The 113,824-nt window shown below is 69.5% G+C and carries 95 protein-coding genes (1 of these 95 cut by a window edge); 57 read left to right on the top strand and 38 right to left on the bottom strand.

The genetic code is table 11. The annotated features are described in order from the left end of the window. From ACH65_RS04390 to hemC, 7 genes are all read left to right on the top strand, one after another. Nucleotides 1-870: the 3' portion of a glutathionylspermidine synthase family protein gene (locus tag ACH65_RS04390; RefSeq protein ID WP_049621364.1), read on the top strand. 237 nt of this gene lie to the left of the window's left edge; the window shows 870 of its 1,107 coding nt (coding positions 238-1,107); its start codon lies beyond the left edge, outside the window; the stop codon is at nt 868-870. A 37-nt stretch (nt 871-907) separates the two neighbouring features. Continuing rightward, nucleotides 908-1,225: a mechanosensitive ion channel domain-containing protein gene (locus ACH65_RS04385; protein WP_049621363.1), complete on the top strand. Its 318-nt coding sequence runs from the start codon at nt 908-910 to the stop codon at nt 1,223-1,225. Further along, entirely contained in the window at nt 1,219-1,578 is a 360-nt protein-coding gene (locus ACH65_RS04380) for a hypothetical protein (protein WP_049621362.1), read from the top strand. Before ACH65_RS04385 ends, ACH65_RS04380 begins: the two co-directional genes overlap by 7 nt. A gap of 157 nt (nt 1,579-1,735) precedes the next feature. Next, nucleotides 1,736-2,401 carry an alpha/beta hydrolase gene (locus ACH65_RS04375; protein ID WP_049621385.1) on the top strand — a complete coding sequence of 222 codons (666 nt, stop codon included), beginning with the start codon at nt 1,736-1,738 and terminating at the stop codon, nt 2,399-2,401. Between the two features lie 31 nt (nt 2,402-2,432). Beyond that, on the top strand, nt 2,433-3,491 hold the full coding sequence (locus ACH65_RS04370) for a sensor histidine kinase (protein ID WP_049621361.1): 1,059 nt from the start codon (nt 2,433-2,435) through the stop codon (nt 3,489-3,491). Next, on the top strand, nt 3,469-4,173 hold the full coding sequence (locus tag ACH65_RS04365; RefSeq protein ID WP_049621360.1) for a LytR/AlgR family response regulator transcription factor: 705 nt from the start codon (nt 3,469-3,471) through the stop codon (nt 4,171-4,173). Before ACH65_RS04370 ends, ACH65_RS04365 begins: the two co-directional genes overlap by 23 nt. Before the next feature lie 278 nt (nt 4,174-4,451). Then, nucleotides 4,452-5,369 (top strand): hydroxymethylbilane synthase, encoded by a 918-nt coding sequence (hemC, locus tag ACH65_RS04360; protein ID WP_049621359.1) that lies wholly within the window; start codon nt 4,452-4,454, stop codon nt 5,367-5,369. 82 nt (nt 5,370-5,451) lie between these two features. On the opposite strand, the gene ACH65_RS04355 is transcribed toward hemC, so the two are convergent. Both ACH65_RS04355 and ACH65_RS04350 read right to left on the bottom strand, forming a co-directional pair. Continuing rightward, a complete protein-coding gene (locus ACH65_RS04355) occupies nt 5,452-6,264 on the bottom strand; it encodes a DUF481 domain-containing protein (RefSeq protein WP_049621358.1) in 813 nt (270 codons plus the stop codon). A gap of 89 nt (nt 6,265-6,353) precedes the next feature. Next, entirely contained in the window at nt 6,354-7,238 is an 885-nt protein-coding gene (locus ACH65_RS04350; protein ID WP_049621357.1) for a hypothetical protein, read from the bottom strand. A 119-nt stretch (nt 7,239-7,357) separates the two neighbouring features. On the opposite strand from ACH65_RS04350, the gene ACH65_RS04345 reads away from it, so the two are divergent. The 10 genes from ACH65_RS04345 to ACH65_RS04300 all read left to right on the top strand — a co-directional run bounded on the left by ACH65_RS04345 (nt 7,358) and on the right by ACH65_RS04300 (nt 20,166). Next, nucleotides 7,358-8,344, top strand: a complete 987-nt coding sequence (locus ACH65_RS04345; RefSeq protein ID WP_049621356.1) for a helix-turn-helix transcriptional regulator — start codon at nt 7,358-7,360, stop codon at nt 8,342-8,344. 96 nt (nt 8,345-8,440) lie between these two features. Next, nucleotides 8,441-9,415 carry a patatin-like phospholipase family protein gene (locus ACH65_RS04340; RefSeq protein WP_049621355.1) on the top strand — a complete coding sequence of 325 codons (975 nt, stop codon included), beginning with the start codon at nt 8,441-8,443 and terminating at the stop codon, nt 9,413-9,415. Between the two features lie 240 nt (nt 9,416-9,655). Continuing rightward, complete coding sequence (locus ACH65_RS04335; protein ID WP_049621354.1) at nt 9,656-11,716, top strand: M3 family metallopeptidase; 2,061 nt, start codon at nt 9,656-9,658, stop codon at nt 11,714-11,716. 463 nt (nt 11,717-12,179) lie between these two features. Further along, nucleotides 12,180-13,397, top strand: coding sequence for an acyltransferase family protein (locus tag ACH65_RS04330; protein WP_049621353.1), 1,218 nt, complete (start codon nt 12,180-12,182; stop codon nt 13,395-13,397). Nucleotides 13,398-13,428: 31 nt separating this feature from the next. Further along, nucleotides 13,429-14,205, top strand: a complete 777-nt coding sequence (gene xth, locus ACH65_RS04325; RefSeq protein WP_049621352.1) for an exodeoxyribonuclease III — start codon at nt 13,429-13,431, stop codon at nt 14,203-14,205. Nucleotides 14,206-14,211: 6 nt separating this feature from the next. Beyond that, entirely contained in the window at nt 14,212-14,895 is a 684-nt protein-coding gene (locus ACH65_RS04320) for a YecA/YgfB family protein (RefSeq protein ID WP_049621351.1), read from the top strand. Between the two features lie 220 nt (nt 14,896-15,115). Then, nucleotides 15,116-16,660: an OmpA family protein gene (locus ACH65_RS20980; RefSeq protein WP_049621350.1), complete on the top strand. Its 1,545-nt coding sequence runs from the start codon at nt 15,116-15,118 to the stop codon at nt 16,658-16,660. Between the two features lie 21 nt (nt 16,661-16,681). After that, entirely contained in the window at nt 16,682-18,316 is a 1,635-nt protein-coding gene (locus ACH65_RS04310) for a hypothetical protein (RefSeq protein ID WP_049621349.1), read from the top strand. A 3-nt stretch (nt 18,317-18,319) separates the two neighbouring features. Beyond that, nucleotides 18,320-19,159, top strand: a complete 840-nt coding sequence (locus ACH65_RS04305) for a hypothetical protein (protein ID WP_153242471.1) — start codon at nt 18,320-18,322, stop codon at nt 19,157-19,159. 173 nt (nt 19,160-19,332) lie between these two features. After that, nucleotides 19,333-20,166 carry a pirin family protein gene (locus ACH65_RS04300; protein ID WP_049621347.1) on the top strand — a complete coding sequence of 278 codons (834 nt, stop codon included), beginning with the start codon at nt 19,333-19,335 and terminating at the stop codon, nt 20,164-20,166. A 345-nt stretch (nt 20,167-20,511) separates the two neighbouring features. Here ACH65_RS04300 and ACH65_RS04295 read toward each other — a convergent pair whose 3' ends face one another. Further along, a complete protein-coding gene (locus ACH65_RS04295) occupies nt 20,512-21,165 on the bottom strand; it encodes a hydrolase (protein WP_049621346.1) in 654 nt (217 codons plus the stop codon). 167 nt (nt 21,166-21,332) lie between these two features. Here ACH65_RS04295 and ACH65_RS04290 point away from each other — a divergent pair, with 167 nt between their 5' ends. Then, complete coding sequence (locus ACH65_RS04290; protein ID WP_049621345.1) at nt 21,333-22,226, top strand: LysR family transcriptional regulator; 894 nt, start codon at nt 21,333-21,335, stop codon at nt 22,224-22,226. 372 nt (nt 22,227-22,598) lie between these two features. On the opposite strand, the gene ACH65_RS04285 is transcribed toward ACH65_RS04290, so the two are convergent. The 8 genes from ACH65_RS04285 to ACH65_RS04250 all read right to left on the bottom strand — a co-directional run bounded on the left by ACH65_RS04285 (nt 22,599) and on the right by ACH65_RS04250 (nt 34,425). Further along, the gene (locus ACH65_RS04285; protein WP_049621344.1) at nt 22,599-23,114 is read right to left on the bottom strand and encodes a gluconokinase; all 516 of its coding nucleotides are present in this window, start codon (nt 23,112-23,114) and stop codon (nt 22,599-22,601) included. Nucleotides 23,115-23,123: 9 nt separating this feature from the next. Continuing rightward, a complete protein-coding gene (locus ACH65_RS04280) occupies nt 23,124-25,880 on the bottom strand; it encodes a discoidin domain-containing protein (RefSeq protein ID WP_237561436.1) in 2,757 nt (918 codons plus the stop codon). 29 nt (nt 25,881-25,909) lie between these two features. Beyond that, nucleotides 25,910-26,731 (bottom strand): carbohydrate ABC transporter permease, encoded by an 822-nt coding sequence (locus ACH65_RS04275; protein WP_049621343.1) that lies wholly within the window; start codon nt 26,729-26,731, stop codon nt 25,910-25,912. Then, the gene (locus ACH65_RS04270; protein ID WP_049621342.1) at nt 26,728-27,606 is read right to left on the bottom strand and encodes a carbohydrate ABC transporter permease; all 879 of its coding nucleotides are present in this window, start codon (nt 27,604-27,606) and stop codon (nt 26,728-26,730) included. The genes ACH65_RS04275 and ACH65_RS04270 overlap by 4 nt, the downstream gene beginning before the upstream one ends. Then, complete coding sequence (locus ACH65_RS04265; RefSeq protein ID WP_049621341.1) at nt 27,603-28,895, bottom strand: sugar ABC transporter substrate-binding protein; 1,293 nt, start codon at nt 28,893-28,895, stop codon at nt 27,603-27,605. The genes ACH65_RS04270 and ACH65_RS04265 overlap by 4 nt, the downstream gene beginning before the upstream one ends. Further along, entirely contained in the window at nt 28,892-30,331 is a 1,440-nt protein-coding gene (locus ACH65_RS04260; RefSeq protein ID WP_049621383.1) for a glucoamylase family protein, read from the bottom strand. The genes ACH65_RS04265 and ACH65_RS04260 overlap by 4 nt, the downstream gene beginning before the upstream one ends. Nucleotides 30,332-30,452: 121 nt before the next feature. After that, complete coding sequence (locus ACH65_RS04255) at nt 30,453-33,281, bottom strand: TonB-dependent receptor (protein WP_049621340.1); 2,829 nt, start codon at nt 33,279-33,281, stop codon at nt 30,453-30,455. Nucleotides 33,282-33,405: 124 nt separating this feature from the next. Further along, on the bottom strand, nt 33,406-34,425 hold the full coding sequence (locus tag ACH65_RS04250) for a LacI family DNA-binding transcriptional regulator (RefSeq protein WP_049621339.1): 1,020 nt from the start codon (nt 34,423-34,425) through the stop codon (nt 33,406-33,408). A gap of 273 nt (nt 34,426-34,698) precedes the next feature. On the opposite strand from ACH65_RS04250, the gene ACH65_RS04245 reads away from it, so the two are divergent. From ACH65_RS04245 to ACH65_RS04215, 7 genes are all read left to right on the top strand, one after another. Next, nucleotides 34,699-35,157 (top strand): SPFH domain-containing protein, encoded by a 459-nt coding sequence (locus ACH65_RS04245; RefSeq protein ID WP_049621338.1) that lies wholly within the window; start codon nt 34,699-34,701, stop codon nt 35,155-35,157. Between the two features lie 149 nt (nt 35,158-35,306). Further along, nucleotides 35,307-35,954 (top strand): 16S rRNA (guanine(527)-N(7))-methyltransferase RsmG, encoded by a 648-nt coding sequence (rsmG, locus tag ACH65_RS04240; RefSeq protein WP_049621337.1) that lies wholly within the window; start codon nt 35,307-35,309, stop codon nt 35,952-35,954. A gap of 35 nt (nt 35,955-35,989) precedes the next feature. Further along, on the top strand, nt 35,990-36,853 hold the full coding sequence (locus ACH65_RS04235; RefSeq protein ID WP_049621336.1) for a ParA family protein: 864 nt from the start codon (nt 35,990-35,992) through the stop codon (nt 36,851-36,853). Between the two features lie 2 nt (nt 36,854-36,855). Next, the gene (locus tag ACH65_RS04230) at nt 36,856-37,725 is read left to right on the top strand and encodes a ParB/RepB/Spo0J family partition protein (protein WP_202594141.1); all 870 of its coding nucleotides are present in this window, start codon (nt 36,856-36,858) and stop codon (nt 37,723-37,725) included. 175 nt (nt 37,726-37,900) lie between these two features. Continuing rightward, the gene (locus tag ACH65_RS04225) at nt 37,901-38,617 is read left to right on the top strand and encodes a glycosyltransferase family 2 protein (RefSeq protein ID WP_049621335.1); all 717 of its coding nucleotides are present in this window, start codon (nt 37,901-37,903) and stop codon (nt 38,615-38,617) included. 69 nt (nt 38,618-38,686) lie between these two features. Further along, the gene (locus tag ACH65_RS04220) at nt 38,687-39,055 is read left to right on the top strand and encodes a DUF488 domain-containing protein (protein WP_049621334.1); all 369 of its coding nucleotides are present in this window, start codon (nt 38,687-38,689) and stop codon (nt 39,053-39,055) included. A 32-nt stretch (nt 39,056-39,087) separates the two neighbouring features. After that, complete coding sequence (locus ACH65_RS04215; protein ID WP_049621333.1) at nt 39,088-39,621, top strand: gamma carbonic anhydrase family protein; 534 nt, start codon at nt 39,088-39,090, stop codon at nt 39,619-39,621. Nucleotides 39,622-39,647: 26 nt separating this feature from the next. Here the strand turns inward: ACH65_RS04215 and ACH65_RS04210 are convergent, their stop codons facing one another. From ACH65_RS04210 to ACH65_RS04195, 4 genes are all read right to left on the bottom strand, one after another. Then, entirely contained in the window at nt 39,648-40,178 is a 531-nt protein-coding gene (locus tag ACH65_RS04210) for a hypothetical protein (RefSeq protein ID WP_049621332.1), read from the bottom strand. Between the two features lie 173 nt (nt 40,179-40,351). Further along, the gene (locus tag ACH65_RS04205; protein WP_049621331.1) at nt 40,352-41,833 is read right to left on the bottom strand and encodes an efflux transporter outer membrane subunit; all 1,482 of its coding nucleotides are present in this window, start codon (nt 41,831-41,833) and stop codon (nt 40,352-40,354) included. Then, a complete protein-coding gene (locus ACH65_RS04200; protein WP_049621330.1) occupies nt 41,830-45,018 on the bottom strand; it encodes an efflux RND transporter permease subunit in 3,189 nt (1,062 codons plus the stop codon). The genes ACH65_RS04205 and ACH65_RS04200 overlap by 4 nt, the downstream gene beginning before the upstream one ends. Continuing rightward, nucleotides 45,015-46,142: an efflux RND transporter periplasmic adaptor subunit gene (locus ACH65_RS04195; protein ID WP_049621329.1), complete on the bottom strand. Its 1,128-nt coding sequence runs from the start codon at nt 46,140-46,142 to the stop codon at nt 45,015-45,017. The genes ACH65_RS04200 and ACH65_RS04195 overlap by 4 nt, the downstream gene beginning before the upstream one ends. 152 nt (nt 46,143-46,294) lie before the next feature. Here ACH65_RS04195 and ACH65_RS04190 point away from each other — a divergent pair, with 152 nt between their 5' ends. After that, a complete protein-coding gene (locus ACH65_RS04190; protein ID WP_049621328.1) occupies nt 46,295-46,912 on the top strand; it encodes a TetR/AcrR family transcriptional regulator in 618 nt (205 codons plus the stop codon). A 12-nt stretch (nt 46,913-46,924) separates the two neighbouring features. Here the strand turns inward: ACH65_RS04190 and aroE are convergent, their stop codons facing one another. Further along, nucleotides 46,925-47,755 carry a shikimate dehydrogenase gene (gene aroE / locus ACH65_RS04185; protein ID WP_049621327.1) on the bottom strand — a complete coding sequence of 277 codons (831 nt, stop codon included), beginning with the start codon at nt 47,753-47,755 and terminating at the stop codon, nt 46,925-46,927. Nucleotides 47,756-47,851: 96 nt separating this feature from the next. Here aroE and ACH65_RS04180 point away from each other — a divergent pair, with 96 nt between their 5' ends. Next, nucleotides 47,852-48,070 carry a hypothetical protein gene (locus ACH65_RS04180; protein WP_049621326.1) on the top strand — a complete coding sequence of 73 codons (219 nt, stop codon included), beginning with the start codon at nt 47,852-47,854 and terminating at the stop codon, nt 48,068-48,070. Between the two features lie 24 nt (nt 48,071-48,094). Here the strand turns inward: ACH65_RS04180 and ACH65_RS04175 are convergent, their stop codons facing one another. Further along, the gene (locus ACH65_RS04175; RefSeq protein ID WP_049621325.1) at nt 48,095-49,579 is read right to left on the bottom strand and encodes a RimK family protein; all 1,485 of its coding nucleotides are present in this window, start codon (nt 49,577-49,579) and stop codon (nt 48,095-48,097) included. A gap of 235 nt (nt 49,580-49,814) precedes the next feature. On the opposite strand from ACH65_RS04175, the gene ACH65_RS04170 reads away from it, so the two are divergent. Continuing rightward, complete coding sequence (locus ACH65_RS04170) at nt 49,815-50,288, top strand: GNAT family N-acetyltransferase (protein WP_049621324.1); 474 nt, start codon at nt 49,815-49,817, stop codon at nt 50,286-50,288. 7 nt (nt 50,289-50,295) lie between these two features. Here ACH65_RS04170 and ACH65_RS04165 read toward each other — a convergent pair whose 3' ends face one another. Together ACH65_RS04165 and ACH65_RS04160 are read right to left on the bottom strand one after the other, a co-directional pair. After that, nucleotides 50,296-51,414 (bottom strand): mechanosensitive ion channel family protein, encoded by a 1,119-nt coding sequence (locus tag ACH65_RS04165; protein ID WP_049621323.1) that lies wholly within the window; start codon nt 51,412-51,414, stop codon nt 50,296-50,298. Nucleotides 51,415-51,690: 276 nt separating this feature from the next. Continuing rightward, nucleotides 51,691-52,380, bottom strand: coding sequence for a hypothetical protein (locus ACH65_RS04160; RefSeq protein WP_049621322.1), 690 nt, complete (start codon nt 52,378-52,380; stop codon nt 51,691-51,693). 91 nt (nt 52,381-52,471) lie between these two features. Between ACH65_RS04160 and lptM the strand changes: the two genes are divergently transcribed. The 8 genes from lptM (at nt 52,472) to ACH65_RS04120 (ending at nt 59,101) form a co-directional block, all read left to right on the top strand. Further along, nucleotides 52,472-52,651: an LPS translocon maturation chaperone LptM gene (gene lptM, locus ACH65_RS04155; protein WP_049621321.1), complete on the top strand. Its 180-nt coding sequence runs from the start codon at nt 52,472-52,474 to the stop codon at nt 52,649-52,651. 7 nt (nt 52,652-52,658) lie between these two features. After that, on the top strand, nt 52,659-53,507 hold the full coding sequence (gene dapF, locus ACH65_RS04150; RefSeq protein ID WP_049621320.1) for a diaminopimelate epimerase: 849 nt from the start codon (nt 52,659-52,661) through the stop codon (nt 53,505-53,507). Between the two features lie 66 nt (nt 53,508-53,573). Further along, nucleotides 53,574-54,260, top strand: coding sequence for a DUF484 family protein (locus ACH65_RS04145; RefSeq protein WP_049621319.1), 687 nt, complete (start codon nt 53,574-53,576; stop codon nt 54,258-54,260). Between the two features lie 9 nt (nt 54,261-54,269). Then, a complete protein-coding gene (xerC, locus tag ACH65_RS04140; RefSeq protein ID WP_049621318.1) occupies nt 54,270-55,154 on the top strand; it encodes a tyrosine recombinase XerC in 885 nt (294 codons plus the stop codon). Between the two features lie 145 nt (nt 55,155-55,299). Further along, nucleotides 55,300-56,337 (top strand): glycosyltransferase family 9 protein, encoded by a 1,038-nt coding sequence (locus ACH65_RS04135; protein WP_049621317.1) that lies wholly within the window; start codon nt 55,300-55,302, stop codon nt 56,335-56,337. A gap of 78 nt (nt 56,338-56,415) precedes the next feature. Further along, nucleotides 56,416-56,967, top strand: a complete 552-nt coding sequence (gene hslV / locus ACH65_RS04130; RefSeq protein WP_049621316.1) for an ATP-dependent protease subunit HslV — start codon at nt 56,416-56,418, stop codon at nt 56,965-56,967. Between the two features lie 73 nt (nt 56,968-57,040). Then, a complete protein-coding gene (gene hslU / locus ACH65_RS04125; protein ID WP_049621315.1) occupies nt 57,041-58,375 on the top strand; it encodes an ATP-dependent protease ATPase subunit HslU in 1,335 nt (444 codons plus the stop codon). A 111-nt stretch (nt 58,376-58,486) separates the two neighbouring features. After that, a complete protein-coding gene (locus ACH65_RS04120) occupies nt 58,487-59,101 on the top strand; it encodes a hypothetical protein (protein ID WP_049621314.1) in 615 nt (204 codons plus the stop codon). Between the two features lie 54 nt (nt 59,102-59,155). Here the strand turns inward: ACH65_RS04120 and ACH65_RS04115 are convergent, their stop codons facing one another. Continuing rightward, the gene (locus ACH65_RS04115; protein WP_049621313.1) at nt 59,156-59,854 is read right to left on the bottom strand and encodes a glutathione binding-like protein; all 699 of its coding nucleotides are present in this window, start codon (nt 59,852-59,854) and stop codon (nt 59,156-59,158) included. A gap of 187 nt (nt 59,855-60,041) precedes the next feature. Between ACH65_RS04115 and rbsK the strand changes: the two genes are divergently transcribed. The 5 genes from rbsK (at nt 60,042) to rbsB (ending at nt 64,804) form a co-directional block, all read left to right on the top strand. Further along, the gene (gene rbsK / locus ACH65_RS04110) at nt 60,042-60,935 is read left to right on the top strand and encodes a ribokinase (RefSeq protein WP_049621312.1); all 894 of its coding nucleotides are present in this window, start codon (nt 60,042-60,044) and stop codon (nt 60,933-60,935) included. Next, nucleotides 60,932-61,330, top strand: coding sequence for a D-ribose pyranase (rbsD, locus tag ACH65_RS04105; RefSeq protein WP_049621311.1), 399 nt, complete (start codon nt 60,932-60,934; stop codon nt 61,328-61,330). The genes rbsK and rbsD overlap by 4 nt, the downstream gene beginning before the upstream one ends. A gap of 10 nt (nt 61,331-61,340) precedes the next feature. Then, nucleotides 61,341-62,822 (top strand): sugar ABC transporter ATP-binding protein, encoded by a 1,482-nt coding sequence (locus ACH65_RS04100; protein ID WP_049621310.1) that lies wholly within the window; start codon nt 61,341-61,343, stop codon nt 62,820-62,822. Nucleotide 62,823: 1 nt separating this feature from the next. Continuing rightward, nucleotides 62,824-63,768: an ABC transporter permease subunit gene (locus ACH65_RS04095; protein WP_049621309.1), complete on the top strand. Its 945-nt coding sequence runs from the start codon at nt 62,824-62,826 to the stop codon at nt 63,766-63,768. A gap of 85 nt (nt 63,769-63,853) precedes the next feature. Next, a complete protein-coding gene (gene rbsB, locus ACH65_RS04090) occupies nt 63,854-64,804 on the top strand; it encodes a ribose ABC transporter substrate-binding protein RbsB (protein WP_049621308.1) in 951 nt (316 codons plus the stop codon). A gap of 82 nt (nt 64,805-64,886) precedes the next feature. Here the strand turns inward: rbsB and ACH65_RS20975 are convergent, their stop codons facing one another. After that, complete coding sequence (locus ACH65_RS20975) at nt 64,887-67,511, bottom strand: DNA translocase FtsK (protein WP_053096146.1); 2,625 nt, start codon at nt 67,509-67,511, stop codon at nt 64,887-64,889. Nucleotides 67,512-67,680: 169 nt separating this feature from the next. Further along, a complete protein-coding gene (locus ACH65_RS04080; RefSeq protein ID WP_202594140.1) occupies nt 67,681-70,020 on the bottom strand; it encodes a 2OG-Fe(II) oxygenase in 2,340 nt (779 codons plus the stop codon). Between the two features lie 489 nt (nt 70,021-70,509). Here ACH65_RS04080 and ACH65_RS04075 point away from each other — a divergent pair, with 489 nt between their 5' ends. After that, on the top strand, nt 70,510-71,661 hold the full coding sequence (locus ACH65_RS04075; RefSeq protein WP_049621307.1) for a hypothetical protein: 1,152 nt from the start codon (nt 70,510-70,512) through the stop codon (nt 71,659-71,661). A gap of 9 nt (nt 71,662-71,670) precedes the next feature. Next, a complete protein-coding gene (locus ACH65_RS04070; RefSeq protein ID WP_049621306.1) occupies nt 71,671-74,031 on the top strand; it encodes a TOTE conflict system archaeo-eukaryotic primase domain-containing protein in 2,361 nt (786 codons plus the stop codon). Nucleotides 74,032-74,129: 98 nt separating this feature from the next. Here ACH65_RS04070 and mnmE read toward each other — a convergent pair whose 3' ends face one another. The 4 genes from mnmE to rpmH all read right to left on the bottom strand — a co-directional run bounded on the left by mnmE (nt 74,130) and on the right by rpmH (nt 77,839). Continuing rightward, entirely contained in the window at nt 74,130-75,473 is a 1,344-nt protein-coding gene (mnmE, locus tag ACH65_RS04065) for a tRNA uridine-5-carboxymethylaminomethyl(34) synthesis GTPase MnmE (protein ID WP_049621305.1), read from the bottom strand. A 78-nt stretch (nt 75,474-75,551) separates the two neighbouring features. Continuing rightward, complete coding sequence (yidC, locus tag ACH65_RS04060) at nt 75,552-77,252, bottom strand: membrane protein insertase YidC (RefSeq protein ID WP_049621304.1); 1,701 nt, start codon at nt 77,250-77,252, stop codon at nt 75,552-75,554. A gap of 58 nt (nt 77,253-77,310) precedes the next feature. Beyond that, nucleotides 77,311-77,691: a ribonuclease P protein component gene (gene rnpA, locus ACH65_RS04055; protein WP_053096144.1), complete on the bottom strand. Its 381-nt coding sequence runs from the start codon at nt 77,689-77,691 to the stop codon at nt 77,311-77,313. A gap of 13 nt (nt 77,692-77,704) precedes the next feature. Then, on the bottom strand, nt 77,705-77,839 hold the full coding sequence (rpmH, locus tag ACH65_RS04050) for a 50S ribosomal protein L34 (protein WP_049621303.1): 135 nt from the start codon (nt 77,837-77,839) through the stop codon (nt 77,705-77,707). A gap of 194 nt (nt 77,840-78,033) precedes the next feature. On the opposite strand from rpmH, the gene dnaA reads away from it, so the two are divergent. The 9 genes from dnaA to ACH65_RS04005 all read left to right on the top strand — a co-directional run bounded on the left by dnaA (nt 78,034) and on the right by ACH65_RS04005 (nt 88,461). Beyond that, nucleotides 78,034-79,383 (top strand): chromosomal replication initiator protein DnaA, encoded by a 1,350-nt coding sequence (gene dnaA, locus ACH65_RS04045; protein ID WP_049621302.1) that lies wholly within the window; start codon nt 78,034-78,036, stop codon nt 79,381-79,383. A 240-nt stretch (nt 79,384-79,623) separates the two neighbouring features. Beyond that, on the top strand, nt 79,624-80,724 hold the full coding sequence (dnaN, locus tag ACH65_RS04040; RefSeq protein WP_049621301.1) for a DNA polymerase III subunit beta: 1,101 nt from the start codon (nt 79,624-79,626) through the stop codon (nt 80,722-80,724). 95 nt (nt 80,725-80,819) lie between these two features. Continuing rightward, the gene (gene recF / locus ACH65_RS04035) at nt 80,820-81,896 is read left to right on the top strand and encodes a DNA replication/repair protein RecF (protein WP_049621300.1); all 1,077 of its coding nucleotides are present in this window, start codon (nt 80,820-80,822) and stop codon (nt 81,894-81,896) included. Between the two features lie 76 nt (nt 81,897-81,972). Then, a complete protein-coding gene (gyrB, locus tag ACH65_RS04030; RefSeq protein WP_049621299.1) occupies nt 81,973-84,387 on the top strand; it encodes a DNA topoisomerase (ATP-hydrolyzing) subunit B in 2,415 nt (804 codons plus the stop codon). Nucleotides 84,388-84,692: 305 nt separating this feature from the next. Further along, on the top strand, nt 84,693-85,982 hold the full coding sequence (locus ACH65_RS04025; protein ID WP_202594139.1) for a tetratricopeptide repeat protein: 1,290 nt from the start codon (nt 84,693-84,695) through the stop codon (nt 85,980-85,982). A 203-nt stretch (nt 85,983-86,185) separates the two neighbouring features. Then, the gene (locus tag ACH65_RS04020) at nt 86,186-86,845 is read left to right on the top strand and encodes an energy transducer TonB (protein WP_049621298.1); all 660 of its coding nucleotides are present in this window, start codon (nt 86,186-86,188) and stop codon (nt 86,843-86,845) included. 34 nt (nt 86,846-86,879) lie between these two features. Further along, entirely contained in the window at nt 86,880-87,626 is a 747-nt protein-coding gene (locus tag ACH65_RS04015; RefSeq protein ID WP_049621297.1) for a MotA/TolQ/ExbB proton channel family protein, read from the top strand. 10 nt (nt 87,627-87,636) lie between these two features. Continuing rightward, nucleotides 87,637-88,047, top strand: coding sequence for an ExbD/TolR family protein (locus ACH65_RS04010; protein WP_049621296.1), 411 nt, complete (start codon nt 87,637-87,639; stop codon nt 88,045-88,047). Nucleotides 88,048-88,053: 6 nt separating this feature from the next. Continuing rightward, a complete protein-coding gene (locus ACH65_RS04005) occupies nt 88,054-88,461 on the top strand; it encodes an ExbD/TolR family protein (RefSeq protein ID WP_049621295.1) in 408 nt (135 codons plus the stop codon). Between the two features lie 295 nt (nt 88,462-88,756). Here ACH65_RS04005 and ACH65_RS04000 read toward each other — a convergent pair whose 3' ends face one another. Continuing rightward, nucleotides 88,757-89,500 (bottom strand): pyridoxine 5'-phosphate synthase, encoded by a 744-nt coding sequence (locus tag ACH65_RS04000; protein ID WP_049621294.1) that lies wholly within the window; start codon nt 89,498-89,500, stop codon nt 88,757-88,759. A 64-nt stretch (nt 89,501-89,564) separates the two neighbouring features. Beyond that, nucleotides 89,565-90,227, bottom strand: a complete 663-nt coding sequence (locus ACH65_RS03995; RefSeq protein ID WP_336884797.1) for a 4'-phosphopantetheinyl transferase family protein — start codon at nt 90,225-90,227, stop codon at nt 89,565-89,567. 101 nt (nt 90,228-90,328) lie between these two features. Between ACH65_RS03995 and ACH65_RS03990 the strand changes: the two genes are divergently transcribed. Further along, nucleotides 90,329-93,817: a hybrid sensor histidine kinase/response regulator gene (locus ACH65_RS03990; RefSeq protein WP_049621292.1), complete on the top strand. Its 3,489-nt coding sequence runs from the start codon at nt 90,329-90,331 to the stop codon at nt 93,815-93,817. Between the two features lie 147 nt (nt 93,818-93,964). Here ACH65_RS03990 and ACH65_RS03985 read toward each other — a convergent pair whose 3' ends face one another. Together ACH65_RS03985 and acs are read right to left on the bottom strand one after the other, a co-directional pair. Continuing rightward, complete coding sequence (locus ACH65_RS03985; protein ID WP_049621291.1) at nt 93,965-94,633, bottom strand: response regulator transcription factor; 669 nt, start codon at nt 94,631-94,633, stop codon at nt 93,965-93,967. Nucleotides 94,634-94,711: 78 nt separating this feature from the next. Further along, nucleotides 94,712-96,652, bottom strand: coding sequence for an acetate--CoA ligase (gene acs, locus ACH65_RS03980; protein ID WP_049621290.1), 1,941 nt, complete (start codon nt 96,650-96,652; stop codon nt 94,712-94,714). 223 nt (nt 96,653-96,875) lie between these two features. Between acs and ACH65_RS03975 the strand changes: the two genes are divergently transcribed. Together ACH65_RS03975 and ACH65_RS03970 are read left to right on the top strand one after the other, a co-directional pair. Continuing rightward, nucleotides 96,876-98,279 (top strand): carbohydrate porin, encoded by a 1,404-nt coding sequence (locus ACH65_RS03975; protein WP_049621289.1) that lies wholly within the window; start codon nt 96,876-96,878, stop codon nt 98,277-98,279. 175 nt (nt 98,280-98,454) lie between these two features. Further along, nucleotides 98,455-100,116, top strand: a complete 1,662-nt coding sequence (locus tag ACH65_RS03970; RefSeq protein WP_049621288.1) for an MFS transporter — start codon at nt 98,455-98,457, stop codon at nt 100,114-100,116. Between the two features lie 64 nt (nt 100,117-100,180). On the opposite strand, the gene ACH65_RS03965 is transcribed toward ACH65_RS03970, so the two are convergent. Both ACH65_RS03965 and ACH65_RS03960 read right to left on the bottom strand, forming a co-directional pair. Further along, entirely contained in the window at nt 100,181-100,441 is a 261-nt protein-coding gene (locus ACH65_RS03965) for a GlsB/YeaQ/YmgE family stress response membrane protein (RefSeq protein WP_049621287.1), read from the bottom strand. An 81-nt stretch (nt 100,442-100,522) separates the two neighbouring features. Next, nucleotides 100,523-100,750, bottom strand: a complete 228-nt coding sequence (locus ACH65_RS03960; RefSeq protein WP_049621286.1) for a hypothetical protein — start codon at nt 100,748-100,750, stop codon at nt 100,523-100,525. 144 nt (nt 100,751-100,894) lie between these two features. Here ACH65_RS03960 and ACH65_RS03955 point away from each other — a divergent pair, with 144 nt between their 5' ends. Continuing rightward, on the top strand, nt 100,895-103,147 hold the full coding sequence (locus ACH65_RS03955) for a hypothetical protein (protein WP_049621285.1): 2,253 nt from the start codon (nt 100,895-100,897) through the stop codon (nt 103,145-103,147). 10 nt (nt 103,148-103,157) lie between these two features. Next, complete coding sequence (locus ACH65_RS03950) at nt 103,158-104,258, top strand: PA0069 family radical SAM protein (protein ID WP_049621284.1); 1,101 nt, start codon at nt 103,158-103,160, stop codon at nt 104,256-104,258. 193 nt (nt 104,259-104,451) lie between these two features. Here the strand turns inward: ACH65_RS03950 and ACH65_RS03945 are convergent, their stop codons facing one another. From ACH65_RS03945 to ACH65_RS03920, 6 genes are read right to left on the bottom strand one after another with little or no spacing between them, the layout of a single operon-like run. Continuing rightward, nucleotides 104,452-105,168: a peptidylprolyl isomerase gene (locus tag ACH65_RS03945; RefSeq protein ID WP_049621283.1), complete on the bottom strand. Its 717-nt coding sequence runs from the start codon at nt 105,166-105,168 to the stop codon at nt 104,452-104,454. Further along, a complete protein-coding gene (gene narI, locus ACH65_RS03940) occupies nt 105,165-105,872 on the bottom strand; it encodes a respiratory nitrate reductase subunit gamma (RefSeq protein WP_049621282.1) in 708 nt (235 codons plus the stop codon). Before narI ends, ACH65_RS03945 begins: the two co-directional genes overlap by 4 nt. Before the next feature lie 27 nt (nt 105,873-105,899). Beyond that, on the bottom strand, nt 105,900-106,538 hold the full coding sequence (gene narJ / locus ACH65_RS03935) for a nitrate reductase molybdenum cofactor assembly chaperone (RefSeq protein WP_049621281.1): 639 nt from the start codon (nt 106,536-106,538) through the stop codon (nt 105,900-105,902). Between the two features lies 1 nt (nt 106,539). Beyond that, complete coding sequence (gene narH, locus ACH65_RS03930) at nt 106,540-108,075, bottom strand: nitrate reductase subunit beta (protein WP_049621280.1); 1,536 nt, start codon at nt 108,073-108,075, stop codon at nt 106,540-106,542. Further along, nucleotides 108,072-111,833, bottom strand: a complete 3,762-nt coding sequence (locus tag ACH65_RS03925) for a nitrate reductase subunit alpha (RefSeq protein ID WP_049621279.1) — start codon at nt 111,831-111,833, stop codon at nt 108,072-108,074. The genes narH and ACH65_RS03925 overlap by 4 nt, the downstream gene beginning before the upstream one ends. Nucleotides 111,834-111,857: 24 nt before the next feature. Beyond that, a complete protein-coding gene (locus ACH65_RS03920; RefSeq protein WP_049621278.1) occupies nt 111,858-113,099 on the bottom strand; it encodes an MFS transporter in 1,242 nt (413 codons plus the stop codon). Between the last annotated feature and the right edge of the window lie 725 nt (nt 113,100-113,824).

Below are 113,824 nucleotides of genomic sequence, written 5' to 3'. Positions count from 1 at the left end.
GCCGCGGCCACGCTGGTCGAACGCAGCTGGCAGGCACGCGAGCCCGCGCTCTATGGCCGCATGGACCTGAGCTACGACGGCCGCAACGCGCCCAGGCTGCTCGAATACAACGCCGACACCCCCACCGCGCTGCTCGAAGCCAGCGTGGTGCAGTGGTACTGGCTCACCGACGCGCGGCCCGGCGCCGACCAGTTCAACGCCATCCACGAGCACCTGGTGGAACGCTGGCGCGCCGTGCTGCCGCCGGCCGCGCGCGTGCACTTCGCCGCCTGCTACCAGCACCCCGAGGACGCCGCCACCTGCGACTACCTGCTCGACACCTGCCTGCAGGCCGGCCACGCCGCCGAGGCGCTGGACGTGGAGGAGATCGGCTGGAACGGGCGCGACTTCGTCGACCTCGATGACCAGCCGATCGGCCGCCTGTTCAAGCTCTATCCGTGGGAGTGGATGCTGGCCGAGCCCTACGCCGCGCACCTGCCGGACGCGCGGGTGCAGTGGATCGAGCCGGCGTGGAAGATGCTGCTGTCGAACAAGGCGATCCTGCCGCTCTTGTGGGAGTTCTTCCCCGGCCACCCCAACCTGCTGCCGGCCAGCCGCCGCCGCGAGGACCTCGCCGGCGCCGTGGTGCAGAAGCCGTACTGGGGCCGCGAGGGGCAGGGCGTGCAGGTGCTCGGGCCCGGCGAGGCCGCGCGGCCGGCCGACGCCCCATGCGTCTTCCAGGCCTGCGCGCCGCTGCCGCGCTTCGACGGCCAGCATGCGCTCGTCGGCAGCTGGGTGATCGGCGATGCCGCCGCCGGCCTCGGCCTGCGCGAGGACGAGGGCGCCGTCACCCGCAACACCAGCCGCTTCGTGCCGCACTACTTCCGCTGAGCCGCGCGCAGCGCGTTGCCGCGTTGCCGCCTCCGCCATGCCCGGACACCGCGCCGGAAGCCACCGGCGCACTGTCTCCCCCTACCTGCCGGCGGCCAGCTCGGATGCGTTCAAGGGCATCTCGGTGTTCCGCGGCGTACTGGTGTCGCTGGGCCCCTCCCCGGCGGTGGGCAACATCGTCTCGGGGGTGATGCTGACCTACATGCGCCCCTACCAGATCGGCGACTACCTGCGCATCGCCCAGACCGAGGGCGCGGTGGTGGAGCGCAGCCTGCTGCTGACGCGCCTGCGCACGCCGCAGAACGAGATCGTCACCATTCCCAACGCGCAGGTCCTCTCGCCGGGTAGATGGTGAGCTACAGCGGGCTGGCGGCGCGCGAGGGCGTGATCCTGCACATGCCGCTGTCGCTGGGCTACGAGCTGGCCTGGGAGACGCTCGAGCCGCTGCTGCTCGAGGCCGCGCGGCGCACGCCGGGCATCGAGGCCTCGCCCGCGCCCTACGTGCTGCATGCGGGGCTGGAGAACACCGTCGCCCGCTACCAGCCCAACGCCGACACCCGCCAGCCCACGCGCCGGCCCTTCATCTACTCGTACTCGGACCTGCGCCGCCACGTGCAGCGCGTGTTCGCCGAGGCCGGCGTGGACATCTACACGCCGGTGTACTTCCCCCGGCCGGCCGCGGCGCCGCGACACGAGGCGGCCGGCTGACCCGATGGCGTCGCGCAGGCGTCCCCGCGCCTGACCGGCCGGCGGCGCGAAGGCCGGCGCGAAGGCCGGCGCGAAGGCCGGCGCGACGCCCTGCGCGAGCGCGGGCATGCCGCGGCGCGGCTGCTACGATGCGGCCTTTGCCCTCGCCGCCATCGCCATGAGCCTACTCCCCACCGTCGAACACGAAACCGCCCCCCACCCCACCCACAGCGTGATCTGGCTGCATGGCCTGGGCGCCGACGGCCACGACTTCGCGCCGATCGTGCCGGAGCTGGTCGACCCGGCATGGCCGGCGCTGCGCTTCGTGTTCCCGCACGCGCCGGTGCGGCCGGTGACCATCAACGGCGGCATGCCGATGCGCGCCTGGTTCGACATCCTCGGCTTCGGCCCGGGCGTCCCGCAGGACGAGGCCGGCATCCGCGCCGCCATCGCCGCCACCGAAGCCCTGATCGCGCGCGAACGCGAACGCGGCGTGCCGGCCGGGCGCATCCTGCTGGCCGGCTTCTCGCAGGGTGGCGCGATCGCGCTGGCCACGGCGCTGCGCCATGCCGAACCGCTCGCCGGCGCAGTCGGCCTCTCCACCTTCCTGCCGCTGGCCGGCTCGCTGTCGGCCGAGCGCAGCGCGGCCAACGCGGCGATCCCGGTCTTCTTCGCCCACGGCACGCAGGACCCGGTGATCGCGCTCGCCCGCGCCGAAGACTCGCGCGCCGCGCTGGCCGCGCTCGGCTACGCGGTGGACTGGCACACCTACCCGATGCCGCATTCGGTCAGCGCCGAGGAAATCGCCGACCTCAAGCGCTGGATGGGCGAACGCCTGCGCTGAATCCCCCGTGCGGCGACGGCATACTGCGCCGATGCGCGCCCACGCCCCCCGCACCCGCGAACCGAGCCCGCTGCCGGACTTCTGCAGCCTGCCGGTGCTGTTCGCGCTGTTCGTGGTCGGCGCGCTGTGCGTGTGCCTGATGTGGCTGGCGCCCGGCGGCAGCCGCGGCGGGTCCGGCTTCGCCGTGGGCATGGCCTTCATCGCCTGGCTGGCGCTGCTGCTCACGGTGGCGCTGTGCAAGCTCTCGCCATGGCTGCGCCGGCTGCCGGGCCGGCTGCCATATGCGGGCGTGTGGGGGCTGATGGTGGCGATGGTGGCGCTGGCCAGCGCGGTGGCGCGCTGGCTGGATGCCTCGCTGCAACTGGGCCTGCTGGACGTGCGCGCGCCGTTCGTGCGCGACAGCACGCTCGCCGCCGCGCTGCTCGGCGCCGCCATGCTGCGCTACTTCTACGTGCTGGCGCAGTGGCAGGCGCGCCTGGCCGCGGTGAGCCGCGCGCAGGTGGAGGCATTGCAGGCGCGCATCCGGCCGCACTTCCTGTTCAACAGCATGAACACGGTGGCGGCGCTGGTGCGGGTCGACCCGGCCGCGGCCGAGCGCACCATCGAGGACTTGTCCGAACTGTTCCGCGCCGCGCTGGGGCAGGACGGCATCCACGACGGCACTCTCGGCGAGGAACTCGCGCTGGTCGAGCGCTATCTCGCCATCGAACAGTTGCGCCTGGGCGGACGGCTGCGCATCCGCCGCGAACTGGATGCGCTGCCCGGCGACTACCCGCTGCCACGCCTGCTGCTGCAGCCGCTGGTGGAGAACGCGGTGCGCCACGGCATCCAGCCGCTGCGCGAGGGCGGCGAGGTGATCCTGCGCGGCACGCGGGACGCGGCGGGGCTCCACATCGAGATCGACAACCCGCTGCCGCCCGCCCCGGCCATCGGCGGCAACGGCCACGGCCTGGACAACGTGCGTCGGCGCGTGGCCTACCGTTACGGCGCGCGCGCGCGGGTGCAGGCCGGCCCGGCCGGCGAACGCTACGTGGTGCGCCTGGAACTGCCGGCGAAGGAGGAACGCGATGCGCGTGCTGATCGTCGATGACGAGCCGCTGGCGCGCCTGCGCCTGGCCGCGCTGCTCGAGGAGTGCGAGGACGCCCAGGTCGTCGACAGCGTCGGCGACGGCGAGGCCGCGCTGGAGGCGATCGGCCGCCTGCATCCGGACCTGCTGCTGCTCGACATCAACATGCCCGGCCAGGACGGCACCGTGCTGGCCGCGCAACTGGCCGGCCGCGGCGGGCCACAGGTGGTGTTCTGCACCGCCTACGAGAACCACGCGCTGCACGCCTTCGAGCTGGGCGCGGTGGACTACCTGCTCAAACCGGTGCGTCTCGAACGCCTGCGCGAGGCGCTGCAGCGCGCACGGCAGCGCCTGGCCGCCGCGCCGCACGAGGCCGGCGGCCACCTGCACGCGCGCGTGCGCGGCGAGCAGCTCAAGGTGGCGCTGGCCGAGGTGGTCTGCCTGCTGGCGGAGGAAAAATACGTGGTGGCGCGCCGCGCCCGCGACGCGCTGCTGCTGGAGACCTCGCTGCGCCAGCTGGAGGAGGCCTACCCGGAGCAGCTGGTGCGCCTGCACCGCAACTGCCTGGTGCCGGCGCAGCGCCTGATCGGCCTGAAGACCTTCGCCGACGGCCGCGTGCTGGCCCGCCTCGCCGGCACCGACTTCAGCCCCGAGGTGAGCCGGCGCAACCTGGCCGCGGTGCGCCGGCGGCTGAGGATGGGCTGAGAGCCTGTTTACGCTCTTGCCGCCGCTGGCGTGCCGGGCCGTGCAGCAGCGCGCTCGCGCACGACCGGGGCGTGACGGCGTCGCCGTGGCGCAGGCCTTATCGCGCGCAAGGCGCGCTTCTACACGTTTTAAGGCGGCGCTGCGCGAGAAGATCATGACGATCGCCGTCGCCGCGCCCGCCGCCCTGGGTCGTCGCGTCGCACGCCGGGCCCCGCGCCAGCACGCGCACGGCAGGTGCGCGACAATAGGGGGCCACCATCGTCGTAGAGCCGAGTTCCATGTCCCCCAGCATCCTCCGTATCGCCACCCGCAAGAGCGCGCTCGCGCTGTGGCAGGCCGAGCACGTGGCGGCGCAGCTGCGCGCCGCGCACCCGGGCCTGGCGGTGGAGCTGGTGCCGCTGTCCACCCGCGGCGACGAGATCGTCGACCGGCCGCTCGCCGCCGTCGGCGGCAAGGGGCTGTTCCTCAAGGAACTGGAGGTGGCGATGCTGGAAGACCACGCCGACCTCGCCGTGCACTCGCTGAAGGACGTGCCGGCGGAACTGGAGCCCGGCTTCACGCTGGCGGCGATCCTGCCGCGCGCGGACGCCGCCGACGCCTTCGTCAGCAACGCCTGGGCGGACCTCGCCGCGCTGCCGCCGGGTGCCCGCGTGGGCACCTCCTCGCTGCGGCGGCAGGCGCAGCTGCGCGCGCTGCGGCCGGACCTCGAACTCCTCGACCTGCGCGGCAACGTGGGCACGCGGCTGGCCAAGCTCGACGCCGGGCAGTACGACGCGATCGTGCTCGCCTGCGCCGGGCTGGAACGCCTGGGCCTGCACGCGCGCATCCGCGGCCGCCTCGGCGCGCCGGACTGGCTGCCGGCGCCGGGGCAGGCGGCGATCGCCGTCGAGGCCCGCGCCGACCGTCCGGCGGTGCTCGAACTGCTGGCCGCCCTGGACGATGCCGACACCCGCACCACGGTGGCCGCCGAGCGCGCCATGAACCAGGCACTGGGCGGCAGCTGCTCGGTGCCGGTGGGCGCGTGGTGCGTGCTCACCGAGCACGGCCTCTACCTGCGCGGCCTGGTCGGCGACGCCGCCGGCGGCCGCCTGCTCCAGGCCGAGGCCGAGGCCGGCGCGGACGACCCGGAAGGCCTCGGCCGGCGCGTGGCCGAGGCGCTGCTCGCGCAGGGCGCCGGCGAGTTCCTCCCCCGCTGAAGGGACGTCTGGACGTCCAAAAAAAGAACGGCCCCGGCGCGCATGCCGGGGCCGTGGACAACACGGGCGCCGCGTCGGCGCCTCAGAAGTTGTAGACGAGGTTGGTGGTGGCCAGGGTGTCGGTGTTCTTGGTACCCGGCTGCACGTCGCTGTTGTAGCGCACCTGGAAGCCGAGCTTGAGCGCCATCTTCTTGGTCATGCTGACCGACAGGCCGGCGTCGTTCTGGTAGTAGGTGTTCTTGGTGCCCGCCTCGGTGAGGAAGGTGTCCTCGAAGGCGGTGTTGCTGTTGAGGCGGTACTTGTAGTTGACCAGTCCGCGCGCCACCGGCTCGCTCTCGGTGGGCTGGCGCTGCACGACGGTGCTGCCGTCCGCCGCCGTCACAGTGGTGTCGGCCGGGCGGTACTTCTTGTAGCCGGGGCCGATTTCGAACGACAGCTCGGTGCGCTCGTTCTTCAGCGCGATGTAGCCGTAGCCCAGCGACACCGTGCCCTGCCAGAGGTTGGCGCCGAAGTCGTCGTGCTCGTAGCGGGCCGCGCCCACCAGGTAGCTGCGCGGGTCGAACTTGTAGCCCACCGAGGCGCCGGCGGCGTAGCGGTTGGCGGTGGTGGTCATGCGGTCGACGGTGTTGCCGTTGGCGTCCTCCACCGTGGTCTCGCCCTTGGAGCGCAGGCCGGTGAGGAAGAAGTTGTTCTTCCAGTACTCGTTTTCCTGGCTGAGGCCGAGCTTGGCATTGGCGTTCTCGGTGCGCGAGTTGCCGTGCGAGGAGGCGAAGCCGAATTCGCCCGAGCCCGTCCAGCCACCGTTGTTCGCCGCCGTGCCGGTGCCCGCGTCCTGCGCGTGGAGGGCCGTGCCGGCGAGGGCGAGCAGCATGCCGATGATCAGAGGCCTTTTCATGAGGGACCCATTCCGTACGTTAAACAAAGGTGAAACGCTACGATAACGTAGCGCTTTGAACTTGCTGTGAACCATCGCCCCCGGCGGGCTCAGGCGGCCGCATCGAGCCGGTTCGACTCCGTCTCGTACAGGCGCTGCTCGATGGTCTTGCCGGCCAGGCAGCTCAACGCCGCCACGCCCACCACCAGCGGCCCCGCATCCAGCTGGTCGTCCAGCAACAGGGCCACGCAGGGCAAGGCATAGGTGAAGGCCGCGGCGACGAAGCGGACCGGCCGCAACGGCCGCGGCGCGGCCGCCTCCGGCTGCAGGGCCTGCCAGCGCACGCCCTCGATCAGGCCGAGCAGCAGGGCCAGCGCGACCAGCACCATGATCCACGAATGGGTGCCGGCCGGATGCACCGACTCGTCCTGCGCGGCCAGGCACAGCCACAGCCACAGGCCGCCGCTGTAGCAGGCCGAAACGCCGCGCCCCACAGCCGACAGCATGCCGCCCTCGCGCGGGCCCGCCGCCGCGGCCTGCCCGCAGCAGGGGTTGCAGGCCAGGCAGGCCGCGCTGCACAGCGCCAGCACCGCGCCGGCCAGGCGGGTCGCCCAGAAATCGTTGTCGCCGCGCACCAGCCCGGCCGCCGCCAGCATCGGCAGGTAGGCGAACAGCGCCAGCAGCGCCTCGCGGGTGGGCCAGCTGCCGCGCCCCGGGCGCCAGCCGTACCAGGTCGGCGCGCGCGGCAGCGGCAGGCAGGCGGCGAGCAGGCCCAGGCTGACGAAGCCCGCGCCCAAGGTCAGCGGCACCAGCGCTTCGCCGCGGCCGTCGCGGTAGATGCCGAGCGTGAGCGCGATGCCGAGCAGGAGCCAGATGCCGTAGCCGCTCACCGCCAGCACCTGCAGCAGCACCGATGGCCAGGACGGTGTCACGCGCGACACCGGCATGCCCGTGTCGGCGGTGTCGGCGGCGTGCGTGTCACTGGTCGTCAGCATCGTGGGGAGAAACCTGCGCGAATGCGGGGGGGGGCGGCGGCCGCGGCCGCCCGGTCGGCGCGCTTGCGGCCGCGCCGGCCCGCACCCATGCTACACAAGGCTTCCCGCGACGACACCCCATGGACCGTTACGAGCGCATCCTCACCCTGCACCGGCTGCTGAAATCCGCGCACTACCCGGTGGCGCTGCCGCGGCTGATGGACGAGTTACAGTGCTCGCGCGCCACGCTCTACCGCGACATCGCCTTCCTGCGCGACGCGCTGGGCGCGCCGGTGGAGAGTGCCGGCGGCGAGCAGGCCGCGTTCCGCTACGAGACGGGCGAGGGTGAGCGCTTCGAGCTGCCGGGCCTGTGGCTCACCTCCGACGAGCTGGCCGCGCTGCTCGCGCTCAACGAATTGATCGGCCGCTCCGGCCCCGGCGGCGTGCTGGCCGGCGCGCTGGCGCCGTTCAAGGCGCGCATCGAGCACCTCCTGTCCGACCACGACAGCGGCAAGGCGCTGCCGATCGAGCGCATCCGGGTGATCAGCTGGGGCGAGCGCCGGCTCGACCAGCAGGTGTTCCGCATCGTCGCCGGCGCGGTGCTGGAGCGGCGCCAGCTGCGCTTCCGCTACCGCGCCCGCACCACCAACGCCGACAGCCGCCGCACGGTGTCGCCGCAGCGCCTCACCCACTACCGCGACAACTGGTACCTGGACGCCTGGGACCACGACCGCGAGGCGCTGCGCAGCTTCGCGGTGGACCGCATCGCCGAGCCGCAGGTGCAGGACGCGGCCGCCACCGACGTGGCCGAGGCGGACCTCAACGACCTGCTCGCCTCCAGCTACGGCATCTTCGCCGGCAAGCCCAAGGCCTGGGCCACCATCCGCTTCTCCTCGCACGCCGCGCGCTGGGTGGCCGACGAGCACTGGCACTCGCAGCAGCAGGGCGGCTGGCTGCCCGACGGCCGCTACGAGCTGAAAGTGCCGTACTCCAACGCCAAGGAACTGCTGATGGACGTGCTCAAGTACGGGCCGGACGCGCAGATCGTGGCGCCGCTGCCGCTGCGCGAGGAGATGAAGATCCTGCTCAAGCTGGCGCTGGAGGACTACCAGGCGCCGCCACGCTGACCGCATGCCCCGCCGCGGCGGGGCGCATCGCCGCCGCTTCACGGCGGGCCGGCGCGAACGTATCGTGGCGGCGTCGCCGCACGGGTCAAGGCCACTATGGATTCCTCCGCTCCCACCACGCTCGCCGCACTCGCGGACCGCCGCCCCACCGTGGCGCTCGCGCTCGGCTCCGGCGGCGCCAAGGGGCTGGCGCACATCGGCGCCATCGAGGAGATCGAGCGCCGTGGCTACCGCATCGTCGCCATCGCCGGCAGTTCGATGGGCGCGCTGATCGGCGGCGTCTACGCCATGGGCAAGCTCGAGGTGTACCGCGACTGGGTCTCCGCGCTGGCCAAGCTCGACGTGCTGCGGCTGGTGGACTGGACCTTCTCCGGCGGCGGCCTGATCAAGGGCGAGAAGATCATCGACACGCTGCGCGAGCTGATCGGCGATGCGCAGATCGAGGAGCTGCCGCTGGCCTACACCGCGGTGGCCACCGACATCGACCGCGGCCGCGAGGTGTGGCTGACCCGCGGCGGGCTGTTCGAGGCGATCCGCGCCTCCATCGCCATCCCCACCGTGTTCCGGCCCTACCTGCTGGACGGCCGCCGGCTGGTGGACGGCGCCCTGCTCAACCCGGTGCCGGTGACGCCGCTGATCCGCGAGCCGGCCGACTACCTGATCGCGGTGAGCGTGGATGGCGCCCCCGAAGCGCCGCCGACGGAGGCGGTGGCGCCGCCGGCCGAGACCGGCGGCTACCGCCAGCGTGTCGGCGAGTTCATCGCCCGCCTGCTGCCGCACAACGACAAGGCCGGCGCCGAACCCGCCCCGCGCGAGCCCGGCGCGCTGGAGCTGCTGGCCCAGTCGATGGACCTGATGCAGGCCAACCTGGCCCGCCTGCGCCTGGCCGCCTACACGCCGGACCTGCTGATCCAGCTGCCGCGCAACATGGCCACCGCGTATGAGTTCTACCGCGCCCGCGAGCTGATCGAACTTGGCCGCCTGCGCGCCGGCGAGGCGCTGGATCGCTGGGAACCGTCGCTGGCGCCCGCCGGCAGCGCCCGCCCGGACCACGCCGTTCGCGGAGACTAAACCCACGGCACCCACCTGCAGGAAGCGCGCCTTGCGCGCGACCGCGGCGTTGCGGCGTCACCGCTGCGTAGGCTTGTCGCGCGCAAGGCGCGCCTACATGGGATAGGCCAAGGGGCGGGCGCGGCGGGCGGGGCCTACGCAGGAACGGCGCGAGGCCGCATGGAGCCTGCTCCTGCGTCACGGCACGGCTTGATTTCGCCCCGCACGGTCGCCACGCTGGACGTCCTGCAAGGAGTCCCCATGAACGCCCCCAACCCCCTGCTGGCCGACGACCGCCTGCCCGCCTTCTCCCAGATCCGCCCCGAGCACGTGCAGCCGGCGATCGACGCCATCCTCGCCGACTACCGCGCCGGCATCGACGCGCTCACCGCACCCGGCGCCGCCCGCGACTTCGACAGCGTGATGCTGACCCAGGAGCGCCTCGAGCAGCGCCTGGCGCGCGCCTGGGCGCCGGTCTCGCACCTGCACTCGGTGGCCGACAGCGAGGCGCTGCGCGCCGTGTACGGCCCGGCCGAGGAACAGCTCACCGAGCACGCCATCGAGCTGGGCCAGAACCGCGCCCTCTACACCGCCGTGCAGGCGCTCTACGACGCGCCCGGCTTCACCGCGCTGCCGCGCCCGCCGCGCGCGCTGGTGGAGCACGCGCTGCGCGACTTCCGCCTCTCCGGCGTGGCGCTGGAGGAGCCGGCGCGCACGCGCTTTCGCGAGATCGGCGTGGAGCTCTCGCGCCTGTCCACCGAGTTCGCCAACGCGGTGCTCGACGCCACCGACGCCTGGCACCAGCACGTGACCGACGAGCGCGACCTCGCCGGCATCCCCGAGTCCGGCCGCGCGGTGCTGCGCCAGTACGCCAAGGAGCAGGACCTGGACGGCTTCCTGGTCACGCTCAAGCAGCCCAGCGTGCAGGCCGTGCTCACCTACGCCGACGACCGCCGCCTGCGCGAGCGCGTGTACTGGGCCTACCAGACGCGCGCCTCCGACCAGGGCCCGCAGGCCGGCAAGTACGACAACTCCGCGCGCATCGGGAAGATCATGGCGCTGCGCCACGAGGCCGCGCAGCTGCTCGGCTTCGCCAACGCGGCGGAGGAATCCCTCGCCACCAAGATGGCCGCCTCGCCCACCGAGGTGATGGAGTTCCTGCACGACCTGGTGTCCCGCGCGCGGCCGGTGGCGCAGCGCGAACTGGAAACGCTGCGCGCCTTCGCCCACGAGGCGCTCGGCCTCGACAACCTCGAACCGTGGGACGTGGGCTACGCCGCCGAGAAGCTGCGCCAGCGCCGCTACGCGCTGGACGAGGAGCAGTTGAAGCCCTACTTCCCGCTACCGGCGGTGATCGAGGGCCTGTTCGCCATCACCGGGCAGCTCTACGGCATCACCCTCGCGCCGCGCGAGGATGTGGATGTGTGGCACCCGGACGTGCGCTACTACGACGTGCGCGACGCCGACGGCCGCGTGTTCGCCGGCGCCTACGTCGACCTCTACGCGCGCAGCGGCAAGCGCGGCGGCGCGTGGATGGACGTGTGCCGCGCGCGCTTCGACGACGGCGAGGCCGCGCAGCTGCCGGTGGCCTTCCTCACCTGCAACTTCGCCCCGCCCACCGAGGGCCGCCCGGCGCTGCTCACCCACGACGACGTGCTGACCCTGTTCCACGAGTTCGGCCATGGCCTGCACCATCTTTTGACCCGCATCGGCCTGCCCTCGATCGGCGGCATCGACGGCGTGGAGTGGGACGCGGTGGAGCTGCCCAGCCAGTTCATGGAGAACTTCGGCTGGAACCGCCAGGCGCTGGACCTGTTCGCCCGGCACTGGAAGACCGGCGAGCGGCTGCCGGACGAGCTGTTCGAGCGCATGCTCGCCGCGCGCCACTTCCACGCCGGCCTGTTCCTGGTGCGCCAGCTCGAGTTCGCGCTGTTCGACTTCCGCCTGCACCTGGAATACGACCCCGGGCAGGGCGCCCGGCCGATGGCCGTGCTGGAGGAGGTGCGCCACGCGGTGAGCGTGCTGCACCCGCCCGCATGGCAGCGCTTCCCGCATGCCTTCACCCACATCTTCGCGGGCGGCTATGCGGCCGGCTACTACAGCTACCTGTGGGCGGAACTGCTCTCGGCCGACGCCTTCGGCGCGTTCGAGGAGCTGGCCGCGCAAGGCGGCAGCGTGCTCGACCGCGCCACCGGCGAGCGCTTCCGCAGCGAGGTGCTGGCGGTGGGTGCGAGCCGCCCGGCGCTGGAGAGCTTCGTCGCCTTCCGCGGCCGCAAGCCCGAGCCGGAGGCGCTGCTGCGCAGCCACGGCCTGATCGACTGACGCCTCACCCCCACGCCCTCTCCCCCGCCGGGGCACGCGGGGAGGCGCCATGGATGGCGCCGGCTTGGGGAGCGCCGGGGCGAGGGCGGGTGCCTGCGGCGTAGCCGCCTCTCGTCCTCGCCGCTCTCGCCCGTCGCCCCGCCCGTCGTTCCGACGTAGACCAAAGCTGCCCGCCACAGCGACGCCGGCCTCCATGCCGGGTTCCCTCGCGGGCCCGCTCGTGCGGGCGCGCCTCGCCCACTGGGAACCAACACCGCGACCGGGTCGACACGTTGTCGCACCGAGCACGCTCCATGCCGCCCCCTTAACGCCTTGAAATACCCCGCATCGCCGGGAACGCGGCGGCGCGGCTTCCTCCGTGCCATGACATGGATCCCACGCAATCGCGCCGTCCGGCCGCCCCGATTAACCGCAGCGTCATCCGCGGTTTTCCAGGATCGAGGTTTTGCAGCGCGGAACCCCGATGAGCGATTCGGCCAACCCCGCGGCGCGCACCGCGCCGCGCTTCGACGAATTGGACAGCCTGCGCGGCCTGGCCGCGCTGGTGGTGGTGCTGTGGCACTACAGCGGCATGTTCTCCGCGCAGCCCCTGGCCGGGCCGCTGCGGCCGCTATACCTGGGCGGCGGGCTGCTGGTGGATTTCTTCTTCGTGCTGTCGGGCTTCGTGCTGAGCTTGAGCTACGACCGCGAAGGCCGCCGCGACCGGTTCGGCCGCAACCTCTGGCAGCGCGTGGCGCGGATGTACCCGCTGCACGTGGTCACCCTGCTGGTGGTGCTCGCCTGCGACACCGTCAACGTGATGCAGGGCCAGCCGCGGCCGGCGAGCAACGACGCCTACCACTTCGTGCTGAACCTGCTGCTGCTGCAATCCTCGGGGCTGCAGCACGGCTACTCCTTCAACGGCCCGTCGTGGTCGATCTCCGCCGAGTTCCTGATCAACGCCCTGTTCCTCGCCCTGCTCGCCTGGGGCGGCCGCGCCGGGCGCTGGCTGATGGCGGCGCTGGCGGTGGCCTGCGCGGGGGCGCTGCTGCACACCGGCATCCTCAACCACAGCGTGCCCGTGGAAGGGCGGCTCGACGGCGTGGTGGACCTGTCGCTGGTGCGCTGCTGGTTCGGCTTTTACCTCGGCACGCTGTGCTACCGCGGCTTCGCGCGCCGCCACGGCAACGAGGCGGCGCCGGCGAGCTGGCGCGGCGACGTGGTCGGCGCGCTCGCGCTGGCGGCGGTCGTGGCCTACATGGCGCGCGCGCTGCCGCAGAGCCACCTGGGCGACGTGCTGTTGGCGGCACTGGCCTTTCCCGCGCTGATCCTCGGCACGCTGCACAGCCACCTGCTGCGCGCCGTGCTGCGCTGGCGGCCGCTCACTTGGCTGGGCGAGGTGTCCTACTCGATCTACCTGGTGCACGTGCCGCTGATCGCCTGGCTGCTGGTCGCCAACGGCCGTTTCGGTCCGTGGCCGATGCAGAGCCCGTGGATGCTGCTGGCGTTCTACGCCCTGGTGCTGGCGGTGGCCGCGCTGACTCATCGCTGGGTGGAGCTGCCCGGCAAGCGCTGGCTGGGCAGCTGGACGCTGCGCCTGCCCACCGGGGCGCATGTCGCGCGCCGTCTCCAGGTGGCGCGCCGGCGACGCGGCCGGCGGCGCGGCATCCGCGCGGCGATGTATCGGCGCTTCGTGCGCTGAGCGGACCGAAGCATTCCCTTACAATGGCCGGATGAAGATCGCCAGCTGGAACGTGAACTCGCTGAAGGTGCGCCTGCCGCAGCTGACGCAATGGATGGCCGATGCGCAGCCCGACATCGTGGCCCTGCAGGAAACCAAACTGGAGGACCCCAAGTTCCCGGTGGACGAGCTGGCCGCCGCCGGCTACCGCGCGGTGTATTCGGGCCAGAAGACCTACAACGGCGTGGCCATCCTCGCCCGCGACGGCGCGGGCGAGTTCGGCGACGTGGTCACCGACATCCCCGGCCTCGACGACCCGCAGCGGCGCATCCTCGCCGCCACCGTGGGCGAGCTGCGCATCGTCGACCTCTACGTGGTCAACGGCAAGGCGGTGGGCGACGAGAAATACGCCTACAAGCTCGACTGGCTGGCCAAGGTGCGCGAGTTCCTGGCGCGCGAGCTGGAGCGCCATCCCAACCTGGTGGTGCTGGGCGACTTCAACATCGCGCCGGACGACCGCGACGTGTACGACCCGGCCGCCTGGGGCGAGGAAGTGCTGTGCTCGCCGCCCGAGCGCGAGGCGCTGCTCGCGATCACGGGGCTGGGCCTCGCCGACAGCTTTCGTCTGTTCGAACAGGGCGGCGAGCACTTCAGCTGGTGGGACTACCGACAGGGCGCGTTCCGGCGCAACATGGGCCTGCGCATCGACCTGATCCTGCTCGCCGACGCCTTGAGGCCGGCCGCGCGGGCGGCGGCCATCGACCGCACGCCACGCAAGTGGGAGCGCCCGTCCGATCACACCCCGGTAACGCTGGATTTGGATATCTAAGACTCGATGAACACGACTTCCGCCGATTGGCCCAGCTCCCTGGACGACCGCGAACTGGACGAACTGGACCGCTACCTGCGCGCGCACGCCCGGGATGGCCACCTGCTGCTCGACGGCGTGCACGGGCTTCTTTCCGCGCTCTCGGTCGGGCCGGTGCAGGTGCTGCCGGACGAGTGGCTGCCCGAAGTGCTGCACGAACCCTTCGCCGACGAGAACGAGGGCAACCGCGTGCTGGCGCTGCTCGCCAAGCTCAACGACTCCATCCGCGCCGAACTGGACGTGGACGCCTACGAGCCGATCCTCGGCGAAGTGGACACCGAAGCGGGCCCCGCGCTCTCCGCCGCCGGCTGGTGCGAGGGCTTCAGCCGCGGCATCGACCTGCGCGCGGGCCTGTGGGAACGCCGCCTGGCCGACGACCCGCCGCTGATGGAACTGCTCGGCCCGGTGATGGCGCTGGCGGTGGACGAGGGCATCCTCGCCTCCGAAGCCGAGTTCGAGGAACTCAGCGAAGAGGAATACGACGACTGCCTGGCCCAGATCCCCAGCGTGCTCGCCGCGGTGGAGCAGTACTGGCACGAACACCCCGCCAGCGAAGCCGAACTGGACGCGCTGGCCCAGCGCCCGCAGCCGCAGGAAGAACCGCAGGAGCCGGCCACGCCGCGCCAGCGCAGCGGGCATTGGCTGCATTGAGGCATTTGTCCAGCGCCGGAAGCGTGCGCGCCTTCGGCGCCTGACCCGGCATCTCTTCGCCGGCCTCAAGAATTCGACGAGGCTGACGATAACCCTGCGTCGATGGGCGTTTTCGCTGCCCTCGGCAAGCTCTCGGCTCTGAACCACGGAGGCGCACCCTCCGGTCCATGAAGCCACGGAAAGTCGAGCCACAGGGGACAAGGAATTGGCTGCAAAACGGATGCGTCTGCAACTGACGCTGCTCACGTCGGCGTGCTATGTGCTGACCAGTTGCGCCACGCTGGATCAGGCCGGCGCCAAGCACGGCGCCGAGATCGGCTGCGCCACGGGTGCCGTACTGGGTGGTGTACTCGGCAACATCATCGGTCAGAAGTCCGGCAACCGAACCATAGGCACCGCCACCGGCGCAGCGGTCGGCACGGCCCTGGGCTGCTATGTCGGCAATCACTGGCAGAAGCGCCAGCAGGCTCTGCAGGAACTCGCCGCACGCGAGCATCTGTCGATCGAGACTGAACCGCTGTCCGCCAGGACATCGGCATGGGCGACAACCGGCCAACCGCGTCGGCCAGCCACCGCGGCCGACTCGCAGGCCGGCCTGGTCGCCAATGTGCAAAATTCCGGCATGTTCGACAGCGACAGCAGCCGGTTCACACCGGACGGCCTGCGCCAGGCCCACGAGTTGGCCCGTATCTATCGCTCCGACCCGCCGACATCCGGCGGCTCACCGCTGCCTCGCCATGTCCTGCTGGTGGTCGGCCACACGGACGCCACCGGGCAGCCCGCGCATAACCAGGAGCTCTCCGAACGCCGCGCGCGGGCCATGGGCGAAGTGCTTGTTGCCGAGGGCGTCGACCCGCACGAGGTCTATTTCCAGGGAGCAGGGGCATCGCGCCCCATCGCGGACAACACGACCGAAGAGGGCCGCGCACGGAACCGGCGCGTGGAAATCGTGGAACTGGCCTCCAACGACCTACTCTTACAGCGGATTCGCCTAGAACAAGCCAACCCGCGCTACCTTGCACACGGCACGGTGCCCGCCGTGCCGCCGCCCGCTCACAGCGAGCACCGTGCGTCGATAACGTACGATACGAATCCGCCGTCCGTCGCCACGACCTCCGCACCGGCCATGCGCGCCGGCGGGCGCACGATGACATCCCAAGCCCAACCTGCCAGGGCGGGGCAGGAGAAGCCTGGATTCGTCGATTTTGGCGGCGCACCCGCCAGCAGCCAGCCTTGGGACTTGGCCGCCCTACTCAAGCCCCAGCACAGCGGCTTCTCGCTGATCAGCTCAGCCTTCGCATCCGACACGCCGATGCGTAGTTGTGAGGCGGACCAGCCTCGCATCAGCGGTTCGGTGCGCAACCTTGCCAGCGGCAAAACGCTCGAGGAGTACACCACCCGCGATTTCCTGCCCGGCATGAATGGCCGAGCCTGGGCTGGGCTGGTCAACGGCAACCTGGTCACCCTCTCGCCGGTCGCCTTGCTGCGCGACGATGCCGCCGTCGCGAAAGATCCACAGGCTTTCGTCACACCCGACTACGCGAAGGGGCACCGGAAGGTCACGGCGACCTTGCCGGCCGTCGCCAACGCCTACGAGGGCGAAGACAACGTCCTCTATCGCGTCTTCGTCCAGGACCGGGACGCCCCCTTACGCTGCGTAGACGTGGTGTTGCCCAAGGCGGGCGGCATCGCTCCCGGCGGCAAGCTCTACTACGGTCATGACGGCCAGACCTACGTGGCGGATTTCACGCCGCGGCGCAGCTGAGCACCACCACAAGGAATTGCCATGGAACACCTGAATTTTTCCGAATTGCTCGACTGGTTCTGGCTCTATCGCCATGTCATCGGCCCGGTGCTCGCCTTAATGGTGCTGCTGATCCTGGTCAAGCTGTGGTGGAACCAGGTGAAATACTTCGCGCTCAATGTGCGCTATGGCTTCCCGGGGCTGGGCAGGGTGGCTCGCGCCTCGCGCAAGCCACAATCGCCAGACGTCAGCTACCGCGGCGTTACCTGGTACACCAGCGAACGTAGTCTGTGTGCGGAGTATCACCCCTACTACAACAACTTCGCTGACAAGTGCGATCCGGACTTCTTCGAGAAGTGCGAGGACTACCTCAACAAGACCGGCCAGCTGGGACGCAAGGAAAAAGGCCTGCTACTGTGGCTCGCCACCTTCGCGCTGGTGATCTTCGAAGCGGTGGGCTTTGCCTATGTGCTGGCCCCATTCATGGCCCGCAACGTTTCGCCGAACGCGGCCAGCATGCTGGCCTGGATGATCGCCTTCATGCTCTCGATCATCCTGGTCCCCCTGACCGACAAGATGGGGCAGCAGCTCCACAAGAACAGTTTGCTGAGCAAGATCCGCCTCTGGCACGCGGATGCGCGCAAATCCGGCAAGGCCAAAAAGCTGGAGCCCGACAGCCGCATCAAGATCGACACCACGCACGGCGATGACGAGGAGCCCAACTACATCAAGATCCTCAATCGCGTCGACTGCGATGCACGCCCGACCCCCGGCTGGAAAATCTCCGCGATCACCGTGCTGCTGATCGCCTTCATCGCAGTGGGCGCCTACATCATCCGCAGCAACACCATCTCCGGCTTGGAAACCGAGGAAGTCAATGCCTCTCCCTTCGCCACGGCGGTGAATGCCGATGCCGGCAGTTCGGCCAGCCCGTTCGACCTACCCCAGGCCGCCAAGAACGACAACGCCGGCGCCGATAAGAAGGCGGCCAACGAAGAAGCGCATGCCAAGCTGGTGGCCTACAAGACCACATTCGTGATTCTTTCCGTGATCTTCATCGGCGTGCAGGTCTTCGGCGTGCTCATGGGCTACTTCTACTCGCTGGCGGGCAAGGAATCGGCCAAGGCCTCCCGATACATTCAAGGCTTCAACAACGCCCGCGAATTCGTCCATCACTACCGCCAGCTGCGCGACCGCGTTGCACGCGATGCCCAGGCCAAGCTGGCGTCGCTGCAACAGCTGGTGGAGGAGAGGCACGACACGTCGGGCAGCGAACTGCACGGCCGCACACGTGGCGCCTTCGCCCTGTATCTGGACGAGATGCAGGAACAGGAGATGGCGACAGCCAGGCGCTCCGCCACCCGCCAAGCAGCCATTCCCGAACCCGCCATCACCACCCCGGGACACGTACCGGCGCCTATCGCCGAGCCAGCCACGCCACCAAGTGTCCCGGCCACTCCGCCAGCCGCCAGCCTTCCTCATGCCGTCACGGCAACCGCGCTCGGCAACGAGACGACGCTGCTTGCCGGTCTCGGTGACCTAACCGCATGGAGCGATGCCGAGCTGGCCGACATGGCCGCGGAGCTCCACCTTCCCCTGGAACGCCTGCAACGCAAGCAACGCATGCAGCGCCAGATCGCGCAGGCACGCCAGGCGCAGGCATCGGGCGAGGTCTGAGCGATGCGCCGATCGGCCTGTCTATGGATGCTCCTCGCGGCAACCTGGCTGCCGCTTTCGGGTGCCGCCGCGGAGCGCAATGACATCCCCAGCTGCTACGCCTATGCGGGCATGACGCCGCAACAACCCGCGCCATCGGGGCGTGAGCTGGTCGTCGTCATCGACCAGACCACGCCGCTGGGTGAGGATCTGCGCAACACCGCCCTGAAAACAGCGTTGCGATACATAAGGCCGGACGACAATGTCCTGATCTACCAGTTTTCGGCCTATCTGGCCGACAGCTACATGCGGCTGCCCTTCGAGGGCAGGATGGAAGCACCGGTTCCTGCGGATCAGCGCGGCGACATCGGCATGGATTCGATGCGCAAACTGGATCGCTGCCTGCAACAACAACAGACCTATTTCGCCAAGACGTTCGTGGACAAGTTCAAGGTGAGTCTCGGTACGCCCGACACCCACATCGCCAGGAGCGAGATCCTCTTCAGCCTCAAGCAGATCGCCGCCGACCTGGCCAAGCGTTCTGCACGCGAGCGGGTTGTGCTGCTGGTGTCGGATTTGCTGGAGAACAGCGATTTCGACAGCTTCTATGCACACAACGGCTTGCGTGTCCTCGACCCCGGAAAAGAAATAGGAAAAGTGGAACGCCAGCACCTGTTCGCCGACTTCGGCGGCGCGCACGTATATGCGCACGGCGTCGGCCTAGTACCGGACAGCAGCCGGAACGGTTACCGTTCCGGCATCGAGATTAAGGCCCTGCAGCAGTTCTGGGCGGCGTATTTCGAGAAGTCACATGCGGTTCTTGAAGCCTTCGGAGCCCCGTCGTTGACCGTCGACCTCCAGTAGACCCAATAGACCCGTCTGGCTCCTCGCCTGCCGTCATGCTATCGAGGGATAGGGCCGTGCCCGTACGGCCACTCCCGGGTGAACGATCTGTTCCGCTCCGCGCACTAGCAAGTGCCGGTCCATGCCGCCATAACGGAACCATCATCAGTTTCGAAAAACGGGAGAGTTGGGCCATGAGCGACCGCCACATCCTCCGCCGCATCCGCGGCACCGACACCGCCGACGGCGCGGGCGTGAAGCTCAAGCGCATCATCGGCCAGCCGGGGCTGGACATGCTCGACCCGTTCCTGCTGCTGGACGAGTTCCGCTCCGACAGCGCGGACGACTACCTCGCCGGTTTCCCCGAGCACCCGCACCGCGGCTTCGAGACGGTGACCTACATGCTGGCCGGCCACATGCAGCACGGCGACAACCACGGCAACCGCGGTGACCTTCGCCCCGGCAGCGTGCAGTGGATGACCGCCGGGCGCGGCATCCTGCATTCGGAGATGCCGCAGCAGGAGAACGGCCTGATGTGGGGCTTCCAGCTGTGGGTGAACCTGCCCGCGGCCGACAAGATGATCGCGCCGCGCTACCAGGACATCGACCCCGAGCGCATCCCCACCGTGCAGCCCGCCGCGGGCGTCACCGCCAAGGTGATCGCCGGCACGCTGGCCGGCGCCACCGGGCCGGTCGAGGGCATCGCCACCGCGCCGATCTATCTCGACCTTGCGCTGGAGCCGGGCGCGCGCGTCGCCATTCCGCTGCCGCCCGAGCACAACGCCTTCGCCTACGTGTTCGACGGTGCCGAGGCCGAGGTCGGCGAGCAGGTGCTGGCGCGCAGCGAACTGGCGGTGCTGTCCCAGGGCGATACGGTGACGATCGCCGGCCGCGACGCGCCCGCGCGCGTGCTGCTGGTGGCCGGCCAGCCGCTCAAGGAGCCGGTGGCGCGCTACGGCCCGTTCGTGATGAACACGACCGAGCAGATCCACGAGGCCATCGCGGATTTCCGCGCCGGCAAGTTCTGAACGCGGCCCGGGCTGCCGAGTCAGACGGCAGCCGGTGTCTGTAGCGCGCGAAAAGTTGCGCCTTGCCCACAAGCCGACCATAGCAGTGCCAACACCGTTGACCCGTGTTGGCACTCGACTTGACCGGCTGACCACCTGACTGAAGGTCGCTTGTGACCCGAAGACATGGTCAATCCCAATTTCGGCGGTGCCATATGTCAGCTAGTTAGCCGAACCTACCAACCGCCTGCATCCAGGCAGGGAGGCCATGCTGTAAAGAGGGGATGACGAGGCCCGACACGCCGTCCGCTTGTTCGCAGCGGATCGCTCAAGGCTCCCGCCATCCCCGCCGGGATCAACCCGCGATCAACCCGCGGTGCGCGGCACCGGCGTGTTGAGCAGCTGCTGTTCCCACAGATAAGCCATGCCGCTGCCAGCGGCATGCTGCTTCAGCACCTCCGTCAGTTCGGCGGCATGTTCGGTCCGGGCCCAGTCGCGCTGCCACTCGGACGCCAGCGCCAGCCAGGTCATCATGTTCGCGCCGGCCGCGATCATGCGCTGGATGGCCACCTCGTGGGCCTCGACCGAAACGGCACCGGACGCATCGGTAATAACCGTCACGTCCCAGCCTTCGCCGAGCGCCTGGATCGTCGGCATCGCAACGCAAATCTCGGTCCACAGGCCCGCGATGATCAGCTGCTTGCGGCCCGTCGCCTTGACCGCGTCGACCACCTTCTGATCTTGCCAGGTATTGATGAATGTCCGGTCGATCACCTCCTGGCCGGGGAAGACATCGGTGATCTGGGGGAAGATGAGACCACCCCGATCGGCGACCACGCTCGTCAGGATGGTGGGGACGCCGAAGGCCTTGGCGGCCTTCGCCAGCGCCGTCGCATTGTTGACCACCATGTGCGGGTCGTGGCTGTTCAGGTTCGCGAGCTGGTAGGGCTGGTGGTCGATCAGAACGAGTACCGAGTCTTCGGGACGAAGAAGCGAGGCAAGGCCGTTACGAAAAGTCATGGATACATCCTTTGCTACCGTTGTGGGTAAGGTTGGTTTGCGGGCAGACATGCGCCAATCGGTGCACAGCCTCGGGGGCAAACCCTGTCATTCCCATGCGTGACGCGGTAGCACGCTGGATGGGACCTCGTTGTGTCAGGCTGTGTCGCGACATCGGGAACGCCAAGTTGGAGATCGAAGAGCTGCGGACATTCGTAGAAGTTGCCGACGCCGGGGGCATTTCGCCCGCTGCGCGCCGGCTGGGCGTCTCCAAGTCAATCGTCAGTCGGCGGCTCGGCCGGCTTGAAGCGGAACTTGGCGTCCAGCTTCTTGCACGAACCACCCGCGGCGCAGCCCTCACAGAAGCCGGGCTCACGTTTCGTGACCATGCAGCCAGAGCCTGCGCCGAGATCGACGTGGCCAGGGAAACCATGTTCCCCGCCGGTGACCTTCGCGGTCGCTTGCGCATTGCTGCACCGCTTTCGTTCGGCCCGACCCGCTTCGCTTCCGTGCTCGCGGAAATGGCACGACGTCACCCGCAGCTTCACATCCATACCTCCTACAGCGATCGCTTCGTCGATCTCGTCGCAGAGGGTTTTGATTGTGCGATCCGGGTTGGCTATCTCCAGGACTCCAGCTTGGTCGCAAGATGCGTCGGGCCGCTTCACGGAAAGCTCGTCGCGAGCCCGGACTATGTCAAAGCGCATGGTTCCCCCGAGACGCCGGAGGAACTCGTCGCCCATGAGGCCCTCATGCAGGGAACGGAAGCCTGGCAGTTCATGGATGGCGAGGAGGTCATCACGGTTCATCCACGGGGGCGCTTCAAGGCCGACAACGGCACGGCGCTCATTGCCGCCGCCGTCGCAGGACTCGGCATCGCCTGGCTCCCCGATGGCCTCACCGATGACTATGTGGCCTCCGGCGCGCTGGTGCCGGTGATGACACGCTATCCACCACCTCCGGCAGGTATCTATGTCGTCCGTCCGCCAGGTCAGCATCCCGCACGGAAGATACGGGTGCTCACCGAATTGCTGATCGAGTGTTTCGAACAGGAACCGCAGCTTGCGGGTGTCGGTCGCTAAAGCACGAACTGCGCGAAGCTCCGAGCTTGCCTCGCAACAGCCGAGGTCGGCGCTGTCGAGGATCGATCCGTAACGATCAGGCCCGATCCATTGAGGTCTGCATTTGCAGCGATGGCTCGACCGCATTCAAGGACAACGCTCGAGTCTCGCCAGCTTCGCTAAGGATGGTGGTCACGCCCGATACCGAGAATGGGCAACACGTTGGCGGCGAAGGGCAGCACGGCCACCGACCGTGGTCGGTTTCACAGGCGATGCTGGCCAGTCGCTGTGCCGAACGTGGGCAGTTGGATGGCGTTTTGCGAAAAGCCTGCGCAGCAGTAACGCCGCCGCATCCGGTCGTGCAGGAAGTGCGCGCCTGCCACGACAGGCGCGTCACCCCGCCAGCGCCGCCAGGATGCGCGCCACCACCTCGTCCGCCGGCGCACCGGCATCGACGGTGATGGCGTGCTCGTCCGACGCCGGCTCTTCCAGCGTGGCGAGCTGGCTGTCGAGCAGCGCCAGCGGCATGAAGTGCTCGCGCGCGGCCATGCGCCGGGCCAGTTCCTCGCGGCCTACGCGCAGGTAGGCGAAGCGCAGCGCGGGGTCGGCGGCGCGCAGCCGGTCGCGGTAGCGGCGGCGCAGCGCCGAGCAGCTGACCACGGCGGAGCGGCCCGCCGCCCGCTCCGCGCCGATCCATGCCGCGATGCGGTCCAGCCATGGCGCGCGGTCGGCGTCGTCGAGCGGCGTGCCGGCGCGCATCTTGGCGATGTTGGCGGGCGGGTGCAGGGCGTCGCCCTCCTGGTAGTCCCAGCCGCGCGAGGCCGCCAGCCGCGCGCCGATCAGGCTCTTGCCGCAGCCTGAGACACCCATCACCACCACGATCATGCGCTGTCCTGCGTCGCTCTCCATGCGCCCAGCTTAGCGGCCCGCGCCTTCCATCACGACCCGCGCGGGCACGTGGTCGATGCGCAGTTCGCGGCCATGCCAGGGCGCTGAGCGGCCGTCGATATACGCCACGCCAGGCGCGCCGGGATAGGGCCAGGGCAGCACCAGCCCGCCGGGCGGTGGCGCGAGGCCGCCGGCAAGGTCCAATTCCAGCCGGCCGGCGCGCTCGCGCAGCGTGTAGCTCAAGGCACCGTAGGGCGTGCGCAGGCCCGCGATGCCCACGCCCGCGCCGGCCAGCCAGCCCGGTTGCAGGCCGGCGCCGAGCACCAGGGCGCGGTCGCCGGCGCGCTCGTAGGCGAACAGGTCGTAGGCCGAGCGCAGGTAGTCGGAGGCGATCCAGGCATGCGGCATGTCGCCCACGAAGCGCGGCCGGCGCGGGTCGCGGCCCACCACCTCGGCCCACTGGTTCCACGCCGCCGGGCGGCGGTCGGCGAAGAAGAAGTCGAGCAGCGCGCCCACCCGCCCGCGCCAGCCCAGCCGCACGAAGCTCGCCACGGTGCGCAGCTCGTAGGGCGTGTAGTCGTCCCATGCGACGGTGCCGTCGCGGCGGGCCACGAAGCCCTGCCAGTAGCGCGCGAAGGTGCGTTCCACCGCCGCGCGCGGCAGCCACGCCAGCCCGTCGCCCGGCGAGAGCGCGATGGTGGTGGAGGTGGCGTCGAAGTCGCCCAGTTCGGCGGCGCCGGGCAGGTAGTCGATGCGGTGCCGGCGCATCGAGGCGGCGAGCGAACGGGCGAGGTCCGCCCGGAAGGCGTCGCGCGCGGTGGCGATGCGCGCGGCCTCGTCGTTTTTGCCCAGCGCGCGGGCGAGCATCGCGGCATCGCCGTAGCCCACGAGTCCCCAGAAGTCGTCCCAGTAGGCGTGCATCGGCTTGGCCGAGTAACCCTCGTGGCTGATCGAGGCGGGCAGCAGGCCGCGCAGCGGCTCGGCGGCGGTCGCCGCCTCCGCGCGCAGCCCGTCCATGTAGGCCACCGCGCGCGCCACGTGCGGCCACAGCGGCTCGATCAGCGCACGGTCGCGGGTGTAGCGCCACAGTTCGGCCACGGCGAACACCAGCTCGCCGTGGCTGTCGTGCTCCGGCACCGGGTCGGCGCCGCGCGCATCGACGCAGCACGGCACCTTGCCGCTGCGGAACTGGTGCGGCGCGTACCAGCGCACGAAGTCGGCGGCCGCATCCGCATGGCCGCTGCGCACCAGGCCCTCGGCCATCATGGCGCCGTCGCGCACCCAGCTGCGCGCGTAGGAGCGCGTGCCCGGCTGCAGCGCGGGGCCGTCGCGCGAGAGAAGGATCTGCGCCAGCGCGCTGCGCGCGGTGTCGGCCAGGGCCTGCTGCGCGGGCGGCAGGGCGAGGCGCACGCGGTTGAGCTTTTCGCGCCAGCCGGCGGCGACGTCGTCGAGCCGGCGTTGCAGCCAGGCGTCCGCATCGGATGGCGGCGCGAACGCCTCGCCCGGCGGTGGCAGAACCAGCCCGACGGTGCGCTGGCCGTGCGCAGGCACATCCAGCGTGTAGAGCAGGGCGCCTCGCGCGGCGCCGTCCGCATCGTGCAGCCGCGCGACGTGTGGCCGTTCGCCATGGCGCAGGCGCTCGGGCAGGTTGCCGCCCCTCGCCGCGCCGGCGACGAAGGCATCGGCGGTTTGCAGCGGCAGCACGGTGGTGCCACCGTTCACGGTCAGCACCCGCCCGTCCCAGGCGAAATCGTGGATCGGGCTGATGCCGCCCGGCGTGTTGAGGAACTGGGTGGGCGGGTTGACCTGGAACGGCCGCAGCAGCAGCGCCAGGCTGAGCCGGCGCGGCGTGTCGCCATCGTTGTGGAGCGTGTAGCGCAGCAGCAGGCGCGGGCGTGCCGCCGGGCCGTCGGCGAAGGCGGTGGTGTCCAGGCGCAGGCCGCCGGCCTGCCAGTGCACCGAGGGTATCGGCAAGTAGCCGTCGAGCAGGCTCTGGCGGGTCTTCACCGTGGCCCAATTGATTGCCCGGCCGCCGTCGAACAGCATCGGCTCGACCGACCAGCCGCCCCTGTCCACCTCCACCGCGCCGTCCTCGGAGAGCAACGCGGCGTGGCGGCCACCGCCGTCCACGCCGACCAGGGTCCAGTAGCTCTGCTCGCCGGAGAAGCCGCGCGGGTACAGGCCGCGCGGCGCCTGCGCCGCGGCGCGCTGGAAGCGCGCGTTGGGCGTATCCGGCGGCGCGGCGGCCGCGCCGGGCGGCTCCGGCGGCAGCGGCACCAGGCGCAGGTTGGCCAGGCACAGCGTGCCGCGGCCGCCCTGGCCGGCGTAGGCGGTGAGTTCCAGCGTTGCGGTGCGGCGCAGCGTGCGGTCCTGGCCCGGGCCCCAGGCGAAGTCGATGTCGCGCCGGCGCGCGCTCATGGCCTGCCAGTCCGCCGCCGGCCGGAAGGCCTCGCGGCGATACCACCACACGTTGTCGCCGCTGGCCTCGATCAGCTTGAGTTGCAGGTCGTTGGCCGGCATCGCCCCGCGCAGTTCGAAGCCGAGCGCGAAGTTGGCCGGCCACGCCACCGGCAGCGCACGGCGCAGGGTGGCGCCGCCGGAGACGCCATGGAAGTCGAAGTCGAGGCAGATGCCACGCCGGCCACCCTCCTCGATCGGGCGCAGGCGTACCTCGATGTCGTCGGTGGCCGTGGCCGTCCAGACGTCCGGACGGCTGAAGTCGTCGAGCACCTCGTTCGCCGCAACAGCCTTGGCGGGCATCCCCTGCGCCAGCAGCAACAGGGCCACCGCGAGCCATCCGCGCCGGCCGGCCACCGCTAGCCCTTCACGCTGCCGAGCAGCAGCCCTTGCAGGTAATAGCGCTGCATGGCGAGGAACAGCCCCAGCACCGGCAGCACCGTCACCACGGAACCCGCCATCATCAGCTCGGTGTCCTGCGCGTGCTCGCGCGCCAGCGAAGCCAGGCCGATCGGCAGCGTGTAGTGCTCCTGCCCGGTCAGCACGATCAGCGGCCACATGAAGTCGTTCCACGCGGCGAGGAAGGTGAAGATCGCCAGCGTCACCATGATGGGTTTCAGCAGCGGCAGCACGATGCCGGCGAAGATGCGCCACTCGCCCGCACCGTCGATGCGCGCCGCCTCCAGCAGCTCGTCGGGGATGCCGCGCGCGTACTGGCGCACGAGGTAGACGCCGAAGATGGTCGCCATCGCCGGTACGATCACGCCGGCGAAACTGTTCACCAGGCCGATGTACTTGAGCAGCAGGAACAGGGGCAGCATCGCCACCTGCGCCGGGATCACCAGCGCGCCGACCAATGCCTGGAACAGCCGCTCGCGGCCGCCGAAGCGCAGCTTGGCGAAGGCGTAGCCGGCCATCATGTTGCAGGCCAGCGCGAGCAAGGTGATCGCACTGGACACCAGCAGGCTGTTGGCGAGGTAGCGCCCCATGCCGACGCGCACGAACAGCGTGCGGTAGTTCTCCAGCGTGGCCTGCCCGGGCAGCAGCGGCGGCGGCAGCGCGCTGGCCGTGCCGGGCGCCATGAACGACACCGACAGCATCCACAGCAGCGGGAACAACGCCACCGCCGCGCCGCCGAGCAGCAGGCCGTTGACCAGGGCCTTGGCCAGCCGCGGGCTCATGCCTCGCCCCCGCGCCGCGCCAGCCGCAGCAGCACGCCGGTCACCGCGAACATCACCACGAACAGCAGGAAGGCCACCGCCGAGGCGGCGCCCAGGTTCCACCACTTGAAGCCTTCCTCGTACATCAGGAACAGCGCGCTCACCGTGCTCTGCAGCGGGCCGCCCTCGGTGATCACGTAGGGCTCGGCGAACAGCTGGAAGTAGCCGGCCACGGTGAGGATGCCCACCATGGTCAGCGTGGGCCGCAGCATCGGCAGGGTGATGTGCCAGAACTGGCGCGCCAGCGAGGCGCCGTCGATGCGCGCGGCCTCGTAGAGGTCCGGCGGGATGGCCTGCAGGCCGGCGAGCAGGATGATCATGTTGTAGCCGAAGTTCTTCCACACCGCGAACAGGATGATGGTGGGCATCGCCCAGTGCGGGTCGCCCAGCCAGTCCACCGGGTGCAGACCGAGCGCCTGCAGCGCGTAGTTGACCAGCCCGTACTTGGTGTTGAACAGGTAGCGCCAGATCACCGCCACCGCCACTACCGTGGTCACCACCGGCGCGAACAGCGCGGTGCGGAAGAAGGCCTGCATGCGCGCCAGCGGCGAGTTGAGCAGCAGCGCGGCGCCGAGCGAGGCGGCGAGCGACAGCGGCACGCCCACGATCACGAAGTAGAAGGTGTGCCCCAGTGCCGACCAGAACAGCGGCCGGTGCAGCAGCTCCCAGTAGTTGCCCAGCGCCACGAAGCGCAGGTGGCGCAGGTCGGCCAGCGCGTAGAGGTCGTAGTCGGTGAGGCTGAGCACGAACGCGGCCGCCACCGGCAGCAGGAAGAACAGGCCCAGCACCAGCAGGGCCGGGGCGAGGAACAGCCAGGCGACGCGCTGTGTGTTCATGGCGCCCGGCTCCCCACGTGGTCGAGCACCCAGCGGCGCTTGGCGAGGATGGCGTCGGCGCGGCGGTCGATCTCGGCCGCGGCCTGGTCGACGTCGAGCCGGCCGGCCACCGCCTCGGCGGCGACCAGCTGCATCTCGGTGGCGATGCGCTCCCACTCGGGCACCGCCGGCGTGGGCTTCACGCGCTCGAGCTGGGCGCGGAAGGCCTGCACCTTCGCATCGCCCCGCAGCGCGGCGCTGTTCCAGACACTGCGGCGCGCCGGCATGTCGCCGAGCAGGGCGTAGAGGCGCTGCTGCATGGCCGGGCGCGAGAGGAACTCGATCAGCTGCCAAGCGGCCCGCTTGTGCCGCGAGGCGCGGAAGACCACCAGGCTGGAGCCGCCGGCCATCCCCGCGCCGGGGCCCTGCGGCCCGGGCAGCGGCGCGGTGCTCCAGCGGTCCTGCTCCGCCGCCGGCAGGCGCTGGCGGAACTCGCCGATGTTCCACGGCCCGGAGACGTAGAAGGCGTACACGCCGCGGCCGAACTCGACCCACGGGTTGCCGGCCTCCACGTTGGTGATCGGCGGCGCCTGGCGCAGGCGGAAGGTGTCCACGTAGAAGGCGAGGGCGCGCCTGAAGCCGGCGCTGCGGAAATTGCCGTAGCGGTCGCCTTCGCGCAGCAGCGGCTCGTCCTGCTCCAGCGCCAGCGAGAGCAGCTGCTCGTATTCGTTGGTGGGCAGCAGCGCGCCGAACACATGCCGCTCGGGATGGCTGAGCGCGGCCAGCATGGCGCGCCATTGCGCCCAGTCGCGCGGCGGCGCGGCGAAGCCGGCGGCGCGCAGCAGGTCGGCGCGGTAGAAGAGCAGGCGCGTGTCCACGTACCACGGCACGCCGTACAGCGTGCCGCCGAGCCGGTTGGTGGCCCAGATGGCGGGGAAGTAGTCCGCCTCGCGCACTTCGGGCGAGGCGTCCACGCGCGCCTGCAAGGGTTCCAGCGCATCCAGCGCCACCAGTTCCGGGATCCAGGTGTTGCCGAGCTGGCTCACGTCGGGCGTGGAGCCGCCGGCGAAGGCGGTGAGCAGCTTCTGGTGGGCGGCGGTGAGCGGCAGCTGCTGCAGCCTCACGCGCAGGCCCGGGTGCTCGCGCTCGAAGTCGGGCAGCAGCTTCGCCACCGCCTCGCCTTCGCGGCCGATGGCCCAGAAGCTGAGCACTTGCGTCTCGTCTTCCCTGGCGCAGCCACCGAGCAGGGCGAGGCCGCCGGCCAGCAATGCGGCCCGCCAGCGTGCCGCGATGCCGTGTGCCCCGCTCATCGGGCCGCCGCCGCCTCGCCGAGCCAGCCGCCCTCGAAGCCCGCGCGCTCCAGGCCGCGGCGGATGTACGGGTTCTTCTTCATCACTTTCCACACCAAGCCGCTGCGCCAGTTCTCGATCATCAGCAGGATCGGCCCCTGGTCAATGCCCAACTGCTCGGTGTCGACCCAGCCCAGCGCCGGCACCAGCTTGCCGGTGCGAAGCTCGATGCGGGTGTGGAAGCTCGGGTTGAAGGCGTCGACGAAGCCGTAGCGATCGTAGATGTGCGCGCCGTAGCGGCGCTTCATCTCCGCCAGCGCGGGGAGCACGATCTCCGGCGCGAAGGCGATCGAGCCGCCGGCCGCGGTGGGCGCGAGGGTGCCGTCGTCGGACACGTAGTCGCGCCCCGCGCCGCGCGCGGTGTAGCCCCGGAAGGCGCGCTCGCGCCCGCCGCTCTCCACCACGAAGCCACCCGGCCCGTTGCAGGCGGTGAGGCCCCACACGTTCTCGCCGTAGCCGGTCCAGCCGCCGGGGTTGGCGATGGCGTAGGCGCGCTGGGCGTAGGTGGCGCGGCGGCTGTTCTCGAAGTAGTCCAGGCCCTTGTCGCGGTTCCAGGCGTCGCGGATGCCGCGGAAGTCGATCCACGCATGGCTGTATTGGTGGCCGAACAGCGGCGCGAAATTGAGCAGGGTCTGGCCGTGGAACTCGCCCCACTGGCGACCGTAGGTGGACGTCCAGGCATCCCACGCCTCGGCGCCGATCGGGTAGGTGGGCGAGCCGAGCGCGAGCACGTAGATCAGCATGCCCTCGTTGTAGCCCTCCCAGTCGTGTGGGATGAATCGCCCGCCCGGCGTCCAGCCCATGCTGAGCCGCGGCGGGCGCGCCTGCATCCACGGCCACTCCACCGCGCGGTAGAGGCGGTCGGCCAGGGCGCGGATCTCGCGCTCCTCGGCGGTGTCGCGGTCGTAGTAGGACTGCGCGAACAGCACGCCGCCCATCAGCAGCGCCGTGTCCACGCTGGAAAGCTCTACCCAGCGCGCCTCGCGCTTGCCGTGCTGCATGTCGAGAAAGTGGTAGTAGAAGCCGTGGAAGCCAGTGGCGTCGTCTTCCGTGTCGTTCTGCGGCGCGTCGCGGAAGAAGCGCAGCGCGGCCAGCGTGCGCGCCGCCGCCTGCTCGCGCGTGACGTAGCCACGCTCCACGCCGATGCCGTAGGCGGTGAGGCCGAAACCCACCGCGGCGATGCTGGCGAAGCTGTCCCTGAACGGGTAGTGGTCGGGCACCAGCCCGTTGGCAGGGTTGGCGCTGTCCCAGAACCAATCGAAGGTGCGCCGTTCGAGGTCTTCGATCAGCGGGGGAGCCCGGGGCCCGGCGGCGGGCCGCGCGAGGGCGGGCTGGGCCAGGGCCAGCAGCGCGCCCAGCAGCGGAGCGAGCCAGCGGGGTGTTGCCGGGGTCTTCATCATCGTGCCGCCTTGCGGTCTCAAGCATTCGGTCATCGTCCGGCACGCTCCTCCGCAGAAAAGCTGTATAGACGGCTGGCCGTCCGCCGATCCACCGGCGGACGGCTCCTGGTGGATCGCCTCAGAACGAGTAGCGTGCGCCGATCTGGAAGCGGCGGCTCTGGTTCGGATCCGCGCCGGTCGCCTTGCCAAAGGTCGAGCTGTAGAAGTTGCCGTCGTAGGCGTTGTCGACGTCGCGGTTGAACACGTTCATCACGTCCAAGCGCAGCTCCAGTGCCTGGCTCTCGCCCCAACGGAAGTCCTTGGCCACCGACAGGTCCAGGTTCACGTACTTCTGGCCGTACTTGCCGTTGTGGTAGAAGCCGCAGTTGTAGTCGCAGGTGCCGGTGAACTTGAACACGTCGTACGGCAGGCCCGAGCCGTAGGTGAAGATGCCGGTGAGGCGGGTGTCCCACGGGCCCTTCACGATGCCGTTGACCACCAGGTGATGCTTCTCGCCCACGTTGCCGGCGGGGTAGCCGGCCGGGCTGACGTAATCGAGCGAGTAGTTGTCGTTGCCTTGCTGGCGGGCCCGCTGGTAGGTGTAGGCCAGGCCCAGGCCCCAGCCGGAGTCCCTGGTGTAGGGCTTGTCGAGGCTGACCAGCACGCTGCTCGACTGGGTCTTCTTGTACGCGTTGTGCAGCACCACGTTGTACGGGCTGCCCGGCGGCAGGGCGGTGACGAAGCCCGGGACCACCTCGCGGTTCCACACCCAGGTGAACTGGTCGTAGCCGAGCACGCGGGCAAGGGTCAGCGAGCCGGTCCAGTCGCCCAGCACCTGGCGCACGCCCAGGCTGAACTGGTCGGTGTGCGGCGGCCGTGTGTGGTTGTTGACCACGTCGATCTCGGTGCCGAGCCCGGCCTGGCCGCTGGCCAGCAGCGCATCCAGGCCGGCCTTGGACAGGTAACTCGGGTTCCAGGCGATGGTGTTGGGCAAGGTTGGGTTGCCGTTGGCGTCAGCCGGGCTGAAGCGGAAGCTGTAGTTCGGCACCGCTGCATGCAGCGCCTCCTGGCTGATCCAGTCGAACGGCGTGCGGTCGAAGTAGCGGCCGGCGCCGCCGAAGATCGTGGTGCTCTGATCGCCGTCCTTACTCACGTCCAGCGAGAAGCCCAGGCGCGGCTGGATCGCCCCCTTGTAGCCGTCGCGCTGGTGGCCGGTGCTGATGTAGTTCTGCAGGCCGAGGTATTGCAGCGTCGGGTACTGGATCTGCGGCGTCACGTAGTCCTTGTTGAGCGCGTTGGTCTCGTAGTCCCAGCGCAGGCCGAGGTTGAGCTGCAGGCGCTGGGTCACGTCCCAGTCGTCCTGCCCGTAGAGGCCCAGCTGGTTGGTGTGCAGGTTGGCGTTGGCGCCGAACGGCGAGTACACCGCGCGGTAGGGAATGTCGAAGCCGCCCGGATAGCTCGGCCCTTCCTGGTAGACGAACGAGGGCACCGCGTTGTTGTTCTGCTCCACCGTGATGCCGTAGGCGGCGTACTTCACGCCGAACTTCACCGTGTGCTCGCCATGCCAGTCGAGGCCGGTGAGGGTGACGTCGTCGCGCACCGTGCGCTGGTCCTGGCCCTTGTTCTGCAGGTTGTTGCCGCCACCGATGATGGCCACGTTGTTCTCGTACACCTGCTGCACCAGGTTTGGCTCGGCCGCGCTGGGGTTCCACTTGGCAGTGCCGGCGTCGAGCAGCAGGTCGTTGGTCCAGCCGTCGCCGCGCGCCTGCCACTTCAGCAGCAGGTCGTCGACGCGGTTCTTGCGGTTGCTGCGCGCGGTGTAGGCCGTGGTGCCGCCAAAGCCGATCACCTCGTTGTCGCGCCGGGTGGTGAGGCTCAGGTCGACGTTGTTGTCCTGGTTCGGCTGCCAGCTGAGCTTGCCGAAGAAGGCCCGCTCGTGGAACGGCGCGGAGAAGGTGCCGCTGTATTGCGAGAAGCGCGGGTCGGTGATGCTCACCGAGTTATTGCCCACGTCCTTGCGCTCTTCGTAGTTCACGAAGAACTGCAACGTGTCCTTGAGGATCGGGCCGCCCAGGCTGAAGCCGCGCTGCTCGCGGCGGTAGTCGGGTTTCTCGACATGGTTTTTCTTGTCGAACGAGTTCTGCGCGATCATCGACTTGTTCTGGAAATAGTCGTAGACCGAGCCGTGGAACTCGTTGGTGCCGGACTTGGTGATCGCGCTGATGATCGCGGTGCCGGCCTGCTCGTACTCGGCCTTGTAGTTCTGCGTCATCACGCGGAATTCCTGCACCGCCTCCTGCGAGAAGGGGTTGCCGCGGGTGGAATCCTGGCCCGCGATGCCGCCCTTGAGCACGTTGTTCTTGAGGCTGGCACCGTCGATGAAAACGTTTACATTCTCGGCCGATTGACCACCCGCCGAGAAGGTCTTGAAGTTGGGGTCGCGGTTGACCACCACACCCGGCACCAGCTTGGCGAAGTCGAGGAAGTTGCGCTCGTTCTGCGGCAGCGTGTTGATCTGCGCCTGGCTGATGTTGGCGGCCACCTCGGAGGTGCGCATCTCCACCAGCGCTGCCGCGTTCACGGTCACGCCCTGGAGCGTGGTGGCGGCGGCCGGCGTCGCGGCGGGCGCGACATCCAGGTTGAGGTTGAGCGACTGGCCCACCTGCACCGTCACCGTGCGCTCGGCGCTGACGCCGTTGCCGCGGGCCTCGATGCGCCAGTTGCCCGGGGTCAGCCCGATCATCGTGTAGTTGCCGTCGGGACGCACCGCCGCGCGGTTGGTGAAGCCGGTGGCGACGTTGGTGGCCACCACCTCGGTGGGCAGCTGGCCCTGCGGCGCGTTGATGTGGCCGCGCACGGTGGCCACGATGGTCTGCGCCGTGGCGGCGCCCGGCAGCAACGCACCGCCGCCGGCCAGCAGGCCGGCCGCCAGCGCGATGGCGATCTGTCTGGATAGTTTGTGGGCCATGACCCGACACCTCCCCTCGAAGTGATCAGCTGCGTGTTACCGGTTGTGGTGCAAGCGATCCATCACGTATCGCTGCGGTTGGAACGGACGGCCGCTCCCGGCGCGTCCGGCGGAATGCTCCGGCTCAGCGCCGGTCGGCGCCGGCGTGGTCGGTGCCGCGGGTGGAGGCGCGCACCACCAGTTCGGTGGGGATCTGCCGATGCCGCTCGGCGGGCGCCAGCTGGCCGTCCACTTGCGCGTCCAGCAGGGCCAGCGCGTCGCTGCCCAGCTGGGCGATGTGCACCCGCACCGTGGTCAGCGCCGGCGTGACGTAGCGGGTCATCTGCACGTCGTCGAAGCCGGCCAGGGCGACGTCCTCGGGGATGCGCAGGCCGGCCTCGCGCAGCGCCGCCATGCAGCCGATCGCCATCATGTCGTTGGCGGCGAACACGGCGTCGGGCAGCGGGTCGAGGCGGCGCAGGCGCTCGCCGGCGGCGTAGCCGGAGGCCTCGCTGAAGTCGCCCGGCAGCACGATCGGCTCGGCGCCGGGCAGGCGGCGGACCAGCGCGTCGCGGTAGGCGCGCTCGCGCTCGGCCACGTCGCGGTTGCCGGCCGGGCCCTGCACGAAGGCGATGCGGCGGCGGCCGATGTCCAGCAGGTGCTGCATCATCCGGCTGGCGCCGCCGTAGTTGTCCACTTCCAGCGAGGCGTGCTCGGGCGTGTCGTGGGCGGTGTTCATCAGCACCACCGGCAGGCCGATCGGCAGGTTCTGCTGCAGGAAGGCGGTGTCCACCTGCGGCAGCATCACCAGCAGGCCGTCGACGCGGCCCTGCATGGCCTGCAGCACGGCGGCCACCTCGGCGGTGTCGTCGTGCGAGCTGGACACCAGCAGGTGCTGGCCGCGGGCGCGGGCGGCGAGGTCGATGCCGCGGATCAGCTCGGAGAAGAACTCGCCGTGCAGGTCCGGCAGCAGGGTGCCGACGGTGTGGGTGCGGCGGGTGATCAGGCTGCGCGCGGCGACGTGCGGCACGTAGCGCAGCCGGGTAGCGACCTCGCGGATGCGCGCCTGGGTCTGGGCGGTGACCCCGCCGTGGCCGTTCAGCGCCCGCGACACGGAGGCCACCGATACGCCGGCTTCGCGCGCCACGTCCTTGATCGTCACCATGCTGCTCGCCCGTCGGGTCCGAAGTGCGGCGGAACGTAAACGTTTTCTCCGCGCTTTGTAAAGCTGCAGCGAAACATCGCGGGCGACGGTTCCGGCCAGCCTCCCACGCCGATCCCGGGCGGATCGCCCCGCCCAGGCGGACTAGACCAATGGCCGATGGCGGCGTGCCGTTGAATAGCGTTAAATCAGGGTTAATCCTCGGCGGATCCGTCGATTGTAGGCTGGCGCCGCTGGTGTACCAACAAAATCCTTACAACTGCCCTGTCCGTTCCCATGTTGCCGCTGACCTTGCTGCTCGTCCTCTGTCTGGCCGCCGTGCTGGCGGGCGCCTTTCGCCGCGTGCCGGCGGGGCAGGTCCACAGCCTCTACCGCCACGGCAGGTTGCGCCGGCTGCTGCAGCCGGGCGTGCATGCGGTGCTGCCGCTGGTCGACCGCATCGGCCACCGCATCGACCTCGCCGGCCAGGTGCTGCGCTTCCAGGAAGCCCTCCCCGATGCCCACGACGTGCGCGGCACGGTGTATTGGCAGGTGCTGGAACCGGAGCGCGCCGACGCGGTGCTGGACCAGATCGAGCAGCTGATCCGCCGCGGCGCGCTGGACGCGATCGAGGCGGAGCCCGCCGCCGCCCGCGACGACCGCCGCGACCTCGGCCGCCGCCTCAAGCAGCGCCTGAACGGCGTGCTGCGCGAGCGCGGGATGATGGTGACCCGGGTGGACCTCGAGTTCGCCTGACGCCGACCGCGCCAGGCGCCCCAGAGCGCCGGCGCCGAGGGGAAAACGCTTTCCGGCCCGCCGCGAGGCGGGTCTTTTTTTGCCCCGGCTGGCACCGCGGGCGGCCAGCCGGGATACTGGACGGCTTCCGTTTTCCGAGGATTCCCCCGATGACCGCGCGCTCCGCCCTCGAGGCCAAGCTGGAACAGGGCCTCGCCACGCTCGGCCTGGCGCTGCCGGACGAGGCGCTGCCGCGGCTGCTGGACTACCTCGCCCTGCTGGAGCGCTGGAACAGCGCCTACAACCTCACCGCCATCCGCGACCCCGCCGAGATGGTCACCCTGCACCTGCTCGATTCGCTGGCGATCCTGCCCTACGTCGAGGGCGAGACGCTGGCCGACCTCGGCACCGGCCCCGGGCTGCCCGGCATCCCGCTGGCGATCGCCGCGCCGGGGCGGCAGATCCTCTTGGTGGATTCCAACGGCAAGAAGGTGCGCTTCCTGCGCGAGGCGATCCGCACGCTCAAGCTCGAAGGCGTGCGCGCGGTGCAGTCGCGGGTGGAAGAGGTGGAGGGCCGCTTCGACTGCATCACCGCCCGCGCCTTCGCCAGCCTCGCCGACATGCTGGCCTGGGGCGGCCACCTGCTGGCCCCGGGCGGCCGCTGGCTGGCGATGAAGGGCAAGCGGCCGGAGGACGAATTGCAGCACCTGCCGGCGGATTTCGCCGTGCGCGGCCTCCACGCGCTGGCCGTGCCCGGGCTGGGGGCGGAGCGGCACCTGGTGGTGCTCGGCCGGGCAGGCGACGGGGCCCGATGCTAATCTAGGCGCCCTTCCGCGTTCATCCACGACCATCCATGGCCCGCATCATCGCTGTCGCCAACCAGAAGGGCGGCGTCGGCAAGACCACGACCGCCGTCAACCTCGCCGCCTCGCTCGCCGCGGCAAAACGGCGCGTGCTGCTGGTCGATCTCGACCCGCAGGGCAACGCCACCATGGCCTCGGGCGTGGACAAGCGCGAGGCCAAGCCGAACGGCTGCGAAGTGCTGCTGGACGAGGCGCCGATCGAGCAGGCCATCGTCGCCACCGAGGCGCACTACGACCTCCTGCCCGGCAACGGCGACCTCACCGCCGCCGAGATCAAGCTGATGGACGCGATGGCCCGCGAGAGCCGGCTCAAGGAGCAGCTGGCCAAGGTCGCCGACCGCTACGACACCATCCTGATCGACTGCCCGCCCTCGCTGCACCTGCTCACGCTCAACGCGCTGGCCGCGGCGGACGGCCTGCTGATCCCGGTGCAGTGCGAGTACTTCGCGCTGGAGGGCCTTTCCAGCCTGCTCGACACGGTGAAGGCGGTGCGCCAGCGGCTGAACCCCAGGCTCGAGGTGGAAGGCCTGCTGCGCACCATGTACGACGTGCGCAACAACCTCGGCAACGAGGTCTCCGCGCAGCTCACCCAGCATTTCGGCGACAAGGTGCTGCGCTCGATCATCCCGCGCAACGTGCGCCTGGCCGAGGCGCCCAGCCACGGCCAGCCGATCCATCTCTACGACAGGAGCTCGCGCGGCGCGATCGCCTACATCGGCCTGGCTGGCGAGATCATCCGCCGCGAACGCGGCACGAACGGCGCGAACGGCGCGGTCGCCGCCCCGGCGCGCGAGACGCCCGACGACGGCGTCGTGGCACTACTGGACGCCAACGCGCGTCCGCACCAGGAGTAAGCATGGCAGCGGCGAAGAAACGGGGACTGGGACGCGGGCTCGACGTGCTGCTCAGCGGCAACGACGAGGCCGCGCCGTCGGTGCTGGAGCAGGAGGGGGAGCTGCGCACGCTGCCGATCCAGCAGATCCAGCCCGGCAAGTACCAGCCGCGCCGCCACTGGAACGACGAGGCGCTGGACGAGTTGGCCGCCTCGATCAGGGCGCAGGGCCTGATCCAGCCGGTGGTGGTGCGCGCCATCGGCAAGCACAGCTACGAGCTGATCGCCGGCGAACGCCGCTGGCGCGCCGCCCAGCGCGCCCAGCTGGCCGAGGTGCCGGCGCTGGTGAAGGACGTGCCCGAGGTCGCCGTGCCGGCGATGGCGCTGATCGAGAACATCCAGCGCCAGGACCTCACCCCGCTGGAAGAAGCCGACGCGCTCAAACGCCTGATCGACGATTTCGACCTCACCCACCAGCAGGCCGCCGACGCGGTGGGCCGCTCGCGCGCGTCGGTGTCGAACATGCTGCGCCTGACCGAGATGTCCGACGCGATCAAGCGCCTGCTCGACGACGGCCAGCTGGAGATGGGCCACGCCCGCTGCCTGCTGACCCTGCCCGAGCGCGACGCCGAGCGCCTCGCGCTGGAGGCGGCCCGCCACGGCTGGAGCGTGCGCGAGCTGGAGGAGGCCGCCCGCCGCGCGCAGACCGAGCCCAAGGGCAAGGCCAAGAGCGCGCCCGCGCGCGACCCCAACATCGATGCGCTGGAGCGCGAGCTGGGCGAGCGCTTCGCCGCCCGCGTCGAGCTGGCCCACGGCCGCGGCGGCCGCGGCAAGCTGGTGATCCACTACCACAGCAACGACGAGCTGGAAGGGATCCTCGGCAAGCTGCGGTAAGCGCCGGTCCTCGCGCCCCCTGGTCGGGGCGCGCCCGGCGCGCGACCTGCCTACGCCGTGGCCGCGCCGTGACAGCGCGGCCGTGCGTCGGGCGCGCTCCTCCTGCCTAGGCCCCTGCGCGGTGCGCCCGTATCGGCGATAATCGCCGCCCATCGTTCCTTCAAGAATCGGCTCCATGCCCCAGCTCTCCGTCGTCGTGCCCGTCTTCAACGAGCGCGACAATATCCCCCCGCTGCTCGCCGAAATCGCCGCCGCGCTGCGCGGGCGCATCGAGTTCGAGATCGTCTATGTCGACGACCAGTCCAGCGACGACAGCGTGGCCGTGCTGAGCGCCGAGAAGGCGCGCTACCCGGAACTGCGCATCGTGCGCCACCTCACCCGCAGCGGACAGAGCACCGCCGTGTGGAACGGCGTGCGGGCGGCCAGCTCGCCGTGGATCGCCACCCTCGACGGCGATGGCCAGAACGACCCGGCCGACATCCCCAAGCTGCTCGCCGCGCGCGAAAGCGCCGAGGCCGCGGTGAAGCTGTTCGCCGGCTGGCGCACCACCCGCCGCGACAGCTTCAACAAGCGCATCTCCTCCAAGGTCGCCAACGCGGTGCGTTCGCGCATGCTCCAGGACGACACCCCCGACACCGGCTGCGGCCTCAAGCTGTTCGAGCGCGAGACCTTCCTGCGCCTGCCGTACTTCGACCACATGCACCGCTACCTGCCGGCGCTGGTCAAGCGCGCGGGCTTCCGCAGCCAGAGCGTGTCGGTGAACCATCGCCCGCGCACCGCCGGCAGCTCCAAATACGGCATGCTCGACCGCCTGTGGGTAGGCCTGGCCGACCTGCGCGGCGTGGCCTGGCTGATGCGCCGCGGCAAGGTGACCCGCACCGAAGAGGTCTAGCCCCGCCAACACGCGCGCCACACGCCCGCGCGCGTAGGATGGCGCCTTCCCGTTGGCGGGGAGACCACGATGGGGCTGGAAATCAAGCGTGCCTACGAGCCGGCGTCGCCCGAGGACGGCTACCGCGTGCTGGTCGACCGACTCTGGCCGCGCGGCCTGAAGAAGGAAACCGCGGCGATCGACCAGTGGGCCAAGGAGCTGGCGCCCTCGCGCGCGCTGCGCCAGTGGTTCGGCCACGATCCCGCGCGCTGGGACGGCTTCCGCCACCGCTACGCGGGCGAGCTGGACCAGGCCGCCGAGCACTGGCGGCCGCTGCTCGCCAAGGCCACGCGCCACCGCGTGACCCTGCTCTACGGCGCCCGCGACGAGGAACACAACAACGCCGTCGCGCTGAAGGCCTACCTCGCGGCCTACCTGGAAGCGCACGGACCGCGCTGACCCCGGCCGCCGCCCGCCGCTAGAATCCACCCATGCCAGCCCTCCGCACCTACCGGGGCATCGCCCCCCGCCTCGGCGAGCGTGTCTACGTCGATCCCGCCGCCACCGTGGTCGGCGACGTCGTGCTCGGCGACGACGTGTCCATCTGGCCCGGCGCCGTGCTGCGCGGGGACGTCAACCACATCCGCATCGGCGCCCGCAGCAACATCCAGGACGGCGCCGTGCTGCACGTGGCCCACGCCGGCCCTTATGGACCGGGCTTCCCCTGCCTGATCGGCGAGGGCGTCACCGTGGGCCACGGCGCGGTAGTGCACGCCTGCACGGTGGAGGACTACTGCCTGATCGGCATGCATGCCACCGTGCTCGACGGCGCGGTGGTCCGGCGCCACGGCTTCGTCGGCGCCGGCAGCGTGGTGCCGCCGGGCAAGGTGGTGGGCGAGCGCGAGCTATGGCTGGGCAACCCGGCCAAGTGCGTGCGCCTGTTGAGCGACGCACAGGTGGAGCAGCTGCACTACTCGGCCGACCACTACGTGCACATCAAGGACGGCTATCTCGCCGAGGGCTGACGCTTCGGCGACGCCGGGCGCGCCGGCTACAGCGGCGAGGCGGCGGCCGCGCGCGCCTGCATCCGCTCGGCGCGCGCCTCGTCCTGGCGCACCAGCAGCTGGCGCTGCGCGTCGAGCTTGCCGCCGAGCAGGGCGAGGGTGAAGTTGGTGCCGTCGTAGTCGCGCAGCAGGTAGAGCTCGCGCTGCGCCTCGTCCAGCTGCAGCGCGTTGATGCGCCGCTCCACCTCGGCCGAGGCCACGGGAAAGGCCTGGCGCAAGGTGTCCTGCGCCTGCGCGTTGCCCGGATCGAGTTCGAGCACGCTCAGGCAGAACTCGAACGCATTGGCGCCGGCCGGGGCAATCAGCCGGTGCTCGGCCACCGCCTCGCGGGCGAGCCCGAGCAGGATGGCGACGCCGCTGCCATCCGCCGCCTTGGCTGACGCGGGCGGCAGGTCCCCGCCATGCCCCGCGCCCAGCAGACGATAGGCACCGGCGGCGGCCAGCACGGCCACCGCCAGCAGGGCGGCGGCGAGAACGAAACGGCGCCGGGTCGAGGCGACGATCAAAGCAGGGGACATGGCGAACGAAACTGCGCGTGGGTAGTGGGCGCTGCCGCGGCGATTCGCCCGGCAGCGGCGCGCAGCGTAGCGGCCGCGTATGTCAGGCCGGTGAAGGCCGCCGGCTGCGGCACGCCTTCCGGCCATCGCAGCCCGGCCGGCGCCGCATCGCAGCCGCGCCGCCGGGACCGACGCTATTCCCGTCCCGCCGCCGCTTCGTCATGGCGCCGGGCCACGCCATCGCCCTGCGGGCTGCCCATGGCCTGGAACAGCGCCGCCGTATCGACCAGCCGCGCCGCCGTGGCCTGGATCTGCGTCAGCCGCGCGTTCTGCCAGCGCTGCTCGCTCGCCACCGTCATCGGGTAGGCCGCCGCGCCGAGCCGGTAGCGGGCGCCGGTGTCGGCGAACGACTGCCCGGCCGCCGCCGCACCCGCCTGCGCGGCCTGCAGGGCCAGCGCGTCCTGGTCCAGCGCGGTCAGCGTATCGGCCACGTCCTGGAAGGCGTTGAGCACTGTCTGCTGGTACTGCGCCAGGGTCGCCTGGTAATCGGCGATGGCCGCCTTGCGCTGCGCCAGCAGGGCGCCGCCATGGAAGATCGGCTGCGTGAGCGAGGCCGCCGCGCTCCACACCGTGCCCGCGCCGGTGAACAGCGCGGCGCGGTCGAACGCGGCCGAGCCCAGCGAGGCGGACAGCGACAGGCGCGGGAACAGGTTGGCCGTCGCCACGCCCACCCGCGCCGAGGCCGCATGCACCGCCGCTTCCGCCGCCAGCACGTCGGGGCGCTGCTGCAGCAGTTCGGACGGCACCGTTACCGGCACCTCCGCGGGCAGCGTCAGCGCCGCGAGCGGCAGCGGCGCCGGAGCCTGGTCCGGCGTGCGCCCCAGCAGCACGGCGAGCGCGTGCCGGGCGCGCAGGGCGCGGCTGCGCAGCGAGGGCAGCGCGGCCTCGATCGCGGCCGCGTTCTGCTGCGCCGCCAGTTCGTCCTCGTGGGCCGCGGCGCCGAGGCGATAGGCGCTGGCGGTCAACGCCGCCTGCTCGCGCGCCAGCGCCGCCAGCCGCTCGTTGGCCGCGAGCTGCTCGGCCAACGCCGAGGCATTCACCGCGGCGATGACGATGTTGGCGGCCAGCGTGCGCCGCGCGGCGTCCAGCTGGTAGGACTGCGCGTCCACCTGCGCCGCCGCCTGCCTCACCGCATAGCGGTTGGCGCCGAAGAGGTCGAAGTCGTAGCCAAGCTCCAGCTGCCCGGCGTACACGTTGTAGATATTGGTTGGCCGCCCCAGGTTCGGCAGGCCCAGCGCCCGCTGCCGGCTGACCTGCCCGCCGGCGTCCACGGACGGGAACAGGCTCTCGCCGACCTGGGCGCGCAGCTGCTGCTGCACGGCCTCCAGCGTGTGGCGGGACGCCTCCAGCGAGGGGTTATGGCGCAGCCCTTCCTCCACCCAGCCGTCGAGCGTGTCCGACCGGTACAGCCGCCACCACGCCGGCACCGCCCGCGCGCCGAGGCGGAAGCGCTGGGCGACGCCGTCCGCCTCGGCGCTCGCCGCCGGCGTGGACGCGGCGGCGTAGTGCACCGGCGAAGGCGGGGCCGGCGGCTTCGCCGGCGGGGCGAGGGCGCAGCCGGCCAGCGCCGCGGCCAGGCCCAGCGGCGCCGAACGGAACGAAGCGATGCGGGTCATGGCGCGACCTCCTGCGGCCGCTCGTCGGCGCGCACGCGGAACCAGGCGGCATAGAGCGCCGGCAGGTAGAACAGGGTCAGCACCGTGGCCACCGTGATGCCGCCCATCAGGGCCGTGGCCATCGGGCCGAAGAAGTTGCTGCGCAGGAGCGGGATCAGCGCCAGCACGGCCGCCGCCGCGGTCAGGGTGATCGGCCGGAAGCGCCGCACGGTGGCGCCCACGATGGCCTCCCAGCGCGCGTGGCCGGCCGCGATGTCCTGCTCGATCTGGTCCACCAGGATCACCGAGTTGCGCATGATGATGCCAAACATGGCGATGGTGCCCAGCGTGGCCACGAAGCCGAACGGCTGCCGGAACAGCAGCAGCGACACGATCACGCCGATCATCCCCAGCGGCGCGGTCAGCACCACCATGAAGGTGCGCCCGACGCTCTGCAGCTGGATCATCAGCAGGGTCAGCACCGCGATCACCATCAGCGGCATCTGCGCGTTGATCGAGCCCTGCGCCTTGGCGTTCTGCTCCACCGAGCCGCCGACCTCGATGCGGTAGCCCACCGGCAGGCGGCTGCGCAGCGCGTTCAACTCGGTGTCGATGGCGTTGGTGACGTCGAGCCCCTGCGCGCCGTTGCGCGTGTCGGCCTGCACGTTGATGGAGGGCTGGCGGTCGCGTTCCCAGATCACGCCGTATTCGAGCCCGTAGCGCACGTGCCCGAGCTGGGCCAGCGGGATGGCGGCGCCGCCCGGGGTGGGCAGCGCCAGGCGCTCGATCTGGTCCGGATGCACGCGGTCGCCCTTGGGCGCGCGCAGGTCCACCGCGATCAGCTTGTCGCGCTCGCGGTACTGGGTGACCGTGGTGCCCGAGAGCGACATGGCGAGGAAGTCGGCCACGTCCTGCGAGCTGATGCCGAGCGCGCGCGCCTTGACCTGGTCGATCTCGAAGCGCACCGAGCGCTCGGCCGGCTCGTCCCAGTCGAACTGCACGTTGCGGGTGCGCGGGTCGGCGCGCATCACCGCCGCCATCTGCTCGGCGATGCCGCGCACGGTGGCGATGTCGTCGCCGCTGACGCGGAACTGCACCGGGAAGCCCACCGGCGGCCCGTTCTCCAGCCGGCTCACGCGGCTGCGCACGGCGCTGAAATCGCGCGGCAGCAACGCGTCCAGCGCATGCGCCAGCCGCTCGCGCTGTGCCACGTCCTTGGCGGTGACGATGAACTGGGCGAAGTTGGGCTGCGCCAGCTGCTGGTCCAGCGGCAGGTAGAAGCGCGGCGCGCCGCTGCCCACGAAGCTGACGTAGTTGGCGACCTCCGGGCGGTCCTTGAGCACGGCCTCGAAGCGCTTCACCTGACGCAGCGTGGCCTCGTACGAAGCGCCTTCCGGCAGGCGCAGGTCCACCAGCAGCTCCGGCCGGTCCGAACTGGGGAAGAACTGCTTGGGCACCAGGCCGAAACCGGCCAGCGCCACCACGAACAGCACCACGGTGCCGGCCAGCACCCACACGCGGTGCCTGAGGCAGGCATCCACCCAGCCGCGGAAGCGCCGGTAGAACGCCGTTCCGTAGATGTCGATGTCGCCATTGGCGTGGCGCCGCGCGGGCGCCTGCGCCCGGCGCGCCTCGCGCCAGCGCCGCGGCAGCCAGCGCGCCCACCAGGCCTCGCCCGGCCTGGCGCGCGCGTGGTGCTCCGGCAGCAGGTGATAGCCCAGCAGCGGGATCACGATCACCGCGGCGAGCCACGACACCAGCAGCGCGATCGCCGATACCTCGAAGATCGAGCGGGTGTATTCGCCGGTGCCCGACTTGGCCAGCGCGATCGGCAGGAAGCCCGAGACCGTGACCAGCGTGCCGGTGAGCATCGGAAACGCCGTGCTGGTGTAGGCGAACGCCGCCGCGCGCATCCGGCTCCAGCCCTGCTCGAGCTTCACCGCCATCATCTCCACCGCGATGATGGCGTCGTCCACCAGCAGCCCCAGCGCCAGCACCAGGGTGCCCAGCGACACCTTGTGCAGGCCGATGCCCAACAGCTCCATGCCCAGTGCCGTCGCCGCCAGCACGAAGGGGATCGAGATCACCACCACCATGCCGGTGCGAAAGCCCAGGCTGAGCAGGCTGACCAGCAGCACGATGCCCACGGCCTCGGCCACCGATTCGAGGAAGTCGTCCACCGAATGCGCGACCGCGTGCGGCATGCTGGTCACTTCCGCCAGCTTGAGCCCGGCCGGCAGGCGTTTCTGCAAGGCCACCACGGCCTGGTCGAGGGCCTTGCCGAGCCGTATCACGTCCCCGCCCGGCTGCATGGTGACGCCGATGCCCAGCACCGGTTGCGCCATGAAGCGCATCGTCTGGCTGGGCGGGTCGTCGTAGCCGCGCCGGACGGTGGCGATGTCGCCGAGCCGGAAGGTCTGGCCGTTGACGCGCAGCAGGGTGTCCGCCAGCACCCCGACATCGTCGAACTGCCCGCTGGGACGCACGAAGATGCGATCGTCCGCGGTGGTCATCACCCCGGCCGCGGCCACCGCGTTCTGTTGGTTGATGGCCTGCGCGATCTGCTGCGGGCTGATGCCGAGCTTGGCCAGGCGCGCGTTCGGCACCTCGACGAAGATGCGCTGGTTCTGGTCGCCGAAGTAGTCCACCTTGCCCACGCCCGGCACGCGCAGCAGCTCGGCGCGCAACAGGTCGGCGTAGTCGTGCAGCTGCGCGGGCGTGAAGCCGTCGCCTTCCAGCGCGTAGAGGTTCGTGTAGACGTCGCCGAACTCGTCGTTGAAGAACGGCCCCTGCACCCCCGGCGGCAGCTGGGCGCGGATGTCGCCCACCTTCTTGCGTACCTGGTACCAGGTGTCCGGCACGCTGGAGGCCGGCGCCGAGTCCTTGATGTTGAAGAAGACCAGCGACTCGCCCGGGCGCGAATAGCTGCGTAGGAAGTCGATCGACGGCGTCTCCTGCAGCTTGCGGGCAATGCGGTCGGTCACCTCCTCCTGCATCTGCCGGGCGTCGGCGCCGGGCCAGTAGGTCTGGATCACCATCACCTTGAAGGTGAAGGGCGGGTCCTCCGACTGCGACAGCCGGCTGTAGGACAGCAGGCCGAACAGCGCCACCATCACCATCGCGAAGAACACCAGCGGCTGGTGCCGCAGCGTCCACGCCGAGAGGTTGAAGCGCTCCGCGCCGTCGTCCGGGGCGCCGGCGCTCACAGCGGCGCATCCTCGGGATGCGGCGGCGCCATCGGCGCGACCTTCTCGCCCGCCGTGACGGCGTGCACGCCCTGCATCACCACGCGCTCGCCCGCGGCCAGGCCGCCGCCGACCAGCACGTCGCGCTCGCCGTAGCGCAGCACCGACACCGGGCGCAGTTCCAGCGTGGACTCGGGCTGGCGCACCACCCACACCGCCGGGCGCTCGCCCTGGTGGAACAGCGCCGTGGCGGGAAGGCGCACCGCCTTGCCCGCCACCGCCGGGCCGGACAGGGCGACCTCGGCCGTCATGCCCAAGCGCACCGGCGGGCCGGGGTCGTCCAGCCCGAGCTTGACGCGGTAAGTGCGTGCCTGCGGATCGGCGGCGGGCGCGATCTCGCGCACCCGGGCGGCGAAGCGCCGTCCCGGCACGGCCAGCAGGCTCACGCTGGCCGGCTGGCCCACCGCGAGGTCGGCGAGGCGGTCCTCCGGCACGTCGACGAAGACGTCGCGCTCGCCCGACCAGGCGAAGCCGAACACCGCCTGCCCGGCCGCCAGCACCTGGCCCACCTCGGCCTGCTCGCGGGTGATGGCGCCGTCGCGGTCGGCCACCAGCGCGGTGTAGCGGCGCTGGTTCTGCGCCAGGTCGAGCTGCTGGCGGGCCTGGTCGCGCGCGGCCAGCGCGGCGGCGTAGGCGTCGCGGGTCTGCTCGAGCTGCAGCTGGCTGATCAGGTTCGCCCTGGCCTGCGCCTCGTCGCGGTCGCGTTGCTGGGTGGCAAAGCTCAGGCGGTGCGCGGCGGCCTCCAGCGCGGCGCGGGCCGAGGCTTCGTTCTTGTCCGCATCGGCACCGTCCAGCCGGGCCAGCACCTGGCCCCGCTTCACCGTGTCGCCCAGCCGCGCGTTGCGCGAGAGCAGCTGCCCGGGCACCCGGAACGACAGCGGCATTTCGTAGCGCGCATGCACCTCGCCGGGAAACCGCAGCGTCGGGGTGCCGTCGGCCGCCGGCACGGGCAGGGCGATGACGGGCCGGGCCGCCTCGGCCTCCTGCGCCTGCTTGCCGCAGCCAGACAGCAGCACAAGAGCCGCCGCCGTGCCGAGCAGGCTGGCGTATCGGCGGCGCTTCGGCGGGGAATCGCGATGGGTCACGGGCTTCTCCTGACGCGGCGGCGTCGATGGACCAGGCGGCGGCCCTGTCCGAGCCGCATACGGATACGCACCTTTGGACACTAATACATACTTGTATTTGAGTTCAACATGGAATCCAGATGGTGGCGCCCGGCCGCATGCTAGGATAGGCCATGCCGCGCAAACGCCTGACCCGCGAAGAAAGCCGTGACCTGACCCGCCAGCGCCTGCTCGACGCGGCGGCGGTGCTCATCGCCAAGAAGGGGTTCGCCGCGGCCAGCGTGGAGGACATCGCCGCGCACGCCGGCTACACACGCGGCGCCTTCTACTCGAACTTCACCAGCAAGACCGACCTCTTCATCGCGCTGCTCAAGCGCGACCACGAGGACATGCACCAGGACCTGCAGCAGATCCTGAGCGCCGGGCTGTCGATCGAGGACACCCAGCGCCAGCTCACCCTGTGCTACCTGAAGGCCTACCGCGACAGCAACAACTTCGCGCTCTGGGCGGAGGCCCGCCTGCTGGCCCTGCGCGACGGCCGGTTCCGCGCGCGCTTCAGCGCGCTGTGCCTGGAGAAGCGCGACGTGATCGCCTACTTCATCACCCAGTTCTGCGCGCTGATGAAGAAGAACCCGCCGGGCCCCGCCGCCGATCTGGCCTTCGGCACCATGGCGCTGATCGACGGCATGCGCTTCTTCAACACCTGCATGCCCAACGAACTGCCCGACGAGGCGGCGCAGGCGGTGCTCGGCACCATCTTCAACGCCACCTTCTTCGACCGGGCCGGCTGAGCCCCCGGCCGCTCAGTGGCGACCGCGCAGCCGCTCGTAGACGGGATCGGTGTCCGGGCGCTTGCCGTGCCACAGCTCGAAGGCGTCGGCGGCGGTTTCCACCAGCATGCCCAGGCCGTCCAGCGCATAGCGGGCGCCGGCGGCGCGGGCCCAGGCGAGGAAGCCGGCAGCGGCCGGGCCGTAGGAGAGGTCGTAGCACAGCGCCCGCGCGCCGGCGAGCGAGAACGGCAGGTCGAGGTCCTGGCCCAGTACGCCGGCGGAGGTGGCGTTGACGATCAGGTCGTAGCTGCCGATGCCGGCCAGGTCTTCCCAGTAGCGGGTGTGCGCCCGCGCCGGGTCGCCGATGGCGTCCGCCAGCGCGTCGGCGGCCGCGGGCGAGCGGTTGACGATGGTGAGCGTGGCCACGTCCGCCTCGAGCAGGTTCCAGGCCACGCCGCGCGCGGCGCCGCCGGCGCCGAGCAGCAGCGCGGTGTGGCCGCGCAGGTCGACCCGGTGGCGCTCGGTGATGTCGCGCACCAGGCCGGCGCCGTCGGTGTTGTGCGCGGCCAGGCGGCCGTCGGGCAGGCGGGTGAGCACGTTGGCGGTGCCGGCGCGCTCGGCCGCCAGGCTGCGCACGTCGGCCAGCGCATAGGCGGCGGCCTTGTGCGGCAGGGTGACGTTGGCGCCGTGGCCGCCGCCGGCGAAGAAGGCACGCACCGCCGCCTCGAACCCGGCCGGCGCGGCGTCGATGGCCGTGTATTCGAGCGCGATGCCGAACTGCCGGGCGAAATCCTGGTGGATCTGCGGCGACAGCGAGTGGCTGATCGGATGGCCGAACACGGCATAGCGCAGGGGCGGGTTCATCGTCGACTCCGGTGCGGGGGGCCGCATTGTAGCGGTCGCAGGCGCTGAGACGAGGTGTACGGATGCTCGTCCCACCTTCGCCACCGGAGCTGTCCCATGCCCGTCCTCGTCCGCGACCTGCCCCGCTGGCTGGCGCTCGCCGCCACCGCCTGGCTGCTGCTCGGCGCCTTTCTGCTCGCGCTGACGCCGCTGCCCGCGCACACCGAGCGGCTGGGCTGGACGCCGCTGTTCTGGCTGCTGCTGGCACCGCTGTGCATGCTGGCCGGGCTGGCGCTGCGGCGCCCGCAGCCGGCGGCGCGGGCATTCCCCGGCTGAGCGGGCGGCGCGCCGGCGCGCGCCTCAGTGGGCGATGCCCAGCCGCTTGCGCTCCATCCGGCGCAGCAGTTCCTGCATCACGCGGCGGTAGAGGTCCTCGCCGAGGTAGCCGTCCTCCACCCCGGCGTCGATCGAGGGGTTGTCGTTCACCTCGATCACCACCGCCTTGCCGTCCACCTGCTTGAGGTCCACGCCGTAGAGGCCGTCGCCGATCGGCTGGGTGGCCTTGAGCGCGAGCTTGACCACCTCGTTGGGCGCGTCGCGCACCGGAATCGTCTCGAAGCCGCCGGACTTGGCCGTGCCCTTGGCGCCGTGGTTGTAGATCTGCCAGTGGCCGCGCGACATGTAGTACTTGCAGGCGTACAGCGGCTCGTGGTTCAGCACGCCGATGCGCCAGTCGAACTCGGTGTAGACGAACTCCTGCGCCAGCAGCAGGGCGCTGTGCTGGAACAGCCCGCCGGCCGCCTTCTCCAATGCCTCCTCGCTCTCCACCTTGACCACGCCGCGCGAGAAGGAGCCGTCGGGGATCTTCAGCACCAGCGGGTAGCCGAGCCGGCCGGCGATCTCCCTGAGGCTCTTGGCGTCGTCGCGGTAGAGGATCTCGGTGCGCGGCACCGCCAGCTTGCGCGACACCATCAGGTCGTTGAGGAAGATCTTGTTCGTGCAGCGCAGGATCGAGGTGGGATCGTCGATCACCACCATGCTTTCCTTCTCCGCGCGGTGGGCGAAGCGGTAGGTGTGGTTGTCCGAGGCCGTGGTCTCGCGGATGAACAGGCCGTCGTACTCGGCCAGGCGCTGGTAGTCGTTCTTGCCGATCGGGTCCACCTCGATGCCCAGCTCCTTGCCGGCGGCGATGAAGGACTTCAGCGCGCGCTTGTTGGACGGCGGCATCGCCTCGTTGGGATCGACCAGCATGGCCAGGTCGTAGCGGTAGCGCCGGCGCGCGCGCGGCTTGCGCCAGAGCTTGCGCGAGAAGCTGTCCAGCGCGCCGGCGAAGGCGTCCTCCTGCGCGTCGTCCAGCGTGTGCAGGCCCACCGGCTTGATCGCGCTGACCTGCCACACGCGCTCGCGCTCGAACTCGATGCGCAGCAGCGGGCAGGGGAACATCTCGAACACCTGCCGCGCCAGGTCCTGCAGCGCCGGGTAGGCCGTCTCGCCGAAGTACACCAGGATGCCGAAGTCGGTGGTGTCGCGCCCGCCCGCGGGCAGGAAGCGGGTGAGCTTCTGATTGAGATCTTCGATATCCAGGCCGTACAGCGAGCGCCGGCCCAGGTCGTTGATGGTGCGCACCGAGGGCATCACCTTGTGCCCGCGCGCCTCGGCCAGCAGCGACACGTAATAGCCCGCGCCCAGGTACTTGTAGCTGCGGCACAGGTTGAGGACGTGGGTGCGCTCCTCCTGCGTGCCGGCGGGCTCGCGCAGGTAGTCGAGCGCGCTGACCACATCGGCGGACGGGTAGTAGGCGCTCCAGTCGGAAGCTTTCTCGACGACGATGACGAGGCGGGTCATGACACCTGGCTAGGCACGACAGCGGGAAGGGTGTCGTCGCGTGGGTAACGGGGCGGCACGGCGCGAAAGCGCGCAGTGTGGGCATAGCCGCGGCGACGCACAAGCCGGCGCACTGAAGCGGGCCTAAACGGCGGCGCACGCGGCCGCCGGCGGGTGCATTGGCCGCTCCGCTGCACTAGAGTGCCGCCGCCCGCGCCTGCCGAGCGCGCCGCCGATACCGCGTCGAGACAGCCCGATGAATCCCTTGCCAGCCACCGCCCCGGTGCGGGTCCGCCGCGCCGAACGCTCCGACCTCGACGACCTGGTCGCGCTGGAGGAAGCGAGCTTCGACAGCGACCGGCTGAGCCGCACGCAATACCGTCGCCATCTCGACAGCGACTCCGCCCGCGTGCTGGTGGCCAGCGCCAACCACCGCCGCTTCCTCGGCACCGCCGTGGTGTTCTTCCGCCAGGGCAGCGCGGTGGCGCGGCTGTACTCGATCGCCACGCGGCCGGACGCGCGCGGCATGGGCGTCGGCTCCGCCCTGCTCGCCGCCGCCGAGGACGCCGCGCGCCAGCGCGGCTGCCGCCGGCTGCGGCTGGAAGTGCGCGTGGACAACGAAACCGCCACGCGCCTCTACGAGCGGCTCGGCTACCGGCGCTTCGCCCGCGTGGCGGGCTACTACGAGGACGGCGCGGACGGCTGGCGCTACGAGAAGGCGCTCGACTGAGTCGTGCTCAGGCGCGCTGCGCCGCCGCCAGGTCGAACGGCGAGGGTCCCTGCATGGCGTCCTCGCCCTGCAGGCGGGTGCGGGCGGTGGGCAGGCAATCGGGGTAATGCCGGTTGACGAAGCGGATCAGCCCCTCGCGCACGCGGCAGCGCAGGTCCCACCACGCCGGCATGCCCACCGCGGACACCAGGATGCGCAGCTGCATCGCCCGCTCGTTGGCGTCGGCCACCTGCAGCAGGCAGACCTTGCCGTCCCACTCCGGCGCCTCGGCGACCAGCCGCCGGAGTTCCTCGCGCAGCGGGTCCAGCGGCAGGCGGAAGTCGAACCACAGGAACACTGCGCCGGTGAGGCCCGGATCGGTGCGGCTCCAGTTGGAGATCGGCTTCTCGATGAAGTAGGTCAGCGGCACCACCAGGCGGCGCTCGTCCCACACGCGCACCACCACGTAGGTGCCGGTGATCTCCTCCACGTAGCCGAGCTCGCCCTCGATCATCACCGTGTCGTCGAGGCTGATGGGCTGGGTGAGCGCGATCTGCAGGCCGGCGATCACGTTGCTCAGCACCGGCCTCGCCGCGAAACCCACGGCGAGGCCGGCAAGGCCGGCGGAGGCGAGCAGGCTGGCGCCGACCTGGCGCACGGCGGGCACCGTCATCAGCACGCCGGCCAGGCCCACCACCGTCACCACCACCATGCCGGTGCGGCTCAGCACGCGGATCTGGGTGAGCAGCCGGCGGCCGCGCGGCGAACGGTCGTCGCGCAGCGGGCCGGCGTGCAGGGCGAGTTCCTCCAGCCCGGCGATGCCGGCCACGGCGAGCCAGGTGGCCGTGCCGATCAGGGCGAACAGCATCAGCCGCCGCAGCGCCGGCAGCCAGCCCAGCTCGCCGAGGTCGGGCGCGTAGTCGAGCACGGCCGCCGCACAGGCCAGCGGCAACAGCCAGCGCAGCGGCCGCGCGGCCTGCGCCGCCAGCGGGCCGAAGGCGGGGCGGCGACGCGCCAGCCGTCCCAGCAACCCCTGCGCCGCGGCGCGCAGCGCCAGGGCGACGAGCCAGGCCAGGCCCAGGTAGGTGAACAGCCTCACCAGCGCCTCCTGGCGCCAGAGTTCGTGCCAGAGTGCAAAAACGTGCATGCGGACTCCTGTCGTCGTGGGGAGGGAGCGCCACCCGCCACGAAACGGCGGGCCTGCGACGAGGGGACCCGCACCACCGGCCGAAGGCGGGCACGGGACCGCGAAGCCCCGGCCATCCTGCCGGGCATGGGGCCAGACGGGACATGGCGGGACACGGGCGCGTCCGCGGCAGGCGCGGAGCGCTTCCCCATCATGCCGCCGTGGGGCAGGCGTGAAAACCCGACCGGCCCGTCTGCGGCGCACGGCCGCAGCGCGCATGCCGCGCCGGCGCGCAGCTCAGCCGCCGAAGGGCTGCGCCAGGCGCTGGGCGGTGGCCTCGTCCGGCCGCGCCACCAGGGCGCCGGTGCGCATCAGGCTCACGCTGTAGTGGCCCTGGTCGACCAGCGGCAGGAAGGCGCCGCTGCCGTAGACCGCATCGACCTCCGGCAGCCACTCGGGATACTGCTTGCGCAGGGTGAGCAGGTCGAAGGCGCCGGCCTCCTTGAAGTCGATCACCGTGCGCCGCGCCGTGGCTTCCTGCCCGGCCTCGTCGTAGCGGCCATCGAGGCGGTCGAGCCGGTACAGCGGCGGCACGCCGGCGAGCAGGGCCGGCAGCTTCCACTTGAGCACCACCGCCTCGATGCGGAAGGCGTCGCCGACCACCTGCGCCTGGCGGGTGGCGCCGTCGGGCCAGGTCAGGGTGAGCGCCCAGCGCTGCGGCGAGAGGATGCGCGCGTCCAGCTCCACCACCGGGCGCTCCTCGCCGAGCAGGCGGTAGCCGCGCAGCGCCAGCCCCGCGCCGGCCAGCAGCAGGGTGAGCCCCAGCCCCACCAGCAGCAGCAGCAGGCGCCCCGCCGCGGCCACGGGGCGCTGCTCGCGCCGCCGCTGCAACATCGCCACCAACTGGGCCAGGGCGAACAGCAGGGCGACCACCGCCAGCACGAACAGCAGGGTCATCGGCAGGTGCATCAGGGTGGACCAGTCCATAGCGGCTCCAGCGCCGTCGGGCGTGACGCCGAAGATGATAGCCAGGTGGGGCTGGCTATACTGCGGGTTCGCTTTCCAGGAATCCTTACCCATGCGTCGAACGCTGCTCGGGCTCTGCGCCGCCTCCCTCCTGCTCGCCGGCTGCGGCAACAAGGGGCCGCTGGTGCTGCCGCCGCCCAAGCCCGCCGCCCCGGCCCATGCCGCGCCGGCGCCCGCGGCCAGCACGCATCCGGCCTCCGCCGCCAGCGCGCCGGACGCCAGCCGGTACTGAGGCGGCGATGGCTTTGCGCTTCTCGAAGATGCACGGCATCGGCAACGACTTCGTCGTGCTCGACTGCCGGCGACAGCCCTTCGCACTGGACGATGGCGCGATCCGCGCCATCGCCGACCGCCACACCGGCGTCGGCTTCGACCAGCTGCTCAGCGTGGAGCCGGCGCGCGATCCGTCCTGCGCGTTCTACTACGGCATCTGGAACGCCGACGGCAGCCCGTCCGGCCAGTGCGGCAACGGCGTGCGCTGCGTGGCGGCCTGGCTGCACCGCGCCGGCGAGCTGGCCATCGGCGACACGGTGCGCATCGAAAGCCCCTCCGGCGCGGTCGCGGTGCGCCTGCTCGACGCGGACACCGTGGCGGTGGACATGGGCGAGCCGGACTTCGCGCCGGCGCGGATTCCCTTCGACGCCCCGCAAGCAGCCGGGCACTACGCCATCGACGTGGCGGGCGAGACGCTCGAGATCGGCGCGGTGTCGATGGGCAACCCGCACGCGGTGCTGGCGGTGGACGATCTGGCCGCGCCCGCGCTCGACCGCCTCGGCCCGGCGCTCACCCGCCACCCGCGCTTTCCCGCCGGCGTCAACGCCGGCTTCGTGCAGCGGCTGGATCGTGCCCACCTGCGCCTGCGCGTGCACGAGCGCGGCAGCGGCTGGACGCTGGCCTGCGGCACCGGCGCCTGCGCCGCCATGGCCGTGCTGCGCCGGCGCGGCGAGGTGGACGCGCGCGTGCGGGTGGACCTGCCCGGCGGCACGCTGCACATCGACTGGGCCGGCCCCGGCCACACGCTGTGGATGACCGGCCCGGCCGCCTTCGCCTTCGAGGGCGAATGGCCGGGCGAGGCGGCGGCGCATTGAAGCGCGCCCGCCGGCATCGCACACTCGGCGCAAGCGCCGCTCCCACGGTAACGAGGTAACCCGCGCATGTCCGACCCCCTGCTCAAGGAGACCCTGGCGGCCAAGGACGTCGCCGCCTATCTCAAGCGGCACCCGCATTTCCTGGGCGATTACCCGGAGCTCGCCGCGCAGCTCACGCTGCCGCGCGAGCACGGCTCGGTGGCCTCGCTCGCGGTGTACCAGTCGCAGCAGCTGCGCGAGAAGAACGCCGAACTCGAACAGCGGCTGGCCGAGCTGGTCGCCATCGCCGCCGAGAACGAGCGGCTGATGCAGCGCGTGCACGAGCTCAACGTGGCGGTGCTGCGCGCCGCCACGCCGGCCATCGCCGCGCGCAGCGTGGTGACGCGGCTGGGCGAGGATTTCCACATCGAGCACGTGCACCTGCTGCTGTTCGGCAACGCCTACGGCCTGCCGCCGGCCGAGTGGCTGGCGGTGGAACCGCGCGGCCGCGCCGGGATGCCGGAGTTCAGCGATTTCCTCGCCAACCACGAGCCGGTCACCGGGCGGCTTTCCGCCGAGCGGCTGTACCGGCTGTTCGGCGAGCAGGCGCCGCAGGTGCAGTCGGCGGCGGTGACGCCGCTCGGCGAGCTGGGCCTGTTCGCGCTGGGCAGCACCAGCGCCGACCACTTCCAGCCGGGCTCGGGCACCCTGTTCCTCAAGATGATCGCCGCCACGCTCACCGCCGCGTTGCAGCGTTCGCGCGACATCGCCTGAGCCTGGGCGATGCCGCCGCGGGCACAGGTCGACGCCTGGCTCGGCCGCCTCGCCGCCGAGCGCCAGGCCTCGCCGCACACTGTCGCGGGCTACCGCCGCGACCTGGACAAGCTGCTGCGCTGGATGGAAGCGCAGGGCCTCGCCGGCTTCGACGCGCTGGACCCGCACCGCCTGCGCGCCTTCATCGCCGCCGAGCACCGCGGCGGGCTCGCGCCCAAGAGCCTGCAGCGGCTGCTCTCCTCCTGCCGCAGCCTGTTCCGCCAGCTGCGCCGCGAAGGCGCGCTGGCGCACGACCCGGCCGCCGGCGTGCGCGGCCCCAAGGTGCACCGCAAGCTGCCGCAGGTGCTGGACGTGGACGAGGCCGGCGCGCTGGTGGAAGTCGAGGGCGACGGCCCCCTGGCCCGGCGCGACCGCGCGATGCTGGAGCTGTTCTATTCCTCCGGCCTGCGCCTGTCCGAACTGGTCGCCCTGCACTGGCTCGACCTGGACCTCGACGCCGGCGAGGTGCGCGTGCGCGGCAAGGGCAACAAGACCCGCATCGTGCCGGTCGGCCGCCACGCCGTGGCCGCCCTGCGCGCGCTGGGCGAGGCCGGGGGCAGGGCGCCGGAGGCCCCGGTGTTCCGCGGCCGCGGCGGCGCACCGGTCAACCCGCGCACGGTGCAGCTGCGGCTGAAGGCCCTGGCGCTGCGCCAGGGCCTGCCCAAGCACGTGCATCCGCACCTGCTGCGCCACACCTTCGCCAGCCACATGCTGGAATCCTCCGGCGACCTGCGCGCGGTGCAGGAGCTGCTCGGCCATGCCGACATCGCCACCACCCAGATCTACACCCACCTGGATTTCCAGCATCTGGCGCGGGTGTACGACGCCGCGCACCCGCGCGCGCGGCGCAAATAGGCGGCCAGCCGGGCCGGGATGCCCGTCACATGACGTAAGGACGGGTTTCAGCAAGCTGAAAGATTCCGTCCGCAGCATGGAAGGCTGCCGGTCCGCCTGCGCGATGCCCATGACATCAGGTTCTTCCCACCCGGATCTCGCGGCCATGGCCGGCGCGCGAGGCCGGCTGCGACACCGACTGCTGGCGGCGGGGGAACTGCCGCAGCGGGACATCCACCGCATCCTGGTGCTGCGCCCCAACCACCGGCTGGGCAACACCCTGCTGCTGACGCCGCTGCTGGTCGAACTGGGGCGGCGCTTCCCCGGCGCCGAGATCGACGTGCTGACCGCCTGCGAGGCGGCCGACAAGGTGTTCGCCGGCTTCCGCCAGATCCGCCGCATCTACCAGCTGACCAGCCGGCCCGGTCACCACCCGCTGCACGCGCTGGCGATCTTCCTCGCCATGCGGCGCCACCACTACGACCTGTGCATCGACAGCGCCCGCGGCTCGCGCTCCGGCCGCCTGCTGCTCCGCTGGAGCGGTGCCCGCTACCTGCTCGGCCTGCCGCACGGCGAGCGCGAGCGGCGCGAGGTAGGCGAGGGCTGGCGGCGCGCGCTGGCGAAAGCGCCGGTGCATTTCGCCCTCACTGGCGTGCACGCGCTGCGCACCGCGCTCGGCGTGCCGGCCGAGGGCGAGCCCTATCCCGTCCTGCGCCTGCACCTGGACGCGGCCGAGCGCGAAGCCGGCCGTACGTTGCTGGCCGACCTGCTGGGTCCGGCGGCGGCGGGGCGCCGCATCGTCGCGCTGTTCCCCAACGCCACCGGCAAGAAGCGCCTGTCCGAGGCGTGGTGGCTCGGCCTCATCGAGGCCCTCGCGGCCCGGCGGCCCGACCTGCTGTTCGTGGAGATGATCGCCGGGCACGGCCACTCGCAGCTCGGCGCACGCTTTCCGAGCTACTACTCGGGCGACATCCGCAAGCTCGCCGCGGTGCTCTCGCAATGCGCCGCGCACCTGAGCGGCGACTGCGGCGTGATGCACCTGGCGAGCGCCGCCGGCGTACCTACGCTGGGGCTGTTCGTGAAGGGCAACCTGGAACGCTACCGCCCTTACGGGCCGCACGACGCGGCGCTGGCGGTGGCCGAGCGCACGCCCGCGCAGGTCGCCGAGGCGGCCTTGCCCTTCTTCGACGCGCTGCCGCGCTGAGCCAGCGGCAACCCCGCCAAACCTTGCAATCGGGGCCGGCGACCCTATTGATGCTGCTCGTCCCAAGGCAGAGCAGTTATGGAATCCTTCCACGCCACCACCATCGTTGCGCTGCGCCGCAACGGCCGCGTCGTGATCGGCGGCGACGGCCAGGTCACCCTCGGCAACACGGTGATGAAGGCCAACGCGCGCAAGATCCGCCGCCTCCACCAGGGCAAGGTGCTGGCCGGTTTCGCCGGCGCCACCGCCGATGCCTTCACCCTGTTCGAGCTGTTCGAGGAAAAGCTCGCCAGGCACGGCGGCGACCTCACCCGCGGCGCGGTGGAGCTGGCCAAGGAGTGGCGCACCGACCGCCGCCTGGGCCGCCTGGAGGCCATGCTGGCTGTGGCCGACGAGAATGCCTCGCTGCTGATCTCCGGCAACGGCGACGTGCTCGAACCCGAGCACGGCCTGATCGCGATCGGCTCCGGCGGCCCCTACGCGCAGTCCGCCGCGCTGGCGCTGATGGAGAACACCGAGCTCGATGCGCGCATCATCGTGGAGAAGGCGCTGAAGATCGCCGGCGACATCTGCATCTACACCAACTACAACACGACGATCGAAGAACTGGGAATCGAGAATCGGGAATAGGGAATCGGATTCCCGTTCGCCGAGCCGCTCTTCCCATTCCCTATTCCCGATTTCCCTATTCCCAGCGAAGCCCATGTCCGAACTCACTCCCCGCGAAATCGTCAACGAACTCGACCGCTACGTCATCGGCCAGCACGATGCCAAGCGCGCCGTGGCGATCGCCCTGCGCAACCGCTGGCGCCGCATGCAGCTGGAGCCGGCGCTGCGCGACGAGGTCACACCCAAGAACATCCTGATGATCGGCCCCACGGGCGTGGGCAAGACCGAGATCGCGCGCCGCCTCGCCACGCTGGCCAACGCGCCGTTCGTGAAGGTGGAGGCGACCAAGTTCACCGAGGTGGGCTACGTGGGCAAGGACGTGGAGTCGATCATCCGCGACCTCGCCGACGTGGCCTACAAGCTGACCCGCGAGCAGGCGATCAAGCGCGTGCGCTCGCAGGCCGAGGACCGCGCCGAGGACCGCATCCTCGACGCCCTGCTGCCGCGCCGCCAGTCGCCCAGCGACTGGAGCCACGACCCGGCCCCCAGCGCCGACGGCGAGACCCGCCAGAAGCTGCGCAAGCAGCTGCGCGAGGGCCAGCTGGACGAGCGCGAGATCGAGCTGGACTTCGCCATGAACGTGGGCGTGGAGATCATGTCCCCGCCGGGCATGGAGGAGATGGGCCAGCAGCTGCGCCAGATGTTCCAGAACCTGGGCGGCGCCAAGACGCAGCAGCGCAAGCTGGCGATCAAGGTGGCGCGGCCGCTGCTGATCGATGAAGAAGCCGGCAAGCTGCTCAACGAGGAGGAAGTGCGTGCCCAGGCGATGACCGCCGCCGAGCAGAACGGCATCGTCTTCCTCGACGAGATCGACAAGATCGCGCAGCGCTCCGAGTGGGGCGGCGCCGGCGTCAGCCGCGAGGGCGTGCAGCGCGACCTGCTGCCGCTGGTGGAAGGCTCCACCGTGTCCACCAAGTACGGCCCGATCAAGACCGACCACATCCTGTTCATCGCCTCCGGCGCGTTCTCCCTCGCCAAACCCTCGGACCTGATCCCCGAGCTGCAGGGCCGCCTGCCGATCCGGGTGGAGCTGTCGGCGCTCTCGGTGGACGACTTCAAGCGCATCCTGCGCGAGCCGCACAACGCGCTCACCAAGCAGTACGTGGCCCTGCTCGGCACCGAGGGCGTGAACCTCACGTTCACCGAGTCCGGCATCGACCGGCTGGCCGAGGTGGCCTTCCAGGTGAACGAGCGCACCGAGAACATCGGCGCCCGCCGGCTGCATACCGTGATGGAGCGGCTGCTGGAGAAGATTTCCTACGAAGCGGCAGACAAATCCGGTGAAAACTACAGGATCGACGCCGAATATGTAGACAACAGCCTGTCCACCCTGGTCGTCGACCAGGATCTCAGCCGCTATATCCTGTGAACACGGGCGAGCTTTCGCAAGCCATTGATTCATATTTCTATTTTTTGACGCTTTGTCGCACGCGGCCGGCCGGTCAGGTCGCGTGCGCCGGCTGCTGCTAAAATTTTGGTCATGAGCAAAGTCATCGAATTGAAGACCACCGGCCAGCGCGCCCAGCTGCGCGAGGCCATGCAGAAGCAGCAGCTGGTGCGCCTGTGGCGCGGCCAGTTGGAACAGGGCAGCTTCTGCGGCTACGTGGGCGGCGTGGGCCGCGAGTTCTTCCTGCTGTGGGTGGTCGGCGACGGCATCACCTACGACGGCGTCTACGTGATGCGCCACCGCGACGTCACCGAGCTGGAGTCGCCGGACAAGCACCACGTCTTCATGGAGAAGGCGCTGGCGCTCAAGCACATCCTGCCGCGCCCGCCGCGCGGCTTCCCGCTCGACGGCATCCGCGAGGTGGTGCAGGCCGCCGGCGCGATGGCGCCGGTGATCGGCGTGCACGTGGATAGCGAGGACGACGCCGAGATCTGCTACATCGGCCGCCTGGTCGGCCTCGAGGAGGACGGCTTCAACCTGCAGGAGATCACCCCGGACGCCGAGTGGCTGAGCGAGCCCTCGTTCTTCGCCTGGGACGAGGTCTCCACCGTCAGCATCGAGGACAGCTACGCCCAGGCCCTGCTGGCGGTAGCCGGCACGCCGCCGCCGCTGGAACACGGCGACCCTGGCGTGGGCCGCGCGCACTGAACTTCTCACGACGACGCCGGGCCACACGCCCGGCGTCGTTGTTTGGAACCGCCTTCAGCGCTTGGCGCCGAGGCCGAACAGCAGCTTGCGGGCTTCCTCGTCGGTGGTCAGGTCCGGCTTGTCGCCGATGGTGTCGGCCAGCGCGTAGGCGCGGCCCGTCGCCGCGCGGTCGCGGATCCGCGCGAACCAGGCCTCGAGGTGGGGAAAGTCCTCCAGCGCCATGCCCTGGGCGGCGTGCGGCACGATCCACGGGTAGGCCGCCATGTCGGCGATGGTGTAGTCCGTGCCGGCGATGAAGGCGCGCCCTTCCAGGCGCTTGTCGAGCACGCCGTAGAGCCGGCGCGTCTCCTTCACATAGCGCTCGATGGCGTAGGGGATCTTCTCCGGCGCGTAGCGGTTGAAGTGGTGGTTCTGGCCCAGCATCGGGCCCAGCCCGCCGACCTGCCAGAACAGCCATTCCAGCACCGTCTTGCGCTCGCGCAGCGCGGCGGGCAGGAAGCGGCCGGTCTTCTCGGCGAGGTAGAGCAGGATCGCGCCCGACTCGAACACGCTCACCGGCTTGCCGCCGTCGGCCGGCGCGGTGTCCACGATGGCCGGCATGCGGTTGTTGGGCGAGATGGCGAGGAAGTCCGGCTGGAACTGGTCGCCGCGGCCGATGTTGACCGGCACGAGGCGGTAGGGCAGCCCCGTCTCCTCGAGCAGCAGGGTGATCTTGTGGCCGTTGGGCGTGGGCCAGTAATGCAGGTCGATCATGGTGGGGCGTCCTGGTAGGCGTTCGGCCCCCACAGGGTCGGACCGGCCGCCATTGAGTTCAACCTTCGCCGCGGAAAAATGCTGTGCCGCATCAAGGCTAAATCGATAAAAGCGGCTATGCTCCGCGACGTTTCGCCGCGCGAGCGGATGGCACTCGAGCAGTGCGCAGGACCCGGAGTAGCACGACGTGGTACGTGTGGTAGTGGTCGGCAGTATCAATATGGACCTGGTGACGCTGGCGCCGCGCTTTGCCGAGCCAGGCGAAACCCTCCTCGGTGAGCGCTTCCTCACCATTCCCGGCGGCAAGGGTGCCAATCAGGCGGTGGCAGCGGCCCGCCTGGGCGCCGACGTGAGCCTGGTCGGCGCGCTCGGCAGCGACCTGTTCGGCGACCAGTTGCACGCCGGCCTGGCCGCCGAGGGCATTGCTTTGCAGCACGTGCGGCGGGTGGACGGCGCCAGCGGCACGGCCTCGATCACCGTGGCCGGCGGCGAGAACCAGATCGTGATCGTGCCGGCCGCGAACTGGACGGTGAGCCCGGCCCAGGTCGAGGCGGCCGCCGACTCCCTCGCCCGCGCCGATGCCGTGCTGGTGCAGATGGAGATCCCGCCCGAGACGGTGGAGGCCACGCTGCGGCTGGGCCAACGGCTCGGCGTGCCGGTGATCCTCAACCCGGCGCCGGCGCGGCCGCTGCCCGTCGAATGGCTGCGGCTGGCGCGCTTCCTCACGCCCAACCAGCATGAACTGGCGATCCTGCTCGGCGCCGATCCCGATGAGGATTTCCGCGCGCTGATGGCACGCGCCCCGGCGCCGGTGGTGCTGACCCGCGGCGCGGAGGGCGCCTGGTACCGCGACGGCGGCGAACCGCAGCATCAACCCGGTTTCCGCGTCGAGGTGGTGGACACCACCGGCGCGGGCGACACCTTCAACGCGGCGCTGGCCGTATTCCTCAAGGACGGCCTCGGCGAGGCGGTGCGCAAGGCCTGCGCGGCCGGCGCGCTGTCGGTGTCGCGGCTGGGCGCGCAGGGCGGCATGCCGACCCGCGCCGAGGTCGAGGCGCTGCTCGCGGGGCAGCCGGCATGAGGCGCCAGGGCCTGCTGCACGCCGAGCTCAACCGGCTGATCGCCGCGCTGGGCCACACCGACACCCTGGTGATCGCCGACGTCGGCCTGCCGGTGCCCGCCGGCGTGCCGTGCATCGACCTCGCCGTGTTGCCCGGGCTGCCCTCGTTCGCGGACGTCTTCGAGGCGGTCTACGCGGAACTGGCGGTGGAAGCGGTCACCCTCGCCAGCGAGATCCACGCGCGCAACGGCGCGATGGTGGCGCTGGCCGAGCGCCTGAAGGGCGAGGGCGTGGCCGTGAACGAGGTCGGCCACCAGGCCTTCAAGCAGCGCTGCACCGTCGCCCGCGCGGTGGTGCGCACGGGCGAGACCTCGCCCTACGCCAACGTGATCCTGCATGCCGGCGTCACCTTCTGAAAGGCTGGCCATGAACGCGCCACTGATCCGCATGCGCGGCATCCGCAAGGCTTTCGGGCCGGTGAAGGTGCTGGAAGGCGTGGACTTCGAACTGCTCGCCGGCGAGGTGCACGCGCTGATGGGCGAGAACGGCGCCGGCAAGTCCACCCTGATGAAGATCCTCACCGGCGTCTACCGCGCCGACGAGGGCCGCATCGAGGTGGACGGCGAGGAAGCGGCCATCGGCTCCACTGGCGACGCCGAGCGCCTCGGCATCGCCATCATCCACCAGGAGTTGAACCTCATCCCGCCGCTCAGCGTGGCGGAGAACCTGTTCCTGGGCCGCGAACTTAAACGCTTCGGCCTGCTGCGCCAGCGCGCGATGCGGGCGCGGGCGCGCGAGTGGCTGGCCCGCGTGGGCCTGGCCGCGCTCGACCCGGACACGCCGGTGGCGCGCCTTTCGGTGGGCCAGCGGCAGATGGTGGAGATCGCCAAGGCGCTGGGCCAGAACGCCCGCGCGCTGATCATGGACGAACCCACCGCCGCGCTGACCGAGCGCGAGACGGCCACGCTGTTCGCGCTGATCCGCGAGCTGCGCGCGGGCGGCACCGGCATCGTCTACGTCTCGCACCGGATGGAAGAAATCTTCGCGCTGTGCGACCGCATCTCGGTGCTGCGCGACGGCCACTTCGTGGGCACCCGCCCGGTGCCCGGCCTCGACCTCGACGAGGTGGTCCGCATGATGGTGGGGCGCAGCCTCGACGCGCGCTTCCCCGCCCGCCACGCCACCCTGGGCCCGGTGCGGCTGAAGGTGGAGAACCTCGGCGACGAGCACGTGCGCGGCATCAGCTTCGAACTGCGCGCCGGCGAGGTGCTGGGCGTGGCCGGCCTGATGGGCGCCGGCCGCACGGAACTGGCGCGGCTGCTGTTCGGGCTGGGCAAGCCGCGGGAGGGCACGGTCGCGCTCGACGGTCGCCCGCTCGCGCTGCGCTCGCCGCAGCAGGCGATCGCCGCCGGCTTCGGCTTCGTCACCGAGGACCGCAAGGAGCAGGGCCTGGTGCTCGACCTTTCCGTGCGCGAGAACATGAGCCTGCCGCGCGTGCCCGCGCGCGCCGGCGTGATCGACTTCCCCCGCGAGAAACGCCAGACGCGCGAGCTGATCGAGGCGCTGAAGATCCGCACCCGCGACATGGAACTCGCCCTGCGCGCGCTCTCCGGCGGCAACCAGCAGAAGGTGGTGCTGGCCAAGTGGCTGGCGCTCAAGCCGCGCGTGCTGCTGCTGGACGAACCCACCCGCGGCGTGGACATCGGCGGCAAGGCCGAGATCTACCACATCATCAACCAACTGGCGGAACAAGGCGTGGCCATCCTCATGATTTCCTCCGAACTGCCCGAGGTGCTGGCCATGAGCGACCGCATCCTGGTGATGCACGAGGGCCGCGCCACCGCGCTGCTCGACGCCGCCGGCGCCACCCAGGAAGCGGTGATGCACGCCGCCACCGGAGGCCGTTGAAATGCCGGCCGCGTTCTCCTTGAACGGCGCCGCCGCCTGGATGCAGCGCCTGGGCCCGCTGATCGGCCTGCTGCTGCTCAGCCTCGCGCTCAGCGTGCTGAGCCCCGACTTTCTCACCACCGGCAACCTGCTCACCGTGCTGCGCCAGGTGTCGATCAACGCGCTGATCGCCTTCGGCATGACCTTCGTGATCCTGGCCGGCGGCATCGACCTCTCGGTGGGCGCCATCCTCGCCTTCACCGGCGCCATTGCCGCCGGGCTGATGGCGGCGGGCCATGGCATGGCGCTGTCGGTGCTCGCGGCGCTCGGCCTGGGCCTGCTGCTCGGCGTGCTCAATGGCGTGCTGGTGTCGTGGGGCAAGGTGGCGCCCTTCATCGCCACACTGGGCAGCATGACCCTGCTGCGCGGGCTCACGCTCTCCTACACCGCCGGCCAGCCGATCGCGGTGGGCAACGGCGGCTTCGCCCTGATCGGCAACGGCTACCTCGCCCACCTCGTGCCCAACCCGGTGATCTGGATGTTCATCGCCTTCGCGCTCGGCGGCTTCCTGCTGCGCGGCACGGTGTTCGGCCGCCACGTATTCGCGCTCGGCGGCAACGAGGAGGCCGCGCGGCTCTCGGGCGTGCGCATCAACCTGGTCAAGCTCGGCGTGTACGGCCTCTCCGGCCTGCTCTCGGCCTTCGCCGGCGTGGTGCTGACCTCGCGCCTGTACTCGGCCCAGGCCACCGCCGGCAGCGGCTACGAGCTCGACGCCATCGCCGCGGTGGTGCTCGGCGGCACCAGCCTCGCCGGCGGCCGCGGCTGGCTGGTGGGCACGCTGATCGGCGCGCTGCTGATCGGCTTCCTCAACAACGGACTGAACCTGCTCGGCGTGTCCTCGTTCTACCAGCAGGTGGTCAAGGGTGCGGTGATCCTGGTCGCGGTGCTGCTGGACCGCCGCAAGTGAACACGTTCGCCTGAACACGCTCGAACAGCACGCTCGAATAAACCTGCTCGTCCCTTTCCCCACCCCGTCACGGGAGTAACCCCTCATGCGCAAGTACGGTTTCTTCGCCCTCACCGCCGCCGCACTGCTCGCCGCGGCGTGCAGCCAGCAGGGCCCCGGCGAGAGCGCGGCCCCGGCCGCGGCCGGCACGGCGGCTGGCGCCGCCGGCGGCGCCAAGGTCGTCGGCCTGGCCCTGTCCACCCAGAACAACCCCTTCTTCGTCGAGCTCAAGCAGGGTGCCGAGCAGGCCGCGAAGGAAGCGGGCCTCACGCTCACCGTGGTCGACGCGCAGGACGACCCGGCCAAGCAGATCGCCAGCGTGGAAGACCTGATCCAGAAGAAGGTCGCGGTGATCCTGCTCAACCCCACCGACTCCTCCGCGCTGAGCGGCGCGGTGCAGGAGGCCAACCAGGCGCACATCCCGGTGATCACGCTGGACCGCTCGGTGGACAACGGCCAGGTGGCCTCGCACATCGCCTCCGACAACGTCGCCGGCGGCGGCAAGGCGGCCGACTTCCTGCGCCAGGCGCTGGGCAACAAGGGCAACGTGATCGAGCTGCAGGGCGTGCCCGGCACCTCCGCCGCGCGCGACCGCGGCCAGGGCTTCGAGGGCGCGCTCAAGGGCAGCGGCCTGCGGGTGATCGCCAGCCAGCCGGCCAACTTCGACCGTGCGCAGGGCCTCTCGGTCACCGAGAACCTGCTGCAGGCGCACCCGGACGTGCAGGCGATCTTCGCCCAGAACGACGAGATGGCGCTGGGCGCGGCGCGCGCGCTGGAAGGCGCCAAGCGCGACAACGTGCTGGTGGTCGGCTTCGACGGCACGCCCGACGGCATGCAGGCGGTGAAGGACGGCAAGCTCGCCGCCACCGTGGCGCAGCAGCCGGGCATGATCGGCCGCATCGGCGTGCAGACCGCCAAGAGCCTGATCGACAACCAGCCGGTGGAGGCGAAGATCGCCGTGCCGCTCAAGCTGGTGAGCAAGGACGCCGCGCCGTAAGCACGACAACGGCCAAACCGCGAGAAAAAAAACCGGGCCGCACAGGCCCGGTTTTCGTTTCAGGCGTCCGAATTCGGCGCCGTCACTCGGCCGGGGCCGGTGCGATCACCTCGCGCTGGCCGTTGATGCCGGTGGCCGAGACCAGCCCCGCCGCCTCCATCGCCTCCACCAGCCGCGCGGCGCGGTTGTAGCCGATGCGGAACTGGCGCTGCACGAAGGAGATCGAGGCGCGGCGTGTGCGCACCACGAAGGCCGCCGCCTCGTCGTACAGCGGATCGAGCTCGGCGTCCGCGCCCTCCTCGCCGAACAGTTCGCCCGAGCCGCCTTCGCCGGGCGGGCCGGCGAGGATCTCGTCCTTGTAGTCGGGCTCGCCGAACTGCTTGAGGTAGGCCACCACACGCAGCACTTCCTCGTCGGCCACGAAGGCGCCGTGGATGCGCTGCGGGTAGCCCGTGCCCGGCGGCAGGAACAGCATGTCGCCCTGGCCGAGCAGGCTCTCCGCACCCATCTGGTCGAGGATGGTGCGTGAGTCGATCTTGGAGGAAACCTGGAAGGCCACGCGGGTGGGGATGTTGGCCTTGATCAGGCCCGTGATCACGTCCACCGACGGGCGCTGCGTGGCGAGGATCAAATGGATGCCCGCCGCGCGCGCCTTCTGCGCGAGCCGGGCGATCAGCTCCTCGATCTTCTTGCCGGCCACCATCATCAGGTCGGCCAGCTCGTCGATCACCACCACGATCATCGGCAGGGTGTCGAGCGTCTCGGGCACCTCCGGATGCGCGGGGAAGGGGTTGAGCAGCGGCCGGCCCGCGGCCTTCGCCTCGCGCACCTTCTGGTTGAAGCCGGCCAGGTTGCGCACGCGCAGGTCCGACATCAGGCGGTAGCGGTTCTCCATCTCCGCCACGCACCAGGCCAGCGCGTTGGCGGCCAGCTTCATGTCGGTGACCACCGGCGCCAGCAGGTGCGGGATGCCCTCGTACACCGAAAGCTCCAGCATCTTCGGGTCGATCATGATCAGGCGCACGTCCTCGGGCGTGGCCTTGTAGAGCATCGAGAGGATCATCGCGTTGACCGCCACCGACTTGCCCGAACCGGTGGTGCCGGCCACCAGCATATGCGGCGCGCGGGCCAGGTCCGCCACCATCGGCTCGCCGGTGATGCCCTTGCCCATCGCCAGCGTGAGTTGCGAGTCGGCGTCGCGGTATTCGGGCGAGTCGAGGATCTCCGACAGCGCGATCATCTGCCGCTGCTCGTTGGGCAGCTCCAGGCCCATGCAGGTCTTGCCGGGAATGGTCTCCACCACGCGGATCGAGGTACGGCCCAGGCCGCGGGCCAGGTCCTTCATCAGCGCCACGATCTGGTTGCCGCGCACGCCCACCGCCGGCTCGACCTCGAAGCGTGTGATCACCGGGCCGGCCGAGGCGCCCACCACGGCCACCGGCACCTTGAACTCGCCGAGGCGCTGCTCGATCAGTTCGCCCGTCTCGGCCAGCTGCGCCTCGTCGGCCGAGGCCGCTTCGGAAACCACCGCACCGGCCAGCAGCGACAGCGGCGGCAGCTGCACGGACGAGCGCGCCCGCGGAGCCGCCTCGGCAAAGGCCGGCGCCTCGGGTTCGGCGGGCGGATCGTCGTTGGCCGCGCGATAACGTCCCGGCACCGGCGTAGCCGGCAGGGCGGGCGACCAGTGCGCGGCCGGCTCGATCATCGCCTCGGCCTGCGGCGGCGCGGCCGTCTCCACGGAGGCGGCTGTTTCCAGGAGCTCGGGTTCGACGTCGGTGTCGGACTCGGGCTTCGACTCCGCCTCGCTACCCGGCGCAGGGGGCAACTCGACCAGGGACGGCGCTGAGGCGAGGGGCTCATCCGGCAGGGGAGCGACTGGCGCATCGACCGGCTCACTGATCGACTCGTGAAGCGGGGCGCGGGGCGGCTCGACCGCGGCGATGGGGACCGCGGATGCGGCAGGAGCGGCCACCGTCGGGTTCACCGGCCGCGGCGCCGGCCGGGCCATCCGCGCCGTGGCGGCCGGCAGCGATGGCGAGGACGCACGCGCGCTTCGGGGCAACAGCCACGGCTCGCGGATCACCGTCTCGCGGGCAGTCGGCACACGACGCCCGCCCTCCCGCATCGGCCACGCGGACGGAGCCGGCGAGGGCGAAGATGAAGGCACCACCGCCGCCGGCCTTTCGACGGGCGTCATCGCAGGACGCGGCGAAGCCAGTGGCTCCCTACGCCGGCGCGCTGCCTTGGGCGCGCGCCGCACCGCGCCGCGTCCACGCCGCCGGCCCCAACGCAGGCCCATCCCACCGACGCGCCCCATTCCCCAGTCGCCCAGCGCATCGATGCCCGCCGTAACGCGCCGGAACACCGCCGGCCAGGCAACGCCCAGGTACCAGGGCAGGGCGGCGGCGAGCACCGCCAGCATCAACAGGCTCGTCAACGGCGTGCCCAGCAAACCGCCCAGGCCATCGGCCAAGGCGCGGCAGACTGCGCCGCCGGCTTGCGGGTCGTCCGTGTAGTGCCCCACCACCAGCCCTTCCAGCGTCGCGCTGGAACCCAGCACCAGCACGCCGCCCAGCCAGAAACGGATCGCCCCTTCGCCGCCGAGCACCGGTCGCCGCCGCGACAACAGCGGCCGCCCGATGCGCCAGGCCAGGCGAAGCAGCCACAGGGTGGAAAGTCCAAAACTGCCGAAAAGAAACGTAGACATGCCTAGTTGGACGACCCACTCATCCCTGCAAACGCAACATGTTAGCGCCTACAGGTCAGTGCCGTCAGCGGAGTGTCCCGTAAAGGTTTGTTCCGTATGCGATTGACGGCCTACTTGCCGATACGAAGAAGTGATTTGCTTGGCAGGCGCCTGCTCCGGCGCTTGGGCCTTATGGGATCTCATCGCTCCCCACATCCGACCGGGCAAAGCGCTCGGCCATCTGCCGCAGCCAGGCCAGATCGCTGGCCCATTGCCGGCGCTCGGCGACTTCGCGCTCGAACAGGGCCGGCGTCTTCTCCAGCACCAGCGTGTACGGCCGGCCGCTGCGCCGCGTCTCGTGCCGCAGTGGCAGTTCATGGCGGTCGATGAACTGGTGGATGAGCTGCCGTTTGGCCTGCGCCAGTGGCCACTCGAAGCGCTGCTGCACTGGCGATGCCAGGAAGCGCGCCAAGAGCTCGTGCAGGTCGCCCAGGCGGGCGCCATCGGCTGGCGGCGCGATCGACCAGTCGTCGTCCGCACGCCCGGGCTGCGCCAACCGCGCGGTAAGCACCTGGGTGCAGAATCCATGCACGGGCGCCAACTCGAGCGCAACGGCATTCAGCGTGTCCGTGCCCGCCGCACGCAATACGCCCAGTGGCACCTGCAGCGGCAGTTCGCTGGACAGCAGTGTGTCGATGACCTGCTGTCGAAGCGCGGCAAGACGGGCGTCGTGGCTGGATCGGACCAACGCCAGCAGCGCCGGGCTGGTGGCCGCCAGCGCCTTCACCCTGGCGCTGCCCCCGGTGTGCGCCTGCACCTGTGCGGTGTGCTTGCGCAGCCAATCCCAGCGCTCCTGCACCAGAGCGGCAACCAGTGCGCGTCCGTCCGCGGGCGCCGCCGTGCTCCAGGCGTGGGCCAGCGCCGGGAGCGTGTGTGCCAGCCAGTGCAACTCGCTTTCGTCGGTCTGGTAGGCCTCAGCCCATTGCTGCAGGCACTCCTTGCACCAATCCAGGCCATGGCGTTCCAGCAGCCGCAGCACCGAGGGCATCACCTCCGGCGTCAATTGCACCAGCGCGAACGGCGCCAGCAGGCCGGCGGCGGTCGGCGCGTCGTCGAGTGCGGCGGCCACCGCCAGGGTGGCGCCGGGCAGTGCAGAATCGTTCGCCGCGCCCCGGCCCCAGAACGGCAACATGGACTTTGCCCACTGCTGCGCCTGCTCGCTGTCGCCAGCGGCCAGCCGCTCGGCGACCTGCTCGATGCCCCAGCGTGGCGACTGCCGGGCACGGATGACGAAGGCGCGCTCGCGCGGCCACAACACCACGGCCGCACGGTGATACCAGCGATCGACCGTGTTGCCGTAGTTGCCCATGTAGCCCTCGTACTCGGAGCGGAACGGCGTGCAGTCGACCGAGGGGCGATTCATGCACAACTCGGCCGAGGCGACGAAGTTGGCCTCCGACGCCAGCGCGCCGCCATCCGGGGCGATCCCGTGGCGCAGCTCGATCTCGCTGTCGATCAGCTCGCCCAGCGTCGGCTCGGCCGTATCGTCGGCCTCGATCTCCTCTTCGTCCTCGGCATAGCCCCAGCGGTCGTATTCCGGGTAGTCGTCCTCGGCCTGCCAGGTCTCGTGCACGTCGGCCAGCGCCAGGAAGATCTCCGCATCCAGTCGCTCGGCCACCCGCCGCAGCGCGGCGGCACGCGGCGCATCCGCGCCCTTGAGCCGGGCCCACGACAGGCCGCTCTGCGTGTACTGGTGGTCGAGCAGATAGACCAGCCGGTCCGGCGGCTCGATGGCGGTGTCGCCCGTCCAGCGCGGGGCGGCAGGCGTGTGCCAGAAGCGGCGCACCGCATCGGCCAGGGCATCGAGGTCCTGCGCCGGCAGGTCCGCGGCGGGAGGGTCGCCACAGGCGACCAGGTTCCAGGTCAGCACGATGCGATAGCCCTGCGTGACCGGGCGCACTTCGTGATGGCAATCGGCATAGAAGGCGACCATGCCCAACTTGCCGGCCGAGCCGCGCGTGCGCAGCGTCTGCCCCTGGTGCGAGACCACGAACTCGCCGCCGCTGAACTTCGACGGCAGGGTGACCACCAGCGTGCCCAGCATGCCGTCGGCCTTCTCCGAATCCTGGTGCACGGCGAAGAACTGCCCGGGCGCGTACACCAGCAGGTTGTGCAACTGCGCGTCGAGCCACACGCCGGGCGGCAGGCCCAGATCGCGAGCAATGCGCGCCAGCGCACGCTCGAGCACGGCGGACCACTGCGGCGAACCGAAGCGCAGGCGGCCGGCCGGGATTTCCCAGGTATCGCGCACACGCGGATCCTGCCGCGTCTGGTCCTTGTAGCCATGGTGCGCTGGCTGCGCCGCTGCGCATAGGCGATGAGCGGTTTGGAGCGTCACCGGCAGCGGCACGGCGCCGACGCCTTCGACGTGCAGTTGCGGATCGGCCTCGACGGCAAAGCGCGTCGCGAAGTGGCCACTGGTGCCGAGGGTGACGAGTCGTTGGGCGATGGTCTGGGCGGGGGTGGTCATCAATGAATTACCCCGTCAGTCATGAGCACGTTGCGGGTTTGGGCGAGCACATCGATTGCTCTCTCATTCCGCGATTCGCGACACCTAGCTGTGATCTCTCAGTAGGTTGTTCATCCGGGGCATCTCTGGAAGATGAGGGTTACCAAGCCAACCCAGTCCCCAGGAGCCCCGGATGAACCTTCATAAACATGCCCCGTTTGAGTCCTCGCGGTCGAGCCCTGCTCGTGGATCGCATCCTTGCTGGTCCACAGCGACAAGGATGTCTGGCACCGTGGCAACTATAAGACGTCCACCAACAGCGTTGCCGCCTTCGCATGGTCGCATCACCATGGCCGAGGCGATCCGTCTGACCGGTGGCAATCGCAACACGCTCAAGCAGCACTTCAGGGCGCTGGCGGAGCAGGGACATTTAACTCAGCATGGGGGCGGCCGCGGGACTTGGTATGAGTTGCGCCGACACGCCTGCCGAACGAACCAGACATCAGTACCATGAGCGAATACCAGTACTACGAATTTGCGGCCATCGACCGGCCATTGACCCGCACCGAGATGGCCGAGTTGCGCGCCGTGTCCACCCGCGCCGTCATCACGCCCACCCGCTTCACCAACCACTACGAATGGGGCGACCTCAAGGCCAATCCGGACGACTGGATGCGACGTTATTTCGACGCCTTCGTCTACTTGGCCAACTGGTGTACCTGCCAGTTGTCACTGCGATTGCCGAAGGCCGATTTCTGCAAGGCCGAGTTGCAGCCCTTTGCCAGCCGCTCGACGCTCTCCGTCAATTCCAGCAGCACGCACTGGATTCTCCACTGGACGCTCGACGAAAGCGAAGACGACGACCGCTTCGCCACGGACGACGGCAGCGGCTGGATGCGACGCCTGGCTCCGCTGCGCGACGAACTGTTGCGTGGCGACCTACGGTCGCTTTACCTGGGCTGGCTGGCCGGTGCCAATAGCTTGGACGACGATGCGCTGGAACCTGAAGTTCCGCCCGACCTGGCGGAACTGTCGTCCGCACAGCAGGCGTTGGCCGAATTCCTGGAGATCGATCCGGATCTGCTCGAAGCCGCCCGTGTCGGCAGTACGGCGTCCCCACCATTGGGTGGCGACGAAGCGCAGCGCATGGCTGCCTGGTTGGATACCTGGCAGGCCCCGAACATGAAGGACGTACTCAAGCGCATCGCGCTGGGACAAGGACAGGAAGCGGAGCGGCAGGTGAAATCACACTACGCTGCCTGGTTGAAGGCGCAGTGTCCAATCTCCTCCCCTGATTCACCCAGACGGTGCGTAGCCGAACTGCGCGAACTGGCCCGATCGGCTGCCACAGTCCGGCGGGAACGCGAAGCCAGGGCACGCGAGGCGCGCGAAGCCGAACAACGCCGGCAACACGAAACCTACCTGCGCAGCCTGATGCGCCGCTGCGACCAATACTGGAAGCAGGCCGATTCCGAGGCCACACGCGGCGTCGCCTCCGGCTACGAACGGGCGGCGCACCTACTCTCCACCCTGGCTGAAGGCTATGCCCTCGTCTCCAGCCGCAAAGCCTTCGACCGCGAACTGCGGCGTTTCCTCGTCCCCCACGCCAGGCGCGCAGCCTTGTTGCGACGCCTGACCGACGCCGGCCTGTGGTCGGGGTGAGCGCTGACGATGGCCGACCGCAACGACGAACTCGCCCGCCTTCGTGCCGAGAACGCCCGTCTGGTCGGCCTGCTCGAAGCGCATGGCATCTCCTGGCAAGCCCCTGTGCCGGCCCTTACGCCTTTCGCGACCTCTCTGCTGACTACCGACGAGAAAGTGGCTCTCTTCCGCAGATTGTTCCGTGGTCGCACCGATGTCTATCCGATCCGCTGGGAGAACAAGGCCGGCAAGAGCGGCTATGCACCAGGCTGCACCAATGAGTGGCGCCCGGGCATCTGCGAGAAGCCGCGCATCAAATGCGCCAACTGCCAACAGCGGCAACTGTTGCCGCTGACCGATCAGGTCGTCTTCGATCATCTGGCCGGGCGCCATACGATCGGCCTCTATCCGCTGCTGACCGACGATGGTTGCCACCTGATCGCCGTGGATCTTGACGACGCTGACTGGCGCGAGGACGCTCGGGCCTTCGTCCAATCCTGCCGCGAACTGTGTGTTCCCGTGGCGCTGGAAATCTCGCGCTCCGGCAACGGTGCGCATGCCTGGATCTTCTTTTCCGATCGCATTGCCGCGCGCGATGCCCGACGGCTGGGCTCGGCCCTCATCAGCCACACCTGCGCTCGCACGCGGCAACTGAAGCTAAGCTCCTACGATCGCCTGTTCCCGAACCAGGACGCGATGCCCAAGGGCGGTTTCGGCAACCTGATTGCCCTGCCGCTGCAGAAGATGCCCCGCGAACGCGGTGCGAGCGTATTCGTGGACGATGACCTGCAGCCGCATCCCGACCAATGGGCATTCCTCGCCTCGCTGCAGTCGATGGCCCCGCATGACATCGAGCCCACCATCCTTCGCGCCACCGGCGGCTCCCATCCTCTGGACGTCACCTTCGCCACCGACGAGGACCTGCACGAGCCATGGAAGCGTTCGGAGGCGGACAGGCAACGCCTGGCCGGTCCGATGCCGGCTTCCCTGACGATCATTCTGGCCAACCTCATCTACATCGAGAAAGCTGCGCTCCCGCAAGCACTGGCCAACCGGCTCATCCGTCTTGCCGCCTTCGCCAATCCCGAATTCCACCAGGCCCAGGCACTACGCCTGCCGGTCTGGAACAAGCCCCGCCTGATTGGCTGCGCCGAGAACTTCCCCCGCCACATCGCCCTACCACGCGGCTGCCTCGATGCCGTTCGCGAGCTGCTGCGTGAGAACGATATCGGCTGCGTACTGCAGGACGAACGCTGCCGCGGCCAAAGCCTGGATGTTGGATTCGTTGGCCAGCTCCGCGATGATCAGGAGGAAACCGTCGAAACGATGCGTCGCTTCGATACCGGCATCCTGTGCGCACCCACCGCCTTCGGCAAGACCGTCACCGCCGCCGCGCTGATCGCCCGGCGTGGCGTCAACACGCTGGTGCTGGTGCATCGCACCGAATTGCTCAGGCAGTGGCAGGAACGATTGCAGACCTTCCTGGGTTGCGGCAAGGACATGGTCGGCGTCATCGGCGGCGGCAAGTCCAGGCCGACCGGCTGGATCGACATCGCGGTCATGCAGTCATTGCATCGACGGGGGAAAACCCATCCCATCGTGGAGAACTACGGGCACCTCATCGTCGACGAATGCCACCATCTGTCGGCGGTTTCGTTCGAAGCCATCCTCAAGCGCGCCCGCGCTCACTACGTGCTCGGACTTACCGCCACGCCGATCCGGCGCGACGGACGCCAGCCCATCCTGTTCATGCAATGCGGCCCGATCCGTCACACGGCAGCCAGGCCGGTTGGCGCGCCGCGGATGCTGGAAGTCGTTCCGCGCCACTTGCCGGTGCGCGCACCGCTCCCTGACGATGCCGCCATCCAGGAGATATTCCGCCAGCTTGCCGGCGATGACGCTCGTACCACCACCATCGCCGACGAGATCACACGAGCTTTCGAACTGGGAGGCAAGGTGCTGGCCTTGACCGAGCGGACCGACCATCTCGACGCCCTGCATGCTGCCCTGGCCGATCGCATCCAGCCCTTGTTCCTTCTGCATGGCCGCCAGGCGAGGAAACAGCGCGCCGGCGTGATCTCCGCCCTGGACGCGTTGGATACCGATGCCCCGCGCGTGTTGCTGGCCAGTGGCAGGCTGGTCGGCGAAGGCTTCGACCACCCGCCGCTCGACACCCTGGTACTGGCGATGCCGATTTCGTGGAAAGGCACACTGCAACAGTATGCCGGCCGCCTGCACCGCGAGCACGCGGGCAAACAGCACGTGCGCATCATCGACTTCATCGACACCGGGCATCCTTCGCTGCTGCGCATGTGGGAACGACGGCAGCGCGGCTACCGGGCGATGGGCTATCGGATGGGAGGCAGCGCATTGGATCTGCAACCGCGGTAGGTGCCGCGGCGATGCGCAGTAGCAGGCCATGCTGCCCGAGGCGGCGTGACTCAAACCAAACAGCCGCCGGGAAACCCGGGGCGGATCAAGACTTGAATCTACTTCCCGATGCAGAAGCTGGAGAAGATCGCCCCCAGCAGATCGTCGCTGCTGTAGGCGCCGGTAATCTCGCCCAACGCCTGCTGCGCCTGGCGCAGTTCCTCGGCGGCCAGCTCACCGGCGCGGGTGGCGGCGAGCATGTCCGCCGCGGTATCGAGATGCTCGCCAACCCGCTCCAGCGCCAGTATGTGGCGGCGGCGGGCGCTGAAGGCACCTTCGCCGCCGTGGCCGGCCAGGCGCTTCAAGTGATCGCTCAGGGCGGCGAGGCCGGCGCCGGTGCGGGCCGAGAGCCACAGCCAGTCGAGGCCGTCGCGGAGTTCGTGTTGCGGGGACGCTCCGTCCACGTCGATCTTGTTCACCAGCACCCGCCGCTCGATGCCTGGGGGCAATTCGGCTAGCAGGGCGAGGTCCGCCGCAGCGTGCGACGCATCCGTCACCAGCAGCACCACGTCGGCGCGCTGCAATTCGCCGCGCGCGCGGCGCACACCTTCGCGCTCGACCGGGTCGGCGCTCTCGCGCAGGCCGGCGGTGTCGGCCAGCTCCAGCGCGATGCCGTCCAGGTTCACGCTCTCGCGCAGCACGTCGCGGGTGGTGCCGGCGATGTCGGTGACGATGGCGCGCTCGCTGCCGGCCAGCGCGTTGAGCAGGCTGGACTTGCCCGTGTTGGGCCGGCCGACAATGGCCACCTTGAGGCCATCGGTGAGGCGCAGGCCGCGCTGTGCCTCGCGCAGCAGCTCGGCCAGCCGCGTGCGCAGCGCATCGAGCTGCCGGGTGATCGCCGGGTCGGCGAGGAAGTCGATCTCCTCCTCCGGGAAATCGATCGCCGCCTCGATGTGCACGCGCAGCGCGATCAGCGCCTGCAGCAGGGCCTCGACCCGCCGCGAGAAGGCACCCTCCATCGAGGCCAGCGCCGCGCGCGCCGCGGTCTGCGAGCGGGCGGCGACGAGGTCGGCCACCGCCTCGGCCTGGGCCAGGTCGAGCTTGCCGTTCAAGAACGCGCGCTCGGTGAACTCGCCCGGCCGCGCCAGCCGCGCGCCCAGCGCACAGACCCGGCGCAACAGCGCATCGAGCAGCACCGGGCTGCCGTGGCCTTGCAGTTCCAGCACGTGCTCGCCGGTGTAGGAGGCGGGAGCGGGGAAGTACAGCAGCAGGCCGCGGTCGATCAGCGTGCCGTCGGCCTCGCGGAAGGCGGCGAAGTGCGCATGGCGCGGCGCCGGCGCCCGGCCGAGCAGGACCTGCGCGATGGCCGGCGCCGCCGGCCCCGACACGCGCAGCACGCCCACGCCGGCCGCGGCGGTGCCGCTGGCGATGGCGGCGATGGTGTCGGTGGCGACGGTGCTCATGCTGGCGGTCACTCTAAACGAAGCAGCCGCGGTGGTTGCCCACCGCGGCTGGCGTCACGGGCCGGGTCGTGATCCGGCTCAGGCGGTCTTGGCCTTCTGCTCGGCGCGCTCGACCTGGCGGGTGATGTACCACTGCTGGGCCAGGCTGGTGGCGCCGTTGATCACCCAGTACAGCACCAGGCCGGCCGGGAAGAAGGCGAACAGCACGGCGAACAGGATCGGCATCACCTTCATCATCTTCGCCTGCGCCGGGTCCATGCCAGTGGTGGGCGTGAGCCACTGCGTGGCCAGCATCACCAGCACGTAGATCGCCGGCAGCACGAAGAACGGGTCGGGTGCGGAGAGATCGTGGATCCAGCCGAAGAACGGCGCCTGGCGCAACTCCACGCTCTCCATCAGCACGCGATAGAGGCCGAGGAACACCGGGAAAGTGATGAGGATCGGCAGGCAGCCGCTCATCGGGTTCACCTTCTCCTTCTTGTACAGCTCCATCATCGCCTGCTGCAGCTTCATCTTGTCGTCGCCGTAGCGCTCGCGCAGCGCCTGCACGCGCGGCTGCAGCTTGCGCATGCGCGCGCCGGAGCGGAACTGCGCGGCGGTGAGCTTCCACATCGCGGCCTTGAGGATCAGCACCAGCAGGATGATCGCCAGGCCCCAGTTGCCGCAGATCGCCTGCAGCCACGACAGCAACTTGTGCAGCGGCTGCGAGATCACGGTGAGCCAGCCGTAGTTGGTGGTCAGCTCCAGGCCCGGCGCGATCGCGTCCAGCGTGCCCTGCAGCTTCGGGCCCACGTACAGCCGCGCACTGCTGGTCGCGCTCTGGCCCGGCGCCACGTTGAGCGCGGGACCGACGGTGCGGATCAGGTAGAGCGGCTGTGCGGTGTCGGGATTGACCACGGTAGTGGCGTAGCTGGCCGCCTCGGTGGCCGGCGGGATCCAGGCGACGAAGAAGTAGTGCTGCAGCATCGCCGCCCAGCCGCCGGTGATCGGCTTGTTCAGCGGCTTCTTCTGGAAGTCGGCGAAGGGCAGCTCGTCGAACTTGTCTTCCGGGCTGTACCAGCCGGCGCCGAGGAAGCTGTGCGCGGCCGGGTCGGTGAAGTTCTGCAGCCAGTTGCGCTCCTGCGGCGGCGCCACGCGCTGCAGCTGCTCGTAGGCATTGCCCTGCCAGGGTGTGCCGGAGCCGTTGTCGATCTTCTGCGCGAGCTCCACCACGTAGCTGCCGCGTTTGAGCGTGTAGGTCTTGGTGACCTTGAGGCCCGCCGCATCCTGCCAGGCGAGGTCGACCTTGAGCTCGTTCTGGCCGTCGGCGAGCTGGTAGCTCCCCTGCGCGGACTGGAACAGCGCGCGGTGGTCGGGCGCCGGCCCCTGGCTGCTCACCAGGCCGCTCTGCGCGGCGAAGAACTGCTTGCCCTCCTCGTCCAGCAGGCGCACCGGCGCCGGCTCGGGCGTCTTCTTGGTGCGCGGCTCGGCCGGGTAGTGCAGCAGTTCCGAGCGCACCACGCTGCCGCCGCGGGTGTCCACGGTGAGGCGCAGCACGTCGGTGCTGACGGTGATCAACTGCCCCGAACCGGCCTGGCCCGCGGCGCCGCTCGGCACCGCAGCCGGCGCGCCGCCGCCGCTCGCGCTCGGCACGCCGCCGTCGGCGCCGGGGCTCGCGCTGGCCGCCGCAGCGGGCGACGCGGCCGGCGGCTTCGGACCGTAGTCCTTGTCCCAAGCCATCCACAGCAGATAAGCCACTGCCACCAGGGCGAACAGGAGAAACGTGCGCGTTTGGTTCATCGCGGAACAGTTCCGGCAGGCGTCGCAGGCATGCGTCGCGGAGAAACGGGAGGGAAGGTCAGCACGCGATTGTGCCGGGGCCGTCGGAGGGCTTCAACGGCGGCAGGCGCCGCCACAGCGCCTCGATCTCCGCCAGCAGGGCGGGGCCAGGCAGGCTGGTCGCCGACTCGCGGGCAATCACCAGCACGTCGAAGGCGGGCAGGCGATGGCGATGGTGCCGGAACGACTCGCGCAGCAGACGCTTGATGCGGTTGCGCTCCACCGCGCGCTTGGACACGCGCCGGGACACGGCCATGCCGAGCCGGGCGTGATCGAGTCCGTTGGGACGAAAACGCACAGAAAAACAGCGGCCGCCGAAGCGGCCGCTGGCTTGACGCATGGCGGCGAAGTCACCGGCGCGGCGAAGTCGCGCTTCGCGCGGCAGGCCGGCGGCATGCACGATGGCGTGCCGCTTACGGGATCAGGCGCTTGCGACCCTTGGCGCGGCGGGCGCTGAGGATCTTGCGGCCGTCGGCGGTGGCCATGCGGGCACGGAAGCCGTGGGTGCGGGCGCGCTTGAGCTTGCTGGGCTGGAAGGTCCGCTTCATGGCTGGCTCCAGGGAGTATGTCGGTAAAAAGGTTTGCGAGTATGCGGGGTTTGGCGCGCTCCTGTCAAACACCGGCCTTGGACATCCTGTGGATAGCTGTGGATATCCATGCCGCCAAGCACCTTCCCTGCTGCTAGACTGGCCGACCCACCCGGCGCGTCGGCGCCCTTCCAACGTGGTTGAAGACCTATCCCATGAGTGATCTGTGGCGGCGCTGCCTTGAGCGCCTCGAAGGCCAATTGAGCGCCGAGGAACTGCACACCTGGCTGATGCCACTGCAGGCCCGTGAAGACGCTTCCGGCGTACAGCTGTTCGCGCCGAACAGCTACACGCTGGACACCGTGCGCGAGCGCTACCAGGCGACCATCGAGACCCTGCTCGGCCAACTGGCCGGCCAGCCGCTCGTGGTGAGGCTGGATGTCGGCTCCAACGCGCCGCGCGCGGCCGCCCCCGCCGCCAAGCCGGCGCCCGCCGCCGCGCGCAGCGCCGGCGCCGAACCGGCCCCGGCACCGGCACCGGCCTTCGTGCACAACCTCGACCCGCACTACACCTTCGAGACCTTCGTCGAGGGCAAGTCCAACCAGCTCGGCAAGGCCGCCGCCATGCAGGTGGCGATGAACCCCGGCCGCGCCTACAACCCACTGCTGCTGTACGGCGGCACGGGCCTCGGCAAGACCCACCTGATGCACGCCGCCGGCAACCTGATGCGCGAGCGCAACCCGGACTGCAAGGTGATGTACCTGCGCTCGGAACAGTTCGTCGGCTCGATGATCGAAGCCCTGCGCACCAAGAACATGGACGAGTTCAAGCGCCGCTTCCGCACCGTGGACGCGCTGCTGATCGACGACATCCAGTTCTTCGCCGGCAAGGACACCACGCAGGAGGAGTTCTTCCACACCTTCAACGCGCTGTTCGAGGGCAAGCAGCAGATCATCCTCACCTGCGACCGCTACCCGAAGGAAGTGGACAAGCTCGAGCCGCGCCTGAAATCGCGCCTGGGCTGGGGCCTGTCGGTGGCGATCGAGCCGCCGGACTTCGAGACCCGCGCCGCGATCCTGCTGGCCAAGGCGCAGGAGCGGGGCGTGGAGCTCAACGAGAGCGTGGCGATGCTGCTGGCCAAGCGCATCCGCTCCAACGTGCGCGACCTGGAAGGCGCGCTCAACACGCTGGTGGCCAAGGCCAATTTCTTCGGCCGCCCGATCACCACCGACTTCGCCGAGGAAACCCTGCGCGACCTGCTGGCCACCCACGCCCAGGCCGTCACGGTACCCAACATCCAGAAGATCGTGGCCGACTACTACCAGGTGCGCCTGCAGGACCTGCTCTCCAAGCGCCGCGTGCGCTCGCTGGCGCGGCCGCGGCAGATCGCCATGGCGCTGTCCAAGGAACTCACCGAACACAGCCTGCCGGAGATCGGCGAGGGCTTCGGCGGGCGCGACCACACCACCGTGCTGCACGCCTGCCGCACCATCAAGAAGCTGTGCGAGGCGGACGCGCGGATGCGCCAGGACTGGGAGCAGCTGATCCGCATCCTCACCGGCTGATTTCGGGATAACCGCTTGAAAAGTGCTGGGGCAAGCTGTGGATAATAGGTGGATGAATCGGGGGTCTGAGTTATCCACATCTGGTGCACAGCGTAAGTGCGCTGCCATCCACATGGCGATTGACGCTCAAGCCAATGATTCATAAGGATAAAATCCGTAAAAGCGGTTATCCACAGAGACAAAAACAACCACCATTCTTCTTTTTTAAAAAACAGAACAGCAGGTAGGGAAGCGCAGCCCATGCAATTCAGCATCCAACGAGAAGCTCTACTGAAGCCGCTGCAGCAAGTCGTCGGCGTGGTGGAACGGCGCCAGACCCTGCCGGTACTGGCCAATCTGCTGGTCAAGGTGGCCGACGGCAAACTCACCCTGACCGGTACCGACCTCGAAGTGGAAATGGTGGCCAGCACGCCAGCCGAGCAGTTGGCCGACGGCGAAACCACGATTCCCGCCCGCAAGCTGTTCGACATCGTGCGTGCTTTGCCCGATGGCGCCCGCATCGATCTCAAGCTCAATGGCGAGCGCGCCGCCCTGAATGCCGGGCGCAGCCGCTTCACCCTCGCCACATTGCCGTCGAGCGAATTTCCCACCATCGAGGAGATCGAACTGGTGGAGAAGGTGAGCCTGCCGGAAGAAGTGCTGCGCGACCTGATGGAAAGCACGGCCTTCGCCATGGCGAACCAGGACGTGCGCTACTACCTGAACGGCATGCTGCTGGACCTGCAGGAGCACAGCCTGCGCTGCGTCGCCACCGACGGACATCGGCTGGCCCTGAAGGAAACGCAGCTGGACAGCCAGGTTTCTACCCGACGCCAGATCATCATTCCGCGCAAAGGCGTGAACGAGTTGGTCGGCTTGCTCGAAACCGGCGACGGCCAGGTGGAACTGGAATTCGGCCGTAATCACCTGCGTGTTCGCCGCGGCGACGTGGTGTTCACGTCCAAGCTGATCGACGGCCGCTTCCCGGATTACGAGGCGGTGATTCCGCTCGGCGCCGACAAGCAGGCTAACGTGGACCGCGAAGTGCTGCGCGGCGCCCTGCAACGCGCAGCGATCCTTTCCAACGAGAAGTACCGCGGCGTGAAGCTGGAGTTCTCGCCTTCCCGGCTGCGCATCATGGCGCACAACCCCGAGCAGGAAGAGGCCGTCGAGGAAGTGGAGGCCGAGACGCCGGTTTCCGATCTTTCCGTGGGTTTCAACGTTGGCTACCTGCTCGATGCCCTGGCGGCGCTGCATGGGGAAAAGGTGCGCCTGAACCTGCGCGACGCGCAGTCCAGCTGCCTGGTGCAGGAGAACGACAACGACCAGTCCCGCCATGTGATCATGCCGCTGCGCCTCTGACCGCCATGGCGCGCTTTGCCACGGCGCCGAGCCGTATCCGCAACGCCGGAGCCGTCGCCAGACGCTCCGGCGTTCTGCGTTGCAGGGTTTGAAGCGTGCGCTTCGAAACCCTCCAGTTGCGCCACCTGCGCAGCATCGACGAAGCACGCCTCGACTTGGCGCCGGGAATCAACGTGCTTGCTGGCCCCAACGGGGCAGGCAAGACCAGCGTGCTCGAAGCCGCCTTCCTGCTCTCGCACGGCCGTTCGTTCCGCAGCGGTGCCAGGGAGGCTTTGACGCAGCGTGGCGAAGCCAGTCTTTCCATTTTCGCCGAGGTGAACAGCACGTCGGAGGGCAGACACCGTCTGGGCCTGGGGCGGGAAGCTGGGCGCTGGCTGGCACGGAAGGATGGCGAGACCATCGCCCTCGGCGAGTTGGTCCAGCTTTGCGCCGTGGTGTGCTTCGAACCCGGTTCGCACGCCCTGATCGCCGGTGGCGCGGAGGAACGGCGGCGCTATCTGGATTGGGGGGTGTTCCACGTGGAACACGACTTCCTGCCGGTCTGGCGCCGCTACCAACGGGCCTTGAAACAGCGCAACAGTCTATTGCGCAAAGGCATCATGGCTGCGGAGCAGTACCAGCCCTGGGAGAGCGAGCTGGCGCGCAGCGCCGAGCAGATCGATGGCTACCGGGAACGTTACCTCGATGCGCTGCGCCCTTTGTTGGCGCAGCAGATGCAGCACTTGCTGCCCGAGCTTGGCAAGGTCGAACTCCGGTACCGACGCGGCTGGTCGAGCGAAGCGCCTTTGGAAGAGCAACTCGCGGCCACTCGTTCGCGTGACTTCGCACGCGGGCATACCAGCACGGGGGCGCATCGCGCGGACTGGCAGCTGGTTTTCGAACATGCCCCGGTGCGGGAGCATCTTTCCCGTGGGCAGGAGAAGCTGAGCGCCCTGGGATGCCTGCTGGCGCAGGCCGCGTTGTACGCGGCGCAGCGGGGCGAATGGCCGGTGATCTGCCTCGACGACCTGGCGTCGGAGTTGGATGTGGCGCACCAGGAAGCCGTGATAGGGCAGGTGGTTGCCGCGGATGCGCAGGCACTGGTTACCGGCACGGAGGTGTCCCCCGCCTTGCGGGCCGTTGCCGCGCGCATGTTCCACGTGGAACAAGGCCACCTGGCCAGCCTGCTATAATTGATCGATTGTTCCCTTGTCCGGCCCTCCTGGCGCCGCGTCGGGCAGGTGGCTGGCGCCGAAGTACGGGCAACGCATGAACGCATCCTACGATTCGAACAGCATCAAGGTACTGAAAGGCCTGGAGGCGGTGCGCAAGCGCCCCGGCATGTACATCGGCGATACCGACGATGGCACCGGCCTCCACCACATGGTGTTCGAGGTGGTCGACAACTCCATCGACGAAGCCCTGGCCGGCTATTGCGACCACGTGACCGTGACCATCCTCGATGACGGCTCCGTTAGCGTGGCAGACAATGGCCGTGGCATCCCGGTGGACATGCACCCGGAAGAGGGCCGTTCCACGGCCGAAGTCGTGATGACCGTGCTGCACGCCGGCGGCAAGTTCGACGCCAATTCCTACAAGGTGTCCGGTGGCCTGCACGGTGTGGGCGTGTCGGTGGTCAATGCGCTGTCCTCGCACCTGTGGCTCACCGTGTACCGCGAGGGCAAGGAGTACCAGCAGGAATACGTGCTGGGCGAGCCGCAGTACCCGATCAAGGCCGTGGGCCTGTCGAACAAGCGCGGCACCACGGTGCGCTTCCTGCCCAGCCCGGAAACCTTCACCAACACCGAGTTCCACTACGAGGTGCTGGCCAAGCGCCTGCGCGAACTGGCCTTCCTCAATTCCGGCGTCACCATCGAGCTGAAGGACGAGCGCGGGGAAGGGCGGCAGGACGTGTTCGCCTACGAGGGCGGCATCCGCTCCTTCGTGCAGCACCTGGCGCAGCTGAAGACCGCGCTGCACCCGAACGTGATCAGCCTGAGCGCCGAGCAGGACGGCATCACGGTGGAACTGGCGATGCAGTGGACCGACTCCTACCAGGAGACGATGTTCTGTTTCACCAACAACATCCCGCAGCGTGACGGCGGCACCCACCTCACCGGCTTCCGCGCGGCACTGACCCGCTCGCTGCAGGGCTACATCGAGAAGGCAGGCCTGGCCAAGAACGCCAAGGTCGCGCTGTCCGGCGACGACATGCGCGAAGGCCTGATCGCGGTGCTGTCGGTGAAGGTGCCCGATCCGAAGTTCTCCTCGCAGACCAAGGACAAGCTGGTCTCCTCCGAGGTGAAGACCGCCGTCGAGCAGGCGGTGAACGAGAAGCTTGGCGAGTTCCTGCTCGAGCATCCGAACGAGGCCAAGATGATCGCCTCCAAGGTGGTCGACGCCGCCCGTGCGCGCGAGGCCGCCCGCAAGGCGCGCGAGATGACCCGCCGCAAGGGCGCGCTGGACATCGCGGGGCTCCCCGGCAAGCTGGCCGACTGCCAGGAGAAGGATCCGGCGCTGTGCGAACTGTTCCTGGTCGAGGGCGACTCGGCGGGCGGCTCGGCCAAGCAGGGGCGCAACCGCAAGTACCAGGCGGTGCTGCCGCTCAAGGGCAAGATCCTCAACGTGGAGAAGGCGCGTTTCGACAAGATGTTGTCCTCGGCCGAGGTCGGCACCCTGATCACCGCGCTGGGCACGGGCATCGGCAAGGAGGACTACAACCCGGACAAGCTGCGTTACCACCGCATCGTCATCATGACCGACGCGGACGTGGACGGCTCGCACATCCGCACCCTGCTGCTGACCTTCTTCTACCGGCAGATGCCGGAATTGATCGAGCGCGGCCACGTCTACATCGGACTGCCGCCGCTGTACAAGCTCAAGCAAGGCAAGCAGGAGCTGTACCTGAAGGATGATGCGGCGCTCAACGCCTACCTCATTTCCAGCGCCGTGGACGGTGCCGGGCTCAGCCCCGCGCCGGAGCAGCCGCCGATCAGCGGGCCGGCGCTGGAGAAGCTGCTGCGCGACTACCAGGTTGCGCTCGACCAGATCGAGCGCCTCGGTCATCGCCTCGACCCGGCGGTCTTCCACGCGATGCTCGAGCATGCGCCGATGGAGGAGAAGCTCTGGGCCGATGCCGCCGCCATGCAGGCCTGGCTGGACGGCGTGGCCCTGAAGCTCGCCGCCAGCGGCCTCGGCAAGCCGCATTACCGCCTGGTGCTGCGTCCCGCGCAGGCGGAGCAGGCGGCGGCGATCGAGGTGATCCGCGAGCAGCACGGCCTCAGCCACAGCTGGCTGCTGGCGCAGTCGTTCTTCGCCGGGGCCGAGTTCCGCCCTATCCTGCAGGTCAGCCAGCAGCTCGCCGGCCTGGTCCAGGATGGCGCGGTGATCCGTCGCGGCAATGCCTCGCGCGGCGTCGTCCGTTTCGCCGAGGCGCGCAGCTGGCTGCTGGAGGAGGCCAAGAAGGGCCGCAGCATCCAGCGCTTCAAGGGCCTGGGCGAAATGAATCCGGAGCAGCTGTGGGAGACCACGGTGAACCCGGAGACCCGGCGCATGCTGCAGGTGACCATCGAGGACGGTTTCGTGGCCGACCAGATGTTCTCCATGCTGATGGGTGAGGCGGTGGAGCCCCGCCGCGAGTTCATCGAAGCGAACGCGCTCAAGGTCGCGAACCTGGACATCTGACGAGTGGGGCCGCCCACCCCGTGCCGCGTGGCACGGGGTGGCGGCTGCGCGTCCTCGTTCGCGCTTTTGTACCGAGCTATTAGCGCATTAATGCAGCGGGGAAATCGGCTCCAGGGAAGGGGAGCGAAGGCTGCGTGCGCGGGCACACCATTTTTTGTTGCGTTCGATACCGTGCCGTATGTAGCAAGTCTTTGATTTTATTGAGTGTTTGATGTTGCGGTGTAACTTGTGGTCTGGCGCTGTATGGAGTTACGCTCAGAAATCCCCCGCACGATTTGTGCGAGAAACCTGACACGAGGAACGCCATGAAGCACCTTCCCCTGATCAAACTGCTGGCCGGCGCGGCGCTTGCGCTGACGGTCGCGGCCCAGCCGGTGATCGCCCGCGACAGCAACGCGGACAAGGGCAAGAAGGAGGCGTTGTACCCCAACGCGACCCGCAGCGAGCCCAAGCTCGACCTGAGCAGCGACAAGGACCAGAAGGCCCTCAACGAAGGCCTCGACGCGGTCAACGCGGGCGACAAGGCCAAGGCCACCGAGGTCCTCCAGCCGATCGCCGACGGCAGCAAGAGCAAGTACGCGCAGGCGCTGGCGCTGCAGGGCCTGGCCAACCTCAAGTACAACGACGGCGACTTGAAGGGCGCGATCGACCTGCTCAAGCGCTCGCTCGACAATGGCGTGCTGCCGAACGACACCTATTTCCAGCTCGAGTACGAACTGGCCCAGTTCTACGTCGCCGACGAGCAGTACCAGGCCGCGCTGGACACCCTCGCCAAGTGGCGCGCCGAGGGCAAGAAGGAAACCGCCGACTCCTACGCGCTGGAAGGCAATGCCTACTACCGCCTGGAGAAGTACCCGCAGGCGATCGCCGCGATCAAGAAGGCGCAGTCGCTCACCGACAAGCCGCAGGATTCGTGGAACCAGATCCTGATGGCGAGCTATGCGGAATCCGGCCAGAGCGATCAGGCCGCGCAGCTCGCCCAGCAGCAGCTCGCCGCCAACCCGAACGACTCCACCGCGCTCAACAACGCGGTCGCCGTGCTGATGCAGGCACAGAAGTATCCGCAGGCGATCGAGCTGATGGAGAAGTCGCACGCCGCCGGCGCCTTCAAGACGGAGAAGGATTACGTCAACCTGGCCAAGCTCTATCTCGTCACCGGCCAGGAAAGCTCCGATCCGAAGCCGAACGCCGCCAAGGCGGTGCAGGTGCTGGACGAGGGCATGGGCAAGGGCGTGGTGCCTTCGAGCTACGATAACTACAAGCTGCTGGGCGACGCTTCCTACATCGCCGAACAGCCGTCCAAAGCGATCGACGCCTACCGCAAGGCGATCCCGCTGGCCAAGGACGGCGAGGCGGCGGTGCGCGCGGGCCAGCTGCTCATCAGCGAGGGCAAGTACAGCGAGGCCAAGGGGCTCATCCAGCAGGGCATCGCCAAGGGCGTGCAGCGCAAGGGCACGGCCTACATGCTGCTGGCCGAAGCCGAGCGTGGCTTGAAGAACAAGCCGGCCGCGATCGCCGCGATGAAGCAGGCCGCGCAAGACCCGGATACCGCCGCCAAAGCCAACGCCTGGCTCAAACAAGCGGGGTCCAAATAAGCTCGCCGGCACCGGTGCGCCTGCGGCAATTAGACGTCTATATGAAGGTCCGCCGCAGGTGCTATACAAATTACCGATGCTGTTGTACCGTCTGAATTCCTCCCTGCGCGTGTCCAGTGGCAGATGTCACCCTAACGGGTGGATTTGCCAGCTGAGTGCTGCGACCACGTCAGTCCGATTGACTAAGCTCCAGAAAGTGACAGATGGCCTCAAGTAACGTAGAAATCGGCCGCGAGCCGTTCAATTGGAAGCGTACGAGTGCGCTCGCGGTCGCCATCGCGCTGCACGCGTTCGCCTTCATGTTTCTGGTGGCCCCGATGGCTCCGCCGAAGCAGCAGCAGAAAGAGAAAGAGCGTGTGGTGCAGGTGAACTTCATCGAGCCGCCGCCGCCTCCTCCCCCGCCGCCGCCGCCGCCGCCGGAACCGCCGAAGCAGCCGCCGCCGAAGATCATCCAGCAGGTCAAGCCGCCGCCGACCCCGCCGCCGCCGGCTCCGCCGCCGGCCGTGGAGGAAGCGACGACCAATCCGGTCCCGGCTCCGCCGCCTGCGCCGCCCGCGCCGCCGGCTCCCCCGGCCGACATCGCTGCCAGTGCGGATCTGAGCTATAACAACCGCATCACGCCCAAGTTCCCGCCCCAGGCGATCCGCCAGCGGCACGAGGGCACGGTGACGCTGTTGATCCTGGTCGGCGTGGACGGTGTGCCGAAGGACATCAAGGTCGAACAGTCCAGCGGCTATCGCGAACTCGATCGTGCGGCCGTCGAGACGGCACAGAAGTGGCGCTTCAATCCCACCGTCCGCAACGGCCAGAAAGTCGAGGGGTACGCCCGCGTGCCTGTGGCCTTCAACCTCAACCAGCTGTAACCCAGTTCACGCCTGACTTACCAAAGGTAGCGTTATGTTCTTCCAAGAAACCCCTGCACCGGCCGGTCCCTCCAACGCCGAAGCCATGAAGTCGATGGGCTTCGACCACCTCATCCACAACTTCGACCCGCTCGGCTGGATCGTGTTCGTGGTGCTCGTGGTGATGTCCTTCTCGTCCTGGTACTTCATCATTGCCAACGCGATCCGCAACACGCTGGTGCGCTCGCGTGCCGACAAGGTCATCCAGGGCTTCTGGGGCAACCCGTCGCTGCAGGACGCCATCCGTGAGCTGGAAGCCCAGCCCAAGGGCGAACCCTTCTCGAAGATCGCGCTGGATGCGGCCTCCGCCGCCGCCCACCACCAGCAGACCTCCACCGCCGGCGCCGGCAAGCTGGCCGAGACGCTGAGCCGCTCGGAGTTCATCGACCGCTCGCTGCGCCAGGCCGTGTCCCGCGAGAGCCTGCGCCTGGAAGGCGGCCTGACCCTGCTGGCCACGGTCGGTTCCTCCGCGCCGTTCATCGGTCTGCTCGGTACCGTGTGGGGCATCTACCACGCCCTGATCAAGATTTCGGCGACCGGCAATGCCTCGATGGAAGCCGTGGCCGGCCCGGTGGGCGAATCGCTGATCATGACCGCCTTCGGTCTGTTCACCGCGATCCCGGCGGTGCTCGCGTACAACGCGTTCAACCGCTCGAACCGCGTCACCTATGCCCGTTTCGACGAATTCGCGCACGACCTGCATGACTTCTTCGCCACGGGCTCGCGCGTCGAGACCAAGTGAGGATTGAACCATGGCGATGAGTACCGGAGATTCAGGCGGCCCGATGTCGGAAATCAACGTCACGCCGCTGGTCGACGTGATGCTGGTCTTGCTGATCATCTTCATGATCACGGCGCCGCTGATGTCGCACCGGATCACGGTCGCCCTGCCGAACGCGAACCCCAAGACCACGGACACCGAAAAGGTTGAGCCCATGGACCTGGCCATCAAGGAAGATGGGTCGCTGTACCTCAGCGACAACCCGGTGACCGAGGTCGAGCTGAAGACGCAGTTTGCGGTGGCGGCGGGCAAGTCGCCGCAGCCGGAGCTGCAGATCCGCGCGGACAAGGCCACCGAGTACGGTCACGTACGCAAGATCCTTACCGACGCCAAGGAAGCGGGCATGGTGCATGTCGGCTTCATGACCACCGGCAAGGAGTAACCAGCCATGGCAATGAGTACCGGAAGTGGCAAGGGACCAATGGCGGAGATCAACGTCACGCCGCTGGTCGACGTGATGCTGGTGCTGCTGATCATCTTCATGATCACGGCCCCGATCCTGACCCATAAAGTGAAGATCGACCTGCCGCAGCCCAACCCGAACGTGCCGCCGCCGGAGAACCCGGCGGAGCCGATCCGCCTGAAGATCGACCAGTCGGGCGCCCTGTACTGGAACGACACGCCGGTGGACGAGCTGGGCCTCAAGGCGCAGATCGCGGTGATCGCCCAGCAGAGCAACCAGCCCGAGCTGCAGATCAACGCGGCGGACGGCGTGGCCTACGAGGTGGTGGCCCGCGTGCTGGCCGATGCCAAGAGCTACGGCCTCACCAAGATCGGCTTCACCGAGGGCCAGTGATCGCCCGATCACCGATCCTTTAGCAACGCTACCCTTTGGAACCCCCGCCTCGTGCGGGGGTTTCTTTTTGTGCGCCCGGCAGGGCGCACCTGCTAGGAGGTGCAAGTTCTCTGCTCACCCGGCAAGGGGAAGAGCTAGCCAGGGGCCAGGGCGGAAGGGTGACCGACCGCCTGGAGGAAGCCCGAGGCAAAACGCTGGGAGCCGATCCGCCGCGGCGCCGAACAAGGCAGCCGCCAGGGCGGGGGGGGAGCGCTGGTGGGACGATGGACGTCTGGCCATCCAGACGTCCAAAACGTCATCGCAGGATCTGCAGGTAGTTGCGCACCGTATTGGCGAGGCCCTCGTAGATCGCCTCGCCGATCAGCGCATGGCCGATCGAGACTTCGGCGAGGCCGGGGATCGCCGCGCGCAAGGTGCCGAGGTTGGCCTGGCTGAGGTCGTGCCCCGCGTTCACCGCCAGGCCCGCCTGCTGAGCGCGGCGCGCGGTGTCCGCGCAGGCGGCCAGCGCCTCGCGCACGTCGCCGGCTTCGAAGGCCTCGGCGTAGGGCCCGGTGTAGATCTCCACGCGCTGGGCGCCGAGCGAGGCGGCGTGTTCGAGTCCCTGGGCGCCGGCGTCGACGAACAGGCTGACACGGCAGCCGAGGTCGCGCAGTTCGGCCACCAGCGGGCGCAGCCGCTCGGCGTCGCGGGCGAGGTCGAAGCCGTGGTCGGAGGTGAGCTGGCCGTCGCTGTCCGGCACCAGGGTGACCTGGGTCGGCCGCACCTCGCGGGCCAGCGCGATCAGGCCCGGGTAGCCCGCGCGCGCGGCGGCGAACGGATTGCCTTCGATGTTGTATTCGACGCGGCCGCGCAGCAGCGCCGCCAGCGCGCGCACGTCATCGGGGCGAATGTGGCGCTGGTCGGGGCGCGGGTGCACGGTGATGCCGCCGCAGCCGGCCTCGATGCAGGTCTGGGCGGCGCGCAGGATGTCCGGTTCGTGGCCGCCGCGCGAATTGCGCAGCACGGCGATCTTGTTGAGGTTGACGCTGAGCAGGGTCATCGATCGGTGAGGCTCTCGCTGGAACGAAGCGTCGCCGTGCGACGCGCGCCGCCGGCGAGGGCCGTCAACAGTGCGCCGATCGGCCGTCGCCGGCAAGTGTCCAGCAGCGCACGGTGCGTGCGCCGCCGCGCCAGGCCAGGGCCGCGACGTGGGCCTCGTCGAGCGCCAGTTCGTGCAGCTGCCAGCGGGCGGGATCGTCGCCGTCCAGCACGCGCAGCACCAGGCCTTGCGGCAGCAGCGCGATGCTGAGACGGTGCAGGCCGTAGGCCAGCCCGCGGCCGAGCGCCTTCACCACGGCCTCCTTGGCGGTCCACAGGCGCAGGAAGGCCGCATCGCGCTGCGCGGGGTCGAGGCCGATCAGGTTCGCCGCCTCCTCTGCATGGAAAAAACGCCGGGCGATGTCCAGTGCGTGGGGGCGCGGCCGCAGCCGTTCCAGGTCGATACCGGGGGCGATGCCGCGGGCCAGCGCGATCAGCGCCTGGTCGCCGCTGTGCGTCCAGTTGAAGTCCAGCGTGCCGCCATGCTCCGCGGCCAGCGCCGGGCGGCCGTACTCGCTCTGGGTCAATTGCACCGCGTGCGGTGGGCAGTCGAGGTAGGCGGCGAGCACGGCGCGCAGCGGCTCGCGGCCCTGGTGGCGGTCATAGGCCAGCCGCCACACGTGCACCTCGTCATCGCCGAGGGTCTCTGCTACTTTCGCGGGCACCTGGCCGTCGGTGGGTTCCATCATCCACGCATGGTGCCGGGCCCGAGGCGCCGCCGACAAGCGCCGGGACGCCGGGCGCCGACGCGGCCGGCCATGCGCCGGGACGCGCAGTACGGGAGAGACGCTTGATCGCCGGCTGGTTGCTGCTGCTCGTCGCGCTGCTCTACGTGGGGCTGCTGTTCGTGGTCGCCTACGCCGGCGACCGGCGGCCGCTGTACCCGCGCCAGCCGCGCCTGCGGCCGGTGATCTACAGCCTCGCGCTGGCCGTCTACTGTTCCTCCTGGACCTTCTACGGCGCCGTCGGCACGGCCGCGCGCGAGGGCCTGGGCTACCTGCCGATCTACCTCGGGCCGGCGCTGCTGTTCGTGTTCGGCGCCGGGCTGCTGCGGCGCCTGGTGCGGGTGTCGAGGCAGCGCAGCATCACCTCCATCGCGGATTTCATCGGCGCGCGCTTCGGCAAGTCGCACGGCCTCGCGGCGGTGGTGGCGCTGATCGCGATGATGGCGGTGGTGCCCTACATCGCGCTGCAGTTCAAGGCGGTGGCGATGTCGATCGACGTGCTGGGCGGGATCGCGCCGGGCAGCGCGTCGGGCTTCTCCGCCGACAGCGCGCTGTGGTGCGCGCTGCTGCTGGCGGTGTTCGCGATACTGTTCGGCACGCGCAGCATCGACGCCACCGAGCACCACCACGGCATGATGCTGGCGATCGCGCTGGAGTCGGTGATCAAGCTGCTGGCCTTCCTGGCGCTGGCCGGTTACGCGCTGTGGAAGGGGCCGGGGCTGGCCGCGACGCTGCGCCTGCCGGCCGAGCAGTTCGCCGCGGGCACCTCGCCGGGTTTCCTGGCGCAGACCCTGCTCGCCTTCTGCGCGATGTTCTGCCTGCCGCGGCAGTTCCACATCGGCGTGGTGGAATGCGAGGACCCGCGCGACATCGACCGCGCGCGCTGGACGTTCCCGCTGTACATGCTGGCGATCAGCCTGGCGGTGCCGCCGATCGTCGCCGCCGGGATGAGCCTGCCGGCGGTGCACGAGGGCGCGGCGGACGCCTGGCTGCTCAACCTGCCGCTGGCGCACGGCGACCGTGCCGTGGCGGTGCTCGCCTTCCTGGGCGGCTTCTCGGCGGCCACCGGCATGGTGATCGTGGCCTCGGTGGCGCTCTCGACCATGGTCAGCAACGACCTGGTGATGCCGGCGCTGCTGCGCCTGCGCGCGCTCAGGCTCGAGCAGCGCAGCGATCTCTCGCAGCTGGTGCTGGCGGTGCGCCGGGTGGCGATCGTGCTGCTGGCGCTCCTGGCCTATGTCTACTACCGCGTGGCGGCCGATGCGGAAAACCTCGCCGCCACCGGCCTGCTGGCCTTCGCGGCGGTGGCGCAGTTCGCCCCGGCCATCGTGGCGGCGCTGTACTGGCGTGGCGCCAGCCGGCGCGGCGTGATGACCGGCCTGCTGGCCGGCTTCGCGGTGTGGCTCTACACCCTGCTGCTGCCGGCGGTGAGCCGGGCCGAGCCGTGGCTGGCGCAGGGGCCGTGGGGCATGGGCTGGCTGCGCCCGCAGGCGCTGTTCCACCTCTCCGGCTGGGACCCGGTGATGCACGGCACCTTCTGGTCGCTGCTGGTGAACGTGCTGTGCCTGGTGTTCGTCTCGCTGCGCCGCCGGCCCACCCTGGAGGAACGCCTGCACGCGGCGATGTTCGTGGACCCGTTCGCCGCCAGCAGCGGCGGCAGCGGCGACTGGCGCGGCCGCGTGGCGGTGGCGGACCTGCGCACCATCGCCGAGCGCATCGTGGGCGAGCGCAGCGCGCGGCGCGCCTTCGAGGACTACGGCGAGCGCCGCGGCAAGCCGCTGCAGCCGAACGAGGCGGCCGACCGCGCGCTGATCCAGACCACCGAGCGCCTGCTCGCCGGCGCGGTGGGCGCGGCCAGCGCGCGGCGCATCCTGATGGGCGCGCTGTCCGGCTCGGGCCTGGACATCACCGAGGCGATGGCACTGATGGACGAGGCCTCGCAGGAACTGCGCTTCAACCGCGAGCTGCTCTCCTCCACGCTGGAGCACGTCTCGCAGGGCATCAGCGTGATCGATGCGCAGATGCGTCTGGTGGCGTGGAACCGGCGCTACCTGGAACTGTTCGACTACCCCGACGGCATGGTCTACGTGGGCGTGCCGGTGGCCGAGCTGATCCGCTGGAACGCCGAGCACGGCGAATGCGGGCCGGGCGAGGTGGAGGAGCACATCGCCAAGCGCATCCGCTACATGCAGGCCGGCACGCTGCACCTGTTCCAGCGCGTGCGGCCGGACGGCACGGTGATCGAGATGCGTGGCCGCGCGCTGCCCGGCGGCGGCTACGTCACCACCTATGCGGACGTCACCGCCTACAAGCGCGCCGAGCAGGCGCTGATCGAGGCCAACGAGACGCTGGAGCAGCGCGTGGAGCAGCGCACTGCGGAATTGTCCGAGGCGCTGGTGGCCACCGCGCACGCGCGGCGCGAGGCGGAGTCGGCCAACATGTCCAAGACCCGCTTTCTCGCCGCCGCCAGCCACGACCTGCTGCAGCCGCTCAACGCGGCGCGGCTGTTCACCTCGGCGCTGCGCCAGTACCCGGGATTGGACCGGGAGGCCGAGCAGCTGGCCGAACGCATCGATGCCTCCTTCCGCGCCGCGGAGGACCTGCTCGACGGCCTGCTCGACGTATCGCGCCTGGACAGCGGCCGCTACCAGCCCGAGCCGGTGGCGGCGGCGCTCAGCGAGCTGTTCGATTCGCTCAAGGCGCAGTTCGGCGTGCTGGCCGAGCAGCGCGGCCTGCGCCTGCGCGTGATGGCGACCCGGCTGGCGGTGCGCAGCGACCCGCAACTGCTGCGCCGGGTGCTGCAGAACTTCATCTCCAATGCGCTGCGCTACACCCAGCGCGGCGGCGTGCTGCTGGGCGCGCGGCGGGTGAGCGGCGGGCGGGTGCGCATCGAGGTGTGGGACACCGGCCCCGGCATCGCGCCGGAGCAGCGCGCGCGCATCTTCGGCGAGTTCCAGCGGCTGGAAAGCCCTTCGCCGTGGGGCGAGAAGGGGCTGGGGCTCGGCCTTTCCATTTGCGAGCGCATCGCCGGCATGCTCGGCCACCGGCTCGACCTGCGCTCGCGCATCGGCTACGGCAGCGGTTTCTCGATCACCGTGCCGCGCGCGGAGGCCGCGCCGCCGCGCCGGCGCAGCGTGCCGCGCAGCGGCAGCGGCAGCGGCGAGCAGTTGCCGCTCACCGTGCTGTGCCTGGACAACGACACCGCCATCCTCGAAGGCATGCAGGCCCTGCTGCGCCGCTGGGGCGTGGACTGTCGTGTGGCGCAGGACGCGGCGCAGGCCGGTCGCGAGCTCTCGCGCGGGCCGGTGGACATGATCCTGGTGGACTACCACCTCGCCGAGGGCGAGGACGGCCTGCGGGCGATCGAACAGCTGCGGCAGGCGCGGGGCGAGTTGCCGCCGGTGGCGATGATCACCGCCGACGGCAGCAGCGAACTCAAGCTGCGCGCCCGCGCGCTCGGTTATCCGCTGCTGCACAAGCCGGTGCGGCCGGCGGCGCTGCGGGCACTGCTGTCCTCGCTGCGGCGCAAGGGCAAGAGCGCGGTGGCCGAGTGAGGAGCAGAAGTGCATTGGCGCGCGAAAAGCCTGCGCAGTGGTGACAGGGCCGCCTTGCGGTCGCGCGCGGGCGCGCCTACTTGGAGCCGGCAGGAACGTGCGCAGCGGGGTTCGTGCAGGGATGGTGCAGCGGATGCAGCCCTGCCGTCACTCCTCCTCGGGCATCGGCGGCAGCACGCCCGGTTCCACCGCCAGCTGGCTGGCGGCCAGCGCCACCTGGGTGCGGTTGTTGACGCCGAGCTTGCGCATGATCACCGTCATGTGCGCCTTCACCGTGGCCTCGGAGACGCCCAGGTCGTAAGCGATCTGCTTGTTGAGCAGGCCCTCGGCGATCATGGTCAGCACGCGGAACTGCTGCGGGGTGAGCGAGGCGATGCGCACGGCCACCTCGGCCTCGTCGCGCTTGAGCTCCGCGCCGCCGCCGATCAGGTGCGGCGGCAGCCACTCGTCGCCGTCGAGCACGGCGCGGATGGCCGCCACGATGCCCTCGCCCGGGGTCGATTTGGGGATGTAGGCGGCGGCGCCATGGGCCAGCGCGCGGCGCGCCACCTGCGCCTCCTCGTGGCCGGAGACCACGATGATCGGCAGGCCCGGGTATTGGCCGCGGATGTGCGCCAGCGCCGAGTAGCCGCGCGCCCCGGGCATGTGCAGGTCGAGCAGCAGCAGCTCGGCCTCGGGGTAGCGCTCGATCAGCCCCTGCAGGCTGGGCACGTCGTCGGCGCTGTGCACGCGCGCGTCGGGCAGCGCCTGTTGCACGGCGCGCTGGAGGGCATCGCGGAACAGCGGATGGTCGTCGGCGATCAGGACGTCGGGCATGGGGGCAGGGAATCGGGAATGGGAGTCGGGAATAGGATCGTGTCACCGATTCTCTACGCCCTGTTCCCGATTCTCGCACTACTTGATCAGCCGCTCCTCCACCAGGTTCTTCACCACGCCCGGGTCGGCCAGGGTGGAGATGTCGCCGAGCTGGTCGGGCCGGTTCTCGCCGATCTTGCGCAGGATGCGGCGCATGATCTTGCCCGAGCGGGTCTTGGGCAGGCCCGGCGCCCACTGGATGTAGTCGGGCGTGGCGATGGGGCCGATCTCCTTGCGCACCCAGGCCACCAGTTCCTTGCGCAGCGCCTCGCTGCCGCCCTCGCCGGCGACCAGGGTGACGTAGGCGTAGATGCCCTGGCCCTTGATCTCGTGCGGGCAGCCCACCACCGCCGCTTCGGCCACCTTCGGGTGCGCCACCAGCGCGCTCTCCACCTCGGCGGTGCCGATGCGGTGGCCGGAGACGTTGATCACGTCGTCCACGCGGCCGGTGATCCAGTAGTAGCCGTCCTCGTCGCGGCGCACGCCGTCGCCGGTGAAGTAGTTGCCGGGGTAGGTCTTGAAGTAGGTGTCGATGAAGCGCTGGTGGTCGCCGTACACGGTGCGCATCTGGCCGGGCCAGGAATCGGCGATCACCAGGTTGCCCTCGGCCGCGCCGTGCAGCAGCTCGCCGCCGGCATCCACCACCGCCGGCTGGATGCCGAAGAACGGCAGCGTGGCGGAGCCGGGCTTGGCGTCGATGGCGCCGGGCAGCGGGGCGATCAGGATGCCGCCGGTCTCGGTCTGCCACCAGGTGTCCACCACCGGGCAGCGCTCCTCGCCCACCACACGGTAGTACCACTCCCAGGCCTCCGGGTTGATCGGCTCGCCCACCGTGCCGAGCAGGCGCAGGCTGGCGCGCGAGGCCTTCTTCACCGGCGCCTCGCCCTCGCGCATCAGCGCGCGGATGGCGGTGGGCGCGGTGTAGAACAGGGTGACGCGGTGCTTGTCCACCACCTGCCAGAAGCGGCTCACGTCCGGGTAGTTGGGCACGCCGTCGAACATCAGCACGGTGGCGCCGTTGGCGAGCGGGCCATACACCACGTAGCTGTGGCCGGTGATCCAGCCCACGTCGGCGGTGCACCAGTAGACGTCGTCCTCGCGCAGGTCGAACACCAGCTCGTGGGTGTAGCTGGTGTAGACGAGGTAGCCGCCGGAGGTGTGCAGCACGCCCTTGGGCTTGCCGGTGGAGCCGGAGGTGTAGAGGATGAAAAGCGGGTGCTCGGCCTCCACCGGCACGGCCGGGCAATCGGCCGTCTGGCCGTCCATCAGGCTGTGCCAGTAGCGGTCGCGCGGGGACTGCATCGGCACCGCGGTGCCGGTGCGGCGCACCACGATCACCGTCTCCACGCTGCTGGTGCCGGGGCGCTCCAGCGCCGCGTCCACGTTGGCCTTGAGCGGGATCTTCTTGCCGCCGCGCACGCCCTCGTCGGCGGTCACCACCACCTTGGCGGCGGAGTCGCCGATGCGCCCGGCCAGCGAGTCCGGCGAGAAGCCGCCGAACACCACCGAGTGCACCGCGCCCAGGCGCGCGCAGGCCAGCATCGCCACCGCCGCCTCCGGCACCATCGGCATGTAGATCGCCACGCGGTCGCCCTTGGCCACGCCCAGGTGCTTGAGCGTGTTGGCGAACTTGCACACTTCCGCATGCAGCTCGCGGTAGGTGAGCGTGCGCGACTCGCCGGGGTCGTCGCCCTCGAAGATGATCGCGGTCTTGTCGCCGCGCGTGGCGAGGTGGCGGTCCAGGCAGTTGGCGGCCACGTTGAGCTCGCCGTCCTCGTACCAGCGGATGTGCAGGTCGGCCGGGTCGTAGGAGACGTTCTTGATGCGCGTCGGCGCGCGGGTCCAGTCCAGCCGCCCGGCCACGCGGCCCCAGAAGCCTTCCGGGTCGCGGATCGACTCGTCGTACAGGCGCTGGTAGTCCGCCTTGCGGACGTGCGCTGTGGTGGCGAATGCGGGCTTGACCGGGTAGAGCTTGGACATGGGGCCTCCTGCGTGCACCGGCGCGGCACGCCGGCAGGGAATCGTCGCCGCGCGCGGCGGCGCGAAGGTCGTTCCCGAGTGTAGCCCGCGCCGGCAGGGGTGACGCCGGCGCCGCGCATCGACTTTGGTCGAGTCGGCACGGGGCTAGACCAATGGCTAATAGGCGCTCGCAGTGCAGCATCACCAAGCTCGGCCCGTCATCGACCTGGGGAGAGGCCAAGACATGACTACGCGATCCACGATCCGCCGTCGCGGACTGCTGGCCTTGAGCGTCGCCTGTGCGCTGGGCCTGCCGCTGGCGGCCTCGGCACAGGACAGCGCGCGCGAGCAGCAGCTGGAGCAGCGCGTGGCCCAGCTGGAGCGGCAGCTGGCCGAACTCAAGGGCATGATCCAGGCGCAGAAGGCGGAGATCGCGCAGACGCGCACCCCGCCCACCTCGCCGGCCACCCAGCCACCGCAGCAGGTGGCCGACTCGTCCAAGGCCAAGCCGGTGTTCGCCAGCGGCCCCGGCGTCTCGGTGGCGCTGCACGGTTTCATCAACGCCACCGCCTTTACCCAGAGCAAGAACTTCAGTTTCGGCAACGGCCAGAACGCCGAATTCCCGGTGCCCGGCGCCAAGGGTTCGCTGAGCGGCGGCGACGTGCGCAACACGCGCTTCTGGCTCGACTTCGCGGGGCCGAAGTTCAACGAGAACTGGAACGGCGGCGGCCGCATCGAGATGGACTTCTTCGGCGGCTTCAACGGCACCGGCCCCTACAGCCGCGAGCAGGCCGCGCTGCGCATGCGCCAGGCCTACATCACGCTCAACAACCCGGACACCGGCAGCCAGGTGCAGATCGGCCAGCAGTGGGAATTCATGTTCCCGCTGGACATGGTGCCGAACTCGCTGGCCCACATCGCCTTTCCGCTCGGCTTCGGCGCTGGCGTGATCGGCTGGCGCTACCCGGGCCTGGTGTGGATGCAGGACCTCAACCACGGCAGCACCGGGCCGAAGTGGCGGCTGGACCTGGGCGTGTTCGAGGGTTCCTGGAGCGGCCCGGGCAACAACACCAACTACCTCACCGCCGGCAATGCGGGCTTCCGCCCGCAGGTCGAGGCGCGGCTGCACGTACAGGACAAGAACTGGCTGGCCTTCGCGGTGGCGCACTACAGCAAGGTGGACCTGCGCGGCGTGGGCGGCACCACGCCCACGCCGATCAAGTCCGACATCAAGAGCGTGGCCTACGAGGTGGGCGCGGCCTGGAAACCGGGGCCGTGGGTGTTCCGCGGCCTGCTCTACACCGGCAAGGCGCTGGGCGAGTTGTTCGGCAGCATGGCGCAGTTCGGCGACATCAAGGAAACCGGCGGCTTCGCCCAGGTCGGCTACAGCTTCACGCCGCACTGGAGCGCCAACGTGTTCTATGCCGAGGGCAAGCCCGACGAGGGCGACGTGATCCGCTGGCTCAACAACGGCTCCACCGGCCTGCTCAGGAACCGGCAGGCGGCGGTGAACGTGCAGTACACCTCCGGGCCCTACGAGTTCGGCGTGGAATACCTGTACGACAAGCTCGATTCCACCACCAACGGCACCAACCGGCAGACCACCAACGGCAGCCAGTTCAGCCTGAGCGGCCTGTACCGCTTCTGAGCCGGCGTGGCGGCAGGGGGCCGCCGGTCGGACCCAGGGGAAGGCCCGCGCGAGCGGGCCGCGCCAAGGACCAGGACGGGAGTCGGGGCGAAGTGGCCGCATGCGGCCGGCTCCGGCCCCGAAGCGCAGCACACCATCTCAGCAGCACACCATCTCAAGTGAGAGGACGTTCATCATGGTCGCGACCGTGTACGACTTGGGTTCCTCGCGCTACACCAACCACCGGCGCGTGGTGCTGGCTTCGAGCCTGGGCACCGTGTTCGAGTGGTACGACTTCTACCTGTACGGCTCGCTCGCCGCGCTGATCGGCAAGCACTTCTTCTCCGGCCTCAACGAGACCAGCCAGTTCATCTTCGCGCTGCTCGCCTTCGCCGCCGGCTTCGCGGTGCGGCCGTTCGGCGCCATCGTGTTCGGCCGGCTGGGCGACCTGATCGGGCGCAAGTACACCTTCCTCATCACCATCGTGATCATGGGCCTGTCGACCTTCCTGGTCGGCCTGCTGCCCGGCTACGCCAGCATCGGGACGGCGGCGCCGGTGATCCTGATCGCGCTGCGCCTGCTGCAGGGCCTCGCGCTCGGCGGCGAATACGGCGGCGCGGCCACCTACGTGGCCGAGCATGCGCCGGCCGGCAAGCGCGGGCTGTACACCAGCTTCATCCAGATCACCGCCACCTTCGGCCTGTTCCTCTCGCTGCTGGTGATCCTGGGCACCCGCTCGGGCATGGGCGAGGACAGCTTCAACGCCTGGGGCTGGCGCATCCCGTTCCTGGTCTCCTCGCTGCTGCTGGCGATCTCGGTGTACATCCGCCTGCAGCTGCAGGAGTCGCCGGTGTTCCGTCAGATGAAGGCCGAGGGCAAGGGTTCGGTCGCGCCGCTGACCGAGGCCTTCGGGCAGTGGAAGAACCTCAAGCTGGTGATCCTGGCCCTGCTCGGTGCCACCGCGGGGCAGGCGGTGGTGTGGTACACGGGCCAGTTCTACGCGCTGTACTTCCTCACCCAGAGCCTGAAGATCGACGCCACCACGGCCAACCTGCTGATCGCCGCCGCGCTGGCCCTCGGCACGCCGTTTTTCGTGTTCTTCGGCTGGTTGTCCGACCGCATCGGCCGCAAGACGGTGGTGCTGGCCGGCTGCCTGATCGCCGCGCTCACCTATTTCCCGATCTTCAAGGGGCTCACCCACTTCGGCAACCCGGCCATCGAGCAGGCCGCGGCGGCGGCGCCGGTGACGGTGCTGGCCGACCCGAACCGCTGCAGCTTCCAGTTCGATCCGGTGGGCAAGACCAAGTTCACCAGCTCCTGCGACGTGGCCAAGAGCTACCTGGCCAAGAAGGGCATCCCCTACGCCAACCAGGCGGCGCCGGCCGGCGCGGTGGCGATCGTGCAGGTGGGCGAGCAGCGGATCGAGTCGTTCGAGGGCGGCGGCCTGGACAGCGCGGCCTTCGCCGCCAAGGGCAAGGCCTTCGGCGAGCAGGCCAGCGCCGCGCTGGGCCAGGCCGGCTATCCGGAGAAGGCCGACCCGGCCCGCGCCAACAAGACGATGCTGGTGCTGCTGCTGGCGATCCTGGTGCTCTACGTGACCATGGTCTACGGCCCGATCGCCGCGTGGCTGGTGGAGATGTTCCCCACCCGCATCCGCTACACCTCGATGAGCCTGCCCTACCACATCGGCAACGGCTGGTTCGGCGGCTTCGTGCCCACCATCGGCTTTATGCTGGTGGCGTGGAAGGGCGACATCTACTACGGCCTGTGGTACCCGATCCTGGTGGCCGCGGCGGGCTTCGTGATCGGCCTGCTGTTCCTGCGCGAGACCAAGGACACGGACATCACCACCGGCTGAGCCGGCCGTTGGAACAGGGTGAAGGCGCGCCGGCGTGACCGGCGCGCCTTCACCTGGCCGGACCTCACACGCGCCGGACCAGGCCGATGATCACCAGCAGGATCACCGCGCCGATCAGCGCGTGCACGATGGCGTCGAGGATCGGCCCGCCGACGTGGAAGCCCAGGCCGAGCATCGGCAGCAGCCAGCCGGCGAGCAGGGCGCCGACGATGCCCACCACGATGTTGCCCAGCAGGCCGAAACCGAAGCCGCGCACGATCAGGCCGGCCAGCCAGCCGGCGACCGCGCCCACCAGCAGGAAGATGATCAAGCCCGTTGCCGTCATGTCCTGGCTCCTTCGCGGCGGGCCGGAGCCCGGTTGCCGAAGCAGCTTCGGCAGGCGCGCGTGCAGTGCGCGTGAGGGCCGTCAGGGGTGCTTCAGCGGCGGTTTGCCCTCGCGCAGGCGGGCAAGGTCGTAGTCGTTCAGCGACTCGGTGCGCGCGTGCGCGCTGATGCGCGCCTGGGCGAACGCCAGCACGGTGGCGAAGGCGCCCAGCAGGCCGAGCAGCAGCCACAGCGCCATCGCGCCGGGGCCGTGGCGGGTGCAGCCCAGCACCAGGGCGAGCACGGTGGCGGTGAGCAGGACCCAGCGCATGGCGCACCTCGTGGCAGCGGGCAGGGGCCACCGCGGCGGTGGCCGTGTGCGCATCATAGTGCGCCGGCCATTCGCCGGCGGCGGCCTAGCCGATAAGGCTTATGCTGCGCCCAGTCCGCCGCGCCGCCCGCCGGAGAGCCGCCGATGCCGCACCCCGCCATGCCGCCGCGCCAGCGCCGCGCCCGCCGGCGCCGCTACCGGACGCTGCTGCGGCTGGCGGGGTGGCTGTCGATCCTGCTCGATCACTTCAAGCCGCTGCGCGTGCCGCTGCTGATCCTGGCGGCGGCGGCGTTCATGACCGCGGGCGTGGGGCAGGCCGCCGAACTGTTCGTGATCGCGCTGTGGATCGACCCCGATCCCGGCCGCTACCTGTGGCTGCTGGCCGGCAGCGCCTGCGCGGGGCTGGCGGCGTGGTATGCCGCGCGGCACGCCTACCGCATGGTCTACCCGCGCTGGCCGGCCCTGCAGGATCCGCACGCGCGCGCCCTGCGCGACTGGCTGCCGCGCGGGCTTGGCGCCGCGGTGCCGGCGTGGCTGGTGCTCGGCTACCTGCGCGCCTCGGCCCTGGTGCCGCCGGGAGCCTGTCAGCTGGCCGAGGCGTGCGGGCGCCGCGATGCGCGGGCATTGGGCCTGCTGCTGGAGAGCGTGGCGTTGATCGCCTTCTTCGCTGGCCGCCGCCGCCTGGTGCACGGTTGGTGCCGCTGGCGCGGCACGCCGGCCGCCCTGGCGCCGCGGCCGTCGCAGGAGCCGCGCGCGCGCAAGCTGAGCCAGCTCGGGCGGGCGCCGTTGCGCGTCTTCGCCGGCGCGCTGCTGCTCAACGTCACGGTCACGGCCCTGGTGGCCTGGCGGCCCACCCTGTTCGACGGCAGCGGGCCGCTGGCGACCGCGCTGCTGGCGGCCAGTTTCCTGACCCTGTCCGGCAGCTTCCTGTGCATGCTGGCCGACCGCCGCGGCTGGCCGCTGCTCAGCGTGCTGCTGCTGCTCACCGCCGCGCTGCACGCGCTGCACCTCAACGACAACCATCGCGTGCGGCAGTACCCGGCGATGAGCACCCACCAGCATCCGGCCCCGCCGCCGCCCGATACCCGGCCCAGCTTCGAGGCCTACGCGAACGCCTGGCTGGACGATCGCTGCGCCGGGCGCTCGCCGTGCCCGGTGGTGATGGTGTCGGCCGAGGGCGGCGGCATCCGCGGTGCGGCGTGGACCGCGCTGGTGCTGGCCCGGCTCACCGCCCTGGTGGAGGCGCAGCGCCCGCGGGGCGCGGGCGCGCCGCTGCTGGCGCGCTACCTCTTCGCCGGCAGCGGCGTGTCCGGCGGCAGCCTGGGGCTGGCCAGCTACGCGGTGCTGCTGCGCGCACCCGCCGGCCGCGACGGCCTGGAGACGCGCACGCAGCAGCTGCTCGGCCACGACTTCCTCGCCCCCACCCTGGCCAACCTGCTGTTCGTGGACTTCACCCAGCGCTGGCTGCCCGGCGCCTGGTTCGACGACCGCGCCCGCGCGCTCACCCGCGCCTGGGAGGACGCGGCACAGGTGCTGCCGGGCGGCGCGGCCTTCGCGCAGCCCTTCAGCGCGCTCTACCTGCGCCCCGACGGCCGCGTGGACACGTCCACGCCCGCGCTGTTCCTCAACAGCACCACGGTGGCGGAAGGGCGGCGCTTCATCCAGCACCCGTTCCGCCCGCTCGCCACGCCGCAGCACCAGCCGTGGGCAGCGGCCTTCGACGGCGCGGTGTGGCTCGACCCGCGCGTGCCGCTGAGCGAGGCGGTGCTGAACAGCGCGCGCTTCACCTACATCAGCCCCGCCGGCACGCTGGAGACGGCCGGCGCCACCCCCGCGGTGCCGGCCGCGTTGCAGTTGGTGGACGGCGGCTACTTCGAGAACTCCGGCGCCACCACGCTGCTGGAGGTGATGCGCCAGCTCAAGGACATCGCGGCGCGGCGCGGGCAGGCGCTGCGCTTCATCGTCTTGCACCTCAGCAACGACCCGGCGCTGACGGATTTCGTCGACCGCCACGACCCCGCGCACTTCATGCCGTTCTACGCCGCCGCCTGCGCGCGGCCGGCCGCGGCGGCCGCCGCCGCGCCGAGCGGGGAGGCGGTGGCGCCGTTCCAGGCCCTGCTGGACACGCGCATCGCCCGCGGCGCCTACGCGCGCATCCAGCTGCTGCGCACGCTGCACGAGGACGAAGGCAACCCCGCGCGCGGCGACCTGCTGTGGCATTTCCGCGTGTGCCCCGGCGACTACCCGATACCGCTCGGCTGGACCCTCTCCGCGCCGGTGTTCGACGAACTGCGCCGCCAGCTGGAGCACAACTACCCCTTGCCCGCGATGGCGCGCGAACTGGCCCGTCAGCTCGCGCCGCCGGGTGTCGCAGCGGCTGAGATTTCCGCGCGCTAGGCTGGCCGCCATGTCCTCCGTGCCCGCCAACCCGTTCGGGCCGCAAGCCCACAAGGGCCGCGGCGCCGCCTCCAATCCGGAGGGGCGCTTCGAGTCCATCCGCCGCCACGCCGAGGACGACGGCTGGCAGAGCGCGCTGCTCGACGAGGACGCGCCGCGCCCGCGCACCGAGGTCACCGAGGAGCGCGCCCGCTCGGTGATCACCCGCAACGACTCGCCGGACATCGCCTTCGAGCAGGCGCTCAACCCCTACCGCGGCTGCGAGCACGGCTGCATCTACTGCTTCGCGCGGCCCTCGCACAGTTACCTCAACCTCTCGCCGGGGCTCGATTTCGAGACCAAGCTGCGCGCCAAGAGCAACCTCGCCGAGGTCTTGCGCGCGGACCTCGGCAAGCCCGGCTACAAGGTCAGCCCGATCAACCTCGGCAGCAACACCGACCCCTACCAGCCGATCGAGAAGCGCTGGCGGCTCACCCGCGCCGCGCTGGAACTGCTGCTCGCATGCCGCCACCCGTGCACCATCGTGACCAAGAACGCCCTGGTCGAGCGCGACCTCGACCTGCTGGTGCCGCTGGCGCGCGAGCGGCTGGTGCAGGTGTTCGTCTCGGTCAACGGACTGGACAACCAGCTCGCCGCCAAGCTCGAGCCGCGCGCCAGCGCGCCGCATCGGCGCCTGAAAGCCATCCGCACGCTGAGCGAGGCCGGCGTGCCGGTGGGCGTGCTGGTGGCGCCGATCATCCCCGCGCTCAACGACATGCACATGGAGCACGTGCTGGCCGCCGCCGCCGGGGCCGGCGCCAACATGGCCGGCTACACCGTGCTGCGGCTGCCGTACGAGCTCAAGCAGCTGTTCCGCGAATGGCTGGCGCTGCATGCGCCGCAGCGCGCGGAGCACGTGATGAGCCTGGTGCGGCAGATGAACGGCGGGCGCGACTACGACAGCGATTTCCGCACCCGCATGCGCGGGCAGGGCGTGTTCGCCGAACTCCTGCGCCGCCGCTTCGAGGTGGCCTGCCGCAAGCACGGCTTTGCCCGCGCCCGCTCGCTGGCGCTCGACACCTCGCGCTTCGTGCCGCCGCGCGAGCCCTCGCCGCAGGGCGAGCTGTTTTAAGAGCTTGTCGGCGCTACTTGTACGACGTCCAGCTGATGTTCGACTCCTCGGATAGATATCACGAAGAACAGCACAAACAGCGTGCGCAACGACAGCATGACGGACTTCAAGCTGCTCAATGCGAGCCTTTGCATCTGTATCGCCGAGTGGTGCGGTCTGGCCGAGCGCTTCGGCAACAGGCGCGCCATCTTGATTACTGCATTAGTGGCAATGCCGTCACGTCGAGTTGGACACCCTGCAATTCAGCGTGACCGGCCAGCACTCGTACGTACAAGCTAAGCGCGCGCGCCTCGGCATCGCGGCACAGATCCTCGGCGACGCGCTCGCTTACCTGTTCGAAAGGCAGCTGTTCGCCGGGGACGCGTTGATCGACTGCAACGATGTGGAAACCAAAGCGCGTCTTGATCAATTGAGGCAATATGCCGAGCACCGTGTTCCCGAACAGTGCCTGCTCGAACTCGGGCGCGGTGGTGCCCCGCTGCAGTTGCCCTAGTTCACCGCCGAGTTCTCCCGACGGGCAATTCGAATGGCTGCGTGCGCGTTCGGCAAACAGTTCCGGTCGCGTGCGCAGTTCGGCCAGCATGGCTTCCGCTATGGCACGTACGGCCGCCACGGGTACGCCCGACACTATCTGAAAAAGAATGTGCCGGGCAAATACCAGTTCCCCGCTTTGGTAGCGTTGAAGGTGCTGGGCGTAATAGCGCCGGCAGGCCGCTTCGTCCACGCCGGGCACAGGCACTTCTTCGGTCAGCACGCGCTCGATTGCCTGTTCGATCTCCTGCCGTGTTGCATTCTCGTCCAGCCATCCAAGCCCCATGGCGCGCTGGCGCAGTAGCTCGTGGATGGCGGCCATTTGCGGCGAAGGCCAATCCTGCTCGGAAACGGCAACACCGTTGACGCGAATGGTCATGGACGCATCGCCCGCTTGCGCGTGCGCACGAGTTGATAAGGGCGGAACAGATAAGCCAAGGTGCCGGCGCCGCTCCAGATGTGTACCATGCGCGTGAACGGCGAGATCAGGAAGATCGTGAATCCAAGCAGGATATGCAGGCGGTAGACCCACGGTACCTGCAGCAGCAGCCCGGCCACGTCACTGCGGAAGCTGACGATACCTTTCACGTAGGTGGTGAGCAGCTCGAATTCCGCGCCATCCATATGCTGTGCCGACACGGGCACGGTGAGCAGGCCGAGCAGCAATTGCAGCCACAGCATCAACACCACTGCGATATCCCACTTGCGGCCGTTACGGCGGATGCGCGGATCGGCAAGGCGGCGATGGATCAGGATGCTCAATCCTATGATCGCCACCACGCCGGCAAGGCCGCCACCCACCATTGCCAGCAACTGGTGCCGCGCTGGGTCCATGGCCCAGTCGATCGCCCAGTGCGGTGCCAGGAAGCCGAAGAAATGTCCGAGCACCACCACCAGGATGCCGTAATGGAAAAGATTGGAGCCCATCCTCAGATGGCCCGCTCGCAACATCTGCGAGGAATCACTCTTCCAGGTGTACGGTTCGCGGTCGAACCGTACCAGGCTGCCCAGCAGCAGTACCGACAGGCAGATGTACGGATAGATACCGAACAGGAACAGTTGCATGCTGGTGGCGGCGTTCATGTCAGTCTCTGTTGTCGACAAGAAAAATCAACGACGGAAGTCAGCCGGACGGCATGGCGGTGCCCGGTCGTTGGCAAAGGCCGGGCGCTCCTCCCAACTGATGTCCAGATTTTCCGGCGCGGGAACGCGCGCATGCGGATCGAGACCGTCCGCGTGAGCCAACTCCAACAGCGCGGTGAACACGGCGGCATAGTGGCTGCGGCGATGGAGCAGGCGGTTGCCTATCGCCCGCAGGATGTGCGCGCAGTCACCGAGGGTTTCACGCGTTTCGGCACCATCGCGGCAGCTTAGGTATTCCAGTAGAACAGGAAGGTGGTCGGGTAATTCGTTGCCGCTGGGTTCAAGCCCGGCCTCAAGATAGCGCTGCCGAAGATCCAGCATCGCCGAGCCGCGCTCACGTCCGTCGCCGTGTATGTGCTCGAACAGGTTCAGCGACGTGCTGCGTCCGCGATCGAACACGTCGACGAAATGGGCTTCGGCTTCGAGCGCATCGCTGCGGGATAGCTCGTCGAGCAATGCAAGCAGCTCATCGCGCGTCCTGGTTTTCAGGTCGCGCGTGTTGCGAACGGTGGTGTCGATCTCTGGCAACGCGGCACGCAGCTCCGAGTCCGGATAGGCAAGCAGCGCCGATAGCGCGCGCAGAAACAGGGCGTGATCGGTGCGCATGTCAGTGGTCGTCCAGCATCCGGATGGGAATGATCTTGCGGCGGCCCATGCGCCCGCCAAACAGGCTGGACTGGGTTTCGACTCCGTCGCAGCCATTGCCGAAGCTGAAGCCACAGCCGCCACGTAGCGCATACAGGTTTTCGGCCTCCTCGCGGTGCGCCGTAGGGATCACGAAGCGGTCCTCGTAGTTGGCGATCGCCAAGTAGCGATGCATGGCCTCGACCGTTGCCAGGTCAAGCCCGTTCTCTTGCAACAGCGATGGCGCTGGCATGCCGCCGAGCTGCTTGGTGCGGAACCAGGCTCGCATCGCCAGCATGCGCTTCAACGCACTGATGACGGGTGCTTCGTTGCCGGCGGTAAGCAAGTTGGCAAGATAGCGCACCGGGATGCGCAGTAGATCGACGTCGGGCACGCCCTCCGTGCTCTCGATCGCTCCCGCGTTGGCGTGTGCCTGGATCGGCGACAGGGGCGGCACGTACCACACCATCGGCAGTGTCCGGTATTCCGGATGCAGCGGAAAGGCGATTTTCCATTCCACCGCCATCTTGTAGGTTGGCGACTGCCTGGCCGCTTCCAGCCACGCTTCGGGCACGCCGTCGGCCTGTGCCTGGCGTTGCACCGTGGGATCGTTCGGATCCAGGAAGAGATCCAGCTGCGCCTGGTACAGATCGTGCGGATTCTCCACCGCGGCCGCTTGGTTGATGCGATCGGCGTCATAGAGCAGCACGCCGAGATAGCGGATACGGCCCACGCATGTTTCCGAGCACACCGTGGGCATGCCGGCCTCGACGCGCGGATAGCAGAAGGTGCACTTCTCAGCTTTGCCGGAGGTCCAGTTGTAGTAGATCTTCTTGTAGGGGCAGCCAGAGACGCACATGCGCCATCCGCGGCATTTGTCCTGGTCGATCAGCACGATGCCATCTTCCTCGCGCTTGTAGATCGAGCCCGAAGGGCAGGACGCCACGCACGCCGGATTGAGACAGTGCTCGCACAGGCGTGGCAGATACATCATGAAGGTGTTTTCGAACTGGCCGTAGATGTCTTTTTGCACCGCCTCGAAGTTGTAGTCGGCGCTGCGCTTGTCGAATTCGCCACCGAGTATTTCTTCCCAGTTCGGGCCCCAATTGACCTTCTCCATGGTACGGCCGCTGACCAGCGAGATAGGGCGCGCGACCGGCGTGGTAGGCAGTTCTGGCGCGGTCTGCAGGTTTTCGTAGTCGAACGTGAAGGGCTCGTAGTAGTCGTCGATATCAGGGAGATGCGGGTTGGCGAAGATCTTTGCCAGCACGGCCAGTCGCCCACCTTGCTTGGGTTGCAGTTGCCCATTGGGCTTGCGCACCCAGCCACCGTGCCAACGATCCTGATTCTCCCAATCCTTCGGATAGCCGATGCCCGGTTTCGTCTCCACGTTGTTGAACCAGGCGTATTCCATGCCCTGGCGCGAAGTCCATACATTCTTGCAGGTGACCGAACAGGTGTGGCAGCCGATGCACTTGTCCAGATTCAGCACCATGGCGATTTGCGCGCGGACCTTCATGTCGCATTCCCTCGGGCCGAAGCGTTTTGCCGTTGTTCGCGTTGCACGCGATCCATCCAATCCACGCTTGCCATCTTGCGCACGATTACGAATTCATCGCGATTGGAACCGACGGTGCCGTAATAATTGAAACCCCAGGACAGTTGCGCGTAACCGCCAACCATATGGGTGGGTTTGAGTACCGTGCGTGTTACCGAGTTGTGGATGCCGCCGCGCATGCCGGTGATTTCGGAGCCGGGTACGTTCACGATCTTCTCCTGCGCGTGATACATCATCACCATGCCCTCCTGCACACGCTGGCTGACCACCGCGCGCGCAGTGATCGCGCCGTTGATGTTGAAAAGCTCGATCCAATCGTTGTCGACGATGCCGCCGCGTTTTGCGTCCGCCTCGGACAGCCACACGATCGGGCCGCCGCGCGATAGCGTGAGCATGATCAGGTTGTCGGTATAGGTGGAATGGATGCCCCATTTCTGGTGCGGCGTGATGAAGTTCAGCGTCAGCTCCGGATTTCCGTTAGGGCGCTTGCCATGCAGCGCAGCCACCGAGCGCGTGTCGATGGGGGGCCGATACAGCGCAAATCCTTCGCCGAAATCGCGCAGCCACGCATGATCCTGATAGAACTGCTGGCGGCCGCTGAGCGTGCGCCACGGGATCAGCTCGTTCACGTTGGTCCAGCCGGCGCTGTAGCTCACGTGCTCGCTCTCGATGCCGGACCAGGTGGGCGAGCTGATGATCTTGCGCGGCTGCGCCTGGATGTCGCGATAGCGGATCTTTTCGTCCTCACGCGCTTCGGCCAAATGGCGATGGACGCGGCCGGTGATGTGCGACAACGCTTCCCATGCCTTGATCGCCACCTGTCCGTTCGTTTCCGGCGCCAGATGCAAGATCGTTTCCGCGGCGTCGATATCACTGACGATGCGGGGCCGACCTTTCGCAGGGCCATCCTCGACGAGGTAGTTCAATCCGCCGAGGCCGCGCACTTCCTCCTCGGTATTCCAGGCGATGCCCTTGCCACCGTTGCCAAGCTTGTCCATCAACGGACCCAGCGAGGTGAAGCGTGCATAGGTGGCCGGGTAATCACGTTCGACCACGGTGATAGCCGGCGCGGTCACGCCCGGAACGAACGCGCACTCTCCTTTCTTCCAATCGCGCACGTCGAAAGGCTGAGCCAGCTCGCCGGCCGTGTCGTGCATGATCGGCGTCAGCACCACGTCCCGCTCGACGCCAAGCTGGCCTTGCGCGAGTTCGGAAAAGCGCTTGGCCACGGCCTTGAAGATTTCCCAGTCGCTCTTGGACTCCCACACCGGATCCACCGCCGCCGACAGCGGGTGGATGAAAGGATGCATGTCGGAAGTATTGAGATCGTTCTTCTCGTACCACGACGCCGTCGGCAGCACGATGTCGGAATACAGACAGGACGTGGACATGCGGAAGTCCAGCGTCACCACCAGGTCCAGCTTGCCCTCCGGAGCCTGCGCATGCCACGTGACCTCCTCGGGCTTGCGCCCGCCTTCTTCGCCCAGGTCCTTGCCTTGCAGGCCGTGGCGCGTACCCAGGAAATGGCGCAGGAAATACTCGTGCCCCTTGCCGGACGAGCCGAACAAGTTGGAGCGCCAGATGAACAGGTTGCGCGGGAAGTTGGCGGGATCATCGGGATCTTCGCAGGCCATGTGCAACTTGCCCGACTGCAGTGCATCGGCCACATAGTCGCGCGGGTCGATTCCCGATTGCGCCGCTTCGCGCGCAACCTCCAAGGGGTTGCGCGCCAATTGTGGCGCCGACGGCAGCCAGCCCATCCGTTCGGCGCGCACGTTGCAGTCGATCAGGCTATGGCCGTATTTGCCGCGTGGTGCCAACGGCGACAGCAACTCTTCGACATCGAGTTTTTCGTAGCGCCACTGGTCCGAATGCGCGTAGAAGAATGAGGTGCCATTCATCTGCCGCGGCGGGCGAATCCAGTCGAGCGCGAACGCCAAGGCGGTCCAGCCGGTTTGCGGGCGCAGCTTTTCCTGGCCGACATAATGCGCCCAGCCGCCGCCGGACACACCGATGGTGCCGCACAGCATCAGTATGTTGATGATGCTGCGATAGTTCATGTCCTGGTGGAACCAATGGTTCATACCAGCGCCGATGATGACCATCGAGCGTCCGTGGGTTTTCTCGGCGGTTTCCGCGAAGGCCCGCGCCACGGCGATGGCATGTTCCGCCGATACCCCGGTGATCGCCTGCTGCCAGGTCGGCGTGTAAGGAAGGTTGTCGTCGTAGCTTTTCGCACAGGTACCGCCCAGGCCGCGGTCGAGCCCGTAATGGGCGCACAGCAGATCGAAAACCGTGGCGACCATGCAGTCGCCATCGCGCGTCGCCACGCGGCGCACCGGCACGCGGCGCAGCAGCACGTCGCCATCTTGGGTGTTGTGCGGGAAATGTTCGTGCGGCGTGCCGCCGAAGTAGGGAAACGCAACGTCCAGTGCGTCGTCACACCGGTCGATCTGGCTTAAGTTGAGCTCGACGAGCATCCCGTCCGCCGCCTTCTGCTCCAGGTTCCACTTGCCCCGATCTTCACTGTCCTGCCCCGGCCAGCGAAAGCCGATGGCGCCTTGCGGCACGACCAGTCTGCCGCTTGCGTCGAAACCCACTGTTTTCCACTCGGCATGTCCAGGGCTGCCCAGGGCATCGGCAAAATCGCTAGCGCGCAGGTAGCGATCAGGGATCCAGCGCTCGCCATCGTGCCGTAGCGTGACTAGTAACGGCAGGTCGGTATAGCGCCGACAGTAGGCTTGAAAATAGTCGCATTGGCGATCGAGGAAGAATTCGCGCAGCACCACGTGCCCCATCGCCATCGCGAGCGCGGCATCGGTGCCCTGCTTGGGATGCAGCCAGAGGTCGGACAGCTTCGCCACTTCTGCGTAATCGGGCGTGACCGCTACCACACGTGTACCGTTGTAACGTGCCTCGACGAAGAAGTGCGCGTCGGGCGTGCGTGTCTGCGGCACGTTCGAACCCCAGGCGATGATGTAGGCGGCGTTGTACCAATCCGCCGATTCCGGCACGTCGGTCTGCTCGCCCCAGGTCTGCGGACTCGATGGCGGCAGATCGCAATACCAGTCGTAGAACGACAATAAGGTTCCGCCAATCAGGCTCAGATAACGGGTACCTGCAGCGTAGGAGACCATCGACATCGCGGGGATCGGTGAGAAGCCGATCACGCGATCCGGCCCATGGCGTTTCACCGTATGCACGTTGGCAGCCGCGACGATTTCCAGTGCCTCGTCCCAGGTTGCGCGCACGAAACCGCCGAGGCCGCGAACCGGCTTGTAATCCTTCGCTTGCGGATCGGCCATCAGCGCCGCCCACGCGTCCAACGGCGCCATGGTCTTGCGCACCTCGCGCCAGCGTCGCAGCAGGCGACCACGCACCATGGGGTATTTCAGGCGGTTCGCGCTGTAGAGGTACCACGAATACGAAGCGCCGCGCGAACAGCCGCGCGGTTCGTGATTGGGCATGCCGGCGCGCGTGCGCGGATAATCAGTCTGCTGCGTTTCCCAGGTGACCACGCCCCCTTTCACGTAGATTTTCCAGCTGCACGAGCCCGTGCAATTCACGCCGTGCGTGGAGCGCACGATCTTGTCGTGCTGCCAGCGGTTGCGGTAGCCATCTTCCCACTGCCGGTTCTCCGCGCGCACTTCGCCAAGGCCGGCCGAAAAAGGCTCGCGACGCTGCGAGAAGTACCGCAGGCGGTCGAGGAAGTGGCTCATCGTGCTTTCTCCCGGTGAAGCAGCTCAAGATGGCGACGAAGTGGTCGGGCGGCCGCGGAGACTGATCCGCCGCACTTCGGTGAAATAGATCAGGATCAGCGACACCCACACGATGCCGTACAGCAGCATGAAGGCGCTGGAGCGGATGCCAAGCAGATCCAGCAAACCACCCCACAGGATCGGCAGCAGAAAACCGCCGAGGCCACCGGCCAGTCCGACGATGCCCGTCACGATGCCCAGTGCTTCCGAAAAGTCGTCGCCCAGGTACTTGAACGTGGACGCCATGCCGAATGCGAGCGCAACGCCCAGCACGAACAGCAATGGCGTAAACATCCATACGTTGAGCCCGATATGGAAGTTTGTGGGGCCGCGGACCGTTTGCACGATCAGCTGCGTCTGTGGATACGACAGCAGGAACAAGGCGATCCAGGCGAGCCACAATACCCACCACGTGAGCGCATGCGCACCGAACCGATCGGACAGCGCGCCGCCTACCGCACGCAACGCACCAGCTGGTAATGAGAAACAGGCGGCCAATGCCGAGGCCGTGGCAATGCCCAGGCCGTATTCCCCGGCAAAGTACTGCGGCATCCACACCGACAGCGCCGTAAATCCACCGAAGGTGAGCGAGTAGTACTGGCAATATTTCCACACGCGGGGGTTGCGCAGTACCTGAAATTGCTGGCGCATGCTTGGCGCTTGCTGGCTGCGCACACCGGGGTCGGGTGCCGACAGCACCCAGAAGATCGCCGCCGTGGCCAGGAGTGCCACCGCATAGATGCGCGGCACGGCGTGCCAACCCAATGCATCCACGATGGCCGGCGCCGCGAACATGTTGAGGGCGGCACCGCTGGTGCCAGCGCCAAAGAACCCCATGGCGAAACCACGGCGGTTGGCGGGAAAGAACCGCGCCACGTAGGGCGTGCCGACGGCAAACGAAGCGCCCACTGCGCCGAGGCAGAGACCGATGGCAAGAAACTGCCACAGTGTGGTGGCGTAGCTCACCAGCCATACCGGAATCGCGGTCGCTGCCAGCAGGATGGTCATGACCATACGGCCGCCGAAGCGGTCGGTCCAGATGCCTAAGGGAAGCCGCAATAGCGCACCGCTGAGGATGGGCGTGGCGGTCAGCAGGCCGAATTCCGTCGCATTGAGGTGCAGCTCATGACGTATCGGGATACCAATCACACCGAAGGCCATCCATACGGCGAAGCACACGATAAACGCGAATGTGCTGATGAACAGCACCCTGTATGCAACGCTCATTCCCTCTTCCTTATCCAGGCTGGATTCCGGGTGGCGTGCATGGGCAAGTACCCATGAACCCGCTGCACGCTAACGAAGCGAATGCGCTTACCACTTGATCTGCATCAAATAACGCCGGAGGACCTCCGGCGTCATCTGGTGCACCATCGTCGCGCACAAGTTAAATTCGGATGATGGGAGCGTTAGCAACGTCGACTGGCAAGGGGGCCCGCACTTGTTTCGCGATGGAGTTGGCATCCACGGGCAACCTCAATTTCGGTGCTCCGGGCTCATAAAACGTCTGAGATGTTCGGCATTAGCGTTGCTTGCACCTACCGCTGTTTCGCGCGGCCCCGGACAGCTACTTGAAAACGCTTGTCAGGGTGGAACCAGTTCGGACGAATCAGGGGGAGCGCGCCCTGCGCGACCGGGGCGGTTGGGGAAGGGTTGCATGGGCTTGTCGCGCAAGGTGCTCCTACTGGGCATGGCGCAAGCGCAGGGCCCGGCGGGCGCCACCACGCCGCCATAAGTTTCCCCCATACTCGCCGGCAGTTCGGGAGGAGCTGCCATGCAGAGTCGAGGGAAGGCTTGTGCGTCGTACCGCCGGGTCGCGCGGATCGGCGGCCTGTTGTTGCTGGCGGCGCTCGCCGCCTGCGGGCATCACGATCAGGACAAGGCGGCCGGCGCCGGCCAGCCCGCCGCGGCCGCCTCGGCCGCGGCGCCGCCGGCCAGCAAGGCGCTGACGC

Origin of the sequence: Frateuria defendens, from assembly GCF_001182895.1 — a bacterium.
GTDB lineage: Bacteria > Pseudomonadota > Gammaproteobacteria > Xanthomonadales > Rhodanobacteraceae > Frateuria_B > Frateuria_B defendens.
The sequence above is the reverse complement of the archived record's forward strand: the minus strand, read 5'-3'. Positions and strand labels throughout refer to the sequence as shown.

What these genes read in the sequence shown, in the direction of transcription:
- ACH65_RS04385 (WP_049621363.1), top strand. Translation starts at nt 908, where the DNA reads ATGCCCGGACACCGCGCCGGAAGCCACCGGCGCACTGTCTCCCCCTAC.
- ACH65_RS04380 (WP_049621362.1), top strand. Translation starts at nt 1,219, where the DNA reads ATGGTGAGCTACAGCGGGCTGGCGGCGCGCGAGGGCGTGATCCTGCAC.
- ACH65_RS04375 (WP_049621385.1), top strand. Translation starts at nt 1,736, where the DNA reads ATGAGCCTACTCCCCACCGTCGAACACGAAACCGCCCCCCACCCCACC.
- ACH65_RS04370 (WP_049621361.1), top strand. Translation starts at nt 2,433, where the DNA reads ATGCGCGCCCACGCCCCCCGCACCCGCGAACCGAGCCCGCTGCCGGAC.
- ACH65_RS04365 (WP_049621360.1), top strand. Translation starts at nt 3,469, where the DNA reads ATGCGCGTGCTGATCGTCGATGACGAGCCGCTGGCGCGCCTGCGCCTG.
- hemC (WP_049621359.1), top strand. Translation starts at nt 4,452, where the DNA reads ATGTCCCCCAGCATCCTCCGTATCGCCACCCGCAAGAGCGCGCTCGCG.
- ACH65_RS04355 (WP_049621358.1), bottom strand. Translation starts at nt 6,264, where the DNA reads ATGAAAAGGCCTCTGATCATCGGCATGCTGCTCGCCCTCGCCGGCACG.
- ACH65_RS04350 (WP_049621357.1), bottom strand. Translation starts at nt 7,238, where the DNA reads ATGCTGACGACCAGTGACACGCACGCCGCCGACACCGCCGACACGGGC.
- ACH65_RS04345 (WP_049621356.1), top strand. Translation starts at nt 7,358, where the DNA reads ATGGACCGTTACGAGCGCATCCTCACCCTGCACCGGCTGCTGAAATCC.
- ACH65_RS04340 (WP_049621355.1), top strand. Translation starts at nt 8,441, where the DNA reads ATGGATTCCTCCGCTCCCACCACGCTCGCCGCACTCGCGGACCGCCGC.
- ACH65_RS04335 (WP_049621354.1), top strand. Translation starts at nt 9,656, where the DNA reads ATGAACGCCCCCAACCCCCTGCTGGCCGACGACCGCCTGCCCGCCTTC.
- ACH65_RS04330 (WP_049621353.1), top strand. Translation starts at nt 12,180, where the DNA reads ATGAGCGATTCGGCCAACCCCGCGGCGCGCACCGCGCCGCGCTTCGAC.
- xth (WP_049621352.1), top strand. Translation starts at nt 13,429, where the DNA reads ATGAAGATCGCCAGCTGGAACGTGAACTCGCTGAAGGTGCGCCTGCCG.
- ACH65_RS04320 (WP_049621351.1), top strand. Translation starts at nt 14,212, where the DNA reads ATGAACACGACTTCCGCCGATTGGCCCAGCTCCCTGGACGACCGCGAA.
- ACH65_RS20980 (WP_049621350.1), top strand. Translation starts at nt 15,116, where the DNA reads ATGCGTCTGCAACTGACGCTGCTCACGTCGGCGTGCTATGTGCTGACC.
- ACH65_RS04310 (WP_049621349.1), top strand. Translation starts at nt 16,682, where the DNA reads ATGGAACACCTGAATTTTTCCGAATTGCTCGACTGGTTCTGGCTCTAT.
- ACH65_RS04305 (WP_153242471.1), top strand. Translation starts at nt 18,320, where the DNA reads ATGCGCCGATCGGCCTGTCTATGGATGCTCCTCGCGGCAACCTGGCTG.
- ACH65_RS04300 (WP_049621347.1), top strand. Translation starts at nt 19,333, where the DNA reads ATGAGCGACCGCCACATCCTCCGCCGCATCCGCGGCACCGACACCGCC.
- ACH65_RS04295 (WP_049621346.1), bottom strand. Translation starts at nt 21,165, where the DNA reads ATGACTTTTCGTAACGGCCTTGCCTCGCTTCTTCGTCCCGAAGACTCG.
- ACH65_RS04285 (WP_049621344.1), bottom strand. Translation starts at nt 23,114, where the DNA reads ATGGAGAGCGACGCAGGACAGCGCATGATCGTGGTGGTGATGGGTGTC.
- ACH65_RS04275 (WP_049621343.1), bottom strand. Translation starts at nt 26,731, where the DNA reads ATGAGCCCGCGGCTGGCCAAGGCCCTGGTCAACGGCCTGCTGCTCGGC.
- ACH65_RS04270 (WP_049621342.1), bottom strand. Translation starts at nt 27,606, where the DNA reads ATGAACACACAGCGCGTCGCCTGGCTGTTCCTCGCCCCGGCCCTGCTG.
- ACH65_RS04265 (WP_049621341.1), bottom strand. Translation starts at nt 28,895, where the DNA reads ATGAGCGGGGCACACGGCATCGCGGCACGCTGGCGGGCCGCATTGCTG.
- ACH65_RS04260 (WP_049621383.1), bottom strand. Translation starts at nt 30,331, where the DNA reads ATGAAGACCCCGGCAACACCCCGCTGGCTCGCTCCGCTGCTGGGCGCG.
- ACH65_RS04255 (WP_049621340.1), bottom strand. Translation starts at nt 33,281, where the DNA reads ATGGCCCACAAACTATCCAGACAGATCGCCATCGCGCTGGCGGCCGGC.
- ACH65_RS04250 (WP_049621339.1), bottom strand. Translation starts at nt 34,425, where the DNA reads ATGGTGACGATCAAGGACGTGGCGCGCGAAGCCGGCGTATCGGTGGCC.
- ACH65_RS04245 (WP_049621338.1), top strand. Translation starts at nt 34,699, where the DNA reads ATGTTGCCGCTGACCTTGCTGCTCGTCCTCTGTCTGGCCGCCGTGCTG.
- rsmG (WP_049621337.1), top strand. Translation starts at nt 35,307, where the DNA reads ATGACCGCGCGCTCCGCCCTCGAGGCCAAGCTGGAACAGGGCCTCGCC.
- ACH65_RS04235 (WP_049621336.1), top strand. Translation starts at nt 35,990, where the DNA reads ATGGCCCGCATCATCGCTGTCGCCAACCAGAAGGGCGGCGTCGGCAAG.
- ACH65_RS04230 (WP_202594141.1), top strand. Translation starts at nt 36,856, where the DNA reads ATGGCAGCGGCGAAGAAACGGGGACTGGGACGCGGGCTCGACGTGCTG.
- ACH65_RS04225 (WP_049621335.1), top strand. Translation starts at nt 37,901, where the DNA reads ATGCCCCAGCTCTCCGTCGTCGTGCCCGTCTTCAACGAGCGCGACAAT.
- ACH65_RS04220 (WP_049621334.1), top strand. Translation starts at nt 38,687, where the DNA reads ATGGGGCTGGAAATCAAGCGTGCCTACGAGCCGGCGTCGCCCGAGGAC.
- ACH65_RS04215 (WP_049621333.1), top strand. Translation starts at nt 39,088, where the DNA reads ATGCCAGCCCTCCGCACCTACCGGGGCATCGCCCCCCGCCTCGGCGAG.
- ACH65_RS04210 (WP_049621332.1), bottom strand. Translation starts at nt 40,178, where the DNA reads ATGTCCCCTGCTTTGATCGTCGCCTCGACCCGGCGCCGTTTCGTTCTC.
- ACH65_RS04205 (WP_049621331.1), bottom strand. Translation starts at nt 41,833, where the DNA reads ATGACCCGCATCGCTTCGTTCCGTTCGGCGCCGCTGGGCCTGGCCGCG.
- ACH65_RS04190 (WP_049621328.1), top strand. Translation starts at nt 46,295, where the DNA reads ATGCCGCGCAAACGCCTGACCCGCGAAGAAAGCCGTGACCTGACCCGC.
- aroE (WP_049621327.1), bottom strand. Translation starts at nt 47,755, where the DNA reads ATGAACCCGCCCCTGCGCTATGCCGTGTTCGGCCATCCGATCAGCCAC.
- ACH65_RS04180 (WP_049621326.1), top strand. Translation starts at nt 47,852, where the DNA reads ATGCCCGTCCTCGTCCGCGACCTGCCCCGCTGGCTGGCGCTCGCCGCC.
- ACH65_RS04175 (WP_049621325.1), bottom strand. Translation starts at nt 49,579, where the DNA reads ATGACCCGCCTCGTCATCGTCGTCGAGAAAGCTTCCGACTGGAGCGCC.
- ACH65_RS04170 (WP_049621324.1), top strand. Translation starts at nt 49,815, where the DNA reads ATGAATCCCTTGCCAGCCACCGCCCCGGTGCGGGTCCGCCGCGCCGAA.
- ACH65_RS04165 (WP_049621323.1), bottom strand. Translation starts at nt 51,414, where the DNA reads ATGCACGTTTTTGCACTCTGGCACGAACTCTGGCGCCAGGAGGCGCTG.
- ACH65_RS04160 (WP_049621322.1), bottom strand. Translation starts at nt 52,380, where the DNA reads ATGGACTGGTCCACCCTGATGCACCTGCCGATGACCCTGCTGTTCGTG.
- lptM (WP_049621321.1), top strand. Translation starts at nt 52,472, where the DNA reads ATGCGTCGAACGCTGCTCGGGCTCTGCGCCGCCTCCCTCCTGCTCGCC.
- dapF (WP_049621320.1), top strand. Translation starts at nt 52,659, where the DNA reads ATGGCTTTGCGCTTCTCGAAGATGCACGGCATCGGCAACGACTTCGTC.
- ACH65_RS04145 (WP_049621319.1), top strand. Translation starts at nt 53,574, where the DNA reads ATGTCCGACCCCCTGCTCAAGGAGACCCTGGCGGCCAAGGACGTCGCC.
- xerC (WP_049621318.1), top strand. Translation starts at nt 54,270, where the DNA reads ATGCCGCCGCGGGCACAGGTCGACGCCTGGCTCGGCCGCCTCGCCGCC.
- ACH65_RS04135 (WP_049621317.1), top strand. Translation starts at nt 55,300, where the DNA reads ATGGCCGGCGCGCGAGGCCGGCTGCGACACCGACTGCTGGCGGCGGGG.
- hslV (WP_049621316.1), top strand. Translation starts at nt 56,416, where the DNA reads ATGGAATCCTTCCACGCCACCACCATCGTTGCGCTGCGCCGCAACGGC.
- hslU (WP_049621315.1), top strand. Translation starts at nt 57,041, where the DNA reads ATGTCCGAACTCACTCCCCGCGAAATCGTCAACGAACTCGACCGCTAC.
- ACH65_RS04120 (WP_049621314.1), top strand. Translation starts at nt 58,487, where the DNA reads ATGAGCAAAGTCATCGAATTGAAGACCACCGGCCAGCGCGCCCAGCTG.
- ACH65_RS04115 (WP_049621313.1), bottom strand. Translation starts at nt 59,854, where the DNA reads ATGATCGACCTGCATTACTGGCCCACGCCCAACGGCCACAAGATCACC.
- rbsD (WP_049621311.1), top strand. Translation starts at nt 60,932, where the DNA reads ATGAGGCGCCAGGGCCTGCTGCACGCCGAGCTCAACCGGCTGATCGCC.
- ACH65_RS04100 (WP_049621310.1), top strand. Translation starts at nt 61,341, where the DNA reads ATGAACGCGCCACTGATCCGCATGCGCGGCATCCGCAAGGCTTTCGGG.
- ACH65_RS04095 (WP_049621309.1), top strand. Translation starts at nt 62,824, where the DNA reads ATGCCGGCCGCGTTCTCCTTGAACGGCGCCGCCGCCTGGATGCAGCGC.
- rbsB (WP_049621308.1), top strand. Translation starts at nt 63,854, where the DNA reads ATGCGCAAGTACGGTTTCTTCGCCCTCACCGCCGCCGCACTGCTCGCC.
- ACH65_RS20975 (WP_053096146.1), bottom strand. Translation starts at nt 67,511, where the DNA reads ATGTCTACGTTTCTTTTCGGCAGTTTTGGACTTTCCACCCTGTGGCTG.
- ACH65_RS04080 (WP_202594140.1), bottom strand. Translation starts at nt 70,020, where the DNA reads ATGACCACCCCCGCCCAGACCATCGCCCAACGACTCGTCACCCTCGGC.
- ACH65_RS04075 (WP_049621307.1), top strand. Translation starts at nt 70,510, where the DNA reads ATGAGCGAATACCAGTACTACGAATTTGCGGCCATCGACCGGCCATTG.
- ACH65_RS04070 (WP_049621306.1), top strand. Translation starts at nt 71,671, where the DNA reads ATGGCCGACCGCAACGACGAACTCGCCCGCCTTCGTGCCGAGAACGCC.
- mnmE (WP_049621305.1), bottom strand. Translation starts at nt 75,473, where the DNA reads ATGAGCACCGTCGCCACCGACACCATCGCCGCCATCGCCAGCGGCACC.
- yidC (WP_049621304.1), bottom strand. Translation starts at nt 77,252, where the DNA reads ATGAACCAAACGCGCACGTTTCTCCTGTTCGCCCTGGTGGCAGTGGCT.
- rpmH (WP_049621303.1), bottom strand. Translation starts at nt 77,839, where the DNA reads ATGAAGCGGACCTTCCAGCCCAGCAAGCTCAAGCGCGCCCGCACCCAC.
- dnaA (WP_049621302.1), top strand. Translation starts at nt 78,034, where the DNA reads ATGAGTGATCTGTGGCGGCGCTGCCTTGAGCGCCTCGAAGGCCAATTG.
- dnaN (WP_049621301.1), top strand. Translation starts at nt 79,624, where the DNA reads ATGCAATTCAGCATCCAACGAGAAGCTCTACTGAAGCCGCTGCAGCAA.
- gyrB (WP_049621299.1), top strand. Translation starts at nt 81,973, where the DNA reads ATGAACGCATCCTACGATTCGAACAGCATCAAGGTACTGAAAGGCCTG.
- ACH65_RS04025 (WP_202594139.1), top strand. Translation starts at nt 84,693, where the DNA reads ATGAAGCACCTTCCCCTGATCAAACTGCTGGCCGGCGCGGCGCTTGCG.
- ACH65_RS04020 (WP_049621298.1), top strand. Translation starts at nt 86,186, where the DNA reads ATGGCCTCAAGTAACGTAGAAATCGGCCGCGAGCCGTTCAATTGGAAG.
- ACH65_RS04015 (WP_049621297.1), top strand. Translation starts at nt 86,880, where the DNA reads ATGTTCTTCCAAGAAACCCCTGCACCGGCCGGTCCCTCCAACGCCGAA.
- ACH65_RS04010 (WP_049621296.1), top strand. Translation starts at nt 87,637, where the DNA reads ATGGCGATGAGTACCGGAGATTCAGGCGGCCCGATGTCGGAAATCAAC.
- ACH65_RS04005 (WP_049621295.1), top strand. Translation starts at nt 88,054, where the DNA reads ATGGCAATGAGTACCGGAAGTGGCAAGGGACCAATGGCGGAGATCAAC.
- ACH65_RS04000 (WP_049621294.1), bottom strand. Translation starts at nt 89,500, where the DNA reads ATGACCCTGCTCAGCGTCAACCTCAACAAGATCGCCGTGCTGCGCAAT.
- ACH65_RS03995 (WP_336884797.1), bottom strand. Translation starts at nt 90,227, where the DNA reads ATGATGGAACCCACCGACGGCCAGGTGCCCGCGAAAGTAGCAGAGACC.
- ACH65_RS03985 (WP_049621291.1), bottom strand. Translation starts at nt 94,633, where the DNA reads ATGCCCGACGTCCTGATCGCCGACGACCATCCGCTGTTCCGCGATGCC.
- acs (WP_049621290.1), bottom strand. Translation starts at nt 96,652, where the DNA reads ATGTCCAAGCTCTACCCGGTCAAGCCCGCATTCGCCACCACAGCGCAC.
- ACH65_RS03975 (WP_049621289.1), top strand. Translation starts at nt 96,876, where the DNA reads ATGACTACGCGATCCACGATCCGCCGTCGCGGACTGCTGGCCTTGAGC.
- ACH65_RS03970 (WP_049621288.1), top strand. Translation starts at nt 98,455, where the DNA reads ATGGTCGCGACCGTGTACGACTTGGGTTCCTCGCGCTACACCAACCAC.
- ACH65_RS03965 (WP_049621287.1), bottom strand. Translation starts at nt 100,441, where the DNA reads ATGACGGCAACGGGCTTGATCATCTTCCTGCTGGTGGGCGCGGTCGCC.
- ACH65_RS03960 (WP_049621286.1), bottom strand. Translation starts at nt 100,750, where the DNA reads ATGCGCTGGGTCCTGCTCACCGCCACCGTGCTCGCCCTGGTGCTGGGC.
- ACH65_RS03955 (WP_049621285.1), top strand. Translation starts at nt 100,895, where the DNA reads ATGCCGCACCCCGCCATGCCGCCGCGCCAGCGCCGCGCCCGCCGGCGC.
- ACH65_RS03950 (WP_049621284.1), top strand. Translation starts at nt 103,158, where the DNA reads ATGTCCTCCGTGCCCGCCAACCCGTTCGGGCCGCAAGCCCACAAGGGC.
- ACH65_RS03945 (WP_049621283.1), bottom strand. Translation starts at nt 105,168, where the DNA reads ATGACCATTCGCGTCAACGGTGTTGCCGTTTCCGAGCAGGATTGGCCT.
- narI (WP_049621282.1), bottom strand. Translation starts at nt 105,872, where the DNA reads ATGAACGCCGCCACCAGCATGCAACTGTTCCTGTTCGGTATCTATCCG.
- narJ (WP_049621281.1), bottom strand. Translation starts at nt 106,538, where the DNA reads ATGCGCACCGATCACGCCCTGTTTCTGCGCGCGCTATCGGCGCTGCTT.
- narH (WP_049621280.1), bottom strand. Translation starts at nt 108,075, where the DNA reads ATGAAGGTCCGCGCGCAAATCGCCATGGTGCTGAATCTGGACAAGTGC.
- ACH65_RS03925 (WP_049621279.1), bottom strand. Translation starts at nt 111,833, where the DNA reads ATGAGCCACTTCCTCGACCGCCTGCGGTACTTCTCGCAGCGTCGCGAG.
- ACH65_RS03920 (WP_049621278.1), bottom strand. Translation starts at nt 113,099, where the DNA reads ATGAGCGTTGCATACAGGGTGCTGTTCATCAGCACATTCGCGTTTATC.